Genomic DNA, 115,343 nt, shown 5'->3' with positions numbered 1-115,343 from the left:
GATGGCACTGCGCCTGGGCACCGCTATCGCCGAAATTCAGGAGCCAGGCTGCTCGCGGGTCATGGACAATGAACAGTTGATGGCGCTGGCCCTGCTGATCCCCACCACGCCAGAGCAACAGCTGCTGTTCAAGACCGCCGCCGCTGATATTTTGGTGGCCTGGGGCGTCATGAACGGTGTCGTTCATCAACGCGCGGACGCGCTCTATTCCCCGGCGGACTATTTGCTCGCAGCCAACAGATTTGCATCACAACGAGCAGAGCTTTCCCAAGCGATTGACGGGTTTAAAACCCGATTGGAGACGCGCAAGGAAATCGCGGTCAGGGAACTTGGGAAAATCTTCTCTTTCCTCACCACGGAGACCGTGGACGACATAAAAATCAAGGCCAACGTGTTCACACCGCTCGATAGGTTTACGCCTATCAGTACGGTGGAGAAAACGCTCGTCGAGGCTTACATGGACGGTGATTTGTTTACACGGAACTGGGTAGTCACCAGCACGCCGATAGAGCAAGCATTATTTGATCGGGCTGTGAGGGTGTTGCCGGTATTGAACGACCTGCTCACGAGTTCGGTAGACCGTTTTTTCAATGCGCGAAAAAGCGGCTTCGTTGTCACAACCCAATCGTTGATAGCGGCTTTGCCACTCGAAACTCGCCAGTGCCTTGAACAGGGCGAAGTGAAACTCTTTACCTTGCGTGAAGAAACCGGCAAACCCAAAGAAGATGAAACAGCGACGATGCAAGCGGCGTTCCGTGGCCGGTACGGCACGTTGTTGCGCTGTGAGTACCAGCAGAAAGTCAGATATTTTGAGTTCTTTCCCGGTCGCATGTTGATCATCGAGCGTACGGATTTGCCGGACGACTTGCCGCTTGAAGGCGTAACAAGAATAGAAAAGGCGCGAGTCAGTAAGGGATCCACCGTCAACGTGGATGTACAGCGAGGTACACAACTGCCTTTTGATTTCTCAGCCTATTCTCAGGGAACTGCACCGGCCGCGGGTGCCCAATCTAACAAACTGATCATTGAACCGTTGGGAGGCGCGCTACCCGGTACGACGGCGAACGGGAGCGGGCAATCTGCTTTTGTCCCGGATAGCTACAGTTCGAGCAAAACAGGGAATATCGTCGACCGTATCATCAATGGAAACTACCTGCAGGGAGAGCGGGATTTTCTGTTTAAAAAAGCGAGAGGGCAAACGACAGCCGATGAAAACCGTGCCTACTGGGAAAAGGTGGAAAATTTCCTGGTGAAACTGATCCCTTTTGTGGGTTGTACGGATGACTTGCAATCCGAAGATCGGATGCGGTTCATCAACGGCGCCTTCGGGTGTTTCACGGACCTCGTTTCAGGTTTAAGCGCTTTGGCAGGCGGAGCGGCCAAGATTTCCAAGACTTTAAACTCGGTCGTACCTGTCAGTATCAAGGCTTTTGAAGCTGTCAAGGTTACCGGCACCACCGTTATCTCAATGATCAACCCGCTGGATGGTCTGCCAGATCTGATCGTCGGAGGGGGAAGGGCCATTGGCTCATTGCGCAAAGTTCTGACAAGTGGCGTATTTACCTTGACTCAGGCGGGCACCAGTCATTTGCAGGCATGCGTGGACCGGCTAAGGGGTTTCTTTGGCGGGATGGTGAATGGGGCGTCCACTCGATTGCCGCGTTCGGTCACCACTTCATTGGGCCGAGTGAACGGCACGGAAACCTTGGCTACTCAGATAGACAACAAATGGTACGTCCTGGATACCGACGGTTATCCTATCGGGCGAGCGCTGGATAAATCAAAGGTCTTGCCCTTGTGAAAACTGTAGGAGCGAGCTTGCTCGCGAAGGCCGTGAAGATAAACGCGTGCTATCTGTGTGCCCGCGGTGTGCTTTCGTTCATCGCGAGCGTGCTCGCTCCTACAGGGACCTGAGTCAGTTCAAGCCGAGCTTTGCGCGTAGGGTCGACAAGTCTTCTGCGAGGGTATTGACCGGTCCAACCAGCGCCTTGCGGTCGTTTTCCTTCACTTTGTCGTAAGTCTCGAAACCGCCATCGCGGGTTTTGTACTTGGCCAGGATCTTGTTCACCGTGGCGAAGTTCTTGTCGACCTTGGCGACAAAGGCGGCGTCCTGCTTCTCGATCTGCGGGCGGAACAGGTCGACGATTTTCTTCGCGCCATCGATGTTGCCCTGGAAGTCATACAGGTCGGTATGGCTATAGCGATCTTCTTCACCGGAAATCTTGGTGGCCGCCACTTCTTCGAGCAGAGCAGCAGCACCGCCGACGACTTTCTCAGGCGGGAAGGTCAGGCCGGCGACGCGGGTTTGCAGGTCCTTGACGTCCTTATCCAGACCGTCCGCCAGTTCGCCGAGACCCTGGGTGCTGTTTTCCGAGAACAGTGAGTATTCGATGCGGTGGAACCCGGTGAATTCTTCAGCCTTCACGCCTTTTTCGTGGTCATCGACCCTGGAGTCGATGGAGGCATCCAGGTCACTGAACAGTTCGGCAATCGGCTCGATGGACTCGTAGTAAACCCGCGTCGGCGCATAGAGCTTTTTCGCCATGGCCAAGTCACCTTTTTTCACGGCGTCAGTGAATTGCTGGGTGTGGCTGGCCAGTTCATCCAGTTGCTCGGTGACGTAAATCTTATAATCGGAAATCGGTTGCACAAGCTCTAGCGGCGCCGTTGCCGCGAACGCTGAAAGTGGGGTGTTGAGCAAGCCTAGGGTCAGGATTATTGCCAGTGGCGACTTTTTCATGAAAGGGCTCCGTGGGGGATCAAGTTGTTGTTTTGGGTTGAGCAGCGCTGAGTAGCGAGCGACCGATGAAATCCTGGTCGCCTGTGACACCGGGCAAGGTGAAGAAGTACCCGCCGCCGACCGGCTTGAGGTATTCCTCCAGCGGTTCGCCGTTGAGTCGGGTCTGCACGGTGATGAAGCCTTTTTCCAGGTCGGCCTGGTAGCAGATGAACAGCAGGCCCATGTCCAACTGGCCGTTCTTGTTTACGCCGTTGGAGTAGTTGAACGGCCGGCGCAGGATCAGATTGGCCTGGGTCGCGGCGGTACGCGGGTTGGCCAGGCGGATGTGGGCGTCGAGCTTGGTCAGCTTGCCTTCGGGATCTTTGGCGTAGTCGGGCACTTCGGTCTCATGGCTGCCGCCCATGGGGGCACCACTGCTTTTGACCCGGCCGAGAATGCTTTGCTGTTCCTGCAAGGGCGTGCGATCCCAGCGTTCGACGAAGTTGCGGATGATCCGCACCGCTTGATAGCTGCCGCCTGCGGTCCATGACGGTTCGTCGCTGCCCGGCTGGACCCAGACGATGCGGTCCATGGCGTTGCCATCGTTGGAGTCAGGGTTAGCCGAACCGTCACGGAAGCCCAGGAAGTTGCGTGCACTCTGCGCAGGCTTGCCGGGTTTCGCCGGGGCCTGGGGCGGCACGCTGCCTTCCTGTTTCCAGCGCACCAACAGCAGGTCCGGAAGGTTTTTCACGATGTCGCGCAGGGCGTGGATGTTGGTGTCGGCGGTGTTGGCGCAGAACTGCAGGCTCAGGTCGCCGTGGCAGCAATCAGCTTCCAGCGCATCGTTGGGGAAACCGACCATGCGGCTCAGGCGCTTGGGTTTGACGTCCGCCAGGCCGAAACGCTCGTCGAACAGCGATTCACCCACCGATACAGTGATGGTTAGGTTATCCGGGGTCACCACCGGGCCGAGAATCCCCGAATCCACCGGCGGCAGTTTTGGGTCGACCTGGGTCACCGGGCCGCCCTTCATCAGAAACGCGATGCGCTCGTTAAGTGTGCGCAACAGCCGCTCAAGGTCGTCTCGGTCGCTCGCCAGCACATCGAATGACACCAGCATGCCCGACGCCGGGCGCGGGGTGACGATGCCGCTCTGGTGCTTGCCGTGGAAGTCGTGGCGGTCTTCGGTACGGTCGCTGCTGGGGGCCTCGGCGACCTGCGCGGGGCTCGAGGCCATGGCCGGGCAGCTCAGCGTCGAGCCTGCCAGTGCGACACCGGCGGCGCCCATACCCATCAGTACCCGGCGACGCTGGAGGTTGAATGGCTTTGAATCGTTCATCTGAAACTCGTCTTCTGCTTAAAGGCCGGAAAGGCCAAGGGCGGGATCGATACCATCGAGTGCGGCGGCCAATGCCTTGGCCTTGTCGGCGATCTGCTGACGCTGTTGGGCGCTGACGCTGTCGTAGCTGGCGTAACCGTTGTCGACCTTGAAACCGTTGAGTTCGGTGTCGAAATCGCTCAGGGCCATGTCGAGTGTCGGCAGCAGGTCGGCGGCGGATTTGGCCAGCAGTGGGCGCAGCAACTCGACGACCTTGTGCGCGGCGTCGAGGTTGCCGGCAAAACCGTTGAGGTCACTGTGGCTGTAGCGTTCTTCTTCGCCGTTGCTGGCACGAACATCGGCGAGACTGTTGAGGTTGCGCACCACGCTGCTCACCAGTTGCTCGGGTGGCAGTGATTGCGCCAACAGCTGTTGCTTGAGGGTGGTGACGTCCGTGAGCAGGCGCTGGGCGACCGGTGCCAGGTCATCGAGGTTGCGTTGCTGGAACAGTGCGTACTCGAGGCGATGGAAGCCGACGAAGGCCGGGTCCTGTTCGCGTTTTTCGAAGTAATCGGCGCGCGCGTTGATGACGTTGTCCAGTTCGGCCAGGCGTTGTGCCGCAGGGGCCAGTCGCTGGTAAGCCGCGCGGGCTGGCAAATACAGGGTTTGTGCCTGGCTCAAATCACCGGCTTCGATGGCTTGATCGAGTGCAGCAACGGCCTTGATCAGCGCCGTGCCCTGGCTACTCAGGTAAACGCGAAACTCCGACAATGGGCCGACGAAGGCGACCATCGAGGGCCTGGCTTTGGCTGCCGCGTCCGAGGCCGCCGTCGGCGTGACGTGCAGGGTGCCGCGCGGGTTACTCAGCAGGCCGCAGGTAATCGTGTAGTCGCCGGGCAACAGGTTGGCGTTGATCACCTGGCTCAGGCCCGGTGCGATGTTTTCTCGCTCTTCGACCACCAGCACGCCATCGAGGATTTCCCATTCCACGGCGCGGTCGGAGCGGTTGACGATGCGAAAGCTGGCGCGCCCGGCGGGCACTGTCAGGGCGTTGGGCTCGCAGCTATGCGGATGAATGTTCACGATCACCTCGTCGTGGTTGGCCTGGCGCCTGGACGCCGCCATTTTCGAGGCGTAGTAGAACAGGCCGCCGGCGGCGATCATCACGATCACCGAACCGGCCACCGCCCGGCGCAAGGCGCGGGGAGGGGAAGCCTGGGGAGGGGCTGGATTTGGCATGGGAGCCCTTACTGATTGGAAATTGGAATGTGCAGGCCCCTAACCCTGTAGGAGCGCGCCTGCTCGCGATGAATGCACAGGCACCGCAGGGCGCCTGGTTTCACGCGTTATCGTTGACGACCATCGCGAGCGTGCTCGCTCCTACAGGGGCTAGGTGTTGGCAGGAAGAACATCACCAGCGCCACCAGCAAATAGATCGCGTACGCACCCAGGGTGCTGACGGTCGGCGCATCCTGATAACCGAACATTCCGGCCAGCACCGAGCCCAGCGGGCCATCCATCGGCAGCGTGGCGCTGATGTCGAAGAGCACGGTTTGCAGGTGATTCCAGACCCCGGCTTCATGCAGCGCCTGCACTGAGTTGGCGAGGATGCCGGCGGCGACCACCAGGATGAACAGGCCGGTCCAGCGGAAAAACGCACCGAGGTTCAGGCGCATGCTGCCGCTGTAGATCAGGAAGCCGACGATGATTGCCAGGATCAGGCCGAGCAGGGCGCCGATCGGTGCTGCCGGGCCTTCGCTCTGTTGGAACACCGCCAGCAGGAAAAACACTGTTTCCAGGCCTTCCCGAGCCACGGCGAAAAACACCATGGCGATCAGGGCAATCACCTGATGTCGGGAACCGGTCAGCGCCTGATCGAGGGACTCGTGCAGCGAATGTTTGATCGAGCGCGCCACCTTGCGCATCCAGAACACCATGGAACTGAGGATGCCAACGGCCACCAGGCCGACCATGCCTTCAAACAGTTCCTGTTGTTTCTGCGGAAACTCGGCGCTGACCAGTTCCAGGCCACCACCGACCAGCAGGGCGAGGGCGGCGGCGAGGAACACGCCGATCCATACAGCAGGCATCCACTGACCGCGACCGGTCTGTTTGAGGTAACTGGCGATGATGCCGACGATCAACGCCGCCTCGATGCCTTCGCGCAGCATGATCAGGAAAGGAACGAGCATTCGGCACCGTGTCACGAATAGATAGGGTGCAAAGTTGTAACATAATGACACTCATTCCCAAATGGCAATCATTGACATTTACCTGAACCTAAGCTGAACAGATCAAAAGATCGCCGCGCCCCCGTAGGAGCGAGGCTTGCCCGCGAAGCAGAAAACTCGGTTTTTCCGTGAAACCGCGAGATCGTTCTTCGCGGGCAAGCCTCGCTCCTACGGAATCACGCTAATATGCCTACCACTCAATCAACAGGCCCACCTCGCGCAATGTCGGAAAAAGACACCATCTCCATTCAACTGGTACGCGAAGCGCTGTTGCAGAGTTGTGCCCCAGGTGCCTCCACCGATGAGGTGTTGAACAAAGTTGGCATCGATCCGTCTCTGCTGCTCAGCAATGGCGCACGGGTGCCGGCCACCGCCTATGCGCGGTTGTGGCGCTTGCTGGCGCGGCGTGGCGACGACGAATTTTTTGGCATGGACCCACGCAAGCTTAAATCCGGCAGCCTTGAGTTTCTCTGTCGCTGCGCCATGGTCCAGCCCAGCCTGGCGGCGGGGTTGACCAGTGGCCTGGGTTTTCTGTCGTTGATGCTCGAGTGCATGCCCGCCGAACTGGTGCACCAGCAAAGCCTGGCGGAAATCGTGCTGTTGGAAGACGAGCACGCACCGCGTCGCGCCTTCACTTATTTCACTTATTGGATGATCGTTCACGGCGTGGCCTGCTGGTTGGCCGGGCGGCGGATTCCGATCCTGGCCATCGAGTTACGTTGCCCGCAGCCGGATTTCTGCGATGACTATCAGGTGATGTTTTCCGAGAACCTGCGGTTCGATCGGCCACGCACGCGGATGATCTTCGCCGCCGATTGCCTGGACCTGCCGATCAAGCGCACGGCGCAAGAGCTTCAGCGGTTCCTGGCCCAGGCGCCAGCGAACATTCTGGTGAAGTATCGCGATCCGCAAAGCCTGGCTAGCCGGATCAAGCATGACCTGCGGCAACTGCCTGCCGAACAATGGCCGGAAACCGACGCCCTGGCGCAACGCCTGTGCATGTCCGCCTCGACCCTGCGGCGGCGATTGTCCGAGGAAGGGCAGACGTATCAGGGGCTCAAGGACAGCGTGCGCAAGGAATTGGCGATAGTGTGGCTGGCCGAACCGAGCATCAGCTTCGCCGAAATTGCCACCCGGTTGGGGTTTGCCGATGCGAGCTCGTTCTACAAAGCCTTTCGCAAGTGGTCGGGGTCCAACCCGGGGCATTACCGCAGCTTGATTCTCAACGAAGCCACCTGATCCGGGATTTTCGTTGTGGCGACTGACGTCTTCGCGGGCAAGCCTCGCTCCTACGAAAACACCACGCATCCCGTAGGAGCGAGGCTTGCCCGCGATGGCGTCAGTACCAGCGCCATATCCCTAAGCCTTGGCCAAACCAGTCAAGCAACTTGAGTACTTTGACCATTGCCCCGCTCCCCGCGCAGAGCGAGTATTTCTATGTTGGATAAGGTTCCCCCAACCTAATAAAAACATAGAGGGATTCTGGCAATGCGCGATTACTTGTCTGCCGTTTCACAGTTCAACTATCAGCACACCGTCGACGCCGCACTCGCAGGCGATCTGACTGCCCTCAACGCCTGTGTCGAGTGTTGCGATCGGCATGCCTTGCCAGGGCGCATCGCGCTGTTCTGGGAAGGCCGCGACGGCTCCAGTGCGACCTACACCTTCAGCGACCTGCAAGACAAGGCGGCGCGTTTCGCCAATTTCCTCCTGGCCCAAGGTGTCAAGAAAGGCGACAAGGTTGCGGGCCTCTTGCCCCGTAACATCGAATTGCTGATCACCGTGTTCGCCACCTGGCGCATCGGCGCGGTGTATCAACCTTTGTTTACCGCCTTCGGCCCAAAAGCCATCGAGCATCGCCTGGGCAGTTCGGGTGCCAAAGTGGTGGTCACCGACGCAGGCAACCGTTCCAAACTCGCCGAAGTTCCCGATTGCCCGACCATCGTCACCGTTGGTGGACCCAAGGGGCAGGGCATCGTTCGGGGCGATTACAGCTTCTGGGCCGAACTGGCCAATTATTCCAACGTGTGCGAGCCGGTGATGCTCACCGGCGAAGACCCGTTCCTGCTGATGTTCACCTCGGGCACCACCGGCCCGTCCAAAGCACTGTCAGTGCCGCTCAAGGCCATCGTGGCCTTTGAAAGCTACACCCGCGATGCGGTGGATTTGCGTCCGGAAGACGCGTTCTGGAACGTCGCCGATCCGGGCTGGGCCTATGGCATCTATTTCGGTGTTACAGGTCCGATGGCCATGGGGCATCCGATCACCTTCTACGATGGCCCGTTCACCCTCGAAAGCACCTGCCGGGTGATCAACAAATACGGAATCACCAACCTCACCGGTTCGCCGACGGCCTACCGCTTGCTGATTGCCGGTGGCGACGAATTCGCCCGCTCGATCAAAGGCAAGCTGCGTATCGTCAGCAGCGCCGGCGAACCGCTGAACCCGGAAGTGATTCGCTGGTTTGCCGACAACCTGGGCGTGGTGATCAATGACCATTACGGCCAGACCGAACTGGGCATGGTGCTGTGCAACCACCACGGCCTGGATCACCCGATCCACTTGGGCGCCGCCGGTTTTGCCTCGCCGGGCCACCGCATCGTGGTGCTGGACGATCAGTACAAGGAGCTGGGCGTCGGCCAGCCGGGCATCCTGGCCATCGACCGCAGCCAGTCGCCGATGTGCTGGTTCGCTGGCTACGAAGGTGCACCGACCAAAGCCTTCGTCGGCCACTACTACCTGAGCGGCGACACCGTGGAGTGGAACCCGGACGGCAGCATCAGCTTCGTCGGGCGCAGCGATGATGTGATCACCACCTCCGGCTACCGCGTCGGCCCATTCGACGTGGAAAGCGCCTTGATCGAACACCCGGCCGTGGTTGAAGCGGCGGTGGTTGGCAAGCCCGATCCGGAGCGTACCGAGCTGGTCAAGGCTTTCGTCGTGCTCAGCCCGCAATACCGCGCCGCGCCAGAGTTGGCCGAGGAGCTGCGCCAGCATGTGCGCAAGCGCCTGGCGGCGCACTCTTACCCTCGAGAAATCGAATTTGTCAGCGAGTTGCCGAAAACCCCGAGCGGCAAATTGCAGCGCTTTATCTTGCGCAACCAGGAAATCGCCAAGGCTCAAGAGGCTGCGGCGAAGAACGTTTCAGCTTGAATCCAAGGAAACAATCATGCAAATCGCAAACAAGGTTTTTCTCGTCACCGGCGGTGCTTCCGGACTGGGTGCGGCCACGGCTGAAATGCTGGTAGGCGCTGGCGCCAAAGTCATGCTGGTGGACATGAATGCCGAGGCCGTTGCGGCCCAGGCCGAGCGCCTTGGTGTGCAAAGCGTTGTCGCCGATATCAGCAACGAAACCGCGGCAGAAGCGGCGGTTCAAGCCACGGTCAATGCGTTCGGTGGCTTGAATGGTCTGGTCAATTGCGCTGGCATCGTGCGCGGCGAGAAGATCCTCGGCAAGAACGGTCCGCACACGCTGACAAGCTTCAGCCAGGTGATCAACGTCAACTTGATCGGCAGCTTCAACATGCTGCGCCTGGCATCACAGGCGATAGCCGAAACCGAAGCGGATGCTGGTGGCGAGCGCGGCGTGATCATCAACACCGCGTCGGCAGCGGCCTATGACGGCCAGATCGGCCAGGCGGCCTACGCGGCGTCCAAGGGTGCCATCGTCAGCCTGACCCTGCCGGCCGCCCGCGAGCTGGCGCGCTTCGGCATCCGCGTGATGACCATCGCCCCGGGCATTTTCGAAACACCGATGATGGCCGGCATGACCCCGGAAGTCCGCGACTCCCTGGCCGCCGGTGTGCCATTCCCGCCGCGTCTGGGCAAACCGGCCGAGTACGCGTCGCTGGTCCGGCATATCATTGAAAACAGCATGCTCAACGGCGAGGTGATCCGTCTCGACGGTGCCCTGCGCATGGCCGCCAAGTAAGGAGGATTTGTCATGACTATCAGCAACGATCCAATCGTAATCGTCAGCGCCGTTCGCACTCCAATGGGTGGTTTTCAGGGCGACCTGAAAAGCCTGACTGCGCCGCAACTCGGTGCCGCCGCGATCAAGGCTGCTGTCGAGCGCGCCGGAGTTACGCCGGATGCTGTCGATGAAGTGCTGTTCGGTTGCGTACTGCCCGCAGGACTTGGCCAGGCACCGGCTCGTCAGGCCGCGCTGGGCGCCGGGCTGGACAAATCGACGCGCTGCACCACGGTGAACAAGATGTGCGGTTCCGGCATGGAAACCACCATCCTGGCCCATGACATGCTATTGGCCGGCAGCGCCGAGGTGGTGATCGCTGGCGGCATGGAAAGCATGTCCAACGCGCCGTATCTGCTGGACCGCGCCCGTGCCGGTTATCGCATGGGCCATGGCCGGGTTCTTGACTCGATGTTCCTCGACGGCCTGGAAGACGCCTACGACAAAGGCCGACTGATGGGCACTTTCGCCGAAGACTGCGCCGAAACCCACGGTTTCAGCCGCGAAGCCCAGGATGCGTTCGCCATCGCCTCGACCACCCGCGCCCAGCAGGCGATCAAGGACGGCAGCTTCAAGGACGAGATCGTCCCGCTGACCGTGACTGTCGGCAAGGAACAGGTGGTGATCAGCAACGACGAACAACCACCGAAAGCCAAGCTGGACAAGATCGCCTCACTGAAACCGGCGTTCCGCGAGGGCGGCACCGTCACGGCGGCGAACTCCAGTTCGATCTCCGACGGCGCGGCGGCACTGGTACTGATGCGCCGTTCCGAAGCGGACAAGCGTGGTCTCAAGCCGCTGGCGGTGATTCACGGTCATGCCGCCTTTGCCGACACCCCGGGCCTGTTCCCGGTGGCACCGATTGGCGCGATCAAGAAGCTGATGAAGAAAACCGGCTGGTCGTTGGACCAGGTCGATCTGGTGGAAGTCAACGAAGCCTTCGCCGTGGTCGGCATGGCCGCGATGACCCAACTGGAAATCCCCCACGAGAAACTCAATGTGCATGGTGGTGCCTGCGCCCTGGGCCACCCGATTGGCGCCTCTGGTGCGCGGATTCTCGTGACCTTGCTTTCGGCCCTGCGCCAGAAAGGCTTGAAGCGCGGCGTGGCGGCAATTTGCATCGGCGGTGGCGAAGCGACGGCGATGGCCGTGGAATGCCTCTACTAACTACGCGATCCCTGTAGGAGCTGCCGCAGGCTGCGATCTTTTGATCTTAAAATGCAAAATCAAAAGATCGCAGCCTGCGGCAGCTCCTACAGGGGGCATTTGTATATTAAGGACTGGTCATGATCCCCAATGACGAACAACAACAGATCAGCGACGCCGCCCGGCAATTTGCCCAGGAACGGCTGAAGCCGTTCGCCGCCGAATGGGACCGTGAGCACCGCTTTCCCAAGGAAGCCATCGGCGAGATGGCCGAGTTAGGCTTCTTCGGCATGTTGGTGCCGGAGCAGTGGGGCGGTTGCGACACCGGTTATCTGGCTTACGCCATGGCCCTGGAAGAAATCGCCGCCGGCGACGGCGCCTGCTCGACCATCATGAGCGTGCACAACTCGGTCGGTTGCGTGCCGATCCTCAACTATGGCAACGACGACCAGAAGGAACGTTTCCTCAAGCCCCTGGCCAGCGGCGCGATGCTCGGTGCCTTTGCCCTGACTGAACCCCAGGCCGGTTCCGACGCCAGCGGCCTGAAAACCCGCGCGCGCCTCGAGGGCGATCACTACGTGCTCAACGGCTGCAAGCAGTTCATCACCTCGGGGCAGAACGCCGGGGTGGTGATTGTGTTCGCCGTCACTGATCCAAGCGCAGGAAAACGCGGCATCACCGCGCTGATCGTGCCAACCGACTCGCCCGGCTACAAGGTGGCCCGAGTTGAAGACAAACTTGGCCAGCATGCGTCCGACACGTGCCAGATCCTGTTCGAAGACGTGAAAGTCCCGGTGGCCAACCGTTTGGGCGAAGAGGGCGAAGGCTACAAGATCGCCCTGGCCAACCTTGAAGGTGGCCGTGTCGGAATCGCCTCGCAATCGGTGGGCATGGCCCGCGCCGCGTTCGAAGCGGCCCGCGATTACGCCCGCGAGCGTGAGAGTTTCGGCAAGCCTATCATCGAGCATCAAGCCGTCGCGTTCCGCCTGGCGGACATGGCGACCCAGATCGCGGTGGCCCGGCAAATGGTGCATTACGCCGCCGCCCTGCGTGACAGCGGTAAACCGGCGCTGGTTGAAGCCTCGATGGCCAAGCTGTTCGCTTCGGAAATGGCCGAGAAGGTCTGTTCCTCGGCCTTGCAAACGCTCGGTGGTTACGGTTATCTCAACGACTTCCCGTTGGAGCGGATCTACCGCGACGTGCGGGTGTGCCAGATCTACGAAGGCACCAGCGACATTCAGCGCATGGTCATTTCGCGCAATCTCTAATATGGAACCCCTGTAGGAGCTGCCGCAGGCTGCGATCTTTTGATTTTCAACGTCAAAAGATCGCAGCCTGCGGCAGCTCCTACAGGGATCGAATGCTGAGCAGGAGTTATTTATGAGCTACGAAACGATTTTGCTGGAAATCCACGATCGCGTGGGCCTGATCACCCTGAACCGTCCGCAGGCGCTGAACGCGTTGAACGCGCAGATCGTCAGCGAGGTGAACCACGCTCTCGATGGCCTGGAAAAAGACCCGAACATCGGTTGCATCGTGCTGACCGGCTCGAAAAAAGCCTTCGCCGCCGGCGCCGATATCAAGGAAATGGCCGAGCTGACCTATCCGCAGATCTACATCGACGACCTGTTCAGCGACAGCGATCGCGTGGCCAACCGCCGCAAGCCGATCATTGCCGCAGTCAACGGTTTCGCCTTGGGCGGCGGTTGTGAATTGGCGCTGATGTGCGACTTCATTCTGGCCGGCGATAACGCCAAATTCGGCCAACCGGAAATCAACCTCGGCGTGTTGCCCGGCATGGGCGGCACTCAGCGCCTGACCCGCGCCGTGGGCAAAGCCAAGGCCATGGAAATGTGCCTGAGCGGTCGCCTGATCGGTGCCGAGGAAGCGGAGCGTTGCGGGATCGTGGCGCGTATCGTGCCGAGCGATGAGTTGCTCGATGAAGCACTGAAAGTCGCGGCGCTGATTGCCAAGAAGTCCTTGCCGATTGCGATGATGGTCAAGGAAAGCGTCAACCGTGCTTTCGAAGTCAGCCTGTCCGAAGGTGTGCGCTTCGAGCGCCGAGTGTTCCATGCGGCATTTGCGACGCAGGATCAGAAGGAAGGGATGGCGGCGTTTATTGCCAAACGTGAGGCTGAATTCCAAGGGAAGTGATATAGCGTTTTTGCTGACGTCTTCGCGAGCAGGCTCGCTCCCACAAGGGATCTCATTAGCACCAGAGATCAACTGTGGGAGCGAGCCTGCTCGCGAAAAAAACCAGGGGCGCCGAGTAGATTCAGGCGCCCCGCGTTATCGTTAACCACCTTCGCGAGCGAGCTCGCTCCTACAGGGCTTACACCAGATAATTTTTCAGTTCCCGGGCAATCACCATCCGTTGAATCTCGCTCGACCCTTCATAAATCTGCGTGATCCGCGCATCCCGGTAGTAACGCTCCACCGGGTAATCCTCCAGATACCCATACCCACCATGAATCTGTATCGCTGACGAACAGACTTTCTCGGCCATTTCCGACGCAAACAGCTTGGCCTGCGACGCTTCCGACAGGCACGGCTTGCCGGCGCTGCGCAAACGCGCGGCATGCAGGATCATCAGCCGTGCGGCGTTGAGTTGCATGTGCATGTCTGCCAGCAGGTTGGCGATGCTCTGGTGTTCGATGATGGGCTTGTCGAACTGCACGCGATCACGGGCATAGGCCAAAGCCGCTTCAAACGCTGCACGGGCGATGCCCAAGGCCTGGGCGGCGATGCCGATGCGGCCGCCTTCGAGGTTGGACAGGGCGATGGCCAGGCCTTTGCCACGTTCACCCAGCAGGTTGTCTTCAGGGATGGTGCAGTTGCTCAAGGTGACCGCGCAGGTATCGGAGGCACGGATGCCCATCTTGTGTTCGCTGCGGTCTACGGTGAAGCCGGGGGTGCTGGTGGGCACCAGGAATGCCGAGATGCCGCGCTTGCCCAGGTCCGGATCGGTCACGGCAAACACGATCGCCAGTTTTGCCCGTTTGCCGTTGCTGACAAACTGCTTGGCGCCGTTGATTACCCATTGGCCATCGCGCAGTTCGGCGCGGGTGCGCAGGTTGTGCGCTTCGGAGCCAGCCTGGGGTTCGGTCAGGCAAAAACAGCCGATGGCCTGGCCGCTGGCAAGGTCCGCCAGCCAGGTCTGTTTCTGTTCTTCAGTGCCGTAGTTGAGCACCGGCCCGCAGCCCACAGAGTTGTGGATGCTCATCAGTGCGCCGGTGGCGCCGTCGCCAGCGGAGATTTCTTCCACGGCCAGGGCATAGGCCACGTAGTCGACGTAGGTGCCGCCCCATTCCTCGGGCACCACCATGCCTAGCAGGCCCAGTTCGCCCATCTTCGCCACCAGCGCATCGTCGATCCAGCCGGCCTTTTCCCAAGCCTGGGCGTGGGGTGCGATTTCGCCACGGGCAAAGTCCCGGGCCATGTCGCGGATCATGACTTGCTCTTCGCTCAATTCGATATCGTGCATGGCTCAGCTCTCGCTTTGATCAAACCCGTTGAAGAAACTCGCCACGTGTTCGGCGTCGAGCGCCTGCAGTGTGGGCGGGTTCCAGCGCGGGTTCTTGTCTTTGTCGATCAGCAAGGCGCGCACGCCTTCGATCAGGTCGCCACGCTCGAACCACTGGCGGTCCAGGTGCAGCTCAAGGGCGAAGCAGTGCTCAAGGCTCAGGTGCCGACCGCGTCGCAGCATTTCCAGGGTCACAGCCATGGCGAGCGGCGAGCGCGTTTGCAGCAGGTCAGCGGTGGACGTGGCCCACTCATGGCTGTCAGCGACCGTCACTTCGCGCAATTGCTCAACAATACTCGGCACATCCGGCAGGGCGAAGAAGTGGTCGATGGCCGGGCGTAGCGCTTTGAGGGGGGCATCGGGCAGTTGCTGCACCGCGTGTTTGGCCAGCAGGTTTTGCAGGTCCTTGAGCGGGTTGTCGTTCCACTCCAGTTGATCGAGTTTTTCGTCCAGGGTTGCCAGCTTGCTGCTGTCCAGATACCAGTCGGCCAGGCCGCAATACAGGGCGTCGGCGGCGCGGATCTGCACGCCACTGACGCCCAGGTAGATCCCCAGTTCACCGGGAATGCGCGGCAGGAAGTAACTGCCGCCAACGTCCGGAAAATAGCCGATGCCGACTTCCGGCATGGCCAGGCGGCTCTTTTCGGTGACCACCCGCAAGTCGGCGCCTTGCACCAAACCCATGCCGCCGCCCAGGACAAAGCCGTCCATCAAGGCCAGCACAGGTTTGCGGTAATGGTGAATGGCGAGGTCGAGGGCGTACTCCTCGACGAAGAAATCTTCGTGCAGCGTGTCGCCGCTTTTGAAGCTGTCGTGCAGCGAGCGAATGTCGCCGCCGGCACAGAAGGCTTTTTCCCCGGCACCGCGCAGCACGACGGCATGCACATTGGCGTCGACCGCCCAGGCATCGAGCTGGCGTTGCAGGTTGCGCACCATGTCCAGGGTCAGGGCATTGAGGCCGGCGGGGCGGTTGAGGGTCAGGTGACCGATGTGGTTGCGAACCTCGGCCAGCACTTCATTTTGCGTGGCATCCATGGACGTGGTCCCCGGTGAAGAAACCTGAGCAGTCATCACTAACTCCCTGCTTTTATTGTTCTTTATAGAAAAGCTCGCGCGCGAGCGTTGCAGGATCGTAACAGTGCAAATTTGTGATGTACAACGGGGATATGTGCAGGGTCTGTCTGCATTTTTGCAATCGAACTGGCTTTTGCTTTTTGCTTTTGTAGGAGCACGGCTTGCCTGCGATGGCGTACCTTAGATCGCCTTCGCGGGCAAGCCGTGCTCCTACAAGGGCAAAAGCAGAGCAATGCGAGAAGTCAGGCGCTGGTACGGCTCAGGACCTCACCAATACTGCGACGCTTGGCATGCAACTCACTGGTGTGAATCAACTGCTCCAGGTCTTCAGGGGTGACATCGATAAAGGCTTCCATGTCGGCCAGGGCCAGTTTCAGGTCCTCGGCGGTGATCGCCTGACTGTCGATAGGCGAGTGATCGGCAGGCACCATGGGCACTGGCTCGCTGGGGCGCTTGGGGTAACGAATGCGGGTCAGGTTGTTGTAGGCCAAGGCGCTGAGCAGCATGACAAAGGCGCTGAGCATCAAAGGTCCCAGGGCCATCCAGTCCATGTTGATCGTTGCAGGGTCCGCCAGCACCATCGTCGCCGCGACCGCGCCGGCCGGGGGATGCAGGCAACGCAGCCAGCACATCAGGATCACCGCCATACCCGCCGCCAGGCAGGCGCTGCCCAGCGTACGGCCCAGCACATGGGCCACCAGCAGGGCTATCACCCCGGCACACAGGTAACCGCCGACAATCGACCAGGGTTGCGCCAGTGCACCGGAAGACACCGCAAACAGCAACACCGCGGACGCGCCAAGTGGACCGATCAGATGCTGAGCCACTTCGATGCCGAACACCAGACTGCATAACCAGACACTGAGCAGGGTTCCGAAGGCCATGCCGATGGCGGCGCGACTCCATTCGGTGGGGCGGGTGTTGATGGCGGCGGGCAACCAGCGAGCGAGCATGATGTGAACCGTATCCTTGACAAAAACTTGAGGAAAAAAAAAGGCTTGCCGGGGATACCCAGAAAGCCCTTGAAGTTGTTCCAACAATTGGGGGAGGAACGGCGACAGTTTGCCGATCCTTTCTGGTGCTGACAAATTCATATTAATGAAGCTTCAGTTCATTAATTCTGAGGTAAAGCTGCGCGTCGACCACTCATGAAACACAGGGTGCCGCCCACTGCAGCAAGTGCGCTCAAGGCATAGAACATCGTCGGTGCCGCTGTGTGCATCAACAGGAAGCCACAGATCACCGGGCTCAGGGCGCCACCCAATGCCGCCAGATTCTGCGCCCCGTAGTAACTGCCGCGCAGTTCTTCCGGGGCCAGGGTGTCGATGAAGAGGAACTCAGCCGGATAAATGATCATCTCCCCGAGGGTGAAAATGAACATTGCCACGCACCAACTGAGCACGCTGTTGGCCAGGCTGAAGCCGATCATTCCGAGGATGAACAGGCCGGTGCCTGCGGCGATCCAGTAGCGCAAATGTTCGCGCTTGAGAAAACGCCCGACCTGGTACTGCAGCAGGATCACACTGATTGCGTTGCAGGCGAGCAGGGCGGCCATGACCTTCAGCGTGTTCTGGTCGTCGCTGGTGACCAGCAGGTATTGCGACAGGTAAAAGGTGAAGCGGCCGTGCACCACGGTAATGAGCAGGCAGCCGAGGGTAAAAATGATCAGGGTGCGGTCGTTTTTCAGCGTCATCAATGTTTTCAGGAAGCTTTGGGCCTGACCCACTGCCGGCGTCAGCGCGGGCTCCCTGGTGATGCCTGTCATCAAAAAAATGCTGAAGAACGCAATGGCGCCGGCAATCAGGAACGGCGCGACCGGATAGACGCCGGCAATCACTACGCCGAGCATCGGCCCGACGGCATAGCCGATGTTGGTCAGGGTGTAGGTCAGCGAAAACGCCTTGGCGCGTTGGCCCACCGGCAGGTTTTCGCTGAGGATCGCTTTGGAGCCGATAAGAAACAGCGCCGAGGCGGTTTCGGTCACCACCAGGATAGTGGTGGTCAGGTAGAGGTTCTTGGCAAAGGTCAGCAACACCAGTCCGATTGCACTGGACAGCATTGTCAGGATCAGCAGGCGGCGCTTTTCGAAGCGGTCGATGATGTAGCCGCCATAGAGCGCGAGCAGGGTAGCGATAAACAGTGCGATGCCCAGCAGCAAGCCTATGTCCTGTTGATCGAGGCCAAGCTTGTTACTTAGAAACAATGTGAGCATGGGGCTGGTGATGGCGCGGCTGACGACGATCGTCAGCGAGCAGATCAGCAATCTTCGAATAACGAGCGAGTAAGTGGCCACGGCGGGGAAATGTCCTTATTCAGAAAGCGATCAGTGACCGCTGCTTCAGGACAGTAGCTTACGGTTTCAGGTGCAACAGCACGAACTCGTTTTTATCGAACTGGCCGCTCAATACTGGCTGCAATGCGCCCAAGGGCGAACCTTGCAGGGTTTTGTAGTCGTTCATGTCCATCAGCAACCAAGCAGGCGGGGCCAGGGTTTGCAGTGCCTGGGGCGACTCGGTGAAAACCGGTTGCAGGTCTTGCTCGATATTGACCATGAACTTGATGGCCTTGGCGTCTTTGCCCATCCGGTGCAGTACCAGCGGGGCAGGGTCTTGTTGCACCAGAGCGAACACCGACTGGCTGAACGTGCGGGTGTCATAGAGCTGTCGTTCGAGTGGCTCAAACATCAGGATGTAGAATGACCAGATTGCCAATACCGCGTTGATGGCCAGCGTCTGTACTCGCCATTGCGGGCGAAAAAAGATGGCCAGGGAGGCGGCCTGCAACAGTCCGAGCAGGGTCATCAACGCAGTGACATGCGTCACTTCATCGGTAAAGTGTTGCCGTACAACCAGTACAACGGCCATCAACGCGGCGGGTATCAACAGCCACACCCCTTGCATCAAGGCACGCAGCCACGCAAACCACCGACCCTGAGCCACCGCAAACGGGTAGGCGGCGATGATCGCCGCCATGGGCAACATCGGTAGCAGGTAACGGGCCTTTTTCGCTTCGGGGATCGACAGCCCGAGCATCACGATCAGCCCGGCTGCCGCGCAATACTGCACCAGGCGCAGCGACGGCAGTGCCTGGCGTGAAGGGCTCAGCCAGACTGCGAGCAGCGCCAGTAGCGCCAAGGGGTAGGCCAGGGCGTAGTTGCCCATGGCACTGGTGAAGTAGAACAGCGCACCGCTGGCGCCTTCGCTGCCATCCATGCGTCCCATGAACTGCATGCGAATCACGTCCTGCATGAATGGCGCGCCGCCGCTGGCTTTGGCCAGCCACAGCAAAACGCCAACGCACACGACCAGCAGCATCGACGCCGCGAGGCCGAATCCAATCAGGCGTTTCCAGTCACGATTGAGCAACAAGTAACTGCACAGCATGCCGGTGGGGATCACCAGTCCGATCGGCCCGCGAATGCCGAAGCCCAGCACCAGCAAGGCAAAGATCAACGGCCACCGGCGTTTCGCCGCGAAATGATCGCTGGCATAACCCAGGTAGAACACCGCAAACGCCACCGCTGCGAGCATCAAGTCCTGGGACACGCCACGGGTTTCGGAGATGAAGGTGTTGGTCAGCAACATCAGGGCGACGCTGATCAGTGCCCAGCGCGTGGAGAAGGGCGCCAGCACTCGATACATCAAGGTGACAATAACGGCTCCGGCGATGGCGCTCGGCAGCCAGGCACTGAGGCTGTTGACCTGACCGAACGGCAAGGACAGCAACCAGATAAATACCGTCGTCAGCGACGAGTAGTCAGCATAGGGCTGACCGTAAGTGGTGGGAAAAAACGAAGGCCCGTGCCGCAGCATTTCCTGGGCGAACAGCACGAAGCGTGAATCGAAGTTGATAGGGGCCTGTTGATAGGCCCCGGCGATGAACAGCAGTATCGCCAACAGTCCCACGATGAGGGACTGTCGGCGAATACTCGGGGACATGAAGGTTAAGCGACCACGGACGCGGCGGGCCATTGTTGATGGGGAATCGGCAACTTGCGCGACTCGCCACGACCCATCGGGAAGTACATGAAACCGGCGCGAGCCAGGCGGTCGGCATCGTAGAGGTTACGGCCGTCGAAGATCACCGGTGCATTGAGTCGCTGGCGGATCAAGTCGAAATCCGGCGCCTTGAACTGCTGCCATTCGGTGCAGACGATCAGGGCGTCGGCACCGTTCAACACCGATTCCGGCGTGCCCATGAGCATCAGTTTGGTTTCATCGGGGTACAGCTTCTGGGTTTCCTGCATGGCTTCCGGGTCGAACGCGCGCACATTGGCGCCAGCGGCCCAGAGCGACTCCAGCAGGACCCGGCTCGGCGCATCGCGCATGTCGTCGGTGTTGGGTTTGAACGCCAGGCCCCACAGGGCAAAGGTCTTGCCGTTCAAGTCGCCCTTGTAAAATGCGTTGATGCGTTCGAACAGTTTCTGTTTCTGCCGCTGGTTGATCGCTTCAACCGCTTTGAGCAGGTCGTTGGAGCAATGAGCCTCTTCGGCGCTGTGGATCAGGGCGCGCATGTCTTTGGGGAAGCACGAGCCACCATAGCCGCAACCGGGGTAGATGAAGTGATAACCGATGCGCGAGTCGGCGCCGATGCCCAGGCGTACCGATTCGATGTCGGCACCTAGGTGCTCGGCCAATTCGGCCATCTGGTTGATGAAGCTGATCTTGGTCGCCAGCATGCAGTTGGCGGCATACTTGGTCAGTTCGGCGCTGCGCAGATCCATGAACATGACGCGGTCATGGTTGCGGTTGAACGGCGCGTAGAGATCACGCATTACGTCGCGTACCTCATCGCGTTCGCAGCCAATGATAATGCGGTCCGGACGTCGGCAATCGGCGACGGCCGAGCCTTCCTTGAGAAATTCGGGGTTCGAGACGATATCGAACTGCAACACGCGCCCGGCTTTGGTCAGGGACTTGTCGATGTGTTCGCGCAACGTATCACCGGTGCCTACCGGTACGGTGGATTTTTCAACCAGGATCACCGGCTGTTCGCGGTGCCGCGCCACGGCGTCACCTACCGACAGCACGTAACGCAGATCGGCCGAACCGTCTTCTCGTGAGGGCGTGCCGACCGCGATGAACAACACCTGGCCGTGTTGCACGGCAAGCTTTTCGTCGCTGGTGAACTGCAACCGTTTGCCGTCCAGGCCTTCACGCACCAAGGCGGCCAGTCCTGGCTCGAAAATACTGACGTGGCCCTGTTGCAGCAGCTCGACTTTTTTCTGGTCGATGTCCATGCACACCACGTCATGGCCGACTTCAGCCAGGACGGCGGCCTGGACCAGACCAACATAACCACTACCAAATACACTAATTTTCATGGGGTACTCCTGGGTTCAACTGCGTGAACCGGTCGAGAGTTAATGGTGATGACGCCGAGGATGACCAGAGCCACTCCAAGGCTTTTCGACAAACTGAAATCTTCGTGAAACAGCGGCAGGCTGGCAGCCGCCAGGTACACCAGTGCGTAACTGATGCTCAGCAACGAGTAGGCGCGACCGAGGGGCAGATCGCGCAGGGCCATGAGCCAGCAGAGCATCGACAGGGCATAGGCGAGGATCGCACCCAGCACCACGGCCAGTGGGCCGAGTGGGATGTCGGCACCCAGCCAGTGCTCGGGCGACGGCAGACGGCTCATGCTCCAGCGCATGCCCAATTGGGCAGCGCTGACCAGCAGCACACTGCCCAACGCGAAGGTAATGCCATGACGGGCGTTCATGCGTGTTGCCCCAGCAAGGCCACGCCACCGATCACCAGGGCAACGCCCAGCCAGTGACGCTGGTCGATGTGTTCGCGGAATACGAAGCGGGCAACCAGAGTAATCAGCACAAAATTGAGGCTCAGCATCGGGTAGGCGATGCTCACTTCCAGGCGTTGCAACACCAGCAACCACACCAGCAGGCCGAGTCCCAAGGCCGCCAGCGCGAGCCATAGCCAAGGGGAACGCAATTTCTCGCCCCAGCCGCAGACCCGGCCGCGCCAGCTTTCCACCGCGTATTTCTGGGCGATCTGGCCCAGGCAGGTGAACAGGCAGGCGGTCAGCAACAGAAGCAGGCTCATGGCGCCGCCTGCGGAATGATCAGAATTACCATGTTGCCTTGTTCATAGCGCTTGCCTTCCTTGGGCAGCTGTTCAAGTTCGCGCAGCTCTTCGTCGCCCTTGACCCGCATCACTACACCCACCGACCCTAGCTGGCGGGCGTCTTGCATCCACTGCTGGATCTGTTTTGGATCGACGCGCTGATGTAACGAGTCCGGATAGGCAAGGCCATATTTCAACTCGCCAATCGTATTGTAGAACGCCACCTCCGGACGTTGCATACGCCAGGCCAGGGCCGATGCAGCGCCGAGGTCGTTGCTGAGCAACCGGTTAGTCTGGCCAAGTTCCGAGGCGTGTTCGAGGATGAATTGATCGGGTGTTTTGTTAGCAACGACCGAGTTGGGCAACCCGGCCGGTACCAGACCGATCAGCAGCAGGCTGCCGAACGCCGGAGCGGCCCAGCATTGCAGTGGTCGGAAGGCTTGCAGCAGGTTGGCCATGATCCAGCCCGTCAGGCCGATGAACACCAGCACCAAGTTGTGCAGCTCATGGTCGTACAGCGGCTTTTTCAGTTGCAGGTAGACCAGGGCCAGCAAGATGATCAAGCCCAGCGACAGGTTCAGCAGGCCATTGACGCGCAGTGTGCGACCTTGTTCCGTTTTCAAACGATCGGTCAGGGCATGCCCCAGCAGCAGGGCCAAGGGCAACAGGCACGGCAGGATGTAACTGGGCAATTTGCCTTTGCTGATGCTGAAAAACAGCAGCGGCATCAACAACCACAACAGCAGGAACGCGATGTTGCCCTGACGACGGGTTTGCCAGGCCTGTTTCAGCGCCGGTGGCAGTAATGCAACCCATGGCAGGCTGAACCCAACCAACAACGGCAGGTAATACCACCAGGGTGCGTCATGTTGCGCATCGTCGCCGGCGAAGCGGCGGATGTGTTCGTGCCAGAAGAAGAAACGCCAGTAGTCGGGTTCCTGGACATGCACCGCCAAGACCCATGGCAGGCTGACGGCGATGGCCACGACGATCGCCAGAGGACCGTAAATCAGTAACTCACGCCAGCGTTTTTGCCAAAGCACCCAGGGCAGGGCAATCAGCACTGGCAGCAGCCAGGCGAGAAAGCCCTTGGTCATGAACCCCATGCCACAGGCCAGGCCCAACACAGCCCAGCCGATCAGGCGCTGTCTACGGTCGACGCTGTCCAGCGCAAACCACAGGGCCACCAGGCTCAGGTTGACCCAGAAGGTGAATTGCGGATCGAGGTTGGCATAACCGGCCGCACCGGCGATCACGGTGAGGCTCATGTACAGCAACGCACAGGCGAAACTCTTGAGCGGGTCGTTCCACATGCGCCGGGCAACGAAGTAGCACAGCAAGACGCTCAAACCGGTACTCAGCGCCGAGGCGAAACGCACGCCGAACAGGTTCTGCCCGAACAGTGCCTGACCGAGGGCAATCATCCAGTAACCGGCAGCCGGTTTTTCGAAATAGCGCACCTCCATGAAGTGTGGCGATACCCAGTTGCCACTCAGGAGCATCTCCTGGCTGATCTGGGCATAGCGGGTTTCGTCGGGAATCCACAGGCCATGGGTGCCCAATGGCAGCAGGTATGCCAGCGCCATGATCGCGAGCAATAAGGGCAATGCCCAGCGTCTGCTCATGCGCCTTGCACTCCCAGCCAGCCTTCACGGCCGTCCAGAGCGCCACGTATCACGCGACCGCCAGGCAGGCTGTCGAGCACCTCGGGCAGCAGATCACCCAAGGGTTTAAAAGCAATGTCTCGCTGGCGTGCATCAGCCAGCAGTTGACGAAAATCGTTGGCCATCAGAATCCCTTCTACTTCGGCATGAATCGTGTAGACGTTAAGTTTTTCGGGGGCGAATCGGTCGAGGATGAAGGCGTTGAAATCCTTGGCGGCAACGTTCGGGCCGACCACTTCATCAAACGTCGGCAGGTCCACCGGTATTTGCGGCACACCGGGTCGGCCATCGGCCAGGATCGGCCGGAACAGGCTGTGCCCCCGGCAATCGCTGTTGTAACGAAAGCCGAAGGCTTGCTTGGCCTCAATGACACGCTCGTCCGCACGCCAGCCGGCAACGGCCGAGCACGTGACGTGCTCGCCCAGAATGTCGTGCAGCGTGTCGACGCCTTGACGGATCTGCTCGATCAGTTGCGCTTGACTCCAGCGACCGGCATTGGCCTGCCAGCCATGGTGATCCCAGGCATGCAGGCCGACTTCGTGCCCGGCGGCCCGGGCCCGGCGCATCAGATGCCCCAGGTCCTGGCCAATGGGTTTGCCAGGCCAGGCGGTGCCGGCCAGCAAAATGTCCCAGCCATAAAGGCCGGCAGCGTTGGAACGGAGCATTTTCCAGAGAAATTGCGGGCGGATCAGGCGCCACAAATGCCGGCCCATGTTGTCTGGGCCGACACTGAAGAAAAACGTTGCCTTGACCTGAGCTTCATCCAGCAGATCCAACAGACGGGGCACCCCCTCACGGGTGCCTCGATAAGTGTCGACATCGATACGAAGGCCTGCCTGCATTAGCGCTTATCCGCTATTTCGAGCATCGCTTCACGCAAGAAGAAGTCCAGGGTATTGCCGATGGTCTCGCGCATTTCCACGGTCGGCTCCCAGCCCAACAAGCGTTTGGCATTGGCGATGCTTGGCTTGCGGTGGGAGACATCCTGATAGCCGCCGCCATAGAACGCCTTGCTTTCCACGTCGCGGAAACCGGCGAACGGTGGGAAGTTGGAACGCAGTGGATGCGCTTCGAACTGACGCAACAGCTCCTCGCCCAACTGGCGGATGCTGGCCTCGTTGTCCGGGTTGCCGATGTTGATGATCTGGCCGTTGCAGATGTCGTTGTCGTTATCGATGATCCGCGCCAGGGCTTCGACGCCGTCGGCAATGTCGGTGAAGCAGCGTTTTTGCTCGCCGCCATCGAACAGGCGGATCGGCGTGCCTTCCACCAGATTGAGAATCAGTTGGGTAATGGCGCGGGAACTGCCGATGCGTGCCGAATCCAGTCGGTCCAGGCGAGGTCCCATCCAGTTGAACGGGCGGAACAGGGTGAAGTTAAGGCCTTTCTGGCCGTAGGCCCAGATCACGCGGTCGAGCAATTGTTTGGACGTCGAGTAGATCCAGCGCTGCTTGTTGATCGGGCCAACGATCAGGTTGGAGTTGTCTTCATCGAAATTGTTGTCTTGGCACATGCCATAGACTTCCGAAGTCGACGGGAAGATCACCCGCTTGTTGTACTTGACGCAGTAGCGCACCAGTTTCAGGTTTTCTTCAAAGTCCAGCTCGAACACCCGCAGCGGATTGCGCGTGTACTCGATCGGCGTGGCGATCGCCACCAGCGGCAGGACCACGTCGCACTTCTTGATGTGGTATTCAATCCATTCGGAGTGGATGCTGATGTCGCCTTCGACAAAGTGGAAGTTGGGGTGGCTGCGCAGGCGATCGATGGCGTCCGAGCCGATGTCCAGGCCATAGACTTCATAGCGGTCATCGCGCAACAGGCGTTCGGACAAGTGATTGCCGATGAAGCCGTTGACGCCGAGGATCAGTACGCGGGTACGACGCGGGGCGCGACCGGATTCAGCACCGCGCAGCAAGGAACCGTCCACCAACCCCAGTTCATTGGCCAGTTGTGGGCCGCTCAGATACAAGCCGTTATCGTTGCGCTGACCGGCGTTGATCACCAACGAGTCTTCGCCGCAGGCGATGCGCAGCGGATCGACGCTGATCACACGGCCCGGTGCCTGGCCTTCGTTGCCCTTGACGACTTCGGCGCTCCAGACGATCAGCTTGTGTTCGCCCACCGCGCAGAATGCGCCCGGATACGGCTGGGTCACGGCGCGGACCAGGTTGAACAGTTTTTCCGCCGGCTGGCCCCAGACCAGCTTGCCGTCGGCCGGCGTGCGTCGACCAAACACCGTGGCTTTGGATTCGTCCTGTGGGGTTTCGCTGATTTTGCCTTGTGCCAGCGCAGGCAAGGTGTCCTGCAGCAGGTCAGCGGCGGCTGCCCGCAGTTTGCCGTGCAGTGTCAGCGCGGTGTCACTGCGCTCGATCGCTACGCGCTGCTGGGCCACGATGGCGCCGGCGTCGGCGCGCTTGACCATACGGTGCAGGGTCACGCCGGTCTCGGTTTCGCCGTTGACCAATACCCAGTTCGCCGGAGCGCGACCCCGGTAGCGGGGCAGCAGGGAACCGTGCAGGTTGAACGCGCCTTTGCTGGCGGTCGCCAGCAGCGGTTCGCTCAGCAGATTGCGGTAGTAGAAGGAGAAGATGAAGTCAGGTTGCAGCTTGGCAATGCGCTCGACCCACAGTGGATGGTTGGCATCTTCCGGAGCGTGCACGGCAATGCCATGTCGTGCACACAGCTGCGCTACGGACCCGTAGAACGCGTTCTCTTTTGGATCATCAGCATGGGTAAAGACGGCCGCGATTTCGTAGCCGGCCTTGAGCAGGGATTCGATACCGGCACAGCCGATGTCGTGATAGGCGAAGACAACTGCTTTTGAACTCATGAGTGAACCTGATCTGAAGAGGTGGAAACAAGGCCATCGACGGTGGCCACGGAAGCAGGGGAGGCGGGCTGGCTGCGCAGCACTTTTTCGACAAAGAAACGTGGGCGGGCGCGGACATCGCTGTACATGCGTCCCAGGTATTCGCCCAACAGGCCCATGCCGATAAATTGCCCGCCGGTGAACACGAACAGCACCGCGAACAACACGAACGTACCGTCACCGGCCCAACTGGCGCCGAACACCAGGCGCAGGAGGATCAGCGCGGTGGCAAACAGCACGCCGAGGGCCGCCATGCTGAAGCCGACGATGCTCAGCAATCGCAGCGGCGTGGTGGTCATGCAGGTGACCAGGTCGAACATCAGGTTGACCAGGCGCATGGGGCTGTATTTGGACTCGCCGTGTTCGCGTTCGGCGTGGGTCACGAGGATTTCCGTGGTGTGTCGGGCGAAGCTGTTGGCCAGGATCGGGATGAAGGTGCTGCGCTCCCGGCAGGCGAGCATCGCGTCGACGATGGTGCGGCGATAGGCGCGCAACATGCAGCCGTAGTCAGTCATGGCCACACCTGTGGAGCGCTGCACGGCGAGGTTGATCAGTTTCGACGGCCAGCGGCGCAGGGCAGAGTCCTGACGGTTGTTGCGCACGGTGGCAACCACGTCGTAGCCAAGCTCAGCTTGCGCAACCAGTCGTGGAATTTCCTCGGGCGGGTTTTGCAGGTCGGCGTCGAGGGTGATGACCACGTCGCCCTTGGACTGCTCGAAACCGGCCATGATCGCGGCGTGTTGGCCGTAGTTGCGGTTGAGAATGACCGCCACCACCGGGCTGTCCGGGCGGGACGCGGCTTGTTCCAGAAGGTGGGCAGAGTCATCGCGGCTGCCGTCGTCGACCAGCACGATCTCGTAGGGATGGTGCAATTGCTGGCAGGCCGCCTCTGTGCGGCGCAGCAGTTCCGGCAGGCTGGCTTGTTCGTTGTAGACCGGTATCACGATCGATACGAAGTTAATCGGGTAAGGTCTCACGGGCGTTTGTCCAGGCAGTTTTCAATGGCGCCGACGACGCGTTCGACGTCATCGGTGGTCATGTCGGGGAACAACGGAATCGAACACAGTCGCGCCGAGTTCCATTCCGTGTTGGGCAGGTGAACGTCGGGGAAGCGTTGGCGATAGTAAGTGTGCAGGTGCGTGGCGATGAAGTGAATCCCAGTGCCGATATTCTGCTCCTGCAGGGCTTTCATGAGGGCTTCACGGTCCAGACCGCAGCGTTCGGGGTCGATACGCAGGATGAACAGGTGCCAGGCGTGCTGTTGGGCGTAGCTCGGAACGGCCAGGGGCTGAACAGGCAAACCTTCCAGCCGTTGCAGGTAAGTGTTTGCCAATTGCGTGCGTTTGGCGTTGATTTCGTCCAGTCGCTCCAATTGCACCAGGGCGATAGCGGCATTGATATCCGCCAGGTTGTACTTGAAGCCGGGCTCTATCACCTGGGCTTGGGGTTTGCGCCCATGGGTCATGCGGTCGTAGGCGTCGACGCCCAGGCCGTGGAACTTGAGCATGCGCACCCGAGAGGCCAGGGCCTCGTCGTCGGTGACGAACATCGCGCCTTCGGCGCAGGTCATGTTCTTGATGGCGTGGAACGAGAAAATCGCCGTGCCCTGGCTGCCGACGTGGCGACCCTTGTAACGGGTGCCGGCGGCGTGGGCAGCGTCTTCGATCACCGCGATGCCATGTTTGTCGGCCAGTGCGTACAGCGGATCGAGATCGAACGCCGCACCGGCGTAATGCACCGGAATGATTGCCTTGGTACGCGGAGTGATCGCCGCTTCGATACTCGCCACGTCGCTCATCAGCGTGTCGCGGTCTACATCGACGAAAACCGGTGTGGCCCCCAGCAGGCAAATCATGTTGCCGGTGGATACCCAGGTCTGTGAAGGGGTGATGACTTCATCGCCGGGACCGATACCGAGTGCCAACAGGGTGATGTGCATACCGCCCGTCGCCGAAGACAGTGCGACGGCATGGCGGCATCCGATATAGTTCGCGAAGTGTTCTTCCAGTGCCTGGTTTTTCGGGCCGGTAGTAATCCAGCCCGAGCGCAGAACTTGCTCGACCGCGGCAATTTCTTCATCGCCGATACTCGGGCGGGAGAAGGGGAGAAACGCCTGACTCATGCACACCTCAATGCTCAAAGGAAAGTAGCCCCAGAGGCTGAAATAATGGATCCAATATCATTGTAGACCACGAATGTGAAGCCGTTTCAACGAGTTAGTCGGAAGAGTCGAGGGACAGCCTGGATTGACTTTTTCTGTCATGGACGGCAGGTTGAGAATACATCAAGGCGCGTCGTAACCCTATGAGGTTAGGCCGAATTTTGTGAAAGAAACATCAAAAAACAGTAAGTGAATCGTTTATCTGAAGGCCATTAAGCGGCTGTTCAGACTTCTTCCGTTTATCGTCGCTCATCACGGAAGTGTCCTGCGGAAGTACCGCCATATATCTACCACCTTTTATCTCTTAGTTGTCTACCGAATTGTTTTTACTTAAGGCTGTTTCGTTTGATTGACTTACCCATTGCTGATTCACCCACTTCAAGCACCAACCCACTAACGGTGTACCTGGCACGCTTGGCGCCATCGAGCCAACTGACCATGCGCTACGTGCTGCAGGATGCCGCCGACCGCCTGGGCTTCGAAGACTTGAACATCGAAGAAATTCCCTGGCATGAGTTACAACCCGAGGATGTGATTGCGTTGGTGGCCACCTTACGCGCCGACGGTTATGCCCCCAACACCTCGTCGCTGTACGTCAACGCGGTACGCGGTGTGATGAACGAAGCCTGGCGCATGAGCCTGATCAGCCAGGAGCACTTGCTAAAGATGCGCTCGGTCAAGGGCATTGCCGGCACCCGACTGTCCCAGGGGCGCAATCTTCGCCGCACGTTGATTCAGGAACTGATGGAGGTCTGTGCCGCCGATCCACGGCCCCAGGGCCTGCGTGATGCCGCGATTATCGGGATCCTGTACGGCTCGGGGATGCGCAAGTCGGAATCGGTGAACCTGGACCTGAATCAGGTCGATTTCACCGAGCGCAGTTTGCTGGTCACGGCCAAGGGCAACAAACAATTGATCAAGTACGCCCCGGCCTGGGCCTTTGCCAAACTCGATGCCTGGCTGGAGTTGCGCCGCTCACAGCTCAAGGAAGGCGAGGTGGACGATACCTTTCTGTTCAACCGCATTCGCCGTGGCAGTCACATCACCCGTGAGCGCATCACCAAGCACGCGATCTATTACATCGCCCGGCAGCGCGGCGCACAGGTGGGGGTGAAAATCATGCCCCATGACTTCCGTCGTTCGTTCATCACTCGGGTGATCGAGGAGCATGACCTGTCGATTGCGCAGAAACTGGCCCACCACAGCAACATCCAGACCACCGCCAACTACGATGTGCGCGATGACAACGAGCGCAGGCGGGCGGTGGATCGTTTCGATCTTTGATCTTGACTCTTGCAGGCGCGATGCTTGCTCGCGAAAAGCACCATGACACCGCGGGCATTCTGGTAACCGGCGTTATCGTTGCTCTCCATCGCGAGCAAGCATCGCTCCTACAATTTGAAATACGTTCCCCTGTGTAGGAGCAGAGCTTGCTCGCGATGGTCGTTAACGATGACGCGCCCTGACTGAAGGATCGCGTTATCCATGCGCTCTTCGCGAGCATGCTCGCTCCTACAATTTGAAATGCGTTCCCCTGTAGGAGCAGAGCTTGCTCGCGAAGAACGTTTGAGCAATACGGTCATTCAGACAGCCCGCGTTATCGTTGACGTCCATCGCGAGCATGCTCGCTCCTACAGGGTTTTGCGTACGAGGCAATGTTTAAGTTATGCCTCTCCCAGCACGTGGGCATGGCCGATGGTGGATACGTGAACCGCGCTGCCGGCTGGTGGCGCGTACATGCCCGAGCTGCGCACCAGCAAAGATCGGCCCGACTGCTCGCCGGAGGCCGAAGACTGCAATTCCACCGTCAGGGTGCAGGTGTTGCCACTGAAGTCCCGCTCGGTGACCACGGCGCGGCAGCCCAAGACTTCTGCCGTGTGGGGCAGGACACTGGCCAGTTGCAATTGCTCAGGGCGCAACATGATCTGGGCGGCGCTGTTGTTGCGGTGATTATTAACCGGGATTCGGCCCAGGTCACAGTGGGCCCAGCCCGCTTCGATGCGGGCGGGCATGACCACGGCGTCGCCCAGAAACAGTGCGGTCTGGACATCGTCAGGGTAGCGGTAAAGGTCAAGCGGATGGCCTGACTGCACCAGACGCCCCTGGCGCATCACCGCCAGTTGATCGGCGAAGGACAACGCCTCGCTCTGGTCATGAGTCACCAGGATGGTGGTCACCCCGGTTTCAGCCAGCAAGCGCGCCACCAGCTTGCGCATATTGGCGCGCAGGCCGGTATCGAGCGCCGAAAACGGCTCGTCCAGCAACATCAATCGCGGCTGCTGGGCGAGGGCGCGGGCCAGGGCCACACGCTGCTGTTGGCCGCCGGACAATTCGTGAGGCCAGCGCTCGGCCATGCGGGCATCCAGAGCCACGCTGTCCATCAGCTCCGCCACGCGCTCCTGCTTTTCGCTGCCCTTGGTCGCCAGGCCAAAGCCGATGTTGGCTGCCACGGTCATGTGCGGGAACAGCGCGCCGTCTTGAGGTACATAGCCGATTAGACGTTGATGCGCCGGCACCTCGTGAGTGCTGTCGACCAGAGTCTGGCCGTTGAGCGACAGGCGTCCGGAATCGGGGAATTCGAAACCGGCGATCATCCGCAGCAGGGTGGTCTTGCCTGATCCGGACGGGCCGACAATCACGGTGCGGCTGCCGGTGGGTACCGACAGGCTGACGTTTTCCAGGGCTTTTTGCGTGCCGTAGGTTTTGGAGAGTGAATGCAGTTCTAGAGCGTTCATCGGCCAGCCGTTTTTTTGGATTGGTGATAAAGGATTCCGGTCAGCGGAAGCGACAGCACAATCATCATCAGGGCGTAGGGTGCCGCAGCGGCGTAATCGATTTCGCTGGTCAGGGCCCAAAAACCGGTGGCCAGCGTGCGTGTGCCGTTAGGGGCAAGCAACAGGGTCGCGGTCAGTTCGTTGGTGATCGCCAGGAACACCAGCGCGGCGCCTGCCGCAGCCCCCGGCGCCGCCAAGCGCAGGGTGATCAGCCACAGGGCTCGTGCGGGAGAACGACCTAAACTGCGCGCCATGTTTTCCAGTTCCACCGGAGCCTGGGCGATACCGGCACGCAGGCTCACCAGCGCGCGAGGCAGGAACATCAACAGATACGCCAGCAGCACGGTGATTGTGGTCTGGTAGATCGGCCGGGCGAAATGGATGGTCGCGGTGACCAACGCCAGGGCGACAACGATTCCCGGCAAGGAACTGGTGATGTAGTTGCAGCTTTCCAGCATCCGTTGCAGTCGGCCCGGTGAGCGAATCGACAGCCAGGCAATCGGAATGGCGGCGCAGGTGGTCAGCACCGCGCCCGCCACGCCGAACAGCAGGGTTTGCTCCAGTGCCGGCAACAGCTCGGATAAATCCCAGACCTCAAGGCCGCCGGCAATCAGCCATTTGCCCAGGGTGATCAAAGGCACACCCAACGCCAAGGCACAGGTGGCCATCTGCAAGGCCAGGGCGAGCAGTGTTATCGGTCGGTTAAGGCTGACCACGCGCTGCTCACGGGCGCTGCCTGAGCCGACGCGGGCATAGCGTGCATGGCCACGGGCGGCGGATTCGGCGGTCAGCATCACCAGGCAGAACAGCGCCAACACGCCGGCCAGCAGATTGGCAGCAGGCCCGTTGAAGGTGGATTTGAACTGATCGAAGATGGCCGTGGTGAACGTGTCGAAGCGGATCATCGCGTACAGGCCGTACTCAGCCAGCAAATGCAGGCCCACCAGCAAGGCGCCGCCGCAGATGGCCAGGCGCAATTGCGGCAGCACCACCCGGAAAAACACTGCCCAGGGCTTGAGCCCCATGGACTCGGCGACATCTTCGATGGCCGGGTCGAGTCGACGTAAGGTCGCGGCAACCGGCAGGTACAGGAACGGGAAGTAGGCGATGACCGAGACGAGGACCCCGGCGAACAGCCCGTGAATCGGCGGTACCAGGCTGACCCAGGCATAACTGTGCACGAAAGCCGGCACCGCCAGCGGCGCGGTCGCCAGCAACGACCAGCCACGCCGTCCGGGCAGATTGGTGCGTTCGGTGAGCCATGCCAGAGTGACGCCCAGAACAATGCACAACGGCACGGTAATGATTGCCAGCATCAGGGTGTTGACCACCAGTTCACCGACCCGTGGCCGGAAAAGCAGCGGTACTACCTTGCTCCAGCCCGTATCGAGGTAAACGCCGATGACAAAAGCGATGGGCAACAGCGCCAGTAATGAAACCAGCACCGACAGGCTGGTCACCCACGCGCCGCCACGGCTCGCGAACCGGCCGCGAGATCGTCGACGCAGGTTGGCGGGTGTCGCATCCGCGACAGCCGCCGGTAGGGATTCAGGCATCAATTAGAGCAGTCCCGCCTGAGTCATCAGCTCCACGGCTTTTTTGCTGTCGAGTTTCGAAGCATCGACGGTCGGCGCATCGAGCTGCTGCAAAGGCACCAGTTTGGGGTTGGATTGGGCGTCTTTGCCCACGGCATATTCAAACGATTTGCCGTCCCTGAGCACCGCCTGGCCTTCCTTGCCGGTGATCCATTTCAGGAACGCCTGGGCTTGTTCCTGATGTTTGCTGGAGGCCAGAACGCCGCCACCGGAAATGCTGACAAACGCACCTGGATCCTTGTGCTTGAAGTAATACAACTTGGTGTTTTTGCTGTTCTCGCCGGTCTTGGACTGATCGACCAGGCTGTAATAGTGATAGATCACGCCACCTTCGATCTGCCCGGCGTTCACCGCCTTGAGCACCGAACTATTACCGCGGTAGGGGCTGAAGTTGGTTTTCATTGCCTTGAGCCAGTCCAGGGTCGCAGCTTCGCCTTTCTGTTCGAGCATCGCGGCCACGATGGCCTGGAAGTCGGCCCCGCCTGGCGAGGCGGCCCAGCGACCTTTCCAGGACGGGTCGGCGAGGTCCATGATCGATTTGGGCAGTTGCGATTCAGTCAACTTGCTGGGGTTGTAGACGAATACCGTCGAACGTGCGGCGATCCCCACCCATTTGCCGTGGGCCGGGCGGTAGGCGGAATCGACTTGTGCCAGGGTGGCCTTGTCGACCGGTGCGAACAGACCGGCGTTATCGACCAGGACCATGGAAGGCGAGTTTTCGGTCAGGAACACATCCGCCGGCGAGGCGGCGCCTTCCTGCACGAGCTGGTTGCCCATCTCGGTGTCATCGCCATTACGCAAAGTGACCGGAATACCGGTTTCCTGAGTGAAGCCTTCAACCCAGGCCTTGGTCAGGCCTTCGTGTTGCGCGTTATACACCACGATGCCGACGCCATCGGCTGCATAAACATGACCGGCACTCAAAAGAGCGGTGGCCAGCAGGGCTTTTTTCAGGAAAGACGGGACTCGGACAATCATGCTGTGGCAGCTCCAGTTTTTTTTAATTGAGCAGGCAGATTCGACGCAGATGAGTGTAGAACAATAGGAATCATTTGCATGTTTAAGGCGGGCGAATGTAGAGCGCGAAATGAGAAAAAAACGTCAAAAAAACAGTTAATTCCTGTCATTGAAAAAACCGGGGGGTTTGCTCAACCTCCCGGTTTTTTTTGAAAGGGCTTTCAGGGCTGGCTTTGCGGAAAAATCAGTACTTGCAGATTGCCGCGCTGATAACGTTTGCCGTCGATGGGCAGTAGCTCCACTTCCTGGAACTCGTCGGCACTGTTAACCCGCATGACGACGCCGACCGAGCCTTTTTTGCGCGCCTCGGCCATCCAGCTCCCGACCGTTTCCTTGGTCACCTTGCGCGATGCCATGGCCGGGTCTTCGAGCCCGTATTTGAGTTCGCCGATGATGTTGTAGAGATCCACTTGCGGCCGCCTTGTCAGCCAGGACAGCGCCGATGCGGCCCCCAGATCATTGCTCAGCAGCGATGTGGTCTGGTTCAACTCGTCCAGGTGCTCAGCGATGAAGCGGTCGGGCATTTTACTTGCGACAATCTGACTCGGCATGGCGGCGGGCAATAGCGCTACCAGCAACCCGATGCCAAGGGCGGGGGTGGCCCAAAGCTCCAGTGGCCGCAGAATTTGCAAAGCGTTGGCGATGATCCAGCCGACCAGCACGATTAAGGCTAGCGACAAGGTGAACATTTCGGTGTTTTCGTAAATCTCCCTGCGTGTTTGCAGATACAGCAAGGCAATCAGCGCGACGCTGGCGATCACCACGTTGAGCACGCCGTTGACACGAAACGTCCTGCTGCGCGCCTCGCTCAATAGCTGCGTTACGGTGTGCCCCATCAGCAACGCCAGGGGTAACAGGCAGGGCATGATGTATGTTGGCAACTTGCCACTGCTCAGACTGAAAACAATCAGGGGCAGCAGGAACCAGAGCAGCAGAAAGCCGAAGACCGGCAGACGCCTGTTTCGCCAGGACTGGATAAACGTCTTGGGTAGCAACGCCGCCCACGGCAGGCTGGAAACGACCAGCATCGGCAGGTAGAACCACCAGGGACGGGCATGTTGTGCATCGTCGGAGGCAAAGCGGCGTACGTGCTCATTCCAGAAGAAGAAATTCCAGAAGTCGGGCTCCTGTCGATGGATCGCCAGCGCCCAGGGCAGGCAGATCACGACCGCGACAGCCACCGCCAGCGGACCATGACGCAGCAACTCCTTGACGCGCCGCTGCCAAATCATAAAGGGCAGGGCGATCAAGGCGGGCAACAGCCAGGCGAGAAAGCCCTTGGTCATGAACCCCATGCCGCAGGCCACGCCCAGCAGGGCCCAGGCCAGCAGCCGTCCGCGGGTACTGCGACTGTCGAGGGCAAACCAGAGCGCGACCAAACTCAGGTTGACCCAAAACGTGAATTGCGGATCGAGGTTGGAATATCCGGCCTGACCGGCGATCAACCCAAAGCTCATGTAAAGCAACGCGCCGGCAAAGCTCTTGCGCGGATCATTCCAGAATCGGCGAGCAATCAGGTAAGCCAGACAGACACTGAGGCCGGTACTCAGTGCCGACGCAATGCGCACGCCGAACAGGTTGTCCCCGAACACGGCCTGACCCAGGGCAATCATCCAGTAACCGGCAATGGGTTTTTCGAAGTAACGAATGCCCATGAAGTGTGGCGAGATCCAGTTACCGCTCAGGAGCATTTCCTGACTTATTTGCGCATAACGGGTTTCGTCGGGGATCCACAGCCCATGACTCATGAGCGGCAAGAGGTAGAACGCAACAAATGCCGCCAAAAGGCCAAGCACGGCCCAGCGCTCTGCAACTGAAATTCGGTTTTGGGGGGCAGGGTTCAATGGGGTCACACAATCAGGCAGGGAGGTATTTGACGTCATGAGTCAGCCTTGGCTCAGAAGTAATGTCTTGATGGGGGTTCCAACGTTATTAGTTAGACAGCGTGCGCCAGTCTTCGGTATTCACAATGCCCAACACTTGAAGTTGTCCATTGTTATCAACATGAACAAACAGCGAACTGCCGTACTTACTTTTCGCTGCATGCCTGAAACCGCTCATGGCTTCGAAGTCTTTGATGCAACCGCTATGGGTTACCAGCACCAGATTTCGATGGACTCGCTTGTGCGCCACGATGTCGTTACGCCAAGTGGTGCCACAGTCAACCAGCCACTGTTGCGTTTGGGCATCTTTACCAAACATGTAACGCGCGGTTTGTGTGGTGCGGGTAAGCGGGCTGCTCAACACGTCGGCCTGTTCCATCCCCAGGCGTGTCAGGCCTTGACCGACGACCTGCGCGGCATCACTGCCCACTTTGGTAATGCCGTCTTCCGGCCCCAGGCATGGATTACTGGATTGGTCGCAACGCTCGGTATGGCGAACCAATACCACCATCTCGCCGGCATCCCACCCCTTTAGCATTTGAGCCTTGAGCGAGGGTTGAGCGTTAACCAGGCTGACGGGAGAGCGTGGCCACATTACAAAGCCTGTCACCAACGCCGTTACCGCCAGGGCGCCGAAAATGGGAATCAGCAACTTGAACAGTCGTGGCGCCTTGCCGAGGCCGGTTGATGAGTTAAACAAGGTTTCCACCCGCTGAAGCAAAGTTGTACTGATGGTTTTCAGTGCAACTAAATTGATTGCTGTATTGGCGGGCACACTAAAGTTGTGTGGATGTTGGCGGGGTGAAATCGATGTGAAAAAAGCGTAAGAGGCTTTTTGCCAGTTACTTAGTTGGTTATTGGTAATTCTTATCTTTTACTGTAATTCTCCCCCTGTAGGAGCAGAGCTTGCTCGCGATGACGATGGCACAACCAACATGGATGCCAGCGCTACCACTGCTATCGCGAGCAAGCTCTGCTCCTACAGGGGGAAGCATTTCAAATCGCGAAAACGCATGGGCAACGCGACCGTTCAGGGCAGGGCGCGTTATCGTTGACGACCATCGCGAGCACGCTCTGCGCCTACAGGGGAAGCATTTCAAATCGCGAAAACGCGTGGACAACGCGACCCTTCAGGCAGGTCGCGTTGTCGTTGGTGTCCATCGCAAGCAGGCTCGCTCTTACGAGGAGGGGCAAACCGACTGGGTGCTTGTGGCCGCCTTGCTGATCAGTGCGGCCAACTGTTTGACGTTGGTCTGCTGCGCCGCCACCAGTTCATCGATGGACGGTCCGGAGCGAGTCTGTAGTGTGCTGCGGCAAGACATTTTGACGCTTTCGTCGCTGCGCAGCCGCCATTTCACATCGATCAATCCGTACTGCCCGGGAATTGAATCGAAGCGCTGTACCTCAAGGCGTACAGAAACCTTGTGTTGCGGGTTGTTGTTGACCATCTGATCTTGCAGAGCACTGCGCAGTTCATCCACCAGGCTGGCCCCCCACCACTCGGTCTCGAGGATCGCCATGCCGGTATTACCCTGGCGCACGACAATCTGCGGGCGATCGACCTGGGGAGGAACCGTCAGCAGTTCGATGTGGATATCTGCCGTGCTCCTTGTACTGCCGCTCAACTGGGCCGGCGTCAGGGTATGAAATTGAATCGGATCGCTGCGGCATGCGGCGAGCAAAGACAGCGCAGCAATCAACGCAACTTTCAGCGATAAGGCCATGAGTGATGCTCCTGTGGTCATTTGCTTGGCGGCCCTTGCAGGTCCATGGGCGCGGCATTGTCTGGGCGACCGCGTATCAGGGATTCCGGATGGCGACCCAGATAGTCCGCGAGGTCACGCAGGGCGCGGGATGTGCGTCCCAACTCGTCGAGGGTCTGGCCCAGTTTTTCCCGTTGTGGCGAGTCGTCGGCCAGGGTCGACGTGGCCGATTGCAGCGTTGAATTGGCCGATTGCAGGGTCTTGCTGACGTCGGTCAGCGTGTTCTGCACACCCGGCAGGGTCTTGGCATTGAATTGCCCCAGGGTCTTGCGCATTTCGACGAGGTTGCCGTCCAGATTGCCGGCGATTCGTTCGATTGGCAGTTGGTTGATCTTGGTAACCATCGCTTCGAGTTTTTCCTGCAACTGTTCGAGGCTGCCGGGAACGGTCGGAATCATGACAGGCCGGGCGTTTGGATCGAACACGACCTTTTCCGCTTTCGGGAAGAAGTCCAGAGCGACATAGAGTTGACCGGTCAGCAGGTTGCCGGTGCGAGCCTGGGCGCGCAGGCCGTTTTCGATGAAGGAGCCTATGATCCGCACGGCAGCGGCTTCATCGCTAGGGTCATGCCTGAGCACTTCAAGCATCTTCACGTGTGCCTGTCCCAGGCGCTGCGGGTAGATCACGATACCGACGTTGACCGGAAAACTGCGTTTTTTCACATCGAAGTCGAGATTGACCGACACCACCTTGCCGATTTCCACGCCGAGGAACTCTACCGGCGCATCGACCTTCAGACCGCGCATTGCCTGTTCGAAGCGCAACGCCAGGTACTGAGGCTTGCCGTTGGGCGGGGCGAGGGCAGTTTGCTGATCTTCGAACAACTCAAAGGCATATTCTTCCGGTGCGGGCTTGTCGCCAGGGCTGAATTCAGGTGCGCGGAATGCGATGCCGCCGACCAGAATCGACGACAAGGACTCGGTCTTCACCGAAAAGCCATTGGCACCCACGTTCAAATCAACGCCGCTGGCATTCCAGAAACGGGTGTTCTCGGTGACATAGGCATCGTTGGGCGAGTGAACGAACAGATCGATGTTCACCCCTTTGCCGTCGGGGTCCAGGGCATAGGCGACCACTTGGCCCACGGGAATCTTGCGGTAGTAGACCGGCGACCCGATGTCCAGTGAACCCAGGTCCTGAGTGTGCAGGGTGAAACGCTTGCCTGGTTCGCCGTAGGTGATCGCCGGCGGGTTTTCCAGGCCCTTGAAGTTCTTCGCGCGACCATTGGCCTGCCCGGCATCGGCGCCGATGTAGTCGCCGGACAGCAGGGTGTCGATGCCCGATACGCCACCGGCACCAATACGCGGCCTGACGACCCAGAACTTGGAGTCTTCGCGGGTAAAGCTTTCAGCCTGTTTGGCCAGTTTGATGGTGGCGTTGACGCTTTTTTGGTCATCGCTCAGGTCCACTTCCGTGACTTGACCGATGACCACGCTGCGGTATTTGACCTCAGTCTTGTTGGCGACCAGGCCATCGCCGGTCTTGAAGTTGATGGTGATGGTCGGCCCTTCCTGCAGGAGGCTGTGGACCACCAGCGAAAGCCCCACCAGTACCGCGACGATCGGTACGATCCACACCAGAGAAACCCCAAAACGACGGGTCTTGACCGGGGCCTGCCCAGGAGCGTGCGGCCCGTTAGTGGTTGGTGACTGCATCCGTGACCTCCTCATTGTGTGGGGCGTTGCCTGCTCTATCCCAAATCAGGCGCGGGTCGAAACTCATCGCTGACAGCATGGTGAACACCACTACCAGACCAAAAAACAGAATGCCCGCCCGTGGCTCGATGTCGGCCAGAGCCTGAAATTTCACCAGCGAGGCCACCATGGCGACCACGACCACATCGAGCATCGACCAGTAGCCGATCACCTCGACGAAGCGGTATAGCTTGGAACGCTCCTTTTGCGCCCACAGACTGTCGCGCTGCACCGTGACCAAGAGCAGTGTGATCGCCACGAACTTGATGCCCGGCACGGCGATACTGGCAATAAAAATGATCAGGGCGATGTCCCAGGCACCGTGCTGCCAGAACTCCAGCACGCCGCTCATGATCGTGCTGTCGGCACCGTTGCCGAGCATCTTGGTGTTCATCACTGGCAGCAGATTGGCGGGAATGTAAAACACCAGGGCCGTGATCATGTACGCCCAGGTGCGCTTGAGCGAGTCAGTCTTGCGCCGATGCAGCGGGGCGCCGCAACGCTCGCATTCGTGGGGGGCATGGGTCATATCGCAGGCCAGCCCGCAGCTGTGGCACAGGCACAGGTTGAGGTCGTCGGCTACTGGAGGCGTTGTCATAGGATGTCCCATAGCTCACGGATATCGCGGCCGGCGATACGGATCATCATCAGGCTGAGCACGGCCAGGGCAAACAGGCCGATGCCGGGGAGCACATCGAGCAAGCCGGCCAGCTTGATCACTGCGACCATCGCGCCCAGCAGGCAGACTTCCAGCATGCTCCAGGGGCGCAGGGACTCCAGCCAGCGCATGCAGAACTTGAACCCTGGGCAGCGACGGTGGCCGAGGGCGAAGCCCAGGACCCAGATCAGCAGCATCAGTTGGAAAATCGGCGCGATGATCATGGCGATGGCCGCCACCAGCGCGATAAAGGTGATCGGCCCCAGGCTCAGGGCCAATACCGAGTCCCACAGCGTCGCGCTGTTTTTCAGGCCTTTGAGGCTGATGCTCATGACCGGATAGAAATTGGCGAAAATCCACAGCATCAGGGCCGTGAAGGTCAAGGCGAGTCGCTGTTCCACCGTCAGGCCGTTATAGCGCTGAAGCACGCCGCCACAGCGGATGCAAAAGGTTTTCTGGTGTTTGGAAAGCGTGGCTTTCTCGTACACACAATCACAGTGCTCGCAGATAATCAGTTGTTCACTCGTCGCCATAGGCAAAGCTCGACAGAAGGCAAGAATTGATGAGCACCCCCTCAATATAGAAGTGACTCGCAATTGAGCAAATCGAAACAGTGAACAAGCTATCTATCTGCGCAAGATGCTCTATGTAGGAGCTGCCGAAGGCTGCGATCTTTTGATTTTGCTTTTTAAGATCGCAGCCTTCGGCAGCTCCTACACAGGGTGACGGGCAGCCCAACACCCAGCGTTATCGTTCTTCGCGGGCAAGTCGCTCCTACAGCTGGTTGAATTGCGCACGACACCCATCATTGTAGGAGCGAAGCTTGCTCGCGAAGGCGGTAGTTCGGGCAACCAATAGCTTCAGCCTAGGACTTCGCGCAGGCGGTACCAGAGCATGCCCAGTGCCAGCAGTGGCGAACGCAGGGCGGGGCCGCCGGGGAAGGTCATGTGCGGTACGGCGCTGAACACGTCGAAGCCCCGGCTGTGTCCGGCATGGATCGCCTCGCCCAGCAGTTTGGCGCACCAATGCGTCACGTTCACGCCATGGCCGGAATAGCCCTGGGCGTAGAACACATTGGGGTGCTGGCTCAGGCGCCCGACCTGGGGGAAGCGATTGGCGGAGATGCCGATCTTGCCACCCCATTGATACTCGATGCGCGTGTTCGCCAGTTGCGGGAACACCTTGAGCATCTGCGGGCGCATGTAGGCCGCGATGTCCTTTGGGTCGCGCCCGGAATAATGACAGGCGCCGCCGAACAGCAGGCGACGGTCCGCCGAGAGCCGGTAGTAGTCCAGCCCGACTTTCTGGTCGCACAACGCCAGGTTACGCGGAATCAGCTGCGCCGCCTGTTCCTCAGACAAAGGCTCGGTGGCGATGATGTAGCTACCTGCCGGCAGGACCTTGCCGCTGAGTTTCGGCTCCAGCTCTTCCAGATGTGCATTGCAACCCAATACCAGGCTGCCGGCGCGCACCGTCCCCCCGGCGCAGCAAACTTGCACGGTGCTGCCATGGACGATTTCCAGTACCGGCGTTTGTTCGAAGATCCGCACGCCAAGGGACTGCGCGAGTTGAGCCTCGCCCAGCACCAGATTCAGCGGATGCAAGTGGCCTGAGCCCATGTCAATCAAGCCGCCGGCATAGACGCCCGCGTTGACCACCTGCTCGCGGATCTGTCCGGGTTCGACCAGGCGGATTTCATGGGCGTACCCCGATTCTTTCAGGTCTGCGTGTTCAGCCTTGAGTCCGGCGAACTGCGCCTTGGTGTTGGCCAGTTCGCAAAAACCCCAGCGTAGGTCGCAATCAATGCCGTGCTCACGGATTCGGCGGCCCACCAACTCCACCGATTCAATGCCGGCACGCTCCATATAAGCCACGCCTTCGGCGCCGACATACTGGGCAAACCCGCTGACGTCATGGCCGATGCCGCGAATCAATTGCCCGCCGTTGCGCCCGCTGGCGCCCCAGCCAATTCGTCGTGCTTCCAACAGAACCACTGAAAGTCCGCGCTGGGCCAGTTCGATGGCCGTGTTGACGCCAGTAAAACCGCCGCCAATCACGCAGACATCGGCCACCAGGTCTTCGTCCAGCTTGGGCAAGGGCGCCAGGCTATGCGCTGACGCGGCGTAGTAAGAGTGGGTGTGTTCCTGGGTGTACTGGTTCATTGGTTGGACTTCACTTTGCTCCAGGACCGGGTCATCAGGCGCATGATCGACTGCGGCGGCGTGGTCGAGATGTACAACTTGTCGAGGACTTCCTGGGACGGGTAAACCTCGGGGTTGTTGACCAATTCGGCGTCCATGTACTGCTTGGCGGCCGGATTGGGGTTGGCGTAGCCGACCGAAGCGCTGACCTTGGCGATCACTTGCGGGTCAAGCAGGTTATTGATGAACGCATGGGCTTCTTTCGGGTTGCCGGCATCGGCGGGAATCGCCAGCAGGTCGAACCACAGGTTGCCGCCTTCCTTGGGGATGGCGTAGGCGATGTTTACGTTGTTTTTGGCTTCTTTGGCGCGGTTGGCGGCCTGGAACACGTCGCCGGAGTAACCGAAGGCAACGCAGATGTCGCCGTTGGCCAGGTCCGACACGTATTTGGATGAGTGGAAGTAGGTGACGTATGGGCGGATGCTCAGCAGCTTGGCTTCGGCCTTTTTGAAGTCTTCGGGGTTCTCGCTGCGTGGGTCCATGCCCATGTAGTTGAGCACCGCCGGGAACACCTCATCCGCCGAGTCCATCATCGAGACGCCGCATTGGCTGAGTTTCTTGATGTTTTCCGGTTCGAATAACACGGCCCAAGAGTCGATGTGGTCGATGCCCAGCACCTGCTTGACCTTGTCGACGTTGTAACCGATGCCGTTTGTGCCCCACAGGTACGGCACCGAATGCTCGTTGCCCGGATCGTTCTTCTCCAGCAGGGCAAGCAGTTTCGGGTCGAGGTTCTTGAAGTTCGGCAACTCGGAGCGGTCCAGCTTGAGGAAAGCACCGGCCTTCACCTGCCGCGCCAGGAAATGGTTGGACGGCACGACCACGTCATACCCGGTGCGCCCGGCGAGCAGCTTGCCTTCCAGGGTTTCGTTGGAATCGAAGACGTCGTAGATCACCTTGATCCCGGTCTTGGCCTGGAAGTCGGCGAGGGTGGTTTCGCCGATGTAATCGGTCCAGTTGTAGACGCTGACTTGTGGCTGAGCCTGGACAACGGCGCTGCACAATACGGTGAGTGCGAGCGGGACAACGGATTTCAATAGACGCATGTCGACACCTCTTGTTGGAGTTATTGGATTTTTCAGGTGTTTCTTTGGTGTTCTGGCTACCGCTTTCGCGAGCAGGCTCGCTCCCACAGGGGAATGCATTTCAAATGTGGGAGCGAGCCTGCTCGCGAAGAGGCCATCAAGGGCGGCGCAAGTCTCAGACGCTCAGCAACAGGAACTCGCGTTCCCAGGAGCTGATCACGCGCTTGAAGTTTTCGTGCTCGGCGCGTTTGACCGCGACGTAACCGCGCACGAATTTGCTGCCCAGGTAACGGCCGATGGCATCGCATTCTTCCATCTGCGTCAGGGCGTCTTCGATGGTGATCGGCAGGCGCAGGTTGCGCCTTTCATAGGCGCGGCCTTCGACCGCAGCGCTTGGCTCGATGGCTTCGACCATGCCGATGTAGCCACACAGCAGGCTGGCGGCGATGGCCAGGTACGGGTTGGCGTCGGCCCCCGGCAAACGGTTTTCCACGCGCATCGCCTCAGCGCTTGAGGTCGGTACGCGCAGGCCGACGGTGCGGTTTTCTTCGCCCCATTCAACGTTGACCGGTGCCGAGGTGTCCGGCAGGAAGCGGCGGAACGAGTTGACGTTGGGCGCGAACATCGGCAGCACTTTAGGGATGTACTTCTGCAGACCGCCGATGTGCTGGCGGAACAGGTCGCTCATTTGCCCGTTGTCATCGGCGAAGATCGGCTTACCGGTGGCGATGTCCACCACGCTCTGGTGAATGTGCATGGCGCTGCCAGGCTCGTCGCCAATCGGCTTGGCCATGAAGGTCGCGGTGACGTTGTGCTTGAGCGCGGCCTCACGCAGGGTGCGCTTGAACACGGTGATCTGGTCCGCCAGGTCCAGGGCATCGCCGTGACGGAAGTTGATTTCCATCTGCGCCGGGCCGTCTTCGTGGATCAGCGTGTCGAGGTCCAGGCCTTGCAGTTCGCACCAATCGTAGACGTCTTCGAACAGCGGATCGAATTCGTTGGCCGCATCGATGGAGAACGACTGGCGACCACTTTCGGCACGGCCCGAACGACCCAGCGGCGCCTTGAGCGGCAAGTCCGGGTCTTCGCAACGTTGGGTCAGGTAGAACTCCATTTCTGGCGCGACAATTGGCTTCCAGCCCTTGTCGGTGTACAGCTGCAGGACTTTTTTCAGCACGTTGCGCGGCGACAGTTCAATGGGGTTGCCGAACTTGTCGAAGGTGTCGTGAATCACGATGGCGGTCGGCTCGATGGCCCAAGGCACCACGTACACCGCATCGGCGTCCGGCTTGCAGACCATATCGATATCAGCCGGGTCCAGCAGGTCGTAGTAAATGTCGTCGTCGACAAAGTCCCCGGTTACCGTTTGCAACAGCACACTTTCCGGCAGGCGCATGCCTCGCTCATGCAGGAACTTGTTGGTGGGTGCGATTTTGCCGCGTGCAATGCCAGTCAGGTCACTGACGACGCACTCGACTTCGGTAATCTTGTGATCTTTCAGCCACGTGAACAGCTGATCGAAAGGGACATTCATAAAAACCTCGTTATTGGTTTGGGTAACGCGGGGGAAGGCCGTTTTCATCTGCGGGAGACTTCCCCTGTGGCGCGTTGACGACTATCTTGGGCGAGCCTTGCGGTTCCATCTATCCACTTTAAGCAACACAAAGCGCACCAAAAGAGTGCGCAAGGTCAGCCCATGACAGCGTGTAGCCCGTTACAAGTTCAAGCCTTCAATACCGCCGATGTCGCCGAGCAAATCCGCGCCACACCGGGCTGGGTCCAGCATTACCAACAGATGTCGCCGGGCCATTTCGCAGGCTTGGTGCGTTATCTGGACTTGCAGGGCGTGGAGATCTACGAGGAGTCGATGAACACTCGGGTCGAGCAGAATTTCAGCGCGCCCCAGGGGTCGCTGGCGTTCTGTTTCGACCGCAGCGACAACGCGCTGTATATGCTTAATGGCGAGAGCCGCAACATCTGGATCACCCCGGAGAACTACCAGGAAATCGCCGTGGTGTTTGGTCCGGAGTTCGTGCAACGCCACGCGCTGGATGTCGCCAGGCTGGAAGGGCTGTTCTTGGCGCCGCTCAATTCGCAGCAGAATGGCTTATTCAGTCGCTGGCTCAGCGGCACCCTGACGCGGCTGTCACAAACCTTCGACCCGCCAAGCAGGGAAGCCCTCACGGAGCAGTTGCTGGACGACTGCCTGTTCATCCTCGACAACGCCTGCGTCTGTCTCGATCAAGGCGCATTGCAGCGTCGGGCCGGGGAGCGAGCGATCATGAAGCGGGTAGGGGAATGGGCGGCAGACACGCCGGAGGAACACCTCAACCTGCTGGAGTTGTCCCAGGTCGCCGGGGTTTCATTGCGCCAGTTGCAGCATGCGTTCAAGACCTATACCGGCATGGCACCGACCCAATGGCTGCGCTTGCGCCGACTCAATAGTGCACGCCGCGAATTGCTCAGCAGCACGCCGATGCAAACCACCGTCGCCGAAGTGGCGATGCACTGGTCGTTCTGGCATTTGGGACGGTTTTCCAGCAGCTACCGTGCGCTGTTCAAGGAATTGCCGAGCGACACCCTCAAGCGTATGAGTGCCGTTCAACCGGGACGCGCACGGCGTTAGAACGTTGGGGGAGTGATCACCCAGATCACCACCGCGTCCACCTCGCCGGGGTTGCCGTAACGGTGTGGTTCCTGGCTGGAGAAGCTGAAGCTGTCGCCCTCGTTGAGCTGGAAATAGCGCTCGCCGACCCACAACTCGAAAGTGCCTGACAGCAGATACCCGGCTTCTTCGCCTTCGTGGCTGTAGCTTTGCTGGCTGTAGGTGCCTGGTGGGAAGCGCGAATGGAGCATTTCCAGTTGCTGACTGGGCTGTGGGGTCAGCAACTGATCGACGATACCGTCCTCGTAATGCACGCTCAGGCGACTGTTCTTGCGCACCACCACGCCGTCGTCATCGGGGTTGGTGTTGGCCTCACTGGCGAAGAACCATTGGATGGTCACACCCAGGCTGCGGGCGATGTTGAACAGCGCCGGGATCGAGGGGTAGGCGAGGTTGCGTTCCAGTTGGCTGATGTAGCCGGCGGTGAGTTCACTCTGTTGCGCCAGTTCCGCCAGGGTCATGCCCCGGCGTTTGCGCAGGCCGCGAATGCGAGTGCCGAGAAAGTGCTGTTCGGCGGTGCCGGTGGCCGGTTGTGTCGTGTTGGTGCTCATGGTCAATTCCGAACCGGGGGGAGTGGCACAAATCCCTTGTAGGAGCGAGCATGCTCGCGATGGCGGCGCATCAGTCAACGGAGATGTCGAATGCGAGTCCGTCATCGCGAGCATGCTCGCTCCTACAGGGGCGGTGTTAGCCGTTAGGGTCCCGGAGTATAAACAGCCTCAAAGCTGCCACGCGACTTTCAGCCCCTCATAAATCGCTTCTTCGGCGGTGCGCGGCGCCAGGCAGTCGCCGATACGCCGAAATTCCACCAGGCCTCGCAGTTCCTCACCGAGGGTATCCACCGGCTGATGTCCCTGGCACAACACCAGCGTGTCGATGTTTTCCAGCAGCATCGGTTCACCGCTGGCGGTGTGTTGCAGGTAAACGGTGTTGTCGTCGCAGCCATACAGCCGTGCATACGGGGTGATCGGTACACCCAGTTTGTGCAACTCGCCGGCCAGGTGGTCGCGCACGTACAACGGCAGGTTTTCCCCGCAGTGGGTGCCGTTGACCGCCAGTTGCACTTGGTTCCCGGCGCGGGTCAGGCGTTCGGCGATGCCGGGGCCGATCCAGTCGCAACGCCAATCGACCACCACCACCGAGCGACCGATCTGCACCTCATCGCGCAGCACCTGCCAGGCATCTACCACCTGCAATTGGCCGCCGCGCTCGAAGGGCGGCCAGTAAGGTTCGGCGCCGGTAGCAACGATCACCATGTCCGGTTTTTCCTGTTCTACCAAGGCGCGGTCGACCCGGGTGTTGCGCACCACGCGCACCCCGGCCAGTTCCATTTCCCGTTGCAGGTTGGTAATGGCGCCGCCGAACTCGCTGCGCCGTGGCAGCAATTGCGCCAACTGCACCTGCCCGCCAAGTTGCGAGCTGGCTTCGTACAGCGTCACCTCATGCCCGCGCTGGGCGGCAACGGCGGCGGCTTTCATCCCGGCGGGACCACCGCCGGCGATCATGATGCGTTTGCGGTTCTTTGCTGTTTGTCGTTGGCCAAAAATCAATTCACGACCGGTTTCCGGGTGCTGGATGCAGGAAATCGGCAGGCCTTTATGGAAGTGCCCGATGCATGCCTGGTTGCAAGCGATGCAGGCGCGCACGTCTTCGACGTGGCCGCTGTCGGTCTTGTTGGGCATTTGCGGGTCGCAGATCAGTGCGCGGGTCATGCCGCAGACATCGGCCTGGCCTCGGGCGATCATCAGTTCGGCTTCCTGAGGCTGGTTGATGCGCCCAGTGACGAACAACGGAATGTTCAAACTCGCCTTGAACGTACCGCCTTCCTTGGCCAGGTACGCCGCTTCGATGGCCATCGGCGGCACGATGTGCACCGCGCCACCCAGCGAAGCCGAGGTGCCGGCAACAATGTGCACGTAATCCAGTTGCGCCTGCAGCGATTGCACGGCGGCCAGGGATTCGTCTTCAGTCAGGCCTTCGGGGTCGCGCTCGTCGGCGGAAATGCGCAGACCGACGATGAAGTCTTCGTCGGTACTGGCGCGTATCGCCGCGATCACTTCACGCAGGAAGCGCAGGCGCTGTTCCAGTTCACCGCTGTAGCCATCGGTGCGGCGGTTGACCCGTGGGTTAATGAATTGCGCTGGCAGATAGCCGTGACTGGCCACCACTTCCACGCCGTCGATCCCCGCCTGGTGCAAACGCCGGGCCGCAGCGGCATAACCAGCGACAATTTCGTCGATCATCCCTTGATCCAGCGCCCGAGGCATCACCCGAAAACGTTCGTTGGGCACGGCTGATGCGGAGTAAGCCACGGCCAGCAAACCGTCGCTGGACTCCATGATTTCCCGCCCCGGGTGAAACACCTGGGACAGCACCACGGTGCCGTGGGCATGGCAGGTTTCAGCGATTTTCCGGTAGCCGTCGATGCAGGCGTCGTCGGTGGCCATCAGCACGTGAGAGGTGTAGCGCGCGCTGTCGTGCACGCCGGCCACTTGCAGCACAATCAGCCCGGCACCGCCTTCGGCACGCGCTCGGTGATAGGCGATCAACTGCTCATTGACCAGGTTGTCGGTGGGCATCGAGGTGTCGTGACCGCTGGACATGATGCGGTTTTTCAGGCGCTTGCCACGGATCTGCAAGGGTTCGAACAGGTGCGCGAAGGCGGGTGTCGACATGGTGCGGCTACTCCAGCGGGCTGACCTGTGTAGGAGCGAGCAAGCTCGCGATGGAGGTCCGGGTAGCGCGGGGAATCAGGCGGTCCGCGTTTTCGTTAACGTCCATCGCGAGCTTGCTCGCTCCTACAGAGGTCACAGGTTTTCGGTGTTGTTATTATTGGCCTATAGAAATTTACCGGCAGTAAAAAATCAACTTGTTTTTTTACTGCGGCTTGCAGTAGCTTCGTTTCGAGCCCGCTCCTGGGGTCGCACCTCACCAACAATAAAAAAGGGCCATACCGACCAACGTCGGACGGCACCTGCACGAGGATCCACTGATGAAATTGCTCAAGTACGGTTTCTATCCCCTGGCGTTGACCCTGGCCATGGGGCTTGGCAGCGCACAAGCCGCATCGGACATGGTGGTGGTCGGTTACGGCGGCGCCGGCCAAAAAGCCCAGGACGTGGCGTTCTTCCAGCCTTTCAGCGCAGTGGATCAAAGCAAGGTGATCCAGAGCGAATACAACGGCGAAATGGCGAAAATCAAAGTCATGGTCGACACCGGCAATGTCGATTGGGATGTGGTGCAGATCGAAGGCCCGGACCTGATGCGCGGGTGCGAGGAGGGCATGTACGAACGATTGGACTGGACCCGTCTGGGCCACGCCGATCAGTTAATCCCCGAGGCCGCCCAGGAATGCGGGTCCGCCGCGCTGGTGTGGAGCGTAGCGATTGCCTATGACACCGACAAACTGGCCCAGGCCCCGACCTCGTGGGCCGATTTCTGGGACGTGCAGAAAACCCCTGGTAAACGTGGACTGCGCAAACGTGCGGTGTACAACCTGGAGTTCGCCTTGCTGGCGGACGGGGTGAAGGTCGAAGACGTCTACAAAGTGCTCAATACCCCGAAAGGCGTGGACCGGGCGTTTGCCAAGCTCGATCAACTCAAGCCGTACATCCAGTGGTGGGAAGCCGGCGCGCAACCGCCGCAATGGCTGGCCGCTGGCGACGTGGTGATGACCTCGACCTACAGCGGCCGCATTGCATCGGCGGCGCAAAACGGCAGCCATTTGGGCCTGGTGTGGCCTGGCAGTCTGTACGGCATGGATTACTGGGCGATCATCAAGGGCTCCAAACACGTCGACCAGGCCAAGCGTTTCATCGCCTTCGCCAACCAGCCGCAGGCCCAGGTCAACTACGTGAAACAGATCCCTTACGGCCCGACCAACACCCAGGCCGCCGCGCAACTGGACGACAAACTGGCCCAGTGGGTGCCGACCGCGCCGCAGAACCTCAAGGGCGCGCTGTCGATGGACGTCGGTTTCTGGGTTGACCATGGCGAGGAGCTGGAGGAACGTTTCAACGCCTGGGCCAGTAAATAACCGCTTGCGGCTGGACGCTCAGGGGCGTCCAGCCGTACTGTCTGTCCAGCCGATCTGCCTGGAGAACAACGATGAATGACCTGACTGCCGTACCTGCGCGCAGCACCACCGAACAACGTCTGCGTGAAGAACTGGCGGCCTGTTATCGCCTGATTGCCCACTTCCGTATGACCGACCTGATCTTCACCCACATCTCGGTACGCCTGCCGGGGCCGGAGCACCATTTCCTGATCAACCCGTACGGGCTGATGTTCGATGAGATCACGGCCTCCAATTTGGTGAAAATCGACCTGAATGGGCAGGCGGTCGAGCCATCGCCGTACCCGGTCAACCCTGCCGGTTTTGTCATCCACAGTGCGATTCACGCCGCCCGCGAAGACGCGCAGTGCGTGCTGCACACCCACACCAAATCCGGCTGCGCGGTGGCTGCATTGAAGTGTGGATTGCTGCCAGTGAACCAGATTTCCATGGAGTTCTACGGCAAGGTTGCCTATCACGACTACGAAGGCGTGGCGCTGGACATGAGCGAACAGCAACGCCTGGTGGCGGACATGGGTGACAAGCCGGTCCTGATGCTGCGCAACCATGGCTTGTTGACTGTCGGCGAAACCGTCAGCCAAGCTTTTTTGCGCATGTATTACCTGGAGAAGGCCTGTGAGATTCAGCTGGCGGCGCAAGCCGCTGGCGAACTGGTGTTGCCGTCGGCCGAGGTGTGCGAACACACCGAGCGCCAGTTCAATGACCCGGGACGGCCACTGGAGGAGGGCGAGCTGACCGACCCGGATGCCATGCAATTGGCGTGGGCGGCGTTGTTGCGGATGCTCGATCGCGTAGCGCCGGGGTATCGGGATTGAACCTGACTCTGTGTTGTATGGGCTGACGCCATCGCGGGCAAGCCTCGCTCCTACGGGTTTCGGTCGTTCGCGAAAACGGAGTGCGACTCGAACCCGTAGGAGCGAGGCTTGCCCGCGATGGCGGTGTGTCAGCCAATGAAGATGCCGAAGCTGCCGCCGCATCGCGAGCCGGCTCGCTCCTACAGGGTTTCTTGCTGTACAGTCGTTCAACTCGCCTGCAAGACGCGGGCCCCTACGATTGAACCCAGGAGCGTGTCGCCATGAATCAGGAAGCCCGTTTTTCCCGCATGGAACCGGAGTTGCGCAAGGCCAATCTGATCGAGGCAACGCTGGTGTGCCTCAAGCGCCACGGTTTCCAGGGCGCTTCGATCCGCAAGATTTCCGCCGAGGCCGGCGTGTCGGTAGGGCTGATCAGCCATCACTACTCCGGCAAGGACGAACTGGTGGCCGAGGCTTACATGGCGATCACCGGGCGCGTCATGACCCTGTTGCGAGAGGCCATGGAGCAGGCGGCACCCAATGCCCGCGAGCGCTTGTCGGCGTTTTTCCGGGGGTCGTTCTCCGCCGAAATGCTTGACCCGCAACTGATCGACGCCTGGCTGGCATTCTGGGGCGCGGTGAAAACCGCCGAGGCGATCAACCAGGCGCACGATCACTCCTATGGCGAGTACCGTTCCATCCTGGGCAAGGTGCTGATGGAGCTGGCCGTGGAGGAGGGTTGGGAACACTTCGACGCCGACCTCGCGGCGATCAGCCTGAGTGCCTTGCTCGATGGTTTGTGGCTGGAGTTGGGTTTGAACCCCGGCACCTTCACCCCGGAGCAGGGCATTCAGATTTGCGAAGCCTGGGTCGACGGATTGCAGGCCGGCGGGCGCCAGCGTTTTTGTGCAAAGACAAGCTGAATGCAGACGAGCAGCTGTTGATCGATCGTTCAGCTGTAGATACTCTCTGGCGCAAATGTAACAAAACACTCTAATAAGAAACACGCCTTCGGGCTCGTGCAGGAACATCAAGTAATGACGCCTCGGGTACTGATCGTCGATGACGATCCGCTGATTCGCGAACTGCTGCAGGCCTATCTTTCCCAGGACGGCTACGACGTTCATTGCGCCGCCACGGCGGAACAGGCGGAAACCTTTCTGGCGAGCCAGACCGTGGACCTGGTCATGCTCGATATCCGCCTGCCGGGCAAGGACGGTCTGACCTTGACCCGTGAACTGCGAGTGCGTTCGGAAGTCGGGATCATCCTGATCACTGGGCGCAACGATGAAATCGATCGCATCGTCGGCCTTGAATGCGGCGCCGATGACTACGTAATCAAACCGCTCAATCCACGGGAACTGGTGTCGCGTGCGAAAAACCTGATTCGCCGGGTGCGCCACGCGCAAACGCCGCAGCCGGTGGCAACGGTTTCCAAACCCGTCAAGCAATTCGCCGATTGGGCGCTGGACACCGACCGCCGACGCCTGATCGATCCGTCCGGTAGTGAAACCCTGTTGACCCACGGCGAATATCAGCTGCTCAGCGTATTCCTGCGCAACAGCGGCCACACCCTCAGTCGCGATCAACTGATGGACCAGATCCGCAACCGCGAATGGGTGCCCAACGACCGTTCCATCGATGTGCTGGTGGGGCGCTTGCGTCGTAAGTTGCACGACGATCCCGCCGAACCGCAATTGATCATCACCATTCACGGCGCCGGTTACCTGTTCACTGCCAGCCTGGCGGCGTGATGGCCGCATGTTGATGGTCCTGGCGCGGTTGCTCGGGTTGATGCTGATGCTGGTGACGGGGCACGCGCTGGCGGCCGATAAGGTCCGTTATTGCGATTACCCGGTCTACCCGCCGATTTCCTGGAGCGACGGTAAACAGGTCCGCGGACTGGCCCCCAGCGTGGTGAAGCAGCTCTTCGGGAAATTGGGCTACGACGTCGACGTCGTGGTGCTGGGTAACTGGAAGCGTTGCTTGCTGGACGCCGCCGAAGGCCGGGTCGACGTGGTGCTGGCCTACAGCACTGCGCAACGGGAACAGAGCATGCTGTTTTCCACGGTGCCGGTGCTGCGCGAGGAGGTGGCATTGTTCATCAATCGCCAGCACCCGGTGAAGTTCGAGCGGCTGCAAGATCTGGCCAACTACCGTGGCGGCCTGTTGTTTGGTGAAAGCTACGGCGTGGAATTCGATCGCATGGTCGCGCAACACCACAACATCGAATGGGTGGCCAGCAGCCGCCAGAACTTCGGCAAGCTGATCCGCGGGCGCATCGACTTCATCACTCAGGAGCGCCGCACCGGGGAACTGTACGTGCAAAATTTGCCGGGCGCGCAAGACATCGTCGCGTTGCCCAATGCCCTGAGCGTCGACTATCTGCGGGTCGCCGTTTCACGCCGCTCACCTTTGGCCAATCGTATGCCGGATATCAACGCACAGTTACAGCGCATGGTGGAGGCTGGCGACATAGAGCGCCTGCTCAATGAAAGCGAAGTCATCTACCGCGACATGATCAACCTGCCGGCGAACGCGCCATGATCGGCGCCCGTCCCGGTGGTTTGTTGCGGCGCCTGCTGCTGTTCATCCTGTTGTTCAGCCTGTGTTTCACCGTGCTCGCCAGTAGCGTGCAGCTTTACATCGAATACCGCCGGGAAATGCGCGAGATCGACGCACGCATGGAGCTGATTCGCGCCGGCTATCTGGCGAGCCTGGAACGCAGCTTGTGGGACCTGAACCAGGAGCAGTTGAACGTGCAGATGCGCGGCCTGGTGGATTTTTCCGACGTGGCACGGGTGCACCTGATCAGCCCCGATTACGATTTGGTGCAAGGCAACCCGGACCCGGTCGGTCCGTTGCGTATCGAGCGTTTTGCCCTGGACTATCAACCGCCCTCCGGTCCGTTGCGGCAACTGGGTGAGCTGGAAGTCAGCACCGACCTGGGCGCGGTGTATCGACGGCTGTACGCCAGCGGGTTGACCAGTTTGTTGTGGATGGGCGCGTTTCTCTGCGGTTTGGCCGTCGCCCTGTCCGGGTTGTTTTATCGCTTGGTCACTCGGCACCTGCAAGTGATGGCCGAGTTTGCCAGGCGCATCGCTGCGGGTGAATGGCACGATCCGCTGCGCCTGCACAAGCGGCGCAGCGGACAAAAAGATGAAATCGATACCGTGGCCGACGCACTGGACGACATGCGCCGGGCGATCCTCAGTGACATCGACCGCCGGGAGACTGACCGCCTGGCCTTGCAAGACAACCGCGATGAATTGCTGCGAATGGTGGAGCGGCGCACCGCCAGCCTGATGCGCGCCAAGGACGAAGCAGAGGCGGCCAACCTGGCCAAGTCGCGGTTTCTGGCGACCATGAGCCATGAACTGCGCACACCGCTTAACGGCATTCTCGGCATGGCCGAGTTATTGCGCGGCGCCAGCCTGAACCCGCAGGACAGCAAACGCCTGGATGCCTTGCACAAGGCCGGGGAAGGCTTGCTGAGCATCCTTAATGAAGTGCTGTTTTTCGCCAAGCTGGAGGAGGGCGCAAGCCTGCCTGAGCCGGTGGATTTCTCGCTGCGCCAATTGCTCGACGAAGTGCTGACCCTGCTGGAACCCAAGGCACTGAGCAACGACACGATCCTGCTGTGCCGGGTCGATCAGCAGGTAGCGCAACATCATCACGGCGCCGAGCAATTCTTGCGGCAGGTGCTGAGCAATCTGCTGGCCAATGCGATCAAGTTCACCGAAGACGGTGAGGTCAGTGTTGAAGTGACGCTGCTCGCGCAACCCGAACAGCAGCGCGGGCAACGCTTGCGGATCAGCGTCACGGACAACGGCATCGGCATTGCCCCGGCGATGCAGGCGAAGATTTTCGAGCGTTTCACCCAGGCCAGCGAGGAAGTGGCGCAGCGCTTTGGTGGTACCGGGCTGGGACTGGCGATCTGCAAACACTTGGTGGAATACATGGGTGGCAGCATCGGTGTCAGCAGCGAAGTCGGACGCGGCAGTTGTTTCTGGTTCGAGTTGACGTTGCAGCCGGGCAGCGCGTTGGCCGATACGACACCCGCCCAAACGGCGGGCCCGGCACTGGATATTCTGGTGGTCGAAGATGTGGCACTCAATCGCGAAGTCGCAGAAGGTTTGTTGCAACGGTATGGGCATCGGGTATGGCTGGCCGTCGATGCGGAGCAGGCATTGCTGCAATGTGCTGCGCAAGCGTTCGATCTGATTCTGCTGGATGTGCACTTGCCGGGCATGAGTGGCGTCGAGTTGTGCGCCCGGATTCGCCTTACTGAAGGGCCGAATCGCCGGACGCGGATCTTCGCCCTGACCGCCAGCGTGCAACCTGCGCTGGTGCGTGGTTACCTGGAGGCGGGCATGGACGGCATTCTGGCCAAACCATTGAAGCTGGAAAATCTGCGCCAGGTGTTGCAAGGGCAAGTGGTTGTACAAGAGCCGCTGATGGCCGACGAAGCCATGGACTGGCCATTGCTGCAGACCCATCGCAGCCTGCTCGGCGAGCAAAAGGTCCAAGGCTTGCTGGCGGTGCTGCGCGAGACGATTGTTCAGCATCGCGTAGCGCTGAATGAAGCGATCGGGGCCGACGATTGCACCGAGGTCACGCAATTGGCGCATCGCTTGGCGGGTAGCTGTGATTCATTGGGGTTTCGTGGCCTGGCCTCGGTACTGCGTCAGCTGGAAACAGCGGCGCTGGTCACCGATGAATCGGCGATTCGTGGGTTGGCGCCGACCGTTCAGGCGCAAATGCAGCGGGCGCTGCAGATACTCGAGTACCTCCTGAGAGCGTAATACCGCATTCCCTGTAGGAGCGAGCATGCTCGCGATAGCGGTGGGTCAGTCGACATCAATGTTGAGTGTTAAACCGCCATCGCGAGCATGCTCGCTCCTACAGGGAATGCGTTTGTGGTGTAGATATACAAGGTTGTTACGACTTTTTACATCTTTGATCTTTACGTACAACAGGGCTTTACATGGCTTTCCAATAATCGACGCAACCGCCGCAACGCGGTCTTCGAAGCTTATTGGAGATAATAATAATGAACCGCCGTAAAGCTCCTTCCCTGCGCAATGACGTCCTGTCCTGCGCCACGCACCTCATCGAATGCTGAGGTGTCGACATGAACGAAAACACTGATCGCAAAGGCATCCAGCTGACCCGCGCCCTGAAAAGCCGGCACATCTTCATGCTGTCCCTGGGCGGCGTCATTGGCACCGGGCTGTTCATGGGCTCGGGTGTGACCATCAACCAGGGCGGCCCGGTGGGCGCCATCCTGGCTTACTTGGTCGCCGGTTTCCTGATGTACCTGGTGATGGTCTGCCTGGGCGAACTGTCGGTACAGATGCCGGTGTCCGGCTCGTTCCAGACTCACGCCACAAAATTCATCGGCCCGGCCACCGGCTTCATGATCGGCTGGGTGTACTGGATGAGCTGGGCCACCACGGTCGGCCTGGAATTCACCGCCGCCGGGATGCTGATGACCCGCTGGTTCCCGGCGGTGCCGATTTGGTACTGGTCAGCATTGTTCGTGGTGGTGCTGTTCGGCATCAACGCTCTGGCGACCCGCGCCTTCGGTGAGGCGGAGTACTGGTTCTCGGGGATCAAGGTGGCGGCGATTCTCGGCTTTATCGTGGTCGGCGTGCTGGTGATCTTTGGCGTGATGCCGCTGACCAGTGGGGCGCCTGCGCCAATGGCGAGCAACCTGATCGGCGATTCGTTGTTCCCCAACGGCCTGTCAGCGGTGTTCGCGGTGATGATGACCGTGGTCTATGCCTTCCAGGGTTGCGAGATCATGGGCGTGGCCGCCGGCGAAACCGACCAGCCGGAAAAAAGCATCCCACGCGCAGTGCGTAACGTGGTGTTCCGTGTGCTGATTTTCTATGTGCTGGCGATTGTCGTGCTCTCGGCCATTGTGCCGTGGCAGCAGGCTGGGCTGATGGAAAGCCCATTCGTGCAGGTGTTCGACATGGTGGGCATTCCCTATGCCGCCGACCTGATGAACTTCGTGATCCTCACGGCGATTTTGTCGGTGGGCAACTCCGGTCTGTATGCCTCGACCCGCATCCTGTGGGCGATGTCGAAAACCGGCATGGCGCCCAAAAGCCTGTCGCCGTTGAGCAAGCGTGGGGTGCCATTGCGTGCCCTGAGCATCACCCTGTGCTTCGCCCTGGTGTCGCTGATGACCAGTTTCGTCGCCGCCGACACCTTGTTCATGGTGCTGATGGCGGTGAGCGGTATGTCTGGCACGGTGACCTGGATTGTCATCGCCCTGGCGCAATACAAATTCCGCAAGGCCTACCTGCGCGATGGCGGCAAACTCAGCGACCTGAAATACCGCGCGCCGTGGTTCCCGGTGCTGCCGCTGATGTGCATCACCCTGTGCTGCTCGCTCTTCGTGTTCCTGGCACTGGATGAGACCCAACGGCCGTCGCTGTATTGGGGCTTTGGCTTCATTGCGCTGTGCTATGGCGCGTACTTCCTGTTCCATCGCAAGCGTGAAGCGGTGCTGGCGCCGAGCCTGCCGAGCGCCTGATCCCAGCAACACACCTCCTCGTAGGAGCCGGCTTGCTGGCGATAGCGGTGTATCGGTCAGCAGAGATGTTGCATGTGATGCCGCCATAGCCAGCAAACCCACTCCCACAGTTGTTTCTTGAACCCCGCCCCCCGTAGGAGCCGGCTTGCTGGCGATAGCGATGTATCAGCCAGCAGAGATGCTGCATGTGACACCGCCATCACCAGCAAGCTAGTTCCCACAGTTGTTTCGTGAACCCCGCCCCCCGTAGGAGCCGGCTTGCTGGCGATAGCGGTGTATCAGCCAGCAGAGATGCTGCATGTGACACCGCCATCACCAGCAAGCTAGTTCCCACAGTTGTTTCGTGAACCCCGATCCCCGTAGGAGCCGGCTTGCTGGCGATAGCGGTGTATCAGTCAGCAGAGATGTTGCATGTGACACCGCCATCACCAGCAAGCTAGTTCCCACGGTTGTTTCGTGAACCCCCGATCCCCGTAGGAGCCGGCTTGCTGGCGATAGCGGTGTATCAGTCAGCAGAGATGTTGCATGTGAAACCGCCATCACCAGCAAGCTAGTTCCCACGGTTGTTTCGTGAACCCCCGATCCCCGTAGGAGCCGGCTTGCTGGCGATAGCGATGTATCAGCCAGCAGAGATGTCGCATGTGACACCGCCATCGCCAACAAGCTCGCTCCCACGGTTGTTTCGTGAACCCCCGATCCCCGTAGGAGCCGGCTTGCTGGCGATAGCGATGTATCAGCCAGCAGAGATGTTGCATGTGATGCCGCCATCGCCAGCAAGCCGGCTCCTACGGGTGTGTGTAGGCAGTTGTTCGAAGTTGTAACAGAGCCCACGGCCAAAGATCTCGATCTCATAAAAACACCATATAAAACAACTAGATAGTAAATTTAAGAGCCTGTTACAGCCTATTTCTCCACCAATTGCCGCCTTACTGAACACTCGTTTAGTATGGCCTCAAGTCGCAACACCTCAGACCAATCACAATAATTCGAGGACTCGCATGACTACTCACGATTCGCTGCTCAGTCAGGTCGAAGCAGGCGTTGCCTGGATCACCCTCAATCGCACCGCCCAGCGCAACGCGCTGGATATCCCGACGCTGAAAAAAATCCACCAACTGCTCGACGCGTTCAACGCCGATCCGGCGGTTCGCGTCGTGGTGCTGACCGGCAGTGGCCGCAGTTTCTGCGCCGGTGCCGACCTCGCCGAATGGGCCGAAGCCGAAGCCCGTGGCGCGCTGGAAACCTACGGCTGGACCGAAACCGCTCATGCCCTGATGACCCGTCTGCACAGCCTGGAAAAACCGACCATCGCCGCCATCAACGGCACCGCCGTCGGTGCGGGAATGGACCTGACCCTGTGCTGCGATTTGCGTATCGCCGCGCAATCGGCACGCTTCAAGGCCGGCTACACCAGCATGGCCTACTCGCCGGACGCCGGCGCCAGCTGGCACCTGCCACGCCTGATCGGTACCGAGCAGGCCAAACGCCTGTTGTTCCTCGACGAATTGTGGGGCGCCGACCGTGCCCTGGCCGCTGGCCTGGTGGGCGAAGTCTGCGCCGATGATCAACTGCTGACCGTCACCAACGAGCTCGCCGCACGCCTGGCTGCCGGCCCGACCTTTGCCTTTGCCCAAACCAAAAAACTCATGCGCGAAGGCGCCGACCGCAGCCTGCCCGAGCAACTGCAAGCGGAACTCGCCGCCGGCCTGCTTTGCGGTCGCAGCGAAGACGGCAACGAAGCCTTGCGCGCCGCCATGGAAAAACGCGCGCCACGCTTTGTCGGTCGTTAAGCCCCGGCACAACCCTCTATCAGCACACGAACAACAGGTAGCACCATGAATTTCCAACTGACCCAAGAACAAGAAATGTTGGTGGACGCGGTACGCAGTTTCGTCGAAAAGGAACTGCTGCCCTATGAAGACCAGGTCGACCGCGCCGACGAAGTCTCCCCGGAACTGGCAGCGCAGATTCGCGGCAAGGCCATCGCCGCCGGTTTCTATGCTTTCAACATGCCGGAAGAGGTCGGCGGTGGTGGCTTGGACTACCTGTCCCAGGCGCTGATTGAGCGTGAGCTGTCTAAAGTCTCCTGGGCGCTGCACGTGTTCGTCGCACGGCCGTCGAAAATCCTCATGGCCTGCAAAGGCGAGCAGATCAATGACTACCTGCTGCCGTGCATCCAGGGCGAGAAGATCGACTGCTTCGCCCTCACCGAGCCGGGCGCCGGTTCCGACGCCAACGCGATCAAGACCCGCGCTGTACGTGATGGCGATGACTTCATCCTCAATGGCAGCAAGCACTTCATCAGCCACGCCGGCCACGCCGATTTCGCCATCGTCTTCGCCGTCACCGACACCTACGAGCACAACGGCAAGAAGCGCAACGCCGTGACCTCGTTCCTGGTGGATCGCAATACCCCTGGCATGACCATTCGCCGTGGCCCGAAGTGCGTGAGCAACCGTGGCTACCACACCTTCGAAATGTTCTTCGACGACTGCCGCGTGCCGGCCTCCAAAGTGCTGGGGGAAGTCGGCAAGGGCTGGGACGTGGCCAACGCCTGGCTAACCGCAGGCCGAGTGATGGTCGCCGCCAACTGCGTCGGCCAGGCGCAGCGGGCATTGGACGTTTCGCTGCAATGGGCGGCGGATCGCAAGCAATTCGGCCAGCCAATCGGTACCTACCAGGGCGTGTCGTTCAAGCTGGCGGACATGGCCACGCAAATCCGCGCCGCTGAACTGCTGACCCTGCACACTGCCTGGAAGATGGACCAAGGCACCATGACCGATGGCGAGGCCGGCATGGCCAAGCTGTTCGCCAGTGAAGTGCTGGGCCGCGCAGCCGATGAGGCGGTGCAGATTTTTGGCGGCATGGGCCTGATGGACGAAGGTCCGGTGGAACGCATCTGGCGCAACGCGCGGATCGAACGGATCTGGGAAGGCACCTCGGAAATCCAGCGCCACATCATTTCCCGCGAACTGCTGCGGCCGCTGCTGCGCTGATCGCTCCGGAGAATTCCCATGTCGCAATCGATTCGTGACAACCTCAAACGCATGCTCGCACCGCGCCACGTGGCGTTCGTCGGCGGCCGCAGCATGGCGCGCGCCCTAAAGCGCTGTGCCGAAGGTGGTTTTGCAGGGCAAATGTGGCTGGTCAATCCGCAAAATGACAGCCTCGAAGGCGTGCCTTGCGTGCGCAGTATTTCCGACCTGCCTTGCGGGCCGGACGCGGTGTTCATCGCCACCAACCGTGAACTGACCCTGACCTGCGTCGCCGAACTGGCCGCCATCGGTACCGGCGGCGCCATCTGCTACGCCTCGGGTTTCGCTGAGGTCGGCGCCGAAGGCCAGGCCCTGCAACGCCAGCTGCTGGAAGCGGCCGGCAACATGGCCTTGCTCGGCCCCAACTGCTACGGCCTGCTGGACTACCTGCACAGCTGCGCGCTGTGGCCGGTGGCCCATGGCGGCAAGGCAGTGGAGAAGGGCGTGGCGGTGCTGACCCAGAGCGGCAACTTTGCCTACAACCTGTCCATGAGTGACCGCTCGCTGCCGGTGGCCTACATGGCCTCGGTGGGCAATCAGGCGCAGCTGGGCGTGGCCGAGCTGATGGACGTGCTGCTCGACGAACCTCGGGTCACTGCTATCGGCCTGCATCTGGAAGGCCTGAAGAACGTGCCGGGTTTCGCTCGCGCCGCGCACAAGGCACTGGAGAAGGGCATCCCGATTATCGCCCTGAAAACCGGCGTGTCGCAGATCGGTGCCGAACTGGCCCTGAGTCACACCAGTTCGCTGTCCGGTTCCGATGCGCTGTACGACGCACTGTTCGACCGTCTCGGCGTGATCCGCGTCAGCGGCCCGGTGAGCTTCGTCGAAACCCTGAAAGCTGCGGCTTGCGGCAACCTGCCGGCGGGCGACAGCCTGATCGCGCTGGCCTGCTCCGGTGGCGACGCCGGGCTGATTGCCGACTACTCCGAACGCAATGAACTGAGCCTGCCCAAACTCGACGCAGGACAAGTCGGCGAATTGGCGCAAGTCCTGCCCAGCTACGCCAACCTGGTCAACCCGCTGGACTTCACCACGGCGATCTGGGGCGACGGCGAGGCCTTGAACCGCATGCTCGACAGCGCCCTGCGTACCGAAGCGGACGCGGCGATGCTGGTGCTCGACTACCCGGCCGAATATACCGGTGAGCGCAAGGAATGCGACCTGTTGCTGGACCTGTACTGCAAGGCGCTGGAACGCCATGGCAAGACTGGCTTCGTTACATCGGCCTTCCCCGAGCTATTGCCGCCGCACGCCCGTGAGCGTCTGCATGCCCAAGGCGTGGCAGCATTGCAGGGCGTCGAAGACGGCCTGGCCGCCTGGGGTCGCATCGCTGGTTATCAGCGCAACCGTCAGGCCCTGCTGGCCCTCGGCGAATCGGCACTGGTGCCGCTGTGCCCGCAGGCGCTGGAAGGCGAAGGCCAACTGCTCAACGAATGGGACTCCAAACAGGCCTTGCGCCAGTTCGGTCTGCCGACGCCAAACGGTGTCTTGAGCTCGCCCGCCAATGCACTCAAGGACGCGCAAAAGCTCGGTTATCCGCTGGTCCTCAAAGCGGTCAGCGCACAACTGCCGCACAAGACCGAAGCCGGTGCCGTGGCCTTGAACCTCAAGGACGACAACGCCCTGAGCGCTGCGTTGGAAACCATGCGCGCCAGCATCAAGGCCTACGCGCCGCAAGTGCCATTCGATCAACTGCTGCTCGAGCCCATGGCCAAGCCGCCATTGGCCGAACTGATCGTCGGCATCAAGCGCGAAAATGATTTCGGCCTGGCTTTGGTGATAGGCGCTGGCGGGATTCTGGTGGAACTGCTCAAGGACAGTCGCAGCCTGTTGCTGCCGACCACCGACGGCGCGATTCGCCAAGCGTTATTGAGCCTGCGCAGCGCCGCGCTGTTGCAAGGCTTCCGTGGTCGCGAGGTAGCGAATCTTGAGGCGTTGGTGTCGGCCATTCGTGCCGTGGCCGATTACGCCTGCGAAAACGCCGCGCAATTGCTGGAACTCGATGTGAACCCATTGTTGGTCGGCGCCGATGGCACGACTGCGGTCGACGCGTTGATCCGCCTCGCCCATGAATGAGGACCTGAACATGCAAAGCAAAACCTTGACCGGTGGCCAGGCGCTGGTGCGCCTGCTGGCCAACTACGGCGTCGACACTGTGTTCGGCATTCCCGGCGTGCACACGTTGGAGCTGTATCGCGGTTTGCCCGGCAGCGGCATCCGCCACGTGCTGACCCGGCATGAGCAGGGCGCCAGTTTCATGGCCGACGGCTATGCCCGTGTCAGTGGTAAACCCGGCGTGTGCTTCGTCATCACCGGGCCCGGCGTGACCAATGCCGCCACCGGTATCGGCCAGGCCTACGCCGATTCGATTCCAATGCTGGTGATTTCCAGCGTCAACCACACCGCCAGCCTCGGTAAGGGCTGGGGCATCCTCCACGAATGCCAGGATCAGCAGGGCCTGACCGCGCCGATTACCGCGTTCTCGGCGGTGGCCCTGACCGCTGAAGACCTGCCGGAACTGGTTGCCCGTGCCTACGCGGTGTTCGACAGCGAGCGCCCGCGCCCGGTGCACATCTCGGTGCCGCTGGACGTGCTGGCGGCTCCGGTGGCCCGTGACTGGAGCAACGAAGTCGTGCGCCGTCCGGGACGCGGCACACCAGCGGCCAGTCTGCTGGACGAAGCCGTGGCCAAACTGCAGGGCGCCAAACGGCCAATGATCATCGCCGGTGGCGGTGCCTTGAATGCAACCTCCCAGTTGCAGGAACTGAGCACCCGTCTGGCCGCGCCGCTGTTCACCAGCGTCGCCGGCAAAGGCCTGTTGCCACCGGACGCGCCGCTCAATGCCGGTTCGTCCCTGTGCGTGGAGCCGGGCTGGAACCTGATCGCCGAGGCCGACGTGGTGCTGGTGGTCGGCACCGAGATGGCCGACACCGATTACTGGCGCGAGCGCCTGCCGCTCACCGGCGAAGTGCTGCGGGTAGATATTGATTCGCGCAAGTTCAACGACTTCTACCCCTGCGCCGTGGCGCTGCAGGGCGATGCGCAACAGACGCTGGCGGCCTTGCTGGAGCGGCTTCCAAACGATGTACGCAACGCCGAAGCAGCCGCTGCCAAAGTCGCGGCACTGCGTGAAGCGATTCAGGCCGGTCACGGCCCGTTGCAGTCGATCCACCAGGCGATTCTGCAACGCATCGCCGCCGAACTGCCCGCCGATGCCTTCATCAGCACCGACATGACCCAACTGGCCTACACCGGCAACTACGCCTTCGCCAGCCAGGCCACCCGCAGCTGGTTGCACCCGACGGGCTACGGCACTTTGGGCTACGGCTTGCCTGCCGGGATCGGCGCCAAGTTCGGCGCGCCGCAGCGTCCGGGGCTGGTGCTGGTGGGTGACGGCGGTTTCCTCTACACCGCGCAGGAACTGGCGACGGCGGTCGAAGAGCTGGACAGCCCGCTGGTGGTGCTGCTGTGGAACAACGATGCCTTGGGGCAGATCCGCGACGACATGCTGGGCCTGGACATCGAGCCGATTGGCGTGCTGCCGCGCAACCCGGACTTCGCGGCCCTCGGTCGTGCCTTCGGTTGCACGGTGAACCAGCCGCAAAGCCTGGCCGAGCTGCAAACCGACCTGCGCCATGGCTTCAAGCGCAACGGTGTGACCCTGATCGAACTCAAGCACGCCTGCGCGCACTGAGATCCCTGATCTCACTGTAGGAGCGAGCATGCTCGCGATGGACTTCAACGATAACGCGCTCTGTCTGAATGACCGGGTTGCCCAGACGTTTTTCGCGAGCATGCTCGCTCCTACGGGATCGTATTTATTAGGAGGAAGGCCATGCGCTTTTCCGATCTGACCCAGCGTATTGCCGGTGACGGCGCCGCCGCCTGGGATATTCACTACCGCGCACTGGCCATGATGGAGCAGGGCAAAGATGTCCTGCTGCTCTCGGTGGGCGACCCGGATTTCGACACCCCGCAACCCATCGTGCAGGGCGCCATCGACAGCCTGTTGTCCGGCAACACTCACTACGCCGAGGTGCGCGGCAAGCGTGCCTTGCGTGAAGCCATCGCCAAACGCCACCGCCAGCGCAGTGGCCAGCCAGTAACGGCCGATGAAGTCACGGTGCTGGCCGGCGCGCAGTGCGCGCTGTTCAGCGTGGCCCAGTGCGTGCTCAATCCCGGCGATGAAGTGATCGTCGCCGAACCGATGTACGTCACCTATGAAGCGGTGTTCGGCGCTTGCGGTGCCGTGGTGGTGCCGGTGCCGGTGCGTTCGGAGAACGGTTTCCGCGTTCTGGCTGAAGACGTGGCTGCGCGCATCACCCCGCGTACCCGCGCCCTGGCCCTGAACAGCCCGCACAACCCGTCCGGTGCCAGTCTGCCGCGCAGTACCTGGCAAGCGCTGGCCGAACTGTGCATCGCACATGACCTGTGGCTGATTTCCGATGAGGTCTACAGCGAACTGCTGTTTGAAGGTGAACACGTCAGCCCGGCGAGCTTGCCGGGCATGGCTGAGCGCACTGCGACCCTCAACAGTCTGTCCAAATCCCACGCCATGACCGGTTGGCGCGTCGGCTGGGTGGTGGCGCCGCCATCGCTCTCTGCGCACCTGGAAAACCTTGCGTTGTGCATGCTTTACGGCTCGCCGGATTTCATTCAGGACGCCGCCGTGGTGGCCCTGGAAGCCGAACTGCCGGAACTGGACAGCATGCGCGAAGCCTATCGCGAACGTCGTGATCTGGTCTGCGAAAGCCTGGCTGATTGCCCCGGTGTGCGGGCGCTGAAGCCCGATGGCGGCATGTTCGTGATGGTCGATATCCGCGAAACCGGGCTCAGCGCCCAAGCGTTTGCCGATCGTTTGCTGGATCGCCATGGCGTCTCGGTCCTGGCCGGCGAAGCCTTCGGGCCGAGCGCTGCCGGACATATTCGTCTCGGGCTGGTGGTAGGTGCCGCGCCATTGCGCGATGCCTGCCAACGTATCGCCCGCTGCGCTAAAGAACTGATGGAGGCTGAGGTTGATGCTTGATTACAAGGCACTGTTTATCGATGGTCGCTGGCAAAATCCGTCTGGCCAGGGCATCGCCGAGGTGATCAACCCGGCCACCGAGGAAGTCGCCGGCAGCGTACCGCTGGGCGATGAGCGCGATGTCGACAACGCCGTGGCGGCGGCGCGCAAGGCCTTCGCGTCCTGGTCGCGTACGCCGTCCAGCGTGCGCGCCGGGTACATTCGCGCACTGGCCGAACAACTCAAAACCCGCGCTGATGAAATGGCCGCAGTCATCACCACCGAGTTGGGCATGCCGGTGCAATGGTCGCGTTCGGTGCAGGTGGACGGGCCGATCGTTGGTCTGGAGCAATACGTCGAACTCGCCGGCTTGATGGACGAAGTGCGCGAAGTCGGCAACTCGCTGGTCATCCGCGAAGCGGTGGGCGTCTGTGCGTTCATCAACCCGTGGAATTACCCGCTGCACCAGTTGATCGGCAAGCTTGCCCCGGCATTGGCCGCCGGTTGCACGGTGGTGGTCAAGCCGAGCCAGGACACGCCGCTGCACGCCTTTTTGCTGGCGCAAATGATCGAAGACATCGGCCTGCCTGCCGGCGTGTTCAACCTCGTCAGCGGCCCGGGCTCGAAAGTCGGCGAGGCCCTGGCCAAGCACCCGGACGTGGACATGGTGTCGTTCACCGGTTCCACCGGCGCCGGTGTGCGGGTGTCCCAGGCGGCGGCACCTTCGGTCAAGCGCGTGTGCCTGGAACTGGGCGGCAAGTCGGCGTTGCTGATTGCCGAAGATGCTGATCTGGATGCGGCGGTGCGCTACGGCGTGCAGGACGTGATGATCAACTCCGGGCAGACCTGCACCGCCTTGACCCGCATGCTGCTGCCGGCCAGCCGTTACGCCCAAGCCGTGGAAATTGCGCTGGAGGAAACCCTCAGCCTGAAGATGGGTGACCCATTGGATCCGCAGAGCTTCCTCGGCCCGATGTGTTCCGCCGGGCAACGTCGCACGGTGCTCGATTACATCAAGATCGGTCAGGAAGAGGGTGCACGCCTGCTGTGCGGCGGTAACGCGACGCCGGACTTCGAGCGTGGCTATTACGTCAGCCCGACACTGTTCGCGGATGTCGATAACAGCATGCGTATCGCCCAGGAAGAAATCTTCGGACCGGTGCTGTGCCTGATCCCTTATGAAAACGAGGCGCAGGCGATCCAGATTGCCAACGACTCGCCGTTCGGCCTCTCCAGCGGTGTCTGGGCCGGCAGCAAGGAGCGGGCGCTGGAACTGGGGCGGCAACTGCGGGCAGGCCAATGCTTCCTCAATGGCGCGGCTTTCAACTACCAGGCGCCGTTCGGTGGCTACAAACAATCGGGTAATGGACGTGAGTGGGGGGAAGAGGGGCTCAGCGAATTCGTCGAAGTGAAGGCGATTCAGGTGTGACCGTTGGACATTCAAAGATAAATCGCACCGGGCCCAGGCCCGGTGTTTTGCGTGGTTTTGATCAGGTATTTCATTAGCTTTTATCAGGGGCAATGCAATGAGCGATAACAAAAACAAGATTACTCAAGCGAACCACGAACTCAGCTTTCCGCGCCGCGACTTCTTGAAGTACAGTGCAGCGGCGGCCGCAGTGGCCGGGGCGTTCTCCATGGGCCTGCCGTTTGGCGCCTTTGCTGCAGAAGCCACGCCAAAGCCTGGTGGCGTCCTGCGCCTGGGCCTGGCCGGTGGCAGCACCACCGACTCCAAGGACCCTGGCTCCTGGGCCGACACCTTCACCTTTGTTGGGTTCTCGGCGGTCTATAACACCCTGACCGAAATCGCTGTCGACGGTACCGCGATCCCTGAGTTGGCCGAAAGCTGGACCTCGACCCCGGACGCGCGCATCTGGACCTTCAAGCTGCACCAAGGCGTGACCTTCCACAACGGCAAGACCCTGGACGCCAACGATGTAGTGGCCTCGATCCAGCATCACCTCGGAGAGAAATCCACCTCGGCGGCCAAGACCGTGTTGGGCGACGTGGCCAAGGTCAGCGCCAACGGCAGCGACAGCGTGGTGTTCGAACTGCACTCGGGCAATGCCGACTTCTCCTACGTGGTTGCCGATTACCACCTGGTGATCATGCCGAGCAAGGACGGGGTGCCGGACTGGCAGGCCGGTGTTGGTACCGGCGGCTATCGCCTCAAGGACTTCGAGCCGGGCGTGCGCATGACCCTGGAACGCAGCCCCGATTACTGGAAACCCGGCCGCGCGCACTTCGCCAGTGCCGAGCTGATCGCCATCGCCGACGGCGCCGCGCGGGTCAATGCGCTGGTCACCGGGCAGGTGGATGTGATCAACAAGGTCGACTTGAAAACCGTGTCATTGCTCAAGCGCAATCCGAACCTGGTCATCGAAGAGACCAAGGGCGCGCAGCACTACACCTTCCCGATGCTCACCGACAGCCAGGCTTTCCAGAACAACGACGTACGCCTGGCGATGAAGTACGCGATCAACCGCGAAACCTTGCTGGCGTCGGTGCTGTACGGCTACGGCCTGGTGGGTAACGACCATCCGATCCAGCCTGGCAGCCGCTTCATCAACACCGCACTGGAGCAGCGCACCTACGATCCGGACAAGTCGCGATTCCACCTGAAAAAGGCCGGCCTGGATTCGCTCAAGGTGCGCCTGCAAGCCTCCGATGCGGCCTACACCGGCGCTGTCGACGCATCGGTACTGTTCAAGGAGCAGGCCCGCGCGGCCGGGATCGACATCGATGTGGTGCGCGAACCGGCGGACGGTTTCTTCTCCAACGTCTGGAACAAACAACCGTTCACCACTTCGTTCTGGTACAGCAGCCTGACCGCCGACCGCATGTTCAGCATCGGCTACGCCAAGGGCGCGGCCTGGAACGAAACCCACTGGGACAACCCGCGCTTCAACCAGTTGCTCAACGCCGCCCGCGGCGAAATGAACGAGCCGCTGCGCCGCGAGATGTACAACGAAATGCAGGCGCTGTGCCGGGACGAAGGCGGGGCGATTGTGCCGTTGTTTGCCAGCTCCGTGGCCGCGCGCTCCAACCGCGTGGTTCATGGCGGGCAGACCGCGCCGTACGGTGAACTCGATGGCCTGCGCGTCATCGAGCGCTGGTGGCAGGCATAAGCGCAAGATCACCCCTGTAGGAGCCGGCTTGCTGGCGATAGCGCCCACATTGTCGGCGCAAGGCCCAAACCTGCTATCGCCAGCAAGCCGGCTCCTACGGTTAGAGATTTGTGGTGTTTGCAAGTGAGCCTATTTAAGGAATTACGCAGTGAACAGTATTTTCAAGCTGCTACTTCAGCGTTTGGCATTGGGGCTGTTATCGCTGTTCGCGGTGTCAGTGATCATTTTTCTCGCGGTCGGCATGCTGCCGGGCGATATCGCCCAGGCCATGCTCGGCCAGGCCGCCACCCCGGAAACCGTGGCGGCGTACCGGGCGCAACTGGGGCTGGACCTGCCGCCGCTGACCCGTTTTGGGCACTGGATCTGGCAATTGCTGCACGGTGACCTGGGCATGTCGCTGGCCAACCAGCGGCCCATCGCCGAACTGGTCGGCAGGCGGTTGGGCAACACCTTCAGTCTGGCATTGCTGGCGGCGCTGATCTCGGTGCCGCTGGCCCTGTTGTTGGGGATGCTCGCAGCTCTGTATCGCAACAGCTGGTTCGACCGCCTGCTCAACACCTCGGCCCTGAGCGCTGTGTCGTTCCCCGAGTTCTTCGTCGCCTACATCCTGATCCTGGTGTTCGCGGTGAAGCTCAACTGGTTCCCGAGCATTTCCAACCTGTCGCCGGACGCCTCCCTTGGTGAGGTGCTGGAACGCTCGGTGCTGCCGGTGGCGACCCTGAGTCTGGTGGTGATCGCGCAGATGATGCGCATGACCCGCGCCTCCCTGATCAACCTGCTGGCCAGCCCCTACATCGAAATGGCCCGGCTCAAGGGCATCAGCCAATCGCGGATCATCTTCCACCATGCATTGCCCAATGCCTTGGCACCGATCGTCAATGTCGTGGCACTGAACCTGGCCTACTTGGTAGTGGGTGTAGTCGTCGTTGAAGTGGTGTTCGTCTATCCGGGCCTCGGCCAGTTGCTGGTGGATTCGGTGGCCAAGCGCGACATTCCGGTGGTGCAGGCCTGCAGCCTGATCTTCGCCGCGACCTACATCCTGCTCAACACCAGTGCCGACGTGCTGTCGATTGCCAGCAACCCGCGCCTGATGCATCCGAAGGGGTAAGCCATGAGCCTTTTAAAACAAATAGTGCGGGCGCCACTGAGCGCCCAATTCGGACTGCTGGTGATCGTGCTGTACATCCTCGTCGCCGTGTTCGCGCCGGTACTCGCGCCGTTCGGCGAAACCCAGGTGGTGGGCGAGGGCTTCGCGCCGTGGGGCGGGCAGTTCCTGCTGGGCACCGATAACTTGGGGCGCGACATGTTCAGCCGCCTGGTCTACGGCGCGCGCAACACCCTGGGGATTGCCTTCCTGACCACGGTGCTGGCGTTCCTGCTCGGCGGTTTGAGCGGGCTGATCGCGGCCATCAAGGGCGGCGCGATCGATCAGGGCCTGTCACGGGTGGTGGACATCCTGACGGCGATTCCGCAATTGATCTTCGCCTTGCTGATTCTCAGCGTGGTTGGCACCAACGCCACGTCGCTGGTGCTGGTGATTGCGTTGCTGGACGCCACCCGTGTGTTTCGCCTCTCGCGGGCGGTGGCAATGAACGTGGTGGTGCAGGATTTCGTCGAAGCGGCGCGCCTGCGCGGTGAAGGCCTGTGGTGGCTGGTCACCCGCGAAGTGCTGCCCAACGCCGCCGCGCCATTGATTGCCGAATTCGGCCTGCGTTTTTGCTTCGTGTTCCTGTTCATCAGTGCGCTGTCGTTCCTGGGCCTTGGCATTCAACCGCCGACAGCCGACTGGGGCAGCATGGTGCGCGACAACGCCGTGCTGATCACCTTTGGCGACATCAGCCCGTTGCTGCCTGCATTGGCCGTGGCCCTGATCACTGTGAGCGTCAATTTCGTCGTCGACTGGATGCTGCACAAATCCAGCGGCCTCAAGGAGTGCTGAATATGACGACAACCAAACCTTTGCTGGAAATCCGCGACTTGCATATCGAAGGGCACTACGAAGACGCCTGGCATCCGCTGATCAAAGGCATCGACCTGACCCTGCAGCGGGGCGAGGTGCTGGGGCTGATCGGTGAGTCCGGGGCGGGCAAGTCGACCCTCGGTCTGTCGGCCATGGGTTACACCCGTGACGGTTGCCGGATCACCGGTGGTTCGGTGAATTTCGACGGCAACGACCTGCTCAAGGCCAAGCCCGAAGCCCTGCGCCAGTTGCGCGGCCTGCGCATTGCCTACGTGGCACAGAGCGCGGCGGCCTCGTTCAACCCGGCCCATCGACTGATTGACCAGCACGTGGAAACCGCGGTGAAGAACGGCGGTATGAGCCGCGAGCAAGCGATGGCCGAGGCGGTGGAGTTGTACCGCGTGTTGCGTTTGCCCAACCCCGAGAAGATCGGCCAGCGTTATCCGCACCAGGTGTCCGGCGGGCAGCTGCAGCGGGTCATGACCGCCATGGCCATGGCCTGTCACCCGGACCTGATCATCTTCGACGAACCGACCACCGCGCTGGATGTGACCACCCAGATCGAAGTGCTGGCGGCGATTCGCGATGCAGTGAAGACCTACGGCAGCGCCGCGATCTACATCAGCCACGACCTGGCGGTGGTGGCGCAAATGGCCGACCGCATCATGGTGCTGCGCCACGGCAAGCTGGTGGAGGAGGCCGAAACTCGCAAGATGCTCGGCGACCCGCAGGAGGACTACACCAAGTCGCTGTGGGCGGTGCGCAGTTTCCGTACTGAACCCAAGGCCTGCCCGCACGAAGAAAAGCCGCTGCTGGAACTGCGCAACAGCTGCGCCAGCTACGGTCATCAGCCGGTGCTGCACGACGTTTCCTTGAAACTGTACAAGGGCCAGACCCTGGCGGTAATTGGCGAGTCCGGTAGCGGCAAGAGCTCCACGGCGCGACTGATCACCGGTTTGTTGCCGCCGACCTACGGCGAAGTGCTGTACGACGGCCAGCCTTTGCCGGCGGACTTCCGTCAGCGCAGCAAGGAGCAACTGCGGCGGATCCAGATGATCTACCAGATCCCGGACACCGCGCTCAATCCGCGCCAGCGCATCGTCGACATCATTGGCCGGCCGCTGACGTTCTATCTGGGGCTCAAGGGCAAGGCCATGCGCGCGCGGGTCGCCGAGTTACTGGAGATGATTGAACTGGACCCGGCCAAGTACATGGAGCGCCAGCCCCGCGAACTGTCCGGCGGGCAGAAGCAACGGGTCTGCATCGCCCGTGCCCTGGCGGCCGATCCGCAACTGATCATCTGCGACGAAGTCACCTCGGCCCTCGACCAACTGGTGGCCGAAGGTGTGCTCAAGCTGCTCAATCGCATTCAGCAACAGCTCGGTGTCGCTTACCTGTTCATCACCCACGATGTCGCCACCGTACGCGCGATTGCCGACGAAGTGCTGGTGATGCAAAAGGGCAGAGTGGTGGATCATGGTTCGCGCAGTGCAATATTCACTCCGCCGCACCAGGACTACACCGGACTGTTGTTTTCCTCCGAACCGCAAATGGACCCGGACTGGCTCGACCGCTTGTTGGCCAGCCGTGCCACGAATAAAAAACCTACGCTGGAAAAAGTCTAAGGAATCACCATGAAAGTATTGATCGTCCACGCTCATCCCGAGCCGAAATCCTTCACCGCCGCCCTGCGTGACCAGGCTGTGGCCACGCTTGAAGCCCAGGGCCACGAAGTGCAGGTCAGCGACCTGTACAAGATGAACTGGAACCCGGTGGCCAGCGACGCCGACTTCTCCTCCCGGGAAAACCCCGAGTATCTGGTGTATGCGCTCGAACAACGCTTGGGCGTGAAAAGCCAGTCGCTGGCGGCAGACATCCAGGGCGAACTGGACAAGCTGTTGTGGGCTGACCTGTTGATCCTCAACTTCCCGATCTTCTGGTTCTCCGCCCCGGCCATGCTCAAGGGCTGGATCGACCGGGTGCTGGTGTCGGGGATCTGCTATGGCGGCAAGCGTTTCTACGATCAGGGCGGGCTGGCAGGCAAGAAGGCGCTGGTGAGCGTGACCCTGGGCGGGCGTGAGCATATGTTCGGCGAGGATGCGATTCATGGTCCGTTGCAGGACATGCTGCGGCCGATCCTGCGCGGCACGCTGGCGTATGTCGGCTTCGACGTGCTTGAACCGTTCGTGGCCTGGCATGTGCCTTACATCAGCGATGAGGCACGTCAGCAATTCCTCAAGGACTACGCCTTGCGCCTGCAACACCTCAGCGATGATCAGCCACTGGCGTTTCCGAAACTGTCGCAGTTTGATGAGTCGCTCTACCCACTGACCACCAAGGCCTGATCACCACCGCCCCCCTGTAGGAGCTGAGCTTGCTCGCGATGACGTCCGAACAGCCAATGCTGCTGTGACTGTCTCACCGCTATCGCGAGCAAGCTCAGCGCCTACAAGTGATTGTTACCTGTAAATTTGGTGGTCGGCGTAAGAGACGTGGCGGGTGATCTACACTGATTTATCCAGATCAGCCGATCCGGCATAAGTCGGAGGTCATCATGAATAGGTTGTCACCCATCAGCTTGTGCGTCGTCTTGTCGATTTTCAGTGCCCAGGGTTGGGCCCAATCCGTTGTACCGCTCAAAGGCCAGAGTTCGCAACAGACCCAGTCGGACATCAACGAATGCAACAGCATCGCCGCCAGTCAGACGGCTTCGACGTCCACCACGCCTTCCGGAGGTCGAGTCAAGGGCGCCATGGTGGGCGCTGCCGCCGGAGCTACGGCCGCCCAAGTGCGCGGCAATCAACACGATGAAGTTTATGATCGTGTCGACAGCGACAGGCAGCAGGACTATCGGCAGAACCGCGCCAAGGAAACTGCCGCGGCCGGTGTCGTGGTCGGTGGATCGCGTCAGCGCCAGGAGCGGCGGGCGCAAAATAAAACCAATGCCGCCAATACCTCGACGGCGTACACCAGTTGCCTGCAGGGCAAGGGCTATCAGGTCAATCCCTGACAAACCCCAATCCCCCCGGTAGGAGCGAGCATGCTCGCGATGCACCAGAGAGCACCGCGGAGTATCAGGTTTCCCGCGTCATCGTTCGCGACCATCGCGAGCATGCTCGCTCCTACAGGAGACGGTGTGATTTTTGAACTCGGCGCTGTTCGAGCACATGCACCATCACGCACGCATACAAGGTCACCGCGATAAACAGACTCATGCGCACCGCAAACGCGGTGTAGACGTCTTTACCCGCCTCGCTGTCTTGCACCGATTGCCCCAGCAGGATAATCAGAGTGATCAGGGTGTTCATCCAGAATCCAGGGCTCCAGCGGCCGGGGCTCAGGCCGTAGAGCTTGCGCGCCAGGATCAGGCCGAACAGCAGCATCCATAGAAAGAACATCCACAGGTGCACGAACAGGCTCAGTGCACACCAGAACAGGATCGCCAACAGACCGCCGAGCAACGTAGATCCCAGCAGTTCGCGGCCGGCGCTGCGGGCCGAGGTGGTGGAGCTCTGTTGTCCCAGATTGACCGCCTTGAGCACGATCGGCAGGTAGCTGGCCGGGTCGATCAGCGCCAACAGGAAGGCTGGAATCACGATCAGGGTCGCGCGCAACGCCACCCGGTGCACTTCGTTCTCCGGCAAGGTTGGGGCGGCGGGTGGGGCAGGGGCATTGGCAGGTTCCGGGAACAACCCGTGGCTGACCACGCCAATCAGGATTGCCAGCAGCAGTCCGGCGACCAGTGCCTTGATGACCGTCAGCGCCAGGTCGAAGTCGGCGAATCCCGCTGACGAAATCATGGTGAGGCCGATCACCAGCAAGGTGACGATCAAGGCATTGCCGCCCCTCAAGCCAAAGCCAAATACCGCGAACAGGCAAAGCCCGATCAGCAGCACGCCACTGAACCCGTAATGCCGCAGCAGCGGAATCAGCAGCAGGCCGATGCCGGTGGTCAGCATCGCCACCAATCCCAGCACAATGGCCGCCTTGAACGACAACGGGCGGTTGAGGGAAACCAGCAACATTGCGCACAACACCGGTGCCAGAAACGGAATCGGCAACGCCAAGCCATAACTGGCTGCCAGGCATAGAGCGGTGCCGGTGGCCAGGCGCGCCGCGCGCTGGACCCTCGGCGAGCGTTCAGTAGGCATACGAAAGCCAGCTCATCAGCCCGAGGAAGATACGCCCCAGCGGATTGAGCACATTGCCCTCGGAAGGAAACGCCATCACCTCGGCCTGACCGCCGGCGCGAATCGAGCGGTTGTCCTTGAGCATGGCCAGTGACTCGGCGGAAAACTCGATGATCACCGGGAAGCGCTGGGCGGGTCGTAGCCAGTCGCGGCTGTTCTGCACCGTGGGCAAGGTGCCGGGAGCGGCCGGCTGACCCACGCTGACCCCGTAGCCGAGACTGCGCACGCGGCCCTCGAAGACTTCACCGGGCAACGCATCGAGCACAATGGACACCGGCGTATCGGGTTTGACCAGGCCCAGATTGTTCTCGGTCATGTCGGCGCTGATCCACACGTCATGGATCGCGATCAGGGTCATGACCGGATTGCCCGCGGCCGCAAACTGACCGACATCGGTACGCAGGTCCGTGATCAAACCGGCCGAGCGTGCGCGCACCTGGGTGTTGGACAGATCCAGTTCGGCTTTTGACAGGGCGGTGGCGGCGCTGCGCAGTTTGGCGTTGTCCTCCTCGCTGCCACCTTCGGTTTCACGGGCGCGCTGCACTTCGGCATGGGCCGCGGCGACCTTGCTGACGGCGGCTTCGTGGTTGGCGCGGGAGACTTCCAGCAGGCGCACGGAAATGGTGCCGGGGTCTTCGCGGTAAAGGCCTTCCAGCCGCTGGTTGTCCTGGCGGGCCTTGAGTTCGTTGGCCTGAGCGGCGCGCAGGTTAGCTTGCGCCGACGCGATGCCGGCGGTGCTGGCTCCGATCTGCCGGCGGGTTGATTCAAGGTCGGCACGGGCGCGGTCGACGGCGATCTGATAGGGCTGCGGATCGATCTCGAAGATGACTTCCCCGGCCTTGACGTCCTGGTTGTTGCGCACGTTGACGCGGATCACTCTGCCTGCGACTTCCGCCGCCACCGGAATCACGAAGGCGCCGACCCGCGCCTGTTGCGTGTAGGGCGTGAATCGATCCGCGAGGAAATACCAGGTCAGACTGAGAACGATCAGCAGCAATACCCACTTCACCCCGCTTTTTGTCGGGTCGGCGGCGGGCGGCGCTGGCGGCGGGGCGTCGGAGGAGGTAGGCGCGGCGTCAGTCATGTTGGGTTACCGGGTTGGGATAGGAGGCGGCGGGTTGGGGCTCGGACAGCAGGTCGCCCCAGTCGGTGCGTTGTTCCATTTGCTGGCGCGTGGCCGGGTCGATTTTGGCCTGGGCGCTGTACCAGCCACCGCCAAGGGCCTTGTACAAGGCAATCACGTTACTCACCGCGTCATTTCGGCTGACCAGGTAGCTGTCCTGGGTATCGAGCAGGGCGCGCTGGGCATCCAGCACCCGTTGAAAGTCCGAATAACCTTCGCGATACAACGTATTGGCCAACTCAAGCGAGCGTTTCGCCGCGCCTTCGGCTTCACGCAGAATGCGTTCGCGCTGCAAGGCCTGGGTCAGACCGTTGGCGGCATCGTCCGCCTCGCGCGCGGCTTGGCGCACTTTGTCGCGATAGGCTTCGATCAGTTGTTGCAAGCGTGCATCCTGCACCCGCACGTTGTTGCTGATGCGGCCGTAATCGAAGACATTCCAGCGCAGGCTCGGGCCGCCGATCAGGTCGAGGCTGCGGGAACTGCCGCTCAAGGTATCGGTGGACCAGACGATGCTGCCCAGCAGGCTCAGCGATGGGTAGAAATCGGTTTCGGCGACGCCCACCAGCGCCCCCTGCGCGGCGACATTCAACTCAGCGGCGCGTACATCGGGACGGCGCAGCAACAGTTGGGCCGGCACATCCTGTAGCACGGCGCGGTCTACCAACGGGATGAGTCCATTGTTCTCGACCACCAACGGCAGTTCACCCGGTGGCTGGCCGATCAGAACCGCCAGGGAATTGCGCAGACGCCCCAGTTGATCCTGCAGGATGGGAATACTGCTCAGGGTGCCCAGGTATTGGGTCTTGGCTTGTTGCAGGTCGAGTTCGGCGGTCTGTCCGCTTTTGAACAGTTTTTCGGTGATCTCGTAATTGCGTTCCTGCTGGCGGGCGTTTTCCTCGGCCACCCGCAGGCGAGCCTGGGTGGTGCGCAGGGAAAAGTAGCTGTCGGCGACCTGGGCACGCAGCAGGACCAGCGCGTCGTCATAGTTGGCTTCGGCAGCAAAATAGGCGGCATCGGACGCTTCGATGGCACGGCTGAAGCGGCCCCAGAAGTCCATTTCCCAGCCCACGTCGAAGCCGGCGCTGTGTTGCCAGAAGCGGCTGTCCACAGGATTGCGCCCGCCGGATTGATCGCGATGGACATACACACTGTCGGCACTGAGTTGCTGCAGTTGCGGGTAGCGGCCGCTTTCGGCGATGCCCAATTGCGCGCGCGCCTCCATAACCCGCAGGCCAATAATCCTCAGGCTGGAATTATTGGCGTCGGCTTCGGCAATCAATTGGTCCAGGGTCGGGTCGTCAAAAATCTCCCACCACTGGCGGATGTCCGGTTGCAGCGCTCGTTGACTGGCCTGATCAAGGTTTGGCGTATTCCAGTGATCGACCCAAGGCTCGGCAGGCGATTGGAAATCCGGCCCCAACCGTACGCAGCCTCCGAGGGCAAGCGCAGCACATAAAAGTAACGGGTTCAGACCTGGACGCATCGTGCGTTTCCGACCAAGGAATATCACAGCAGCATAGACGGCTGGACGACGGACGGATATCCACTTTGTGCAAGCGAGACTGTGAAGCGAGGGGGGCATCCCTTCGCCACACAGCTCGCTCGCGCAGGGTTTGATTGAACAATCAGATGAATAAAAAACGTCGCGACTGTCGTAAAAACGACCTGTTTGCGCTGAACGCGAACCCCTGCAAGTTTTCTGTTGAACGACTGTTCAGCTTGGACTATGTTCGTTCCACCTTCTTTCCCGGCTGGTTGCGGGCTTGCGTTTCTTCATTTTGAACGAGGCACTGGCATGCGGTTTTCACCCTTTGTTGAGCGGATATCTGGCCAGGGCGTCGCCGCTTGGGATATTCACTACGCGGCGTATGAAGCGCGACGTCAGGGCGAGGATGTGATCATTCTCAGCGTCGGCGACCCGGATTTCCCCACCCCTGATTTCATCACCGATGCCGCCATCCACGCGCTGCGCGAAGGTGACACCCACTACACCGAAGTCGCTGGCCGCCCGGCCTTGCGTGAGGCCATTGCGGCACGCTACGGCAAATTGTTCGGCCGCGAGCTGCAAGCCGACAACGTGATTGCCGTGGCCGGGGCGCAGAACGCCTTGTTTGCCACCTCGATGTGTTTGCTGGCGGCCGGTGACGAGGTGATTGCCCTCGATCCGATGTACGTGACGTATGAGGCGACGCTCAAGGCCTCCGGCGCGACGCTGGTGCGGGTGCCGTGCTCGGCGGACGATGACTTCCGCCTCGATGCGGCAGTGTTAGCCAAGGCCATCACCCCGAAAACCCGAGCGATTTTCCTGTCCAACCCCAACAACCCCACTGGCGTGATGCTCAACCGCGAAGAGTTGCAAGCCATCGCTGAACTGGCCATTGCCCATGACCTGTGGGTGGTGGTGGACGAAGTCTATGAAAGCCTGGGGTTCGAGCGCGATCACCTGAGCCTGGCGGCGTTGCCGGGCATGGCCGAGCGTTGCGTGGTGATCGGCAGTCTGTCCAAATCCCACGCCATGACCGGCTGGCGAATCGGCTGGGTCGTGGCCAATCCCGCGCTAGTCGCTCATGTTGAAACCCTGGTATTGAGCATGCTCTACGGCTTGCCGGGGTTTGTCATGGAAGCTGCGCTCAAGGCCGTGCAGGCGCACGACGAGGTCAGCCACGGCATGCGCGACATCTATCGCCGCCGTCGCGATCTGGTGGTGGCGGGTTTGTCCGATTGCCCGGGCATCTCGGTGCTCAAACCCGATGCCGGCATGTTTGTGTTGGTGGACGTACGCGCCACCGGCCTGACTTCGCTGGAATTCGCCTGGCGCCTGTTGCGCGAGGCGAAGGTGTCGGTACTCGACGCGGCGGCCTTTGGCGAACCGGCCCAGGGTTTTGTGCGGTTGTCCTTCACTTTGGGTGAGGATCGACTGACCGAGGCCTGCCAACGCATTCGCGATTTTGTTCTGGTGCTCAAGGGTGAGGCGCCGCGTCCCATCATCGGCCGCGTGACCTGTGACGCGAAACCCGAACCGGTCGCGGCCCGGACCATGATCGAAGTCGATCAACTGCACAAACGCTTCGGTAATATCGAGGTGCTCAAGGGCGTGTCCCTGACCGCCCGCGAAGGCGAGGTGATCTCGCTGATCGGCGCCAGCGGTTCGGGCAAAAGCACGCTGCTGCGCTGCATCAACATGCTCGAAGTGCCGGACCAGGGGCGCATTCTGGTGGATGGTGAAAGCATTCATTTGAACCACACACGGCCCGGCGCGCCGCTGGTCTCCGACGCCAAACAGCTGGTACGTATCCGCTCGAGCCTGGGTATGGTGTTCCAGAATTTCAACCTCTGGCCCCATCGCACGGTGCTGGAAAACCTCATCGAGGCGCCGACCCAGGTCCTGCGCGAGAGCAAAGCCGAAGCCACCGAACGGGCTGAAGCCTTGCTCGAACGCGTGGGGCTGGCGGCCAAGCGTAACGAGTACCCGGCGTTTCTCTCCGGGGGGCAGCAACAACGGGTGGCCATCGCCCGGGCCCTGGCCATGCGGCCCAAGGTCATGCTGTTCGATGAACCCACCTCGGCACTCGACCCGGAACTGGTTGGGGAAGTGCTGCGGGTGATCCGATCTCTCGCCGAAGAAGGCCGGACCATGATCCTGGTGACCCATGAAATGGCCTTCGCACGCGACGTCTCTTCCAAAGTCGCCTTCTTGCATCAAGGCCTGATCGAGGAAACCGGTTCGCCGGATGAAGTGTTCGTACACCCACGCAGCGAGCGTTGCCGGCAATTCGTCAACGCTCATCAGACTCGCTAAAAACAACAAAAGACGGGGCAAAAACCATGGGAAATCGACGTTTGGCAAACTGGTTGACTGGCGCGGCCTGCTTGATGCTGGCCGGGATAGGCGCCGCGCAGGCTCAACCGATCAGGTTCGCGGTCGCCGCCGAACCCTATCCGCCATACACCGAAAAGCAGGCCAACGGTGAATGGAAGGGCTTTGAAGTCGACCTGATCCACAAACTGTGCAGCGAAATGAAAGCCGAGTGCGAAATCAAGGAAGTGGCGTGGGACGGCATCATTCCATCGTTGCTGGCGAAGAAGATCGACGTGATCTTCTCTTCGATGTCGGTCACCGAAGAGCGGGAAAAACAGATCGCCTTCAGCAAGGCCTACTACGACACCCCGGTCGGGATTGTCGGCCCCAAGGGCACCACGGTCGCCAAATACCCGGACGATCTGAAGGGCAAGACCATTGGCGTGCAGAACTCCACGGTCAGCGCCAGTTTCCTCAAGGCCCATTACGAAAAAATTGCCGACGTTAAGTATTACGACACCCAGGACTCGGCCAACGCCGACATGGTGGCCGGTCGCCTGGACCTGATGATGGCGGATGCCACGGCCATGACCGCCTTCATGAAGTCCCCGGACGCGCAAAACCTCGAGTACCTCGCCACAGTTCCGTATGACCCACTGTTCGGCAAAGGCGTGGGGGCGGGCATTCGCAAGGATGACACCGAGCTCAAGGCCAAACTCGACAAGGCGATCCAGGAATTGCTGGCCAGCAAGGACTACGACGATCTCTCCCAAAGTTACTTCGGTGCCAGTGTGAAGCCGGCGTTTTAAACGCGTAGGAGCCGGCTTGCTGGCGATAGCGGCATCAAATTCAACATCAATGTTGTCTGATCGACCGCAATCGCCAGCAAGCCGGCTCCTACAGGGGGATGTAACAGACGGGAGACTGAAATGCCAGCAATGTTCGATTTGATCAATTTCAGCGAACAAGGATGGGGCTTAGCGCTGCTCAAGGGACTGTGGATGACCCTGCAGATATCGGCGGGGGCTTTTGTGCTCGGGCTGGCCATCGGCCTGGTGGTGGCTTGCCTGAAGTTGGGCGCGCCGAAACCGATTGCGGCGCTGGCCCGTGGCTACACCACACTATTTCGCGCGGTGCCAGAGTTGTTGCTGATTCTGTTGCTGTTTTACGTCGGTTCCATGTTGCTCAATTCGTTGTCTGCTGCGCTCGGTTACGGTGCGGTGAATGTCAGCGGTCCGTTGGCGGCCATCGTAGTGTTGGGACTGGTGCAGGGGGCCTATGCGTCGGAGATCTTCCGCGCGGCGATCCAGGCGATTCCGTTTGGCCAGATCGAAGCGGGCAAAGCCTTTGGGTTGCACGGCTTTGGCCTGTTCCGCCGCGTGACGCTGCCGATCATGGCGCCCTACGCGATGGCGGGGATGGCCAACCTGTGGATCAACCTGATCAAGGACAGCGCCCTGATCAGCGTGGTCGGCACCAACGAGCTGCTGTACACCGCCAAACAAGGCGCGGGATCGACGCGTCACTACCTGTTGTTCTACCTCACGGCCGCCGCGCTGTATTACGCGGTGACGCTGGTGTCCAACTATTTGTCCGGACGGCTGGAGCGACGCATTCGTCGCTGGATGCCTCTTGCGGACTAAACCGACTGAGCAATTGAAATGATTCCAGCGTGGACCCTTGAATACGCGTCGTTGTTGCTCCGAGGGCTGCAAACGACCATTGCCATCCTGGTGATTTCCAGTCTGTTGGGTTTCGTACTGGCAGTACTGGTGGCTCTGGCACGGATTTCGAAAAACAAACTGATCGCCAAGGTCAGTCTGTTCTACACCAGCGTGACCCGTGGTACGCCGCTGCTGATACAGATTTACATCTTCTATTACGGTCTGGGCAGCCTGTTTGCACAGTTCCCGCTGATTCGCGGCAGTTTTCTCTGGCCGTATTTGCGCGATGGCTACTGGTACATCGTCTTTGCGTTGGTGGTGTCGGTGGGCGCCTATGTCGGCGAAGTGATCCGTGGCGGTCTGTTGGCCGTGCCTAAAGGTGAAATGGAAGCCGCGTCGGCATTTGGCATGACGCCGCGCCAGGCCCTGTTGCGGGTGCGTTTGCCCAGGGCGCTGCGCTTGCTGTTGCCGACCCTGGCCGGGGAAACCGTGATGCTGCTCAAATCCACGGCACTGGCCTCGACCATCGCGGTGATCGACTTGCTGGGCGCGGCCAACGTGGTGCGGGCGCAGACCCTGCAAGTCTATGAACCCTTGCTGTTGGTGGCCGGGGTGTATGTCTGCCTGACGTTCCTGATCGAAGGACTGTTCGCCTTTGCCGAGCGTCGCGGCACACCGGTGCGCAGGTCGGCATGATGAACAAGCCCGTGGTTGACCGCTCGCTACAAGGCATTGGCCTGTGCACTTTGGGCTACGCGTTCCTGTCGTTGCAGGACGCGGGCATCAAGTGGCTGGTGGCCGACTATTCGGTGTTCACCATCCTGTTCTGGCGCGCGCTGGTGGTGGTGGTCGCGGTGCTGTTGGTGGGACGCTCTTCATTGGTCCAGCGCGCCTGGCGCTCCTCAAGCCGGCGCTTGTTGGTGGTGCGTGGCTTGTTGTCGATCGCCGCCTGGCTGCTGTACTACACGGCGGCCCGGGACCTGACCCTGGCGGAGATGACCACCCTGTATTTCTCGGCACCGATCATGGTCACGGTGCTGGCGACAACCATTCTCAAGGAGCGCGTCACCGGCTGGCAGTGGCTGGCCCTGATCATCGGTTTTATCGGCGTGGTGATTGCCTGTCGTCCCGGCAACATGGCTGATCCGCTGCCGATTGCCCTGACGTTGCTGGCGGCGATGTGCTGGGCGTTCACCTATATCCAGCTGCGGCAGGTGGACGACCAGACCTCAGTGCTGGAACAGATGCTGATCACCAACGTGGTGTTCGTCATCTGCATGGCGCTGGCATTGCCCTGGACGCACACTCCAACCCCGACGCCTGCCTGGCTGGGCATGCTCGTAGCAGGGCTGATGGGTGGCATGGGGCAGTTCCTGCTGTTTGCCAGTTTCCAGCGTGCCACCGCGACCGTGTTGGCGCCATTCGAGTACACCGGGTTGATCTGGGCGTTCCTGTTGTCGAGCCTGGTCTGGGGCACGCTGATGGATGTGTCGCTGGTGATCGGCGCCGGTCTGATCGCGGTCAGCGGCACCCTGGCGATGATTTTCGGCCGGCACCCATCACAGGACGTCGTCGGTGCCGAATGCTCCGTGTCGCAGTCCCTTTATCCAGCAACGGCAGATGTGGAGGCCGTTAGCGGGACTGAAGGTCTCGGGGTTCAGGCACCACTCGATCCAGAGCCCGTCGAGCATCGCCGATAAACCGATGGCGGCGAGGCGGGTGTCGTGGATAACGAAACCTTCGCTGGCCGCCAGATCACCGAGTAACCGGCGCAGCAGGTCGAGGTAGGCGCCGTAGCTTTTTTCGTGGGACTGGCTGACGTGTTCGGAGTGGCGGATCAGGCTCCAGAACACCACCCAGGCCCCCAGTAGTTTGGGGTCCATGACCCGGGGTGAAAAAGAACCCTCCAGGAAGGCGTCCATCTTTTGCGCCGGGGTACCGGCTTGTTCGATCTCATGGAGCAGGGCGGTGGTCAGTTCGCTGGCGAGTTTCTGGTAGGTGTCGGCGATCAACGCATCGATGCTGCCGAAATGGTGATTGAGCAGGCCAACCGATACCCCAGCCTCGGTGGCGATGCGCCTGACCGATATCCCGGCGTGGCCATCGCGGACCAGGCAACGCAGGGTGGCGGCAACCAGCAGTTCGCGGCGCTCATCGGGTTCGGTACGGCGGTTTTTCGCAGGGGTGCTAGTCACGGGAAAGTCCTTGGGTAGGTTCCACGCTGGCGAGCTTAGTTGAACGTGTGTTCAATCTCCAGTATCGACAGCAATGTAATGAAACTCACGCATAGCAGAAGGCACATCCAGTTGTGGCGAGGGGATTCATCCCCGCTGGACTGCGCAGCAGGCCCTTTTTTGGGGCCGCTTCGCGGCCCAACGGGGATGAATCCCCTCGCCACAGACAGTTAGTCAGAGGAGGGTAAGTGCATGGTGCAGGATGTCTCGTTCAACGTTCGCAACAACAATGGCGACGCGCTGCAGGTCAGTGCCTGGCGCTTCGAAGGCGAGGGCGACGGGCCGAAGGTGCATTTGCAAGCCGGGGTGCACGCCGATGAAATCGCCGGGATGCTGGTGCTGCACCGGCTGATCGAGCGTCTCAAGTTGGCCGAGTCAGAAGGGCGGCTCAAGGGCAGTGTGACGGTGGTGCCGCAGGCCAACCCCCTGGGTATTGGGCAGTTTCGCCAGGGGCGGATTCTGGGGCGCTATCACGATGCGACCGGGCAGAACTTCAACCGTGGTTTCGACCAGTCGGCGGCGATGGCGCGACCTTCGACCGTGGTTCAGCAATGGCAGCAAAAACTGGTGCAACTGGCGGCAACGGCGGACGTGATGCTCGATCTGCACACCGATGACGAAGCGCTGCCTTACCTCTACGTACATCGCAGCTTCTGGTCCCGTGGCTGCGATCTGGCGGCGGCGATGAAGATGGACGTGGCGATCATTTGGGACGACGGCGACGACGGCTCCTTCGAGGAAACCATCATCTCGCCCTGGCTGCGCGATGGCAGCACCGGCCAGCGCATGGCCGCGACTTTGGAGCTGCGGGGGCAGGGCGACGTCAATGATCGCTTCGCCGAATCAGACGCCGAGGGTCTGTATGCCTGGCTATGTTCATACGGGGTGATCGATGAAGCAGTGACGCCCGCTGACTGGCCCGTGGAGGTCGTGCAGATGGGCCACATGGAAACCATTCTCGCGCCGCAACCGGGGGTGCTTATCTTCGAGAAAGAACTGGGCGATGTGGTTGAAGAAGGCCAGCGCTTTGCGCGCATCCTGCGCCGGCCAGGCGATCCGTCTTCGGAAGTGGTGTTGCATGCCGAGCAGACCGGGCGTCTGGTCACGCGCTACCGGGATCGTTTGATTTCCCAGGGCATGGCCGTGGCGAAGTTCACTGGCAGTCGTCTGTCGAGGAATTGGAGTGGCGGCTTGTTGGACCCGAACTAGTGTGCCAGTAAAGAAATTACCTATCGAACTGCGGCTTTTACCGTCTTGGAGAGTGATCGTCCGAATACCCTGCCATGTAGCGTTTGCATAGGCTGATGCATTTGCAGCTTATGGGGGAGTACGTCATGCGCTTATTCGAGTTGATCACCTTTACGGTACGGGTTCGCACCGTCGCGCAAGCACTGGCGCGCATTGAAACTTCACTGGCAGAGCCCGAAGTCGGCGGCACGCTGATTGGCTGCTGGGCCTCGGAGATTGGCCAGTTGAACCAGATCGCCGTGTTGCGCGGTTTCGCCGACGAAAACGCACGTCAAACCGAGCGCGAGCGCTTCTTGCTGGACGGCAGGGCATTCGGCATCAACGAGTTCATCACTGACCTGCGGATCGAAAACTACAGCCTGTTCCCGTTCCTCAAGCCCTTGAGCGCCGGTCGCCATGGGCCGTTCTATGAGCTGCGCGTCTACGACCTGATCAGCGCCGGACTGCAACCGACACTCGAGGGTTGGGCCAAGGCCATCGAACCACGCACCGCCGAACAGTACTCACCGGTTTACGCAGCGTTCTATGCCACCGACGGCGCACTGCCGCGTTACCTGCACATCTGGCCCTGGACCACCCTGGAGCAGCGCCTGCAAATACGCACCCAGGCAGTGGCAGACGGCGTCTGGCCACCGGAGAACTCCGGCCCGCAACTGCGCGACATGCGTTCGACGATTTACTTGCCGGCGGTGTTTTCGCCGTTGCAATGAAGAAGACGTGTTTGCCGGGCGGCCTAAAGGCCAGCTACCTGTCCTAACCTGACACACAACCGTAGGAGCTGTTGATCGCTGGTCTTTCTTCATGTTGGCGGGACTGACGCCGTAGGCGTTTTGGAAGTACTGGCAAAACCTGCCGACATTGCTGAATGAGCCTGAATGTACTCAACGGCTTTCACATGTCGTGGCGTAATGGACCGGGCAGGGTGCTTCAAGGCCTGAGTGAAGTTGTGCAGCCAGGCCTCCAGCACAGCGTCTACCAGCATTTCCCGCAGGCGCGAAGGCATCAGCGAGCCCGTGTTGATCAACTGGTCGAACTCGGTCCCGGTGGCCAGTTCCACCAAGCCCCGGATGCCCTGGAACGCCAAAGCATTGAGATCTATTACTGGTTCGAAAAGGACCTTCTGCAGAATCGGCTTACCCAGCAGCGTCGACAGGTGCAGGGTGAGGATCGAGCGTTTTATCGATATCCCGTGCTGTGCATGATTATCGACAAAGCGCGTGGAACTAACCTCGGCCTTGTCAATCGCTAGGCCGACCTGGGAAGTGCCTATCTACTCTACCGGGTAGCGGTGCGGAGTCCGAATTGAGGTTGCCGAACATTGTCGAGAACAACGCACCGAAGTCGTCGCTGCTCATGTCGTTGGATCTGAGGATGATTGGCTTGCGAGTCGTGCCTGTGTACACCGGTAGGATCACCTTGGGGAGCGAGGCCGGGGACGTTATCAGGGCGCGATGACAGGTGAGTGACATGAGTACTTGAGTGAGTGTCTGGCTAGTTGTGTGCGGTATTGAGCGGGTAAGAGGGTGGACGGACGAAGGTGAGGGTGGACGGGGTAAATAATATAACTAAACTAAAGAGGCATTTAGTTTAGTTATATTAAATAGTTATTAAAAAGAAGGGTAGCTCATCCGTGCACGCCACCTTCCAACTAAGTACCGTATCCTCAAATGGCACGCATAATCGGGACGTTTAATCGCTGATAAACCTCGCCAATAAAGGGTTCCAGGCATCTGCGGCAACCATTCAAAGAGGTATGCAATGGGGGCATTTTTCAAGCTGAATGCTTCAAAGCGCTCACACCACCTGAAATTGGCCTGAAAATCCTGCTCAAGTGCGTCATTTCCGTGTCTGACAAGCACCAGGCACGTGGGGTGTAATCTATGAGCTTGACGTCGACAGGCTCAAAGCATGCTCACATGCATTTGCGATCTGTGAGAAAGACGCCGGCTGATCGGCGCAAAGACAATCACGATTTGCTGATGTTGCTGGTACGGTGCCCGAGGAATTCTGAGCAGCCTGGATACGGACAGCCAAGAAGATGACTTCAGGAGATACCGCGATGTGTTCGCCAACGGCCGGTATCCATCTGAGCCGAGTGGCTTAACATTTTCCGATCCAGCACTGATGAGGTTGCTGCAGTGGACGCTGGCAAACGTGTTTGGCAATTACAAAAATTAAGGTCATGGGGAACGAGTTGAAGCAGAGTGACCGAGGCCTGAGCCTGGCTTCAAATCTGACCACCACCGGCCCTCAAGCCGCAATACTTTGTTACGCATAATGTATATTATGTTAAATGATGTGTCAGGATGCCGTAGAGCCGATCCTCTCAACATCTACACTCGTGCTCCAATCGACCTGCTCCAATCGCGAAATCACCGGAAACGGCCTCTTTAACCTCTTAACCTATTGATTCGGCGGGATATACGTTTGCCACGATCCAGGCGGCTCATCACTTTTTTAACGATATCAGCGGACACCCTGGTCCTTGCTACGGTTTATAACCTACTGATATCAATAGCTTTTTTCCCTGCGGGATTCCGGGAACAGCTTCCCCGAGTTTTCGTCAATGAGCGGACTCATTCAACATTGTCTCTGGCGTTCCCGCTGGATAAAACTCAATGAAATCAGTGGTTAATGGGCTTTTTAACGTATTGAGCGGACTTTCCCGGAGCGCTCCGAACTAAAGATGCGAAAAAACGTGAACTAAATGTTTGAAAAATTGGGGTGCGCGCATTTGTGAATTTTTAGTTTCGTGTCATTGTCCGTTTCGCTGGCGTGGTTGATCCTCAAGTGTGGCTATGCGACGCTCCAGGGTACGAATGGTTTCCTCAAGCTTATCCACTCGAGACTCAGTTCTCTTGCGATTCCGTGAAATTGAAACTTTTTGCCCCCAGATCGTCCGCGCGCCCTTCTAGAAAAGCTAAATTTGAAACTCGCGGGCTGTTCGGTCCGAAAATTTGCAACTTTTTGGGTCAGTCGCAAGTGTCAAAATTGGTGAGTAAACTTGATCGTCTCGCTCACGGTTTATCTGTCGAGCTTCCGCCATCGTTGAAGAAATCGTCCGCTGCAACCATGCCGAAATTGTCAGTTAATTTGTCCTTTTCATTTTCACTGAACATCGTTTGAGCACGCCTTTCCTGCTTAAGGCTGGCAACTGCCTGGAAAAAGCAACGTTCACACAGGTGTATCTCATAGCGCTCACCATCGTGGACCGAGCCGTATCCCCAGTGGGCCTGCAACATGGCGTATTGGAGGCCAATATCCTCGACGCGAGTGCTTTCGAGGCAGACATCGCACAGGATGTCGCTGACGATCTCAACTTCTTTCTTTTCTTTGATCTTCATCATCACCTCCCGTAGCCCATAATTTACCAATCCGCCTGACGCAGCAACCGCTCAGGAGAAACGCTCGTTTCGAAACACACATCTGGAATTTCAACCTGTTGATGGGTGGCGGCACACAGGTTCGATTGATTCCGTCGTTGGTCCAAATTCAACAGACCATGGAAAGAGTGAGCATATCGAAAGGTACTTGCGGCTCCAACGGCACCGATAAGTCCATGTCCTGCCAGTGCGCTAAAATCAGAGTACGTCTGGACCTGGTGTTGACTGTCATATGTCAAATGCCGGATCGCGTTTCTTGCACAATGGATCCTACTATGGCAGCGCCTCGGAATATCGCCTTTCGGGAGCAGCAAATGCTCGAGGATGCAAAGAAAACCATCCTCGGCAGTGGTGACTTTCTCCCTCGGGACCAAATTGCTCAGCAATTCGGCGTATCCCCTGTATCGGCTCTCTTTGAGTGGGAAGCAGGAGGACACATTTTTTCAATTGAACACGCAGGCAACTCATTGTTTCCAGCCTATGCCTTCCAGGACGGCATTGGGCACGGACCAGTACCTGATCTGAAGGCGATACTCGATGTTCTGAGAACGAAAAAAGACGGATGGGGAATCGCATTTTGGTTTGCCTCCAGCAATGGATACATTGGAGGCTGTCGACCGCAGGACATTCTATTGTTTGATGCCGGCAAACTACTGCGAGCCGCAATGGATGAGGTTTCAGGCATTACCCACGGATAGATCAGCAGGGTTGATGTCCTACCCGATAACCGTCAGTCCTGAAATGCACCATTTATGAATGGTCGGGTAACTTTTCTCATTTAACACTCCCCTCCCTTTTTAACGTCAACGAGCAAGCAAGCCACTTTGCCATGTTTGGTGATGACAAAAGTGTGTCCCTGACCGACCAGCGCAAGGAGTCGGCGCAAGCGGCGACGAGCCTGAGTCTTGCTGAAGGTTGTACACATTGCCGGTGCACCTCTTGAATGCGCGAAGCGATTAACGATATCCCTGATATTAATCAGCGGAGAAAATGCGATCCCAATCTCGGCTAAGCAATGTACGGCAAGCTGACTCGGAACCACCAAAGCAACGCTGCGAGACTATCTGCATGCTAGCTTCAGTGAAATAGCGAATGGATTCACCGTGCTCATCAAGCAAAACTCCTCCAGCACCTCGTAACAGGGCATGGCCGGCTACCACGTCATGTGCAGAGACAGGGTAAAGTGAAATTCCACAAACCCCCTCCCCGGCGACGACTTTGGCAAGCCGGTATGCAATCGAAGGCATCGCCACAAAGCGACTGGGGGCACACAGCTCCTCATTGAGTTCTGCCTTATAGATCGCGGCGGAACTAACCATCACTTGGGCCTCACCTGACAACGCCTTGGTGGTAAGCGTTGCCTTGGTTGCTTGTCCATTACGGATTAACGCACTCACCCCCTCAGCCCAGGCAATGCAATCTGTGGAGCCTTCGATAGTGACTGGCGCGTATACCACGCCCAACACGGGCACATGATCACGCAACAAGCCAACCGATATGGCGGAGCCTTTGAGTCCCTTGAGAAAATCACTTGTACCGTCATTTGGATCAACTACCCAACACCATGGATGCCCGGTGAGGCTATATCCAGTTTCTTCCCCCCAGAAATCACAGGAGAAAAGCTCAAGTAGGTGCTGATGCAGCACGCGTTCGATTTCTACATCGATCACGGCTTTATCATCCTTCCCTCGTGGTCCACCCACCCTCTCCCACTCATCTATAAGCAATTGACCCACGCGAGTGACTACCTCGATGGTTTGATTGAGCAGATCTGGAAGATCAGGTGTGCACATAGGGCGTAACCAAAGTGTGAGGGAGCCGCTTAATAACACCTGTCAGCTCCCAGCTCAGGGCCGACCTGCAGAGCCGTAATGGGGCATGCACACGGTCGGGCATCAAGACAAGGCGCTCACTGCGTATTGAGCCCGCTAGCGGAACTGAGTAAGGCTCCAGCCAACCTTCCAGTGGGTTCCTGATCAATTACAACTGGTGTTAGCGCATCGAAAAATCGATGTGATGCTTTTTTTGAACGGCGTGCCAACAAGCGTTTGGCCTCAACGTCAAGTTTCGCCTGCAAAGCCCACTTAGAGTATTTGATTTTACGTCTGCCTTTCATCGCGACCTCTGACACGCCGTAGGGGATAGTCAAGTTGTCATCATAGGACCGCTGACAGCCATGAGGCGCTGAAAGCACCGACTAGTTGGGCTCTACCGCTTCCGCAGGCAGATTCACCGCATTCACTATGCGAGTAATGACGGTCGACAGCCACGTCTGGTGAGCAACCAGCTCAGGGTCATCAGCGCCGTCAGCACTGGATACTTCGTAGAGGGATCGCCACTCAACGATATCTGATGGCTCGATTTTAGCGCTGTCCCTGAAAACAGTATTTGACGCGAGGCGGTAGGCATATGTATCCACACCAGGAGGACCTGCACTGAATAGTTTGACTCGCGCAAAGTCAACTACGGCTTGCGCGATCCATCGCGAAGTGCCGTTCAGTTCAGGAGGAATTGCTAACTGGACACCCACGATAGCTTTATCTGAGTCAGGCCGGTCCATTTCGTGAAACAGGTCAACCAGGTCTTGGCCTGAGAAACGTTTGACTATCCCTACCCCTTCCTCAGGCTGAGCAACGTTAGCAACGGCTACGAGCACCATCGTTGAGTGACCGAGCTCGTCACTCGTCACCGATGGCTGACGGGCGCAATTCTGAAGTGCAGGCATAGAGCTTTCCCAAAAAATGAACACTGTTGCGTAACACGCGGGTTCGTTGCGGCTTGACCCAAGAAGACTTCGGAATTGTGAGTAGTCGAATCTATCTCAGCACACTTGAGCGGGGCTTGAAGAATGTAACATTGGAGAAGGCTTCCGAGCTTGCCGACAGGATGGACGTCCATCCGCTTACGCTCCTTGTCGAGTGTTTTTTGCTCCTTGACCCTGATTCAGATATTGACTCACTTTTTGAGCGTATCCGACACGAGATCGAAGCAGGTATGCGCGACTAATCATCGTCTGGAGCAGACTTGCCTTCAAATCGCACTTAGCGAGGCCATCCAAGCCTCATATGCGGTCCTTAGTGTGCTCCATTTGTGCCCTCCGAATATGCGCAGGCTCGGTGTCCTGTCCTTAGAGCAGGCTTGAGTAGAACGCATTTGTGATCGACTGAAAGCGATCAACGCATTCGGAAACTCTGGGCAGAAGCCAGCCGCCTAAAGATTGCATTTTTTTGGCGATGCATCCGCGCATACAATGCTTGATGGAGGCAACACACTGGGGGCAATAGAGGATTTAGAAGAGATCACTGACATGGCGTTTTTGCGGTAGGACAGTAGTATTCAGATGACGTCTCCACTTCCATCTGCCGTGTCCGAAGAACAGGCGAGAAATGTGCACGTCGGCAGATTCAGAGGCGAAGTACAATCCGTAAAGTAGCCGTTCGCAAAAAACAGCTATCGGCTGTGGATTCAACCTGTTCCATCCCCTTTCCAAAGGTGCCTCCACCATGATTGCTGGCGTTATGCGCAAGGATGCTTACCGTGATTTTCGGGTTCGGTTGGAGCTGCTCCTTCATATTCCCACCAATGCGTCAGATCAGGATATCCACGAACTCATTGAGGCTGGCTTCTTGGCTGACAGCGTCACTGTTCTTTGCGACGTAGGCGCGATAGGCCCAACCGAGCGCAATCAGATTATTCCGCTCAGGACTCTTAAGGTCAGGTTGGCAGCAAATCAGCGACTGACTGTGCACCAAAGTGATCGAGTTTTCCGATTTGCTTACATCACAGCCATGGCTATGACACTCTTCGGGAGTGAGGAGAAAGCGAAACGTTGGCTCTCTAAACCTATGGATTGTTTCTCAGGAAAGGCCCCATTTGCGCTGCTCTCCACATTCCATGGCACCCGTCTAGTTGAGGAGATGCTGATTCAGGAAGCGGAAGGGATTGCATTTTGATCCCGTAAACCAAAACGTATCATTCATCTGTGCTATTCACTTTGGGTAGTGAAGGACTTTCTTCGTTGTCTCGACAGAAGAGTCAACAATTGACTCTTCAAGCAGTGTTTGATCGCGCTTTGCACCTGCCATGCATTCAGCAAGGCTACCTATCTCAACCCACCCTCCTCCTATTTTCTTACCTCATCCTCCAATCCTGAAGGTTGAACCCCATTTATCTGAAGTTAATCATGGAATCCGTTAGAGATATTGTCCCATCAGTGGATCAGTAAATTCAATTTTACCCAGTTTATCCCGCATCAGGATTGATCAATGATGGCTCCATCACTACTGAGGAGCCCCACAATGAATTCTCTCTTTTCTCAAGTCCAGGTCAGTCGCTACACCCTCTCCAATCGTATGGTCATGGCCCCTATGACGCGTTCACGAGCCGATGATGCCGGCGTGCCGAGCGAATTGGTTGCGACTTACTACGCACAGCGTGCCAGTGCCGGCCTGATCATCACTGAAGGCGTGTTCCCCACTGCAATGGGCAAGGGTTATGTCCGTACCCCAGGTATCGAAACTACCGAACAGGTCGCCGCTTGGAAGCACATCACTGAGGCCGTGCATGCTCGTGGTGGACGGATTTTCATGCAGTTGATGCACAGCGGACGCATTTCGCACCCTTCGTTGTTGCCGAATGGCGCCCTGCCCCAGGCACCTTCAGCGATCAAACCCGCTGGCCAGACCTGGACCGCGACGGGCCTGCAGGATTTCGTTACCCCCCATGCACTGAGCGTGGTTGAGATTGCCACGGTCATTGAAGGCTATCGCCAAGCGGCGCGCCTGGCCATGGAAGCTGGCTTCGACGGTGTCGAGTTGCATGCCGCGTCGGGCTACCTGCCTGAACAATTTCTCTCAACTGGCAGCAATCAGCGCACGGATGAATACGGTGGTTCGATTGAAAACCGTGTGCGTTTTGTATTGGACGTGCTGTCCGCTATCGCGACGGAAATCGGTGGTGACCGGGTGGGCCTCAAGATCTCGCCTGAAATGAATTTCAACGACATCATCGATGCCAACCCGCAAGAAACCTACACCTATCTGGTCGAACACCTGCATGGGCTGAATCTTGCCTATCTTCATGTTGCCCTGTTCGGCGCCAGTGTCGACTACCACGCCTTGTTACGTCCGCTGTTTGACGGCAGTTACCTGATCGGTGGCGGACTCGATCAACACTCCGCCGAATCTCTGATCGCTGACGGCCGCGCCGATGCCGCCGTATTTGGCAGCGCATTCCTCGCCAACCCGGATCTGCCCGAGCGTTTTCGCAGAGGCGCTGAGCTCAATGTTCCGGACAAAAATTCGTTCTATGCACCGGGTGCGCAAGGGTACATCGACTACCCGACTTTGCCCGCAGTGCAAGGCGTCTGAGGAGCGCAGTCATGTCACCCATTGCACGTCTGCAACGCATGAATCACGGCAGTCAGTTCCGGGCTTTCAGTCTGCGTGGAGATCAGTTTGCCAAGCCTATCGACCCCTTCCTTGCTGTCGATCATGCCTGGATGAGTGGGCCGACTTTTCCACCACACCCGCATGCCGGTTTCTCAGCTGTGTCCTATCTGTTTCTAGATTCCGAAACCGGAATTGAAAACCGGGACGCGCTGGGTAATCGCAACCTGATTAAACCCGGTGGGCTGCATTGGACGGCGGCGGGTAAAGGTGTGGTGCATGAGGAGGTACCGGCCGAGCCGGGCAAGACGGTGCACATGCTGCAAATTTTTATCAACTTGCCGCAGGAGCGCCAAGCTGACGCGCCGTTTGCGCTCACTCTCGAAGCGCAGGAAGTGCCCGTGGTGCGATTGCCTGGGGTCAAGGTGCGCGTGCCACTGGGCAGTTTCGCTGAGGTGTCGTCGCCCTTGTCGGTACCCACCGAAGTGAGCGTGCTGGACATCTCTCTTGAAGGCGGCGCTGAAGTCAGTGTCCCGATCCCCAAAGGTCATGTGGCGTTCGTGATGCCGATTGACGGCGAAGTGCTGGTCGACGGGCTTCCCTTCAATCTCAGCGAACTCTCGCTGCCGGTGAATCTACCGCTGCGTGACGATCGCGTGGTTGGGTTGAGCGCACCTAGGGGCAACGCCAAGGCCGTGTTGTTCTCTGGTGTCCCGTTGAACCAACCCGTGTTTTGGCAAGGTCCACTGGCGCTCGCCTCTCAGCATGCGCTGGCTGAAGCCATTGACGGCAATCAGCGTGGTGCATTCGGAAAGCTGCAACCTCGTTGATTGATCGAAAAAACCCCAAATCCGGGGCGCTAGGTGCCCCGACTTTACTGCCAGGAGAATCATCATGACGTACGAAAAATTCAGTGCTGACAATGCCGCCTTGCTGTTGATCGACCATCAGGTGGGGACCATGGGCTGGGTAAAGTCCATTCCCTTCGACGAGCTCAAACGCAACGCGCTGATGCTGGCCAAAGCGGCGGCCATTCTGAAGCTTCCGGTGGTCTTGACCTCCAGCATGGAAGAGTACGCTCAGGGACCGCTGCTGAGTGAATTGGAGCAAATCCTCCCGACCCAATTCGCTTCCCGCATTAAACGCCTGGGTATCGTCAACGCCATGGACGATGAACACTTCGCCGCCGCCGTCAAAGCCACAGCGCGTAAAAAACTCATCATTGCCGGTGTCACTAATGACGTGTGCACGGTCTATCCGGCGCTGAGTCTGGTGCGCGAAGGGTATGACGTTCAGGTGGTGGCCGACGGTGGTGGCTCACCAAGTGTGATGGCCGATGACATCGCCCTGCGGCGGATGGATAAGGGCGGCGTGACGCTCACCACCACCAACCAACTGATTGCGGAACTCGCCGGAAGCTGGGCAACCCCAGAAGGCGGGCAATTGGTGCAGGTACTCATGGAAGCGCTGCAAGGTTAAGGACGTTTCTGGCTGGCAGGACCTTCAATTCCGGTTCTGCCACCCTGCAACGCCGCACAACCTTTGAACAAAGCGGCCCCGCCACACATCCCGGAATTGGGCCATCTGCGTTCCGTGTCTTGGCACACATCGCACTGCACCACCTTGCTGAGTCGGAGAATATCGCTCATGAACAGCCCCAATGCACAGGGTCCAACGGATGTTCGATCCACTAATCGACTCGCCCCACGATCGTCGTTGGCGATGATGTTGGTCCTGCTCTCAGGATGCTCCTTCAGTGACCTGAGGCCGCAGTCACAACTGCAAACGCCCACCGATGTCAGCCAGACACTTGCCGACAGTGCAATCACGCTGTCCCCGGCGGTCTGGCCCTCTGAAAATTGGTGGATCAGTTTCAAGGATCCGCAACTCGATGCTTTGATCAAGGAGGCTTTGTCGAACAGTCCCTCCCTACGATCAGCGGCGGCGAAAGTGCGTCAGGCCAACGCTCTAAAAGCTATCGAAGACGCCGGGTTACTGCCTCATGTCGATGCTGCGATGAGCTCCACCCGCGAGCGTTTCAGCTCCAACGGCACCACACCTGTGCCAATAAGGGGCACTTGGCAGAATGTCAATCAGGCCACCCTGAATGTTGGTTATGAGCTGGACTTTTGGGGCAAAAATCGAGCGGCCGTTGAAGCCACCGTAGGCCGTCGACATGCACTTGAAGTCGATGAGCGTGCGGCTGTGCTGTTGCTATCTGCATCGATCGTGCAAACCTACATTGCGTTGCAGAACAGCTATGAACAAATGGATGTGGCTCAAACACTGTTGGCACAGCAGGAGCAAATCGAGAAACTGACTCGGCAGCGATTCGCAGCCGAACTGGATTCGCAGATCGACATCAAGCAGTCTCAGGCTTCCCTGCCCGCCAGTAGAGCCAATATTGCCGCACTGAAAGAATTGATCGAACTCAATCAGAACAAACTCGCGTCCTTACTGGGCAAGGGTCCTGACCGGGGACGGACAATCACAAGACCCCAGCTTCAGTCCAGCAATACCGTGGTGCTGCCGACCAACCTCCCCGCCGAGTTGATCGGTCATCGTCCTGATGTTGTTGCGCAACGTTGGCGCGTCGAAGCCTCGGTCCATGACATCGATGTGGCAAAAGCTCGTTTCTATCCCGACGTTAACCTGACGTCATTCATCGGTATGCAAAGTCTTGGTTTTGATACTTTCAGCGAGCGCAGCAGCCGTATAGTCGGATTCGCCCCAGCGATCAGCCTTCCGATCTTCGAAGGAGGTCGTTTGCGCGGGAACCTGGACGCCCAGGACGCTGCATACGATCTGGCGGTCGAGAACTACAACCAGACAGTCATCGATGCCCTCCGCGATATCGCCGACCAGTTGTCTTCACTGCGTTGGTTAAAAGAACGCCTGGCTCAGCAAAATGACGCCGTAGCCACTGCACAGGCAGCTGCCGACCTGGTGAACAAACGGTACGCAGCAGGACTGGCAACCTATCTGCAGGTACTAGCAACTGAGAACTCAACGTTGACCGAAACACGTCAACTGGTTGATCTGAAATCCAGAGCACTTTCCCTTCAGGCCAATCTGAGCCGGGCGTTGGGGGGCGGCTATATGCCTGAAATCCCTGCCCCCGAAAACACCTCTCCTTCATTGGCAGGTAATTGATGTTATGACTACAGAATCGCCCTCCCCAGCCGCCACCCAACAGCGAAAATTGTACCGCCCCACACTGCTGCTGATTGTGGCCATAGCCTTTCTGGTCACCGCCTTGTGCGTTGCCTATCTGCTGAGACTGGATTCCGAATCCACCGACGATGCCTATGTCGACGGCAATGTTGTTCAGGTGACTTCACAAGTTAACGGTACGGTGACGGCAATCAGCGCCGACAACACCAATCATGTCGACACCAACTCGCCACTGGTGACATTGAACTCCGTGGATGCCGAAATCCAGTACGTGCGCGCCACGTCGAACCTGGCTCGCGCAGTTCGTCAAGCACGCACCCAGTACTATCAGGTCCAGCAACTCCAAGCTGAAGTCGACCAGCGTCAAACCGACGTACGCAAGGCCCAGGAGGATGTACGTCGACGCAGTCAACTCGCCGCTAGTGGTGCCGTATCTCGTGAAGAGATCAGTCACACCGCAGATGTACTGAAAAACGCTGTCGCAGGACTTGAGGGCACCAAACACGCCCTCGCCGTTCGGCTCGCAATGGTCGATGGCACCACACTTCCTACTCACCCGGATGTGCTGGTGGCGGCAAGCAACCTGCGTGATGCCTACATCGCCTTGCATCGCACCCAAATCTATTCGCCGGTTACAGGTGTAATCACCAAACGCACTGTGCAGGTCGGACAAAAAATCACTCCGGGCGTAGCGCTGATGTCGGTGGTGCCTGTTGATCAAGTCTGGGTCAATGCCAACTTCAAGGAATCGCAGATTGAAGACTTGCGTATTGGCCAACCCGTTGAACTGCGCGCGGATGCCTACAGCCGCAGCGTCATATTCCACGGGACCATTATCGGCCTGGATGCCGGTACCGGCAGTGCTTTCTCCTTGCTGCCGGCTCAGAACGCTACTGGCAATTGGATCAAGGTGACTCAACGGGTGCCGGTAAGGATCGCGTTACGACCACAGGAAATCTCACAGAACCCCTTGCGTCTGGGGTTGTCCATGCGCGTCGTGGTCGACACCACCGATCGCAATGGCCCCGTCCTGAACAAGACAGCTTCACAGCAACCGATATACAGCACCGAGATTTTCAAGAACGAACTTCAGGACGCCAATGAAGTTGTGGAACGCGTGATCAGTGCCAATGAGGGTAGTGACCATGACCCCAAAAACCTGAAGTTTTGACGGGGGGATCATGTACAGAAAACACGCCGCCTTATTGTTCACTGTGGGCCTGCTCTGTGCGTTGGAATATTTGCAGGCTGGCATGATCGCTTTTGCCTCTGCACCGATTCGCGGCGAAATCGAGGCCAGTCCTGAAGAATTCAGCCTGGTTGCCGCCCTGTATGCCTGTATCGCGGTGGTGGTGATTTCGAAACAGCATTGGTTGACGGAGCGCCTGGGCTGGCGCAACTTCATGCTCGGCTCAATCAGCATTTTCGTGCTGGGCGCTTTTGTGTGTGGTGTGAGTGTTGATTTGACCAGTTTCACCGTAGGTCGAGTCATCATGGCCCTGGGTGGGGCCTCGTTCATGACGTCGGCACGCCTCATGATCAACCTGCTTCCCCCTGGCCCGGGTCGGTTCACGGGCATCAAGGTATTTGCCACCGGGCTCGCCGCTGGGACGGCTGCGGCGCCTTTTATCTCGTCGTGGGTGGTGGCCGAAAATACCTGGCACGCGATCTTCTGGATACTGATCGGCGGCGCTTTGGTCTCAGCAGCACTTTGCGTGCGTTTTCTGCCCACTAACCCTATCCCTGAGGAAGACCAAACCCCCTCAAGCCTGGCAAGCATTCTCTTGTTGTCGGTCAGCAGTTTCTTTCTGCTCTACCTTTTACAGCGGTCCTACTACGACTTTTATAACGACACCTTCATCCTCGTCGGTTGCGCACTATTGGCAGCACTGGGCGTGTACACCTTTTTCCACGCCGAACACAACAAGGCAAAGCCTTTCCTGAAGGTCAGAGACTTGATGCAGACTCGCTACCTCCAGGGCGTGGCGCTCTTTTGCTACGCCTACGTTGTACTGGGCGCCAATAACTACATCTTGCCGTACTTCCTGCAAACAGGGCTGGGCTATTCCTGGGACACCATCGGTACATTCCAGGCCATCGGGCTGACCGGCACCCTCGCCACCTGGGTAATCATGGCCAGCCTTATTCCAAAGTACCCTGCCCCAAAAAAATTTTTCATTCTGGGCTTCATCGCGCTGGTTGGCTTTAGCTGGCTACTGTCCTCGCTGACGCCCAATGCCAACATGTGGTCGAACATTCTACCGGCGTTGATTCTCAATGGATGCTTTGTGATGTTGGTCATGTCGACCGCCGCCATGCAGACCTTTCGAGACGTGATGCAAGAGGAGAAGCTCTTTGCGCATGCCTACCAGATCAAAAACATGATGGGGCAGATCGCCATGGCGATAGGCACCACTGTAGCCACATTGGTTCTGCAATGGCGCACCACCACGCAATACAACAACCTCAACGTGCACTTCAGCGCCAGCGACCCTCTCTATGTGGAGCAAACTCAACAGCTGACGCAGGTACTGTCATCCGAAGTGGGCGCCACGACAGCGAATCAAATCTCGATTGCGATGCACGCACAAATGCTGCAGCAGCAATCGACTCTAGTCGCCAGCATGGAATATTTCTGGGTAGTGATCGGCATGGCGGTGATCGCGCTCATCATTTCAGTCACGCAAAAGACCTTTAGATGAACCGGAATACTTTCACGAATTTGACGCTATGAGTGCTTACACGCGATGAACACCAAGCATCCGGAAATCATTATTGTCGGCGGATCCCTTGCCGGCCTCACTCTTGCGCTCGCTTGCGCGACCAGGGGCGTCCCCGTTCGTGTCGTTGAGCGCTCTGTCGGGCGCGTGCACGGTGGAGACAGCCTGAGTATCGATCTTGAACTGGTCGCGACGACGGTTGGCCATGATCCACGTGCTGCGCCCATCTTGCCCGTGGTCCCCGCCTATCGTGAACTGACGACCTGGCCAGCACTTTACAACTGGCTACGAGACCGGGCTCTCGCAACACCCGGCATCGTCCTCGAAGAAGGCAAAGCTGTTATCTCAGTCGCAGACCTTGGGGATCGGGCACAACTCTCCTTTACCGACGGAACGCAGAGGTTTGCCGCCGCGGTGATCGGTGCGGATGGATATCGCAGCATCGTTCGCCAGGCAATCACGCCAGATGCACCGCTTGCCCGCTATGCCGGTTATCTGGTGTGGCGTGGGTTGGTCGAGGAGCGAACGCTGACGCGTTCCGTCCCATGGCCGTCGGATGGTGGCCTTTGGATTGAATTCGTGGGCGGATATCGTCTGGTTGCTGCGGTACTTCCAGGTCGCGACGGCTCGATGGAGCCAGGCCAGCGTCAAGTGACATTCGCATGGTTCGATGTGCATCAGGAGGCATTGCTCCGTAGCACCGGCTGCCTGACTGCCGATGGCCACATCGTGGGCACACTCGGACGCGGGACGATCGAAGAAGACGTGAGGTCTGGCTTAGTCGCCCAGGTCCCTCAGGTCTGGCCCATGATGTGGGCGGAGGCAGTGATTGTCGGCGTGCGCTCATCAAATGTATTGAGCGGAGCCCCGATTGCCGAGTACAAACCGCAGCGGCTGGCACGTGGCGCACTGGCCATCATCGGGGACGCTGCCCACGTCGTGTCACCGATGACCGGGCGCGGCTTTTTGACCGGAGTGGAAGATGCGGCGGTGCTGGCTCGTCTACTCGCAGAACGAAGCGCAGACGAACCCGTTGCCGCTGTGCTGGCCCGTTATGAAGCAGCACGATTACCCTTCGTCCGCGGGTTGGTCACCCATTCAAACCGGATCAGTGCCGAATATCTTCGTTATGCGGCAGCGAACTGATCTGGGAACTGTCGCGTTGCCCGAAGAGCCATGCGCTTCAGGCAGCGCGACACGATTGCAGTTTTACTGGATGCCGGCACCCAAGGCCGGAAATACATCAGTGAACAACAAGCCAATCAATTGCTGTCCGTTAGGTGTGGACCAATCCTGCCCGATCTCTGCCATGAGTGTATTGGTTGCGGTGAGCACGACGCCGGCATCATGCATTCGTTGACGAGCGAGCTCTTCGGAAAGATCGCTCGGCGAGCCCGAAGCATCCAGCACGGCCTGCACGGCAAAGCCTTCGAGCGCAGCATCGATTGCCGGAAAGATAAGGCAAACGTCGGTGGTCACACCCGCCATGATCAGATGCTTGCGCCCAGTGGCAAGCACAGCATCGCGGAAGTCGGCATATTCCCAGGCATTGACCACACCGGGACGCTTGATCCGTGCCGCGTGCGCTTCTGGGAGCACCGCGGCGATTTCCGGAAGAATCGGGCCCTGAGCTTGATCTTCCTGGCTGGACGTAATCACGACCGGCATGTTGAGGATCTTCGCCATCTTGGCCAACGCAATTGACTGCTTGGCGGCAAACTCACGGTCTATGTTTTTGATCAGTTGCATCGTGCCGACCTGATGGTCGATCAGCAACAACGCGGCGTTCTCTGCGGTGAATCGTACGGCGGCCATAGTAGAAATCCTCGTTTCATTGGGTTCAATCAAAGGGTAGCGGAGGCCCGCTGAACAGCACCACGTTGGCACTGCCTTGAGGGGCTCTCAACGTGACCTCGCGCGGAGCCTCTTGCGCCAGGAACACCGGAAGCTTGAGGTCGTCGCGATTGAAGCGATGGGACGCCACCTCCACCGTGCCCTCGATTGGCATGATGAACATGCAGTGGCCTGCGGCAATCGGCACACTCAGCTCGGCACTCTCCTCCAGAGAGATGTCGAGCATCGTGACCTCGGTCGGTGGACTCAGCGGGGAGCTCATCTCACGATAGCTCCCTAACGGTACCCGCACGTTGGCACCTGGCTCCTGTATAACCGGCACATCCTGCGCTTCGAGAATCAGCGGGAACGGAGCGATGTCTCTGCGTGATGGGGCAAGAGCGACGAAGATCTGCAGTCCGTGCACCGTTTTTCCGGTTTCAGCCGGGACCTCCTCGTGAGTCACACCACGGCCGGCGGTGGTCCAGTGCAGGCCGCCTGGTTGAATCACGTTCTGGGTGCCGATCGAGTCACGGTTGGTCATCCCCGTCTCGGAATCGAGAAGCAGGTAGGACAACGCCGAAATACCGGCATGGTGGTGTGGCGCAAAAGTCGGCGCGTCCATCCAGTAGTGGTCGACCCCAATGAAGGGAGAGATCAACTCTGGCTCGGTGCGCAGACCGTAACCGTGGAAATGGCCGCCGAGGTTGGCGCGACTAAGCTGGGCGATAACGACAGACATGACAGCAGCCTCTGGTACTGGTGGTGTCGTTCAATGCGCAATAATGAGTGTAGCCCCACCATCTCTCACCAAACGGCAATGGGTCATCCTGCATAGGGTGGTGCGAAAAACGCCTCAAACGCGGCCAGAAGTGCCTCCGGGCGCTCTTCCGCCGGATAGTGACCGCAATCCGGAATGACCACGGATTCAACATTCGAAGCGACCGTGTGCAGCTCGGCCTCGACACTGTCGCCACAGGCAAGCGCACCCGAAAACGCCAGCACCGGTAAGGTCAGGCGAGTTGCTTTGCGCGCTTGGTTCTGTGGAATCGAGCGATCGATTGCGCGGTAATAATCGAAGCTGGCCCGCAGGGCTTGTGGATCGCGCTTGAGTTGTTCGACGTAGAAGTCGACCGCGTAACGGGGTACGGCCTCTGGCGAACCTGCTTTCGTCGCGAACTGGTGACCGAAGTAGAGCTCTTCGCGACCACTGACCAGTTGCTCGTTGATGCCCAGTGCCCGATTGAAGTTGAAATGCCAGAGAAAATCACTGAGCCAGCGATGCTCAGGCAGCAATGGCGGAGAGTCCGAAACGCCAGGAATAAGCGCCTCGCCCAGTGCAATGCGCTCGATTCGGGCGGGTTGATCGTGTGCCATGGCATAACCTGTCCACATGCCTATGTCATGGCCGGCCATGGCGAAGGACTCATGCCCCAAGGCGTCCATCAGTCCAAACATGTCCAGGGCCAAGGTTCTTGAGTCATAACCCTCCCGGGCTTTCTCCGAGAGCCCGACGCCCCTTGGATCGACAGCGATCACGGTGAACTTGCGAGCCAGCGGCTGCATCAGGTAACGCCACGTAAACCAGTTTTGCGGCCAACCGCCAAGCAGCAGCAATGGCTTGCCCTGCCCGCCAATGACGGCGTGCAGTTTCACGCCGTTGGCAGCGATCTCGTAGCTTTCGAAAACGTCAGTAAAACCGGTTGGCAGCTTGGGTACGCCGTGCACGGAGCCAAAGCCGCTCAGTGTTCTGAAGTGTTCCTTTTGCAGCATCCCAAAGCCCGCCTGATTGATCTAAGGACCAGAACATAAGTGAGACACTAGGTACTGACTAGACAGGAAAAATACCAAGGACTGTTGCGTATACGCACCAATAACGACGCAAGAGTTCACAAGGGCCACGACTGGCACCCTTGCTCAGCAGATGAAGCCTGTATGCCTGGCTAAAATCGCATGACCGCTTGGAGCCAGAGCCGTTCGCCGCGAGCCCTGTTTTCGACAAGCGTTTCATGTTGCCATTTCATCAGTACGCCAAACGCGGGGGTTTGATATTTCACAACAGGGCCAAAAGCAACGATTTGACCTCGATTTCCGTCCTCCCCCACCGACTCTCCGTGGCTTTCATCATCGCTCACCTGCTTGTACAAATACCCACTGACTCCAACCTGCCAATTCTTGTTCAAGCTGTAGCCAAGATGGTAGTCAGCATTCAGTTCGCGCCCCGACCGGTAATCCGTCGCACGATTATTGTCGTTTATCATGTAGAGAATCTTGGCGCTAATCTCCACCTCCTCTACCGGGTTTGCCGTGAAGGAGTACCATGGCGAGTAGGACCACACATTGGTACCCACGTTGAAGAGGCGATCCTTGTCATACGATGCCGTGGGCGCATAAAAATCCACGCCCAACATCTGATGAAAACGTGGAGAGCTCCAACCGAGAAACAGTGGTGTAAACGCCAAATCGGCGAAACCTTCATCCTTGCCACTGTTTCGGACACGTCCTTGGGGTGTTTCTGTATAAAAACTCACCTGCCCTTTGATATAAGGCAACGCTGCACGACTGGCCAATGTTGCGCCCAGTAAGGTGTAATCGGAATAAACGTAGTCCAGACATACGGCAAGAGATTGGTAACTGAGTTTGAAGTCTTCAATCCCGGCCATGCTATGCCCATCCTCCCCCTTTAGTTCATTCGAGTCGTAAGCGGAGCTGTAAAAAAAAGTAGTCAGCCCTGGCGGCGGCATTCGACCGGCCAATACGGTATCAAGACCAAGCGGGTAAGCGGTTCCGTTATTTTCGGTAGCGTGGGTTTGGGCGCAGGCCAGCAGTATGGCTGCCGTACAAAGCAAGGGAGAACTTTTGCTGAGCAGCAAGGTTTTTACGCGCAACATAAGGATGATCTCGTATGGATTATTATTTTGATTACGAAGATTCATGCGGACAAACAGGGCAACATGTAACAACTTACAACAACAATAAGGTCTGCCTCTTAGGTGTTTATTATTTGCGAGGCAATAGAGCCCACCTTGGTTTAGGTAGGCCCAATTTAATAGTTAGGTGTCATGCCACGTAGAGTTACCAGGCAGTGGTACCACCATCGACCCGAATATCAGTACCCGTTATGAAAGAGCTTTCATCAGAAGCCAGGAACACAGCGGTGGCCGCAACTTCTTCGGGTTTACCCAAGCGCCCCAACATCACCTTGCCCACCATCGCTTCAGCCCACACAGGATCCTTCAGCAACGGGATTGTTTGCTTGGACTCAATCAGTCCCGGGGAAATACTGTTGGCGCGCAAGCCATGGACACGGCCTTCCAGCGCCAACTGGCGAGTCATAGACAGTACCGCACCTTTGGCCGCGCTATGGGCGATACCGGGGAGCATGCGATAGGTCGACCATGCCGAAACCGACGCGGTGTTAATGATGGAAGCACCGGGTGACTTTATTAACTCCGACCAAGCGGCACGTACAAGATGGAACACCAGATTCAGTTCCTGATCGATTGTTCGATGCCAGTCATCGTCTGATATCTGATCGATCCATCCGAAATAAGCCATCGCCGCATTATTGAATAACACGTCGACGCGCCCGTACGCCGAAACAGCCAATTCAACCAGGCGTGCGCAGTTGGCAGGGTCCGTTAGGTCGCAATTGCTCAGAGAAACCATATCCCCACCCATGGACTTTACTGCATCAACCGTCTCTTGAGCTGCTTCATGAGAGATATCACACCCCACTACTTTGGCGCCCTGCTGCGCGAACATTATCGCCGCTGCTCGCCCCATAGACCCACCGGTACCTGTAATAATGCACACTTTACCCTGCAGACGATGACTCATAAGCACTCCGTTTTTCCTGATTGTTTTTTTAGGACAGATCGTGCAGTTATACACCGACCAGTCGTGGCGGTTAATGAGTTGGGCGAACTGTAGGTAGAGCACTACCTATTGACTAGGCACGAAAATCACCAAGGACTGTTGCTCTCACGCAACAATCTCGGTGAAAGAGAGTAAAAGGGAAATGATCGGTAGGATCAGAAATTCAAGATGCGGTTATATTTTGGCTCTAACCACTCAGGCTTTTCGGCGTACAAAGTTCGAGTCAACTCTTTGATGACCTCTATGAGGTTATCGCCATCATTAGAGCGGTAACTCATGATCAACGGAGAAACCGCCTCTTTGTCGCTGATAAGTCTATAAATAAGTTCCCGCCGTAGGTGGCGAGCTGACGCGGGGATTATGCAGTATCCCGACTCCGCGGAGGCCAATCCCAAAGCCGTCTGAAGATCGCCGACGGCATGCACTTCTGAGGGCTCGCTGCCCTTCATTCTGATCATGTTCAACACTTGATCAGCGAAGCTTGGATGGAATCGTGAGGGATAGACAATTATTGGCCAACCACCCAACTCAGCCAGTGAAACGGGTGCGGATGTGGAGGCAAGTTCAAATGTAGGGGCTATGGCAGCCATGAGGCGCTCCTCTCTGAGGACAACGCGATCGACCTCATTACCCTCTGTGTGGATGCGCCCGAATCCTACATCGATCTTCCTTTCCCGCAGAGCCACCATCTGCTCGCCAGATGTCATTTCCAGCCATTTTACGTCCAGGTCCGGCCGAACCCGTCGCAACCTGCGAATAATCGTCGGCAGTGCACCATACAAAGCCGAAGCAACGAAGCCGATCGTGAATGTCTGGCGTGCACCCAAAGCCGTCTGACGAGCATTGGCTGTCATCTGCTCGAATTTACCTACCAGCGCTATGGCATCTTCATAGAATCGCTGACCGGCCGTGGTTAGCTGAATGGGGCGTGTCTCACGAAGGAACAACTGAAAACCCAGCTCTTCTTCGAGGAGATGGATCTGTTTGCTGAGCGACGGCTGCGCGACATGTAGCGACTGCGCTGCCTTGGTGAAATTCCGTGTCCTTGCCACCGCGATAAAACGCTTGATTTGACGAATATCCATGACGGCCTTTCAATCAGGGAGGTTACCTAGTATAGCCATGAGGCTATGGTGCATAGGGACAAAGTCTTGGACGCTTGACATCATGATTGCGAAAAATGGCCCACCAACAATCACAATAGAAAGGTGACGCCATGAAGCAAAAACATGTGCTACGTGTAGCCATAGTGGGTGGAGGGATTGCTGGGACGGCCCTGGCACTGGGCCTGAGCAAAAAGAGAATGACACACGTCAAGTTGTTTGAAGTCGCGCCCGCTTTCGGTGAAATCGGTGCCGGCGTTTCTTTTGGCGCCAATGCGGTACAGGCTATCAAGCAGCTCGGTATAGGTGAGGAGTACCATGAAATTGCCGACAGCACTTCTGCCCCCTGGCAAGACGTCTGGTTCGAGTGGCGCCATGCGCATGATGCCTCACTGATCGGTACCAGCGTTGCGCCAGGCGTAGGGCAATCATCGGTCCACCGCGCCGACTTCATCGATCTATTGGCCAAGCGCCTACCGCCGGATGTTGCGGCCTTGGGCAGGCAAGTCGTCGGATATGAAGAAAACGGCAGCGAAGTGTCACTCAATTTTGCGGACGGTAGCTGCTACACGGCTGACGTCGTCATTGCCGCAGATGGAATTAAATCGGCCTTGCGAAATCCACTCCTCGCCGCTGCTGGTCATCCCGCCGTGGAGCCGCGTTTCACGGGTACTTCAGCATTTAGGGGGCTGGTGGAAACGGCGGTACTTCGCGATGCTTATCGTGCTGCAGCACTGGATGAGCACTTGCTCAATGTACCTCAGATGTATTTGAGCGAAGACGCCCACGTCCTGACATTTCCCGTTAAAAAAGGGCGACTGATCAACATTGTTGCCTTTGTGTCTGACCGCCGTGATGGGCATCCCACTTGGCCAGCCAACATGCCTTGGGTGAAAGCCGCGTCGAAAGAAGAAATGCTGATCAGCTTTGAAAGCTCGGGACTCGCTGTAAAAACGCTACTTCAATGCATTGAAAAACCGACGCTGTGGGCTCTTCACGATTTGGCTCCATTACCCACTTATGTCCACGGGCGAGTAGCACTCATTGGTGACGCGGCGCACGCAATGCTGCCACACCAAGGTGCCGGTGCAGGCCAAGGCCTCGAAGATGCGTACTTCCTAACAGAGTTGCTTTCGAACGAGGCGACCTCAGCTGCGGATGTGCCAGCATTGTTGGCAGCCTACGATAGCATCAGGCTCGAGCGCGCCTCACGTGTTCAGCACACGTCCTGGGAAGCCGGTGAGTTGTACGAGTACAAGAACCCGGTGGTTGGACGCGATACCGGGAAATTGAAGGATGCTTTGGAACAGCGCCTAGATTGGGTTTGGCAACATGATCTGGACAATGAAGTAAAAAAAGCCCTGGCACTCTGCTGAACGCGTTTGTCTCACCCCTTTGCCTGGTCAATCTCCAGATTGACCAGGCACGTCAGCTATTGAATACCGACATGATCAAACGACGCAGCCAGACACTTCTAGGTGCTTCGTGAAAACGCGCATGCCAGTACTGCTTCAGGTCGTAGCGTGGAATGTCCAAGGGAGGCTCGATCATTCGTACATTCAGATTGTGCGTGTACATGTTGGCGACGGTTCGTGGCAACACCACGATCAGATCAGAGCGTTCGATGATTGATGGCACGCTCATGTAATGAGAAGTCTGCAGCACGATGTTGCGGTGAATACCTGCCTTGGTCAGGTGGGCTTCGAACATTTCCTGGCGACGGCTGCCATCACGTACCTGCAGATGTTCCAGCCTGGTGAAATCCTCCAGAGACAGCTGCTCCCCTGCCAGCGGATGATCGAGGCGGATCAGGCAGACCAGGTCATGGGAGAACAACCGTTGCTGATAGATGTTGGGGGTAGTGAGGTCGGGAAAATAGCCAAGCACCGCATCGACCCGACCTTCATGCAGGTTCTCCACAAGCTCATCGGGTGCCAGGCTGACGGTTCGGATGCGTGTATTCGGCGCCGCACTACGCAGGCTCTGGAACAACGCCGGTAGAAAGACCACCTCACCTACTTCGCTCAGGCAAAAGACGAACTCCTGCTCGCTGGTAGCGGGGTCGAAGGTCGGGCCGCTGAGGATGTCCCGGTCGATGATTTCGATCACCTCACGGGTGCGCTCAATGATGCCTTGCGCACGTGGCGTCGCCTCCATCAGGTTGCCCGAGCGAATGAACAGTGGGTCGCCCAGTGAGTGACGCAGGCGGGCCAGTGCAGCACTGGTTGCGGGTTGGCTCATGCCTAGCCGCTTCGCCGCCGCGGTGACATTACCGGTTTCATAAACGGCGAGCAGGACGCGGAGCAAGTTGAGATCGGTGCGCATAGGTATAACAAAACCAGATAGTTTGAATAATTAGAATTGGCTTCCTTTATTTAATGCGCTTAGCGACGATCTCGTCTACATAAAAAAATAAAAACGGAAGGTAGCCGCATGAATCCTGACAATGCCCGAATTGGCGAGATCATCGACAACGCGAAGATCTCACCGTACCAGGTCGTTATCCTTACCCTGTGCTTCCTCATCGTTCTGGTGGATGGGTTCGATACCGCAGTCATTGGATATATCGCCCCGTCACTGCGCGAAGAATGGGGTCTGTTGCCTACCCAGTTGTCACCCATTTTCGGGACTGGATTGTTCGGTCTGATGGTCGGCAGCCTGATACTGGGGCCGATCGCCGATGCCTTCGGGCGCAAAAGCATTTTGCTGATTTCAGTGCTGGTGTTTGGTCTCGCCACCCTGGCCAGCGCCTATACCCACTCGATCGAGTCGCTGACGATTTTGCGTTTCATCACCGGCATCGGCCTGGGGGGTGCGATGCCGGCGTGCATTGCATTGAGTGCCGAGTATTCCCCTTCCCGGCGGCGCATGATCATGGTGACTTTGAGCTGGAGTGGCTTTACGGCTGGCCTAACCTTGGGCGGCATGCTCGCTGCGCATATGATCCCTGCATTCGGCTGGCGTTCTGTGCTGGTACTTGGCGGCGTCATGCCGTTGGCGCTACTGCCATTGTTGGCTTGGCTTATGCCTGAATCGGTTCGGTTCATGGCGTCCTCGACCAAGCACGGCGACGCGTTGCGTCGTGTGGTGGAACGCATCACCAGAAAGAGCTGGGGCGGAGTCACGATCCTCGATGACGAACGTCCGACCCAAGTCAGGTCGCCGATCTCGCACCTGTTCCTTGATGGTCGATTGATCCGAACACTGCTGCTGTGGGTGACCTTCTTCTGCTCGCTTTTTGTATTCTATTTGCTGACCAGTTGGCTGCCGACCCTGCTTAAAGAGGCAGGCTACGATATCGCTCACGCTTCGCGTATTGGCGCCATGGTGCCGCTGGGCGGCACCGTCGGCGCCATTCTCATGGCCCTGCTGATGGATCGTGTCGGTCCCTACCCTGTGCTGACGCTCTCGTATTCAGTGACGGCTGTGGTCATTGCCGTCACAGGCTATCTGATGGGTGATCCCTATCAGCTGGCCGCTATGGTATTTCTCATCGGTTTCGGTGTCGCCGGTGCTCAGAACGGACTCAACCTGGTGTCAGCCACCCTGTACCCCACCGCCGCCCGCGTGACCGGGGTGAGTTGGGCGATGGCCGTCGGCCGGTGCGGTTCAATTGTCGGCTCAACGCTGGGCGCCTGGTTTATTTCTAGCGCGGGCACATCACAGGTCTTCTTCCATTGGTTGGCGCTTCCTGTGTTGATCGGCGCGACAGCAATCGGCTGCCTTTATAGTCTCGACATTCGCCGGAACCAGACAATCAAGCCTGCTCAAGTTGCTCACGCAGAAACTCAATGAAGCGTTGAGTTTTTGCGGGCAAAAGACGGGTTTCAGTGAGGGCATACACCGGGATCGGATTGGCGTGCCATCGAGGCAGTACCGATTGCAGCAAGCCAGTGCGCAGATCGTCCGCTGCAATGCCTTCAGGTAGCAGCGCTATCCCCAGATCCAGTGTCGCCAATCGCCGAAGCATTCCGACGCTATTAAGTTGAAACCGACCGCCCACCTCGATCTCTACGACTTCGCCTGAATGGGAGAGCTGCCACTGACCAGCCTTTCGCAATCGCAGGCATTCGTGGTTGACCAGCTCAGACGGATGGCTGGGCGCTCCATTGAGTTCCAGATAACGAGGCGAGGCGTACAAGCGACGAGAGAGGCTCGCGAGTTTTCGTGCAATCAGATTCGAATCTGCCGGTTCGCCCATACGAATGACCACATCGACAGGTTCGCTTACCAGGTCGACCTGACGCGGCGTGAGGTCGAATTCAAAGCTGATGCCAGGATAGCGTCGGGCGAATTCGGCGATGAGCGGCGCCAGGTAAATATTGGCGAAATCCACGGGCAGTGATGCGCGCAAAAGACCGCTTGGATGCGCCAGCATTTCACCCAGTTGCTCGTGTGCTAGTCGCGCCTCGTCCACGATTCGCTTGCATCGGTCAAAGTACAACTGCCCCGCCTCGGTTAATTCGATTTTGCGAGTAGTGCGGTGCAACAGCCTCAAGCCAATGGCCTTTTCAAGCCCACTGATGCGTCTCGACAAGGTCGAGTTCGGTATTGCCATCGCTTCTGCGGCCTTGCGAAAACTATGGGCTTTGACGACTTCGACGAACAGCGCCATGTCGTTCAGAAGTTCCATGTTGATTGCTCCATCAGTGGATCAGTCATTTCAATTGTAACCAGTTTATCCCGCATCCAGCTTGATCAATGATAGCCACGTCAACCTTCGAAGCCATTGCGCATGCCTCGAACTCAATCACTACAGTGCCAGGTGCCGTTGACGGTTGCTCAACGTCCCCCCGCAGGAGAGCGTCAACTGCATGAAAGACCTAAATGACCTTTATTACTTCGTACTGGTGGTCAAACATGGAGGGTTCTCGGCGGCGGCAAGGGCAACGGGCATTGAAAAAACGTTGCTCAGTCGTCATGTCGCGGATCTGGAATTGCGAATGGGGGCCAGACTGTTACATCGCACAACGCGCCAGGTTTCGCTGACCGAAGCCGGCCATCATTTCTTCACGCTCAGCCAACCCGTTGTTGAGGGGGCGCATACCGCCTATGAAAGTGTGGAGCATCTGCGACGAGAACCCGTCGGGTTGGTACGGTTGAGCTGCCCTCAGGTAATGGCGCAAAGTTATTTGGCCCCCCTGCTGCCTGGGTATATGGAAAAATATCCAAAGGTACGGCTCGAGTTGAATGCGGTAGATCGAGAGGTCGACCTTTTTGAAGAGCGCTTCGATGTGGCCTTGCGATCGCGCGCCCGGATTGAAGAAACGGCCGGGTTGGTCGCAAAGGAATTAGGTGCAGCCAAACAGATTCTGGTAGCAAGCCCCCGCTTCCTCGATCGCGTCGGGCGGCCCGCCACCATCAAAGCCATTTCAGAAATCGAAACGCTTTCTCGTCCCGGTGACATCCATGATGGCGTCGGTCGCTGGTTCCTGCGCAATTCATCAGGTGAAGATCTGCTGGTCAGCCATCAGCCACGTCTCATCTGCGATGACTTGCGTTTGCAGTTGGAGGCCGCTGTCAATGGTTTGGGTGTAGCCCTATTGCCGGAACCCATAGCCGCAGCCTCCGTGCGCGCAAAGGCTCTGGAAGTCGTCATTCCTTCCTGGACCGGTGCAACGCACATTATCCATCTGCTCTACCCCAAACCGAAAGGAATGTTGCCTTCCGTTCGCAGCCTGATCGACTATCTGAGCCTCCATTTACCCCAAAGCATCCAGCAACGAAGTATCACTGTTGAGAGGGTCGCTTGATGAGGGCAAAGGTCACGCTGGACGTGTGAGTGTGTTGGTTCTGGACTGGATAGGTATCGCCGTTCCGGCTCTGGCTAATTCCCAGGCATCACGAGGTTCGTCCAGGTCGCGGTTGAGGGTTTCCGGGGTCTTGAACGTGGTGTACAGGGTGATCAATGTGAGCAGGGTCAGGTAGCAGGCAATCGGCAGCCAGGCTTTCACACCGGCGCTGGCGTCGCCATAGTGGCTCGCCACGACCAGGGCGATGATGCCGGCCCCGATCATCGGCGCAATGCCACCCGCGATCACTGCCGACGCTTCCCGGGCGATCGACACACCCATGTAACGGTGACGCGAGCCAAACAGCTCAGGCATTAGCGCTGCCTGGGTGCCGAACATGCCCCAGGTACCGATGCCCAGCGCGATGGAAATGGCAATGATGCTCGCCACCACATTACCCTGACTCAGTATCCACCACACCGGGAAGGCCAGTGCCAGTTGCAGCAGCGCGAAGGCGCGATAGACCACCACGCGACCAAAGCGATCACTGAGTTTGCCAGCCATCGGCACGGTCATCGCTCCAAGGCTGGCTGCACAGATCAGTGTCAGCACGCCCACTGGCCCCTTCAGACCTACCACGCCTACGATGTAGCTCACAGCCAGGGCCTGGTAAATCGATGAACCTCCGTTTTCCGCCAGGCGCAGTCCGATGCCGATCAGCAAGGTGGGTTTGGAGTGTTCCATGGCACTTTTCAGCGGGTTAACGCATACGCGTTTGAGCGCCTTGAGGCGGATAAAGGTCGGCGATTCCTTGAGTGACAGACGCATGTACAGGCCCAGTGCAACGATCACCACGCTACTGAAGAATGGCAAACGCCAAAGCCCGCTCTCGATGACGTTGTCATTGCCGCTCACTACCAGGAAATACACCAGCGCCGCGAGGATGGTGCCCAACTGGATGCCAAGGAACGGCAAGGCGGCATAGAAACCCCGCCGCCCCTCGGGAGCGTACTCGGTCATCATCACCGCAGCACCGGCCTGTTCGGCACCGGCGCCTAGCCCCTGGAGCAACCGCAGAATTACCAGCAGCACCGGCGCCAGGTAGCCGACCTGATGGAAGGTTGGCAGTGCACCAATCATGGTGCTGGAAATGCCCATCAGCAGCACAGTCGACGCCAGCACGAACTTACGCCCGACGCGGTCACCGATCATGCCGAACAGTACGCCGCCCAACGGCCGTATCGCAAACCCCAAGAAGTAGGTGCCGAAACTGGCGATCAGGCTCATGGCGCGGGTCTGTTCCGGAAAGAACAGTGGCCCGAAAATCAGAGCCGAGGCCAGGGTGTAAAGCGCGAAGTCGTAGTACTCCAAAGCACTGCCCAGAGAGCAGGACCAGGCTGCACGGTGCAAATCTTTCTTGCGCTCGCACGCGTCGGGGATCAAAGCGATGTCGGATGGAGAATGATCGTGAGTCATCGTCGTGCCTCCAGGTGCCTTTATGGCATCTTGTTATTGACAGGTAGTTGGGATGCTTACAATTTCAACCGCTGTATTTCCTGGAGCATGGCCTGCTCCATGATGTCGATAGGCGCATCTTTCCCGGTGTACAACTCGATTTGCCGGCAAGCCTGGTGCACCAACATGCGGGTGCCGGCCACGGTGCTGCAACCCAGCGCTTTGGCTTGCAGCAGCAGAGCGGTCTGCACCGGCATGAACGCCACATCCATAACAATCAGGTGGCTGGACAGGCGGCCTTCCAATGGGTTGCTGTCCGGCTGTTTGAAGCCCACCGAGGTAGCGTTGATGACGATATCGAAGGTCTTGGCCGTGAACGTCTCGACGCTGCCGCCCCACCGGGCACCCAGATCCTCCGCCAGGGCGGCACCGCGCTCGAAACTGCGGTTGAACACCGTGACCTCGGCCGCCTCTTGCAGGCAACCGTAGACAACCGCACGAGCAGCACCGCCAGCACCGATCACGGCGATACGCTTGTCGCTCAGCTCGGTGACTTCCTGCAGGGCGCGGACGGCGCCTAGGTAATCGGTGTTGTAGCCGGTCAGTACACCGTCGACGTTGTTGATGGTGTTAACCGCGCCAATCACCTGGGCCGATTCGTCGATCCTGTCCAGATGAGGCATTACTACAGTTTTGTAAGGCATGGAAACGTTCATGCCACGCACGCCGAGCGCGCGAATCGCCACCACGGCGGCAGCCGGATCTTCGACGCCAAAACAGACAAAGGTGTAGTCCAGGCCCAAGGCCGCGTAGGCGGCGTTATGGATCTTTGCCGAGAGTGAAAAAGGCGATCCCATGATTGAGCCGCAGAGGGTTGGCAGGGATTGAGGCATGTGGATGTCCTTCGCGAGAGTTAGACGACGCTGGTCAAGCCACCATCGACGAAAAGGGTCTGGCCGTTGACGAAATCGGACGCGGGTGAGGCAAGAAAAACCGCCGCGCCGCACAGTTCCTCGACATGGCCCCAGCGCCCGGCGGGCGTGCGTTGCACCAACCACTCGCAGAACGCCGGGTCGTCGACCAGTGCCTGGTTCAGCTCAGTCTGGAAATAGCCGGGGGCCAGGGCATTGATCTGCAGGCCTAGACCTGCCCAGTCGGCACACATGCCACGGGTGAGCATGCGCACGGCGCCCTTGCTGGCGGCATAGGGCGCGATGGAGCTGCGCGCCAATTCGCTTTGCACTGAACCTACGTTGATGATCTTGCCGCGCCGGCGAGCGATCATGTGCCGGGCCACCGCCTTGGACACATTGAATACGCCGTCGAGGTTGGTGCTCATCAGCCGGTGCCAGTCTTGCGCACTGACGTCTTCAAGCGCCTGGCGATGCTGCAGCCCGGCATTGTTGATCAGGATGTCGATCGGGCCCAGGCGGTTTTCCAGCACATCGATGGCGGTCGCGACGGCCTGGTGGTCGGTCACGTCGAACACCGCGTATTCGGCGTCCAGGCCTTCGTCGCGTAGCAGCCCGCAGGCGCTTTGCGCGCGTTCGGCATCGCGGCCATTTAGCACCACCCGGGCGCCCGCTTGGGCCAGCCCGCGGGCCAGGGCCAGGCCGATGCCGCGCACTGAGCCGGTGATCAGCGCCCGACGCTGGTTCAGGCGAAAGTTATCGATCATGTGTGTCTCCCTGTCCTGGATTGACGAATGGGCCATGACGCCACTTTCAACCGCTACCGCTGCGGCATGCCAATCGTTTATGGTGATGCCGTGATCACGTTACGTGATCACCAAACAAGCTGTAGCGAATTGGGAGCGTCAAGTGGAACTCAAACATC

Annotated in this window: 97 protein-coding genes and 2 pseudogenes (2 of these 99 running past the window's edge); 49 read left to right on the top strand and 50 right to left on the bottom strand. The window is 59.3% G+C overall.

Features of this window, described 5'->3' with window-relative positions:
- Nucleotides 1–1,801, top strand: partial view of a hypothetical protein gene (locus ABTV22_RS15200; protein ID WP_433735335.1) — the end only. 3,704 nt of this gene lie to the left of the window's left edge; the window shows 1,801 of its 5,505 coding nt (coding positions 3,705–5,505); its start codon lies off the left edge, out of view; its stop codon occupies nucleotides 1,799–1,801.
- Between the two features lie 114 nt (nucleotides 1,802–1,915).
- On the opposite strand, the gene efeO (ABTV22_RS15195) is transcribed toward ABTV22_RS15200, so the two are convergent.
- The 4 genes from efeO (ABTV22_RS15195) to efeU all read right to left on the bottom strand — a co-directional run bounded on the left by efeO (ABTV22_RS15195) (nucleotide 1,916) and on the right by efeU (nucleotide 6,229).
- Complete coding sequence (efeO, locus tag ABTV22_RS15195) at nucleotides 1,916–2,740, bottom strand: iron uptake system protein EfeO (protein ID WP_433735334.1); 825 nt, start codon at nucleotides 2,738–2,740, stop codon at nucleotides 1,916–1,918.
- 19 nt (nucleotides 2,741–2,759) lie between these two features.
- On the bottom strand, nucleotides 2,760–4,058 hold the full coding sequence (gene efeB, locus ABTV22_RS15190) for an iron uptake transporter deferrochelatase/peroxidase subunit (RefSeq protein ID WP_433735333.1): 1,299 nt from the start codon (nucleotides 4,056–4,058) through the stop codon (nucleotides 2,760–2,762).
- 18 nt (nucleotides 4,059–4,076) lie between these two features.
- Nucleotides 4,077–5,276 (bottom strand): iron uptake system protein EfeO, encoded by a 1,200-nt coding sequence (gene efeO, locus ABTV22_RS15185; RefSeq protein ID WP_433735332.1) that lies wholly within the window; start codon nucleotides 5,274–5,276, stop codon nucleotides 4,077–4,079.
- A gap of 107 nt (nucleotides 5,277–5,383) precedes the next feature.
- Nucleotides 5,384–6,229, bottom strand: a complete 846-nt coding sequence (gene efeU, locus ABTV22_RS15180) for an iron uptake transporter permease EfeU (RefSeq protein ID WP_433735331.1) — start codon at nucleotides 6,227–6,229, stop codon at nucleotides 5,384–5,386.
- A gap of 261 nt (nucleotides 6,230–6,490) precedes the next feature.
- On the opposite strand from efeU, the gene ABTV22_RS15175 reads away from it, so the two are divergent.
- From ABTV22_RS15175 to ABTV22_RS15150, 6 genes are all read left to right on the top strand, one after another.
- The gene (locus ABTV22_RS15175) at nucleotides 6,491–7,507 is read left to right on the top strand and encodes an AraC family transcriptional regulator (protein WP_433735330.1); all 1,017 of its coding nucleotides are present in this window, start codon (nucleotides 6,491–6,493) and stop codon (nucleotides 7,505–7,507) included.
- A gap of 249 nt (nucleotides 7,508–7,756) precedes the next feature.
- Nucleotides 7,757–9,421: an AMP-binding protein gene (locus tag ABTV22_RS15170; protein WP_433735329.1), complete on the top strand. Its 1,665-nt coding sequence runs from the start codon at nucleotides 7,757–7,759 to the stop codon at nucleotides 9,419–9,421.
- A gap of 16 nt (nucleotides 9,422–9,437) precedes the next feature.
- Complete coding sequence (locus ABTV22_RS15165; RefSeq protein WP_433735328.1) at nucleotides 9,438–10,199, top strand: SDR family NAD(P)-dependent oxidoreductase; 762 nt, start codon at nucleotides 9,438–9,440, stop codon at nucleotides 10,197–10,199.
- A gap of 12 nt (nucleotides 10,200–10,211) precedes the next feature.
- Nucleotides 10,212–11,405 carry an acetyl-CoA C-acyltransferase gene (locus ABTV22_RS15160; RefSeq protein WP_433735327.1) on the top strand — a complete coding sequence of 398 codons (1,194 nt, stop codon included), beginning with the start codon at nucleotides 10,212–10,214 and terminating at the stop codon, nucleotides 11,403–11,405.
- A 119-nt stretch (nucleotides 11,406–11,524) separates the two neighbouring features.
- On the top strand, nucleotides 11,525–12,652 hold the full coding sequence (locus tag ABTV22_RS15155) for an acyl-CoA dehydrogenase (RefSeq protein ID WP_433735326.1): 1,128 nt from the start codon (nucleotides 11,525–11,527) through the stop codon (nucleotides 12,650–12,652).
- A 112-nt stretch (nucleotides 12,653–12,764) separates the two neighbouring features.
- Nucleotides 12,765–13,538 carry an enoyl-CoA hydratase gene (locus ABTV22_RS15150; RefSeq protein ID WP_433735325.1) on the top strand — a complete coding sequence of 258 codons (774 nt, stop codon included), beginning with the start codon at nucleotides 12,765–12,767 and terminating at the stop codon, nucleotides 13,536–13,538.
- 178 nt (nucleotides 13,539–13,716) lie between these two features.
- Here ABTV22_RS15150 and ABTV22_RS15145 read toward each other — a convergent pair whose 3' ends face one another.
- From ABTV22_RS15145 to arnB, 13 genes are all read right to left on the bottom strand, one after another.
- Nucleotides 13,717–14,868, bottom strand: coding sequence for an acyl-CoA dehydrogenase family protein (locus ABTV22_RS15145; RefSeq protein WP_433735324.1), 1,152 nt, complete (start codon nucleotides 14,866–14,868; stop codon nucleotides 13,717–13,719).
- 3 nt (nucleotides 14,869–14,871) lie between these two features.
- Nucleotides 14,872–15,978 carry an enoyl-CoA hydratase/isomerase family protein gene (locus tag ABTV22_RS15140; RefSeq protein WP_433735323.1) on the bottom strand — a complete coding sequence of 369 codons (1,107 nt, stop codon included), beginning with the start codon at nucleotides 15,976–15,978 and terminating at the stop codon, nucleotides 14,872–14,874.
- A 245-nt stretch (nucleotides 15,979–16,223) separates the two neighbouring features.
- A complete protein-coding gene (locus ABTV22_RS15135) occupies nucleotides 16,224–16,934 on the bottom strand; it encodes an HPP family protein (protein ID WP_433735322.1) in 711 nt (236 codons plus the stop codon).
- A 161-nt stretch (nucleotides 16,935–17,095) separates the two neighbouring features.
- Nucleotides 17,096–18,274, bottom strand: coding sequence for an MFS transporter (locus tag ABTV22_RS15130; RefSeq protein ID WP_433735321.1), 1,179 nt, complete (start codon nucleotides 18,272–18,274; stop codon nucleotides 17,096–17,098).
- Between the two features lie 58 nt (nucleotides 18,275–18,332).
- Nucleotides 18,333–19,919 (bottom strand): ArnT family glycosyltransferase, encoded by a 1,587-nt coding sequence (locus tag ABTV22_RS15125; RefSeq protein ID WP_433735320.1) that lies wholly within the window; start codon nucleotides 19,917–19,919, stop codon nucleotides 18,333–18,335.
- A gap of 5 nt (nucleotides 19,920–19,924) precedes the next feature.
- The gene (locus ABTV22_RS15120) at nucleotides 19,925–21,304 is read right to left on the bottom strand and encodes a UDP-glucose dehydrogenase family protein (protein ID WP_433735319.1); all 1,380 of its coding nucleotides are present in this window, start codon (nucleotides 21,302–21,304) and stop codon (nucleotides 19,925–19,927) included.
- Entirely contained in the window at nucleotides 21,301–21,702 is a 402-nt protein-coding gene (gene arnF / locus ABTV22_RS15115) for a 4-amino-4-deoxy-L-arabinose-phosphoundecaprenol flippase subunit ArnF (RefSeq protein ID WP_433735318.1), read from the bottom strand. The genes ABTV22_RS15120 and arnF overlap by 4 nt, the downstream gene beginning before the upstream one ends.
- Nucleotides 21,699–22,043 (bottom strand): 4-amino-4-deoxy-L-arabinose-phosphoundecaprenol flippase subunit ArnE, encoded by a 345-nt coding sequence (gene arnE, locus ABTV22_RS15110; RefSeq protein WP_433735317.1) that lies wholly within the window; start codon nucleotides 22,041–22,043, stop codon nucleotides 21,699–21,701. Before arnE ends, arnF begins: the two co-directional genes overlap by 4 nt.
- The gene (gene arnT, locus ABTV22_RS15105) at nucleotides 22,040–23,689 is read right to left on the bottom strand and encodes a lipid IV(A) 4-amino-4-deoxy-L-arabinosyltransferase (protein WP_433735316.1); all 1,650 of its coding nucleotides are present in this window, start codon (nucleotides 23,687–23,689) and stop codon (nucleotides 22,040–22,042) included. Before arnT (ABTV22_RS15105) ends, arnE begins: the two co-directional genes overlap by 4 nt.
- On the bottom strand, nucleotides 23,686–24,570 hold the full coding sequence (arnD, locus tag ABTV22_RS15100; protein WP_433735315.1) for a 4-deoxy-4-formamido-L-arabinose-phosphoundecaprenol deformylase: 885 nt from the start codon (nucleotides 24,568–24,570) through the stop codon (nucleotides 23,686–23,688). Before arnD ends, arnT (ABTV22_RS15105) begins: the two co-directional genes overlap by 4 nt.
- A complete protein-coding gene (gene arnA, locus ABTV22_RS15095) occupies nucleotides 24,570–26,561 on the bottom strand; it encodes a bifunctional UDP-4-amino-4-deoxy-L-arabinose formyltransferase/UDP-glucuronic acid oxidase ArnA (protein WP_433735314.1) in 1,992 nt (663 codons plus the stop codon). Before arnA ends, arnD begins: the two co-directional genes overlap by 1 nt.
- Nucleotides 26,558–27,577 (bottom strand): undecaprenyl-phosphate 4-deoxy-4-formamido-L-arabinose transferase, encoded by a 1,020-nt coding sequence (gene arnC, locus ABTV22_RS15090; RefSeq protein ID WP_433735313.1) that lies wholly within the window; start codon nucleotides 27,575–27,577, stop codon nucleotides 26,558–26,560. The genes arnA and arnC overlap by 4 nt, the downstream gene beginning before the upstream one ends.
- Nucleotides 27,574–28,722, bottom strand: a complete 1,149-nt coding sequence (arnB, locus tag ABTV22_RS15085; RefSeq protein ID WP_433735312.1) for a UDP-4-amino-4-deoxy-L-arabinose aminotransferase — start codon at nucleotides 28,720–28,722, stop codon at nucleotides 27,574–27,576. Before arnB ends, arnC begins: the two co-directional genes overlap by 4 nt.
- Nucleotides 28,723–29,106: 384 nt before the next feature.
- Here arnB and ABTV22_RS15080 point away from each other — a divergent pair, with 384 nt between their 5' ends.
- Nucleotides 29,107–30,045, top strand: coding sequence for a site-specific integrase (locus ABTV22_RS15080; RefSeq protein WP_433735311.1), 939 nt, complete (start codon nucleotides 29,107–29,109; stop codon nucleotides 30,043–30,045).
- A gap of 380 nt (nucleotides 30,046–30,425) precedes the next feature.
- Here ABTV22_RS15080 and ABTV22_RS15075 read toward each other — a convergent pair whose 3' ends face one another.
- From ABTV22_RS15075 to ABTV22_RS15020, 12 genes are all read right to left on the bottom strand, one after another.
- The gene (locus ABTV22_RS15075) at nucleotides 30,426–31,496 is read right to left on the bottom strand and encodes an ABC transporter ATP-binding protein (protein ID WP_433735310.1); all 1,071 of its coding nucleotides are present in this window, start codon (nucleotides 31,494–31,496) and stop codon (nucleotides 30,426–30,428) included.
- Nucleotides 31,493–33,091 (bottom strand): ABC transporter permease, encoded by a 1,599-nt coding sequence (locus tag ABTV22_RS15070; protein ID WP_433735309.1) that lies wholly within the window; start codon nucleotides 33,089–33,091, stop codon nucleotides 31,493–31,495. Before ABTV22_RS15070 ends, ABTV22_RS15075 begins: the two co-directional genes overlap by 4 nt.
- 3 nt (nucleotides 33,092–33,094) lie before the next feature.
- Complete coding sequence (locus ABTV22_RS15065) at nucleotides 33,095–34,108, bottom strand: iron ABC transporter substrate-binding protein (protein WP_433735308.1); 1,014 nt, start codon at nucleotides 34,106–34,108, stop codon at nucleotides 33,095–33,097.
- 200 nt (nucleotides 34,109–34,308) lie between these two features.
- Nucleotides 34,309–36,030, bottom strand: coding sequence for a lipid IV(A) 4-amino-4-deoxy-L-arabinosyltransferase (gene arnT, locus ABTV22_RS15060; protein WP_433735307.1), 1,722 nt, complete (start codon nucleotides 36,028–36,030; stop codon nucleotides 34,309–34,311).
- A 49-nt stretch (nucleotides 36,031–36,079) separates the two neighbouring features.
- Nucleotides 36,080–36,625, bottom strand: a complete 546-nt coding sequence (locus ABTV22_RS15055) for a histidine phosphatase family protein (protein ID WP_433741411.1) — start codon at nucleotides 36,623–36,625, stop codon at nucleotides 36,080–36,082.
- 583 nt (nucleotides 36,626–37,208) lie between these two features.
- Nucleotides 37,209–37,754 carry a PqiC family protein gene (locus tag ABTV22_RS15050; protein ID WP_433735306.1) on the bottom strand — a complete coding sequence of 182 codons (546 nt, stop codon included), beginning with the start codon at nucleotides 37,752–37,754 and terminating at the stop codon, nucleotides 37,209–37,211.
- 17 nt (nucleotides 37,755–37,771) lie between these two features.
- Nucleotides 37,772–39,448: an intermembrane transport protein PqiB gene (locus tag ABTV22_RS15045; RefSeq protein ID WP_433735305.1), complete on the bottom strand. Its 1,677-nt coding sequence runs from the start codon at nucleotides 39,446–39,448 to the stop codon at nucleotides 37,772–37,774.
- Complete coding sequence (locus ABTV22_RS15040; RefSeq protein ID WP_433735304.1) at nucleotides 39,429–40,085, bottom strand: paraquat-inducible protein A; 657 nt, start codon at nucleotides 40,083–40,085, stop codon at nucleotides 39,429–39,431. The genes ABTV22_RS15045 and ABTV22_RS15040 overlap by 20 nt, the downstream gene beginning before the upstream one ends.
- Nucleotides 40,082–40,678: a paraquat-inducible protein A gene (locus ABTV22_RS15035; RefSeq protein WP_433735303.1), complete on the bottom strand. Its 597-nt coding sequence runs from the start codon at nucleotides 40,676–40,678 to the stop codon at nucleotides 40,082–40,084. The genes ABTV22_RS15040 and ABTV22_RS15035 overlap by 4 nt, the downstream gene beginning before the upstream one ends.
- Before the next feature lie 327 nt (nucleotides 40,679–41,005).
- Nucleotides 41,006–42,307, bottom strand: coding sequence for an NAD(P)/FAD-dependent oxidoreductase (locus ABTV22_RS15030; RefSeq protein ID WP_433735302.1), 1,302 nt, complete (start codon nucleotides 42,305–42,307; stop codon nucleotides 41,006–41,008).
- On the bottom strand, nucleotides 42,304–43,392 hold the full coding sequence (locus tag ABTV22_RS15025) for a polyamine ABC transporter substrate-binding protein (protein ID WP_433735301.1): 1,089 nt from the start codon (nucleotides 43,390–43,392) through the stop codon (nucleotides 42,304–42,306). Before ABTV22_RS15025 ends, ABTV22_RS15030 begins: the two co-directional genes overlap by 4 nt.
- A 154-nt stretch (nucleotides 43,393–43,546) precedes the next feature.
- Nucleotides 43,547–44,905 carry a glutamine synthetase family protein gene (locus ABTV22_RS15020; RefSeq protein WP_433735300.1) on the bottom strand — a complete coding sequence of 453 codons (1,359 nt, stop codon included), beginning with the start codon at nucleotides 44,903–44,905 and terminating at the stop codon, nucleotides 43,547–43,549.
- 162 nt (nucleotides 44,906–45,067) lie between these two features.
- Here ABTV22_RS15020 and ABTV22_RS15015 point away from each other — a divergent pair, with 162 nt between their 5' ends.
- On the top strand, nucleotides 45,068–45,997 hold the full coding sequence (locus tag ABTV22_RS15015; RefSeq protein WP_433735299.1) for a helix-turn-helix domain-containing protein: 930 nt from the start codon (nucleotides 45,068–45,070) through the stop codon (nucleotides 45,995–45,997).
- Here ABTV22_RS15015 and ABTV22_RS15010 read toward each other — a convergent pair.
- Nucleotides 45,994–46,587: a helix-turn-helix domain-containing protein gene (locus ABTV22_RS15010; RefSeq protein WP_433735298.1), complete on the bottom strand. Its 594-nt coding sequence runs from the start codon at nucleotides 46,585–46,587 to the stop codon at nucleotides 45,994–45,996. The genes ABTV22_RS15015 and ABTV22_RS15010 overlap by 4 nt on opposite strands.
- A 168-nt stretch (nucleotides 46,588–46,755) precedes the next feature.
- Complete coding sequence (locus tag ABTV22_RS15005; protein WP_433735297.1) at nucleotides 46,756–48,711, bottom strand: FAD-dependent oxidoreductase; 1,956 nt, start codon at nucleotides 48,709–48,711, stop codon at nucleotides 46,756–46,758.
- 317 nt (nucleotides 48,712–49,028) lie between these two features.
- Between ABTV22_RS15005 and ABTV22_RS15000 the strand changes: the two genes are divergently transcribed.
- From ABTV22_RS15000 to ABTV22_RS14910, 19 genes are all read left to right on the top strand, one after another.
- On the top strand, nucleotides 49,029–50,072 hold the full coding sequence (locus tag ABTV22_RS15000) for an ABC transporter substrate-binding protein (protein WP_433735296.1): 1,044 nt from the start codon (nucleotides 49,029–49,031) through the stop codon (nucleotides 50,070–50,072).
- Between the two features lie 71 nt (nucleotides 50,073–50,143).
- Entirely contained in the window at nucleotides 50,144–50,926 is a 783-nt protein-coding gene (locus tag ABTV22_RS14995) for a class II aldolase/adducin family protein (protein ID WP_433735295.1), read from the top strand.
- A gap of 260 nt (nucleotides 50,927–51,186) precedes the next feature.
- On the top strand, nucleotides 51,187–51,828 hold the full coding sequence (locus tag ABTV22_RS14990) for a TetR family transcriptional regulator C-terminal domain-containing protein (protein WP_433735294.1): 642 nt from the start codon (nucleotides 51,187–51,189) through the stop codon (nucleotides 51,826–51,828).
- 114 nt (nucleotides 51,829–51,942) lie between these two features.
- Nucleotides 51,943–52,659: a response regulator gene (locus tag ABTV22_RS14985; RefSeq protein ID WP_433735293.1), complete on the top strand. Its 717-nt coding sequence runs from the start codon at nucleotides 51,943–51,945 to the stop codon at nucleotides 52,657–52,659.
- A 19-nt stretch (nucleotides 52,660–52,678) separates the two neighbouring features.
- Nucleotides 52,679–53,452: a substrate-binding periplasmic protein gene (locus ABTV22_RS14980; RefSeq protein WP_433741410.1), complete on the top strand. Its 774-nt coding sequence runs from the start codon at nucleotides 52,679–52,681 to the stop codon at nucleotides 53,450–53,452.
- Entirely contained in the window at nucleotides 53,449–55,710 is a 2,262-nt protein-coding gene (locus tag ABTV22_RS14975; protein ID WP_433735292.1) for an ATP-binding protein, read from the top strand. Before ABTV22_RS14980 ends, ABTV22_RS14975 begins: the two co-directional genes overlap by 4 nt.
- 329 nt (nucleotides 55,711–56,039) lie before the next feature.
- Nucleotides 56,040–57,452, top strand: a complete 1,413-nt coding sequence (locus ABTV22_RS14970) for an amino acid permease (RefSeq protein ID WP_433735291.1) — start codon at nucleotides 56,040–56,042, stop codon at nucleotides 57,450–57,452.
- A gap of 998 nt (nucleotides 57,453–58,450) precedes the next feature.
- The gene (locus ABTV22_RS14965) at nucleotides 58,451–59,242 is read left to right on the top strand and encodes an enoyl-CoA hydratase/isomerase family protein (protein ID WP_433735290.1); all 792 of its coding nucleotides are present in this window, start codon (nucleotides 58,451–58,453) and stop codon (nucleotides 59,240–59,242) included.
- 45 nt (nucleotides 59,243–59,287) lie between these two features.
- Nucleotides 59,288–60,448 (top strand): acyl-CoA dehydrogenase family protein, encoded by a 1,161-nt coding sequence (locus ABTV22_RS14960; RefSeq protein WP_096511643.1) that lies wholly within the window; start codon nucleotides 59,288–59,290, stop codon nucleotides 60,446–60,448.
- A gap of 18 nt (nucleotides 60,449–60,466) precedes the next feature.
- Nucleotides 60,467–62,566: an acetate--CoA ligase family protein gene (locus tag ABTV22_RS14955; protein WP_433735289.1), complete on the top strand. Its 2,100-nt coding sequence runs from the start codon at nucleotides 60,467–60,469 to the stop codon at nucleotides 62,564–62,566.
- 10 nt (nucleotides 62,567–62,576) lie between these two features.
- Nucleotides 62,577–64,184 (top strand): 5-guanidino-2-oxopentanoate decarboxylase, encoded by a 1,608-nt coding sequence (locus tag ABTV22_RS14950; protein ID WP_433735288.1) that lies wholly within the window; start codon nucleotides 62,577–62,579, stop codon nucleotides 64,182–64,184.
- 141 nt (nucleotides 64,185–64,325) lie between these two features.
- Nucleotides 64,326–65,516 carry a pyridoxal phosphate-dependent aminotransferase gene (locus ABTV22_RS14945; RefSeq protein ID WP_433735287.1) on the top strand — a complete coding sequence of 397 codons (1,191 nt, stop codon included), beginning with the start codon at nucleotides 64,326–64,328 and terminating at the stop codon, nucleotides 65,514–65,516.
- Nucleotides 65,509–66,924, top strand: coding sequence for an aldehyde dehydrogenase family protein (locus ABTV22_RS14940; RefSeq protein ID WP_433735286.1), 1,416 nt, complete (start codon nucleotides 65,509–65,511; stop codon nucleotides 66,922–66,924). The genes ABTV22_RS14945 and ABTV22_RS14940 overlap by 8 nt, the downstream gene beginning before the upstream one ends.
- Before the next feature lie 97 nt (nucleotides 66,925–67,021).
- The gene (locus tag ABTV22_RS14935; RefSeq protein ID WP_433735285.1) at nucleotides 67,022–68,623 is read left to right on the top strand and encodes an ABC transporter substrate-binding protein; all 1,602 of its coding nucleotides are present in this window, start codon (nucleotides 67,022–67,024) and stop codon (nucleotides 68,621–68,623) included.
- A 148-nt stretch (nucleotides 68,624–68,771) separates the two neighbouring features.
- A complete protein-coding gene (locus ABTV22_RS14930) occupies nucleotides 68,772–69,731 on the top strand; it encodes an ABC transporter permease (RefSeq protein ID WP_433735284.1) in 960 nt (319 codons plus the stop codon).
- Nucleotides 69,732–69,734: 3 nt separating this feature from the next.
- A complete protein-coding gene (locus ABTV22_RS14925) occupies nucleotides 69,735–70,562 on the top strand; it encodes an ABC transporter permease (protein ID WP_433735283.1) in 828 nt (275 codons plus the stop codon).
- Between the two features lie 2 nt (nucleotides 70,563–70,564).
- Nucleotides 70,565–72,208: an ABC transporter ATP-binding protein gene (locus ABTV22_RS14920; protein ID WP_433735282.1), complete on the top strand. Its 1,644-nt coding sequence runs from the start codon at nucleotides 70,565–70,567 to the stop codon at nucleotides 72,206–72,208.
- Nucleotides 72,209–72,217: 9 nt separating this feature from the next.
- On the top strand, nucleotides 72,218–72,928 hold the full coding sequence (locus tag ABTV22_RS14915; protein ID WP_433735281.1) for an NAD(P)H-dependent oxidoreductase: 711 nt from the start codon (nucleotides 72,218–72,220) through the stop codon (nucleotides 72,926–72,928).
- Nucleotides 72,929–73,137: 209 nt separating this feature from the next.
- A complete protein-coding gene (locus ABTV22_RS14910) occupies nucleotides 73,138–73,593 on the top strand; it encodes a hypothetical protein (RefSeq protein ID WP_433735280.1) in 456 nt (151 codons plus the stop codon).
- Between the two features lie 112 nt (nucleotides 73,594–73,705).
- Here the strand turns inward: ABTV22_RS14910 and ABTV22_RS14905 are convergent, their stop codons facing one another.
- The 3 genes from ABTV22_RS14905 to ABTV22_RS14895 are packed head-to-tail and all read right to left on the bottom strand — an operon-like array spanning nucleotide 73,706 to nucleotide 77,379.
- On the bottom strand, nucleotides 73,706–74,734 hold the full coding sequence (locus ABTV22_RS14905; protein WP_433735279.1) for a DUF2955 domain-containing protein: 1,029 nt from the start codon (nucleotides 74,732–74,734) through the stop codon (nucleotides 73,706–73,708).
- Nucleotides 74,724–75,857 (bottom strand): HlyD family secretion protein, encoded by a 1,134-nt coding sequence (locus ABTV22_RS14900; protein WP_433735278.1) that lies wholly within the window; start codon nucleotides 75,855–75,857, stop codon nucleotides 74,724–74,726. Before ABTV22_RS14900 ends, ABTV22_RS14905 begins: the two co-directional genes overlap by 11 nt.
- Nucleotides 75,850–77,379: a TolC family protein gene (locus ABTV22_RS14895; protein ID WP_433735277.1), complete on the bottom strand. Its 1,530-nt coding sequence runs from the start codon at nucleotides 77,377–77,379 to the stop codon at nucleotides 75,850–75,852. The genes ABTV22_RS14900 and ABTV22_RS14895 overlap by 8 nt, the downstream gene beginning before the upstream one ends.
- Before the next feature lie 312 nt (nucleotides 77,380–77,691).
- On the opposite strand from ABTV22_RS14895, the gene ABTV22_RS14890 reads away from it, so the two are divergent.
- The 5 genes from ABTV22_RS14890 (at nucleotide 77,692) to ABTV22_RS14870 (ending at nucleotide 83,059) form a co-directional block, all read left to right on the top strand.
- Nucleotides 77,692–79,695 carry an aminotransferase class I/II-fold pyridoxal phosphate-dependent enzyme gene (locus ABTV22_RS14890; RefSeq protein ID WP_433735276.1) on the top strand — a complete coding sequence of 668 codons (2,004 nt, stop codon included), beginning with the start codon at nucleotides 77,692–77,694 and terminating at the stop codon, nucleotides 79,693–79,695.
- Between the two features lie 26 nt (nucleotides 79,696–79,721).
- A complete protein-coding gene (locus ABTV22_RS14885) occupies nucleotides 79,722–80,504 on the top strand; it encodes a transporter substrate-binding domain-containing protein (protein WP_433735275.1) in 783 nt (260 codons plus the stop codon).
- 120 nt (nucleotides 80,505–80,624) lie between these two features.
- The gene (locus tag ABTV22_RS14880; RefSeq protein WP_433735274.1) at nucleotides 80,625–81,338 is read left to right on the top strand and encodes an ABC transporter permease; all 714 of its coding nucleotides are present in this window, start codon (nucleotides 80,625–80,627) and stop codon (nucleotides 81,336–81,338) included.
- Nucleotides 81,339–81,356: 18 nt separating this feature from the next.
- Complete coding sequence (locus ABTV22_RS14875; protein WP_433735273.1) at nucleotides 81,357–82,055, top strand: ABC transporter permease; 699 nt, start codon at nucleotides 81,357–81,359, stop codon at nucleotides 82,053–82,055.
- Entirely contained in the window at nucleotides 82,055–83,059 is a 1,005-nt protein-coding gene (locus tag ABTV22_RS14870) for a DMT family transporter (protein WP_433741408.1), read from the top strand. Before ABTV22_RS14875 ends, ABTV22_RS14870 begins: the two co-directional genes overlap by 1 nt.
- Here the strand turns inward: ABTV22_RS14870 and ABTV22_RS14865 are convergent.
- Nucleotides 83,015–83,554 (bottom strand): annotated as a pseudogene (locus tag ABTV22_RS14865) (TetR/AcrR family transcriptional regulator); the annotation flags it as partial. The gene ABTV22_RS14870 and the pseudogene ABTV22_RS14865 sit on opposite strands and share 45 nt — an antisense overlap.
- 231 nt (nucleotides 83,555–83,785) lie before the next feature.
- Here ABTV22_RS14865 and ABTV22_RS14860 point away from each other — a divergent pair.
- Both ABTV22_RS14860 and ABTV22_RS14855 read left to right on the top strand, forming a co-directional pair.
- Nucleotides 83,786–84,802: a succinylglutamate desuccinylase gene (locus tag ABTV22_RS14860; protein WP_433735272.1), complete on the top strand. Its 1,017-nt coding sequence runs from the start codon at nucleotides 83,786–83,788 to the stop codon at nucleotides 84,800–84,802.
- A gap of 125 nt (nucleotides 84,803–84,927) precedes the next feature.
- On the top strand, nucleotides 84,928–85,551 hold the full coding sequence (locus ABTV22_RS14855; RefSeq protein ID WP_433735271.1) for an NIPSNAP family protein: 624 nt from the start codon (nucleotides 84,928–84,930) through the stop codon (nucleotides 85,549–85,551).
- Between the two features lie 72 nt (nucleotides 85,552–85,623).
- Here ABTV22_RS14855 and ABTV22_RS14850 read toward each other — a convergent pair.
- A pseudogene (locus ABTV22_RS14850) lies at nucleotides 85,624–86,196 on the bottom strand (hypothetical protein); the annotation flags it as partial.
- Between the two features lie 1,662 nt (nucleotides 86,197–87,858).
- A complete protein-coding gene (locus tag ABTV22_RS14845) occupies nucleotides 87,859–88,185 on the bottom strand; it encodes a hypothetical protein (protein ID WP_433735270.1) in 327 nt (108 codons plus the stop codon).
- Between the two features lie 353 nt (nucleotides 88,186–88,538).
- Between ABTV22_RS14845 and ABTV22_RS14840 the strand changes: the two genes are divergently transcribed.
- The gene (locus tag ABTV22_RS14840; protein WP_433735269.1) at nucleotides 88,539–88,922 is read left to right on the top strand and encodes a hypothetical protein; all 384 of its coding nucleotides are present in this window, start codon (nucleotides 88,539–88,541) and stop codon (nucleotides 88,920–88,922) included.
- A gap of 276 nt (nucleotides 88,923–89,198) precedes the next feature.
- Here the strand turns inward: ABTV22_RS14840 and ABTV22_RS14835 are convergent, their stop codons facing one another.
- Nucleotides 89,199–90,017 (bottom strand): inositol monophosphatase family protein, encoded by an 819-nt coding sequence (locus tag ABTV22_RS14835; RefSeq protein WP_433735268.1) that lies wholly within the window; start codon nucleotides 90,015–90,017, stop codon nucleotides 89,199–89,201.
- A gap of 404 nt (nucleotides 90,018–90,421) precedes the next feature.
- The gene (locus tag ABTV22_RS14830; protein WP_433735267.1) at nucleotides 90,422–90,949 is read right to left on the bottom strand and encodes a hypothetical protein; all 528 of its coding nucleotides are present in this window, start codon (nucleotides 90,947–90,949) and stop codon (nucleotides 90,422–90,424) included.
- Between the two features lie 23 nt (nucleotides 90,950–90,972).
- Between ABTV22_RS14830 and ABTV22_RS14825 the strand changes: the two genes are divergently transcribed.
- The 9 genes from ABTV22_RS14825 (at nucleotide 90,973) to ABTV22_RS14785 (ending at nucleotide 100,651) form a co-directional block, all read left to right on the top strand.
- A complete protein-coding gene (locus tag ABTV22_RS14825; RefSeq protein WP_433741406.1) occupies nucleotides 90,973–91,230 on the top strand; it encodes a helix-turn-helix domain-containing protein in 258 nt (85 codons plus the stop codon).
- A 497-nt stretch (nucleotides 91,231–91,727) separates the two neighbouring features.
- Nucleotides 91,728–92,177 (top strand): antitoxin Xre/MbcA/ParS toxin-binding domain-containing protein, encoded by a 450-nt coding sequence (locus ABTV22_RS14820; RefSeq protein WP_433741252.1) that lies wholly within the window; start codon nucleotides 91,728–91,730, stop codon nucleotides 92,175–92,177.
- A gap of 345 nt (nucleotides 92,178–92,522) precedes the next feature.
- The gene (locus ABTV22_RS14815; RefSeq protein WP_433741250.1) at nucleotides 92,523–93,593 is read left to right on the top strand and encodes an alkene reductase; all 1,071 of its coding nucleotides are present in this window, start codon (nucleotides 92,523–92,525) and stop codon (nucleotides 93,591–93,593) included.
- An 11-nt stretch (nucleotides 93,594–93,604) separates the two neighbouring features.
- Nucleotides 93,605–94,441: a pirin family protein gene (locus tag ABTV22_RS14810; protein ID WP_433741248.1), complete on the top strand. Its 837-nt coding sequence runs from the start codon at nucleotides 93,605–93,607 to the stop codon at nucleotides 94,439–94,441.
- A gap of 64 nt (nucleotides 94,442–94,505) precedes the next feature.
- On the top strand, nucleotides 94,506–95,090 hold the full coding sequence (locus ABTV22_RS14805) for an isochorismatase family protein (protein ID WP_433741246.1): 585 nt from the start codon (nucleotides 94,506–94,508) through the stop codon (nucleotides 95,088–95,090).
- Between the two features lie 168 nt (nucleotides 95,091–95,258).
- The gene (locus ABTV22_RS14800; protein ID WP_433741244.1) at nucleotides 95,259–96,764 is read left to right on the top strand and encodes an efflux transporter outer membrane subunit; all 1,506 of its coding nucleotides are present in this window, start codon (nucleotides 95,259–95,261) and stop codon (nucleotides 96,762–96,764) included.
- Nucleotides 96,765–96,768: 4 nt separating this feature from the next.
- Nucleotides 96,769–97,956: an efflux RND transporter periplasmic adaptor subunit gene (locus tag ABTV22_RS14795; protein WP_433741242.1), complete on the top strand. Its 1,188-nt coding sequence runs from the start codon at nucleotides 96,769–96,771 to the stop codon at nucleotides 97,954–97,956.
- A gap of 10 nt (nucleotides 97,957–97,966) precedes the next feature.
- Nucleotides 97,967–99,487, top strand: a complete 1,521-nt coding sequence (locus ABTV22_RS14790) for an MFS transporter (RefSeq protein ID WP_433741240.1) — start codon at nucleotides 97,967–97,969, stop codon at nucleotides 99,485–99,487.
- Nucleotides 99,488–99,532: 45 nt separating this feature from the next.
- The gene (locus tag ABTV22_RS14785; protein ID WP_433741239.1) at nucleotides 99,533–100,651 is read left to right on the top strand and encodes an FAD-dependent monooxygenase; all 1,119 of its coding nucleotides are present in this window, start codon (nucleotides 99,533–99,535) and stop codon (nucleotides 100,649–100,651) included.
- Nucleotides 100,652–100,714: 63 nt separating this feature from the next.
- Here the strand turns inward: ABTV22_RS14785 and ABTV22_RS14780 are convergent, their stop codons facing one another.
- The 6 genes from ABTV22_RS14780 to ABTV22_RS14755 form a co-directional block, all read right to left on the bottom strand.
- Nucleotides 100,715–101,320: an isochorismatase family protein gene (locus ABTV22_RS14780; protein WP_433741237.1), complete on the bottom strand. Its 606-nt coding sequence runs from the start codon at nucleotides 101,318–101,320 to the stop codon at nucleotides 100,715–100,717.
- 25 nt (nucleotides 101,321–101,345) lie between these two features.
- Nucleotides 101,346–102,080, bottom strand: coding sequence for a pirin family protein (locus ABTV22_RS14775; protein ID WP_433741235.1), 735 nt, complete (start codon nucleotides 102,078–102,080; stop codon nucleotides 101,346–101,348).
- Between the two features lie 83 nt (nucleotides 102,081–102,163).
- On the bottom strand, nucleotides 102,164–103,111 hold the full coding sequence (locus ABTV22_RS14770) for an alpha/beta fold hydrolase (RefSeq protein ID WP_433741233.1): 948 nt from the start codon (nucleotides 103,109–103,111) through the stop codon (nucleotides 102,164–102,166).
- 170 nt (nucleotides 103,112–103,281) lie between these two features.
- On the bottom strand, nucleotides 103,282–104,229 hold the full coding sequence (locus tag ABTV22_RS14765; protein ID WP_433741404.1) for a SphA family protein: 948 nt from the start codon (nucleotides 104,227–104,229) through the stop codon (nucleotides 103,282–103,284).
- 184 nt (nucleotides 104,230–104,413) lie between these two features.
- Nucleotides 104,414–105,178, bottom strand: a complete 765-nt coding sequence (locus ABTV22_RS14760; RefSeq protein WP_433741231.1) for an SDR family NAD(P)-dependent oxidoreductase — start codon at nucleotides 105,176–105,178, stop codon at nucleotides 104,414–104,416.
- Nucleotides 105,179–105,372: 194 nt separating this feature from the next.
- Nucleotides 105,373–106,302, bottom strand: a complete 930-nt coding sequence (locus ABTV22_RS14755; protein ID WP_433741230.1) for a LysR family transcriptional regulator — start codon at nucleotides 106,300–106,302, stop codon at nucleotides 105,373–105,375.
- A gap of 131 nt (nucleotides 106,303–106,433) precedes the next feature.
- On the opposite strand from ABTV22_RS14755, the gene salA reads away from it, so the two are divergent.
- Nucleotides 106,434–107,696 (top strand): salicylate 1-monooxygenase, encoded by a 1,263-nt coding sequence (gene salA / locus ABTV22_RS14750; RefSeq protein WP_433741228.1) that lies wholly within the window; start codon nucleotides 106,434–106,436, stop codon nucleotides 107,694–107,696.
- Between the two features lie 52 nt (nucleotides 107,697–107,748).
- On the opposite strand, the gene ABTV22_RS14745 is transcribed toward salA, so the two are convergent.
- On the bottom strand, nucleotides 107,749–108,645 hold the full coding sequence (locus ABTV22_RS14745) for a LysR family transcriptional regulator (RefSeq protein WP_433741226.1): 897 nt from the start codon (nucleotides 108,643–108,645) through the stop codon (nucleotides 107,749–107,751).
- A gap of 108 nt (nucleotides 108,646–108,753) precedes the next feature.
- Here ABTV22_RS14745 and ABTV22_RS14740 point away from each other — a divergent pair, with 108 nt between their 5' ends.
- Nucleotides 108,754–110,115, top strand: a complete 1,362-nt coding sequence (locus ABTV22_RS14740; protein WP_433741224.1) for an MFS transporter — start codon at nucleotides 108,754–108,756, stop codon at nucleotides 110,113–110,115.
- Here the strand turns inward: ABTV22_RS14740 and ABTV22_RS14735 are convergent.
- Complete coding sequence (locus ABTV22_RS14735; RefSeq protein ID WP_433741222.1) at nucleotides 110,078–110,953, bottom strand: LysR substrate-binding domain-containing protein; 876 nt, start codon at nucleotides 110,951–110,953, stop codon at nucleotides 110,078–110,080. The two genes, ABTV22_RS14740 and ABTV22_RS14735, sit on opposite strands and share 38 nt — an antisense overlap.
- 181 nt (nucleotides 110,954–111,134) lie before the next feature.
- Between ABTV22_RS14735 and ABTV22_RS14730 the strand changes: the two genes are divergently transcribed.
- The gene (locus ABTV22_RS14730; protein WP_433741220.1) at nucleotides 111,135–112,073 is read left to right on the top strand and encodes a LysR family transcriptional regulator; all 939 of its coding nucleotides are present in this window, start codon (nucleotides 111,135–111,137) and stop codon (nucleotides 112,071–112,073) included.
- A gap of 12 nt (nucleotides 112,074–112,085) precedes the next feature.
- Here the strand turns inward: ABTV22_RS14730 and ABTV22_RS14725 are convergent, their stop codons facing one another.
- From ABTV22_RS14725 to ABTV22_RS14715, 3 genes are read right to left on the bottom strand one after another with little or no spacing between them, the layout of a single operon-like run.
- Nucleotides 112,086–113,528 carry an MFS transporter gene (locus ABTV22_RS14725; protein WP_433741218.1) on the bottom strand — a complete coding sequence of 481 codons (1,443 nt, stop codon included), beginning with the start codon at nucleotides 113,526–113,528 and terminating at the stop codon, nucleotides 112,086–112,088.
- A 56-nt stretch (nucleotides 113,529–113,584) separates the two neighbouring features.
- Complete coding sequence (aroE, locus tag ABTV22_RS14720; RefSeq protein ID WP_433741216.1) at nucleotides 113,585–114,400, bottom strand: shikimate dehydrogenase; 816 nt, start codon at nucleotides 114,398–114,400, stop codon at nucleotides 113,585–113,587.
- Nucleotides 114,401–114,420: 20 nt separating this feature from the next.
- The gene (locus ABTV22_RS14715) at nucleotides 114,421–115,185 is read right to left on the bottom strand and encodes an SDR family oxidoreductase (protein WP_433741215.1); all 765 of its coding nucleotides are present in this window, start codon (nucleotides 115,183–115,185) and stop codon (nucleotides 114,421–114,423) included.
- Nucleotides 115,186–115,327: 142 nt separating this feature from the next.
- On the opposite strand from ABTV22_RS14715, the gene ABTV22_RS14710 reads away from it, so the two are divergent.
- On the top strand, nucleotides 115,328–115,343 hold the beginning of the coding sequence (locus tag ABTV22_RS14710; RefSeq protein WP_433741213.1) for a LysR substrate-binding domain-containing protein. It continues 884 nt past the right edge of the window; only the first 16 of its 900 coding nucleotides appear in the window; its start codon is at nucleotides 115,328–115,330; its stop codon lies off the right edge, out of view.

Origin of the sequence: Pseudomonas putida, assembly GCF_050990305.1 — a bacterium.
GTDB lineage: Bacteria > Pseudomonadota > Gammaproteobacteria > Pseudomonadales > Pseudomonadaceae > Aquipseudomonas > Aquipseudomonas putida_AH.
Note: the sequence above shows the minus strand (reverse complement) of the source record. Positions and strands in the feature narration are given on the sequence as shown.

Bases quoted from the DNA above. Each gene is read 5' to 3' on its own strand.
- arnD (WP_433735315.1), bottom strand. From the start codon at position 24,570: ATGCAGGCAGGCCTTCGTATCGATGTCGACACTTATCGAGGCACCCGT.
- ABTV22_RS14860 (WP_433735272.1), top strand. From the start codon at position 83,786: ATGGTGCAGGATGTCTCGTTCAACGTTCGCAACAACAATGGCGACGCG.
- ABTV22_RS14730 (WP_433741220.1), top strand. From the start codon at position 111,135: ATGAAAGACCTAAATGACCTTTATTACTTCGTACTGGTGGTCAAACAT.
- ABTV22_RS14835 (WP_433735268.1), bottom strand. From the start codon at position 90,017: ATGTGCACACCTGATCTTCCAGATCTGCTCAATCAAACCATCGAGGTA.
- ABTV22_RS15150 (WP_433735325.1), top strand. From the start codon at position 12,765: ATGAGCTACGAAACGATTTTGCTGGAAATCCACGATCGCGTGGGCCTG.
- ABTV22_RS14755 (WP_433741230.1), bottom strand. From the start codon at position 106,302: ATGGATATTCGTCAAATCAAGCGTTTTATCGCGGTGGCAAGGACACGG.
- ABTV22_RS14970 (WP_433735291.1), top strand. From the start codon at position 56,040: ATGAACGAAAACACTGATCGCAAAGGCATCCAGCTGACCCGCGCCCTG.
- ABTV22_RS14955 (WP_433735289.1), top strand. From the start codon at position 60,467: ATGTCGCAATCGATTCGTGACAACCTCAAACGCATGCTCGCACCGCGC.
- ABTV22_RS14905 (WP_433735279.1), bottom strand. From the start codon at position 74,734: ATGCCTACTGAACGCTCGCCGAGGGTCCAGCGCGCGGCGCGCCTGGCC.
- ABTV22_RS14960 (WP_096511643.1), top strand. From the start codon at position 59,288: ATGAATTTCCAACTGACCCAAGAACAAGAAATGTTGGTGGACGCGGTA.
- ABTV22_RS14895 (WP_433735277.1), bottom strand. From the start codon at position 77,379: ATGCGTCCAGGTCTGAACCCGTTACTTTTATGTGCTGCGCTTGCCCTC.
- arnB (WP_433735312.1), bottom strand. From the start codon at position 28,722: ATGAGTCAGGCGTTTCTCCCCTTCTCCCGCCCGAGTATCGGCGATGAA.
- ABTV22_RS14935 (WP_433735285.1), top strand. From the start codon at position 67,022: ATGAGCGATAACAAAAACAAGATTACTCAAGCGAACCACGAACTCAGC.
- ABTV22_RS14945 (WP_433735287.1), top strand. From the start codon at position 64,326: ATGCGCTTTTCCGATCTGACCCAGCGTATTGCCGGTGACGGCGCCGCC.
- ABTV22_RS14740 (WP_433741224.1), top strand. From the start codon at position 108,754: ATGAATCCTGACAATGCCCGAATTGGCGAGATCATCGACAACGCGAAG.
- ABTV22_RS14925 (WP_433735283.1), top strand. From the start codon at position 69,735: ATGAGCCTTTTAAAACAAATAGTGCGGGCGCCACTGAGCGCCCAATTC.
- ABTV22_RS14725 (WP_433741218.1), bottom strand. From the start codon at position 113,528: ATGACTCACGATCATTCTCCATCCGACATCGCTTTGATCCCCGACGCG.
- ABTV22_RS15120 (WP_433735319.1), bottom strand. From the start codon at position 21,304: ATGAAAATTAGTGTATTTGGTAGTGGTTATGTTGGTCTGGTCCAGGCC.
- ABTV22_RS15020 (WP_433735300.1), bottom strand. From the start codon at position 44,905: ATGAATGTCCCTTTCGATCAGCTGTTCACGTGGCTGAAAGATCACAAG.
- ABTV22_RS15140 (WP_433735323.1), bottom strand. From the start codon at position 15,978: ATGACTGCTCAGGTTTCTTCACCGGGGACCACGTCCATGGATGCCACG.
- ABTV22_RS14735 (WP_433741222.1), bottom strand. From the start codon at position 110,953: ATGGAACTTCTGAACGACATGGCGCTGTTCGTCGAAGTCGTCAAAGCC.
- ABTV22_RS15050 (WP_433735306.1), bottom strand. From the start codon at position 37,754: ATGGCCTTATCGCTGAAAGTTGCGTTGATTGCTGCGCTGTCTTTGCTC.
- ABTV22_RS15005 (WP_433735297.1), bottom strand. From the start codon at position 48,711: ATGTCGACACCCGCCTTCGCGCACCTGTTCGAACCCTTGCAGATCCGT.
- ABTV22_RS14785 (WP_433741239.1), top strand. From the start codon at position 99,533: ATGAACACCAAGCATCCGGAAATCATTATTGTCGGCGGATCCCTTGCC.
- ABTV22_RS15015 (WP_433735299.1), top strand. From the start codon at position 45,068: ATGACAGCGTGTAGCCCGTTACAAGTTCAAGCCTTCAATACCGCCGAT.
- ABTV22_RS14840 (WP_433735269.1), top strand. From the start codon at position 88,539: ATGCTCGAGGATGCAAAGAAAACCATCCTCGGCAGTGGTGACTTTCTC.
- ABTV22_RS15070 (WP_433735309.1), bottom strand. From the start codon at position 33,091: ATGCCTGAATCCCTACCGGCGGCTGTCGCGGATGCGACACCCGCCAAC.
- ABTV22_RS14920 (WP_433735282.1), top strand. From the start codon at position 70,565: ATGACGACAACCAAACCTTTGCTGGAAATCCGCGACTTGCATATCGAA.
- ABTV22_RS14830 (WP_433735267.1), bottom strand. From the start codon at position 90,949: ATGCCTGCACTTCAGAATTGCGCCCGTCAGCCATCGGTGACGAGTGAC.
- efeO (WP_433735334.1), bottom strand. From the start codon at position 2,740: ATGAAAAAGTCGCCACTGGCAATAATCCTGACCCTAGGCTTGCTCAAC.
- ABTV22_RS14910 (WP_433735280.1), top strand. From the start codon at position 73,138: ATGAATAGGTTGTCACCCATCAGCTTGTGCGTCGTCTTGTCGATTTTC.
- ABTV22_RS15155 (WP_433735326.1), top strand. From the start codon at position 11,525: ATGATCCCCAATGACGAACAACAACAGATCAGCGACGCCGCCCGGCAA.
- ABTV22_RS15065 (WP_433735308.1), bottom strand. From the start codon at position 34,108: ATGATTGTCCGAGTCCCGTCTTTCCTGAAAAAAGCCCTGCTGGCCACC.
- efeU (WP_433735331.1), bottom strand. From the start codon at position 6,229: ATGCTCGTTCCTTTCCTGATCATGCTGCGCGAAGGCATCGAGGCGGCG.
- ABTV22_RS14765 (WP_433741404.1), bottom strand. From the start codon at position 104,229: ATGTTGCGCGTAAAAACCTTGCTGCTCAGCAAAAGTTCTCCCTTGCTT.
- efeB (WP_433735333.1), bottom strand. From the start codon at position 4,058: ATGAACGATTCAAAGCCATTCAACCTCCAGCGTCGCCGGGTACTGATG.
- ABTV22_RS14770 (WP_433741233.1), bottom strand. From the start codon at position 103,111: ATGCTGCAAAAGGAACACTTCAGAACACTGAGCGGCTTTGGCTCCGTG.
- salA (WP_433741228.1), top strand. From the start codon at position 106,434: ATGAAGCAAAAACATGTGCTACGTGTAGCCATAGTGGGTGGAGGGATT.
- ABTV22_RS14810 (WP_433741248.1), top strand. From the start codon at position 93,605: ATGTCACCCATTGCACGTCTGCAACGCATGAATCACGGCAGTCAGTTC.
- efeO (WP_433735332.1), bottom strand. From the start codon at position 5,276: ATGCCAAATCCAGCCCCTCCCCAGGCTTCCCCTCCCCGCGCCTTGCGC.
- arnF (WP_433735318.1), bottom strand. From the start codon at position 21,702: ATGAACGCCCGTCATGGCATTACCTTCGCGTTGGGCAGTGTGCTGCTG.
- ABTV22_RS14820 (WP_433741252.1), top strand. From the start codon at position 91,728: ATGATTGCTGGCGTTATGCGCAAGGATGCTTACCGTGATTTTCGGGTT.
- ABTV22_RS15170 (WP_433735329.1), top strand. From the start codon at position 7,757: ATGCGCGATTACTTGTCTGCCGTTTCACAGTTCAACTATCAGCACACC.
- ABTV22_RS15040 (WP_433735304.1), bottom strand. From the start codon at position 40,085: ATGACAACGCCTCCAGTAGCCGACGACCTCAACCTGTGCCTGTGCCAC.
- ABTV22_RS15145 (WP_433735324.1), bottom strand. From the start codon at position 14,868: ATGCACGATATCGAATTGAGCGAAGAGCAAGTCATGATCCGCGACATG.
- ABTV22_RS14870 (WP_433741408.1), top strand. From the start codon at position 82,055: ATGAACAAGCCCGTGGTTGACCGCTCGCTACAAGGCATTGGCCTGTGC.
- ABTV22_RS14900 (WP_433735278.1), bottom strand. From the start codon at position 75,857: ATGACTGACGCCGCGCCTACCTCCTCCGACGCCCCGCCGCCAGCGCCG.
- ABTV22_RS14965 (WP_433735290.1), top strand. From the start codon at position 58,451: ATGACTACTCACGATTCGCTGCTCAGTCAGGTCGAAGCAGGCGTTGCC.
- aroE (WP_433741216.1), bottom strand. From the start codon at position 114,400: ATGCCTCAATCCCTGCCAACCCTCTGCGGCTCAATCATGGGATCGCCT.
- ABTV22_RS14975 (WP_433735292.1), top strand. From the start codon at position 53,449: ATGATCGGCGCCCGTCCCGGTGGTTTGTTGCGGCGCCTGCTGCTGTTC.
- ABTV22_RS14880 (WP_433735274.1), top strand. From the start codon at position 80,625: ATGCCAGCAATGTTCGATTTGATCAATTTCAGCGAACAAGGATGGGGC.
- arnE (WP_433735317.1), bottom strand. From the start codon at position 22,043: ATGAGCCTGCTTCTGTTGCTGACCGCCTGCCTGTTCACCTGCCTGGGC.
- ABTV22_RS14800 (WP_433741244.1), top strand. From the start codon at position 95,259: ATGAACAGCCCCAATGCACAGGGTCCAACGGATGTTCGATCCACTAAT.
- ABTV22_RS15000 (WP_433735296.1), top strand. From the start codon at position 49,029: ATGAAATTGCTCAAGTACGGTTTCTATCCCCTGGCGTTGACCCTGGCC.
- ABTV22_RS15025 (WP_433735301.1), bottom strand. From the start codon at position 43,392: ATGCGTCTATTGAAATCCGTTGTCCCGCTCGCACTCACCGTATTGTGC.
- ABTV22_RS14890 (WP_433735276.1), top strand. From the start codon at position 77,692: ATGCGGTTTTCACCCTTTGTTGAGCGGATATCTGGCCAGGGCGTCGCC.
- ABTV22_RS15010 (WP_433735298.1), bottom strand. From the start codon at position 46,587: ATGAGCACCAACACGACACAACCGGCCACCGGCACCGCCGAACAGCAC.
- ABTV22_RS15165 (WP_433735328.1), top strand. From the start codon at position 9,438: ATGCAAATCGCAAACAAGGTTTTTCTCGTCACCGGCGGTGCTTCCGGA.
- ABTV22_RS14915 (WP_433735281.1), top strand. From the start codon at position 72,218: ATGAAAGTATTGATCGTCCACGCTCATCCCGAGCCGAAATCCTTCACC.
- ABTV22_RS14815 (WP_433741250.1), top strand. From the start codon at position 92,523: ATGAATTCTCTCTTTTCTCAAGTCCAGGTCAGTCGCTACACCCTCTCC.
- ABTV22_RS15160 (WP_433735327.1), top strand. From the start codon at position 10,212: ATGACTATCAGCAACGATCCAATCGTAATCGTCAGCGCCGTTCGCACT.
- arnA (WP_433735314.1), bottom strand. From the start codon at position 26,561: ATGAGTTCAAAAGCAGTTGTCTTCGCCTATCACGACATCGGCTGTGCC.
- ABTV22_RS14990 (WP_433735294.1), top strand. From the start codon at position 51,187: ATGAATCAGGAAGCCCGTTTTTCCCGCATGGAACCGGAGTTGCGCAAG.
- ABTV22_RS14845 (WP_433735270.1), bottom strand. From the start codon at position 88,185: ATGAAGATCAAAGAAAAGAAAGAAGTTGAGATCGTCAGCGACATCCTG.
- ABTV22_RS15175 (WP_433735330.1), top strand. From the start codon at position 6,491: ATGTCGGAAAAAGACACCATCTCCATTCAACTGGTACGCGAAGCGCTG.
- ABTV22_RS14875 (WP_433735273.1), top strand. From the start codon at position 81,357: ATGATTCCAGCGTGGACCCTTGAATACGCGTCGTTGTTGCTCCGAGGG.
- ABTV22_RS15035 (WP_433735303.1), bottom strand. From the start codon at position 40,678: ATGGCGACGAGTGAACAACTGATTATCTGCGAGCACTGTGATTGTGTG.
- arnT (WP_433735316.1), bottom strand. From the start codon at position 23,689: ATGAGCAGACGCTGGGCATTGCCCTTATTGCTCGCGATCATGGCGCTG.
- ABTV22_RS15045 (WP_433735305.1), bottom strand. From the start codon at position 39,448: ATGCAGTCACCAACCACTAACGGGCCGCACGCTCCTGGGCAGGCCCCG.
- ABTV22_RS14950 (WP_433735288.1), top strand. From the start codon at position 62,577: ATGCAAAGCAAAACCTTGACCGGTGGCCAGGCGCTGGTGCGCCTGCTG.
- ABTV22_RS14790 (WP_433741240.1), top strand. From the start codon at position 97,967: ATGTACAGAAAACACGCCGCCTTATTGTTCACTGTGGGCCTGCTCTGT.
- ABTV22_RS15055 (WP_433741411.1), bottom strand. From the start codon at position 36,625: ATGTGGCCACGCTCTCCCGTCAGCCTGGTTAACGCTCAACCCTCGCTC.
- ABTV22_RS15125 (WP_433735320.1), bottom strand. From the start codon at position 19,919: ATGTCCCCGAGTATTCGCCGACAGTCCCTCATCGTGGGACTGTTGGCG.
- ABTV22_RS14745 (WP_433741226.1), bottom strand. From the start codon at position 108,645: ATGCGCACCGATCTCAACTTGCTCCGCGTCCTGCTCGCCGTTTATGAA.
- ABTV22_RS14985 (WP_433735293.1), top strand. From the start codon at position 51,943: ATGACGCCTCGGGTACTGATCGTCGATGACGATCCGCTGATTCGCGAA.
- ABTV22_RS15135 (WP_433735322.1), bottom strand. From the start codon at position 16,934: ATGCTCGCTCGCTGGTTGCCCGCCGCCATCAACACCCGCCCCACCGAA.
- ABTV22_RS14760 (WP_433741231.1), bottom strand. From the start codon at position 105,178: ATGAGTCATCGTCTGCAGGGTAAAGTGTGCATTATTACAGGTACCGGT.
- ABTV22_RS15075 (WP_433735310.1), bottom strand. From the start codon at position 31,496: ATGAACGCTCTAGAACTGCATTCACTCTCCAAAACCTACGGCACGCAA.
- ABTV22_RS14855 (WP_433735271.1), top strand. From the start codon at position 84,928: ATGCGCTTATTCGAGTTGATCACCTTTACGGTACGGGTTCGCACCGTC.
- ABTV22_RS14995 (WP_433735295.1), top strand. From the start codon at position 50,144: ATGAATGACCTGACTGCCGTACCTGCGCGCAGCACCACCGAACAACGT.
- ABTV22_RS14795 (WP_433741242.1), top strand. From the start codon at position 96,769: ATGACTACAGAATCGCCCTCCCCAGCCGCCACCCAACAGCGAAAATTG.
- ABTV22_RS15030 (WP_433735302.1), bottom strand. From the start codon at position 42,307: ATGAACCAGTACACCCAGGAACACACCCACTCTTACTACGCCGCGTCA.
- arnT (WP_433735307.1), bottom strand. From the start codon at position 36,030: ATGACGTCAAATACCTCCCTGCCTGATTGTGTGACCCCATTGAACCCT.
- ABTV22_RS14885 (WP_433735275.1), top strand. From the start codon at position 79,722: ATGGGAAATCGACGTTTGGCAAACTGGTTGACTGGCGCGGCCTGCTTG.
- ABTV22_RS14715 (WP_433741215.1), bottom strand. From the start codon at position 115,185: ATGATCGATAACTTTCGCCTGAACCAGCGTCGGGCGCTGATCACCGGC.
- ABTV22_RS14775 (WP_433741235.1), bottom strand. From the start codon at position 102,080: ATGTCTGTCGTTATCGCCCAGCTTAGTCGCGCCAACCTCGGCGGCCAT.
- ABTV22_RS14805 (WP_433741246.1), top strand. From the start codon at position 94,506: ATGACGTACGAAAAATTCAGTGCTGACAATGCCGCCTTGCTGTTGATC.
- ABTV22_RS14940 (WP_433735286.1), top strand. From the start codon at position 65,509: ATGCTTGATTACAAGGCACTGTTTATCGATGGTCGCTGGCAAAATCCG.
- ABTV22_RS14780 (WP_433741237.1), bottom strand. From the start codon at position 101,320: ATGGCCGCCGTACGATTCACCGCAGAGAACGCCGCGTTGTTGCTGATC.